The 115,343-nt window shown below is 41.1% G+C and carries 94 protein-coding genes, 1 tRNA gene, 1 other RNA gene and 2 riboswitches; of the genes, 30 read left to right on the top strand and 66 right to left on the bottom strand.

Annotated elements, in window-relative coordinates; all coding sequences use genetic code 11:
- Positions 1–108 precede the first annotated feature (108 nt).
- From R2Q66_RS19550 to R2Q66_RS19485, 14 genes are all read right to left on the bottom strand, one after another.
- The gene (locus tag R2Q66_RS19550) at positions 109–483 is read right to left on the bottom strand and encodes a hypothetical protein (protein ID WP_316752231.1); all 375 of its coding nucleotides are present in this window, start codon (positions 481–483) and stop codon (positions 109–111) included.
- 83 nt (positions 484–566) lie between these two features.
- Positions 567–953 carry an acyl-CoA thioesterase gene (locus R2Q66_RS19545; protein ID WP_182959797.1) on the bottom strand — a complete coding sequence of 129 codons (387 nt, stop codon included), beginning with the start codon at positions 951–953 and terminating at the stop codon, positions 567–569.
- A 66-nt stretch (positions 954–1,019) separates the two neighbouring features.
- Complete coding sequence (locus tag R2Q66_RS19540; protein ID WP_316752229.1) at positions 1,020–2,024, bottom strand: beta-ketoacyl-ACP synthase III; 1,005 nt, start codon at positions 2,022–2,024, stop codon at positions 1,020–1,022.
- Positions 2,025–2,082: 58 nt separating this feature from the next.
- Entirely contained in the window at positions 2,083–4,401 is a 2,319-nt protein-coding gene (metE, locus tag R2Q66_RS19535; RefSeq protein ID WP_316752228.1) for a 5-methyltetrahydropteroyltriglutamate--homocysteine S-methyltransferase, read from the bottom strand.
- Between the two features lie 164 nt (positions 4,402–4,565).
- Positions 4,566–4,758: riboswitch (cobalamin riboswitch) on the bottom strand.
- A gap of 59 nt (positions 4,759–4,817) precedes the next feature.
- Positions 4,818–6,572 (bottom strand): ATP-binding protein, encoded by a 1,755-nt coding sequence (locus R2Q66_RS19530; RefSeq protein ID WP_316752225.1) that lies wholly within the window; start codon positions 6,570–6,572, stop codon positions 4,818–4,820.
- Positions 6,573–6,665: 93 nt separating this feature from the next.
- Positions 6,666–7,793 carry a sensor protein KdpD gene (locus tag R2Q66_RS19525; RefSeq protein ID WP_316752223.1) on the bottom strand — a complete coding sequence of 376 codons (1,128 nt, stop codon included), beginning with the start codon at positions 7,791–7,793 and terminating at the stop codon, positions 6,666–6,668.
- A 257-nt stretch (positions 7,794–8,050) separates the two neighbouring features.
- Complete coding sequence (locus R2Q66_RS19520) at positions 8,051–9,121, bottom strand: porin (RefSeq protein WP_316752221.1); 1,071 nt, start codon at positions 9,119–9,121, stop codon at positions 8,051–8,053.
- A 200-nt stretch (positions 9,122–9,321) separates the two neighbouring features.
- Entirely contained in the window at positions 9,322–9,888 is a 567-nt protein-coding gene (locus R2Q66_RS19515; RefSeq protein WP_316752219.1) for a K(+)-transporting ATPase subunit C, read from the bottom strand.
- Positions 9,889–9,929: 41 nt separating this feature from the next.
- On the bottom strand, positions 9,930–11,963 hold the full coding sequence (gene kdpB, locus R2Q66_RS19510) for a potassium-transporting ATPase subunit KdpB (protein ID WP_316752218.1): 2,034 nt from the start codon (positions 11,961–11,963) through the stop codon (positions 9,930–9,932).
- 80 nt (positions 11,964–12,043) lie between these two features.
- Positions 12,044–13,762 carry a potassium-transporting ATPase subunit KdpA gene (gene kdpA, locus R2Q66_RS19505; RefSeq protein WP_316752216.1) on the bottom strand — a complete coding sequence of 573 codons (1,719 nt, stop codon included), beginning with the start codon at positions 13,760–13,762 and terminating at the stop codon, positions 12,044–12,046.
- A gap of 8 nt (positions 13,763–13,770) precedes the next feature.
- Entirely contained in the window at positions 13,771–13,848 is a 78-nt protein-coding gene (locus R2Q66_RS19500) for a potassium-transporting ATPase subunit F (RefSeq protein ID WP_073235656.1), read from the bottom strand.
- A 267-nt stretch (positions 13,849–14,115) separates the two neighbouring features.
- Positions 14,116–15,447, bottom strand: a complete 1,332-nt coding sequence (locus R2Q66_RS19495; protein ID WP_316752214.1) for a sigma-54 dependent transcriptional regulator — start codon at positions 15,445–15,447, stop codon at positions 14,116–14,118.
- A 10-nt stretch (positions 15,448–15,457) separates the two neighbouring features.
- Positions 15,458–16,609 carry a M20 family metallo-hydrolase gene (locus tag R2Q66_RS19490; RefSeq protein WP_316752212.1) on the bottom strand — a complete coding sequence of 384 codons (1,152 nt, stop codon included), beginning with the start codon at positions 16,607–16,609 and terminating at the stop codon, positions 15,458–15,460.
- Positions 16,610–16,634: 25 nt separating this feature from the next.
- Positions 16,635–17,252 (bottom strand): GNAT family N-acetyltransferase, encoded by a 618-nt coding sequence (locus R2Q66_RS19485; protein ID WP_316752210.1) that lies wholly within the window; start codon positions 17,250–17,252, stop codon positions 16,635–16,637.
- A gap of 192 nt (positions 17,253–17,444) precedes the next feature.
- Here R2Q66_RS19485 and R2Q66_RS19480 point away from each other — a divergent pair, with 192 nt between their 5' ends.
- Entirely contained in the window at positions 17,445–18,101 is a 657-nt protein-coding gene (locus tag R2Q66_RS19480) for an SCO family protein (protein WP_410479443.1), read from the top strand.
- A gap of 2 nt (positions 18,102–18,103) precedes the next feature.
- On the top strand, positions 18,104–18,526 hold the full coding sequence (locus tag R2Q66_RS19475) for a cytochrome c (RefSeq protein ID WP_316752207.1): 423 nt from the start codon (positions 18,104–18,106) through the stop codon (positions 18,524–18,526).
- A gap of 86 nt (positions 18,527–18,612) precedes the next feature.
- Here the strand turns inward: R2Q66_RS19475 and R2Q66_RS19470 are convergent, their stop codons facing one another.
- The gene (locus R2Q66_RS19470; RefSeq protein ID WP_316752204.1) at positions 18,613–19,230 is read right to left on the bottom strand and encodes a dihydrofolate reductase family protein; all 618 of its coding nucleotides are present in this window, start codon (positions 19,228–19,230) and stop codon (positions 18,613–18,615) included.
- A gap of 260 nt (positions 19,231–19,490) precedes the next feature.
- On the opposite strand from R2Q66_RS19470, the gene R2Q66_RS19465 reads away from it, so the two are divergent.
- The 3 genes from R2Q66_RS19465 to R2Q66_RS19455 all read left to right on the top strand — a co-directional run bounded on the left by R2Q66_RS19465 (position 19,491) and on the right by R2Q66_RS19455 (position 22,124).
- On the top strand, positions 19,491–20,171 hold the full coding sequence (locus tag R2Q66_RS19465; RefSeq protein WP_316752202.1) for a hypothetical protein: 681 nt from the start codon (positions 19,491–19,493) through the stop codon (positions 20,169–20,171).
- Positions 20,172–20,203: 32 nt separating this feature from the next.
- An RNA gene (rnpB, locus tag R2Q66_RS19460) (RNase P RNA component class A) lies at positions 20,204–20,579 on the top strand.
- A 138-nt stretch (positions 20,580–20,717) separates the two neighbouring features.
- A complete protein-coding gene (locus tag R2Q66_RS19455) occupies positions 20,718–22,124 on the top strand; it encodes a sigma-54 dependent transcriptional regulator (RefSeq protein ID WP_316752199.1) in 1,407 nt (468 codons plus the stop codon).
- A gap of 62 nt (positions 22,125–22,186) precedes the next feature.
- On the opposite strand, the gene R2Q66_RS19450 is transcribed toward R2Q66_RS19455, so the two are convergent.
- From R2Q66_RS19450 to R2Q66_RS19425, 6 genes are all read right to left on the bottom strand, one after another.
- Positions 22,187–23,980 (bottom strand): chloride channel protein, encoded by a 1,794-nt coding sequence (locus tag R2Q66_RS19450; RefSeq protein WP_316752196.1) that lies wholly within the window; start codon positions 23,978–23,980, stop codon positions 22,187–22,189.
- Positions 23,981–23,990: 10 nt separating this feature from the next.
- On the bottom strand, positions 23,991–24,713 hold the full coding sequence (locus R2Q66_RS19445) for an RluA family pseudouridine synthase (RefSeq protein ID WP_316752193.1): 723 nt from the start codon (positions 24,711–24,713) through the stop codon (positions 23,991–23,993).
- Positions 24,714–24,742: 29 nt separating this feature from the next.
- Positions 24,743–25,432 carry a response regulator transcription factor gene (locus R2Q66_RS19440; RefSeq protein ID WP_316752190.1) on the bottom strand — a complete coding sequence of 230 codons (690 nt, stop codon included), beginning with the start codon at positions 25,430–25,432 and terminating at the stop codon, positions 24,743–24,745.
- A 105-nt stretch (positions 25,433–25,537) separates the two neighbouring features.
- Complete coding sequence (locus R2Q66_RS19435) at positions 25,538–26,644, bottom strand: AhpC/TSA family protein (protein ID WP_316752187.1); 1,107 nt, start codon at positions 26,642–26,644, stop codon at positions 25,538–25,540.
- A 10-nt stretch (positions 26,645–26,654) separates the two neighbouring features.
- The gene (gatB, locus tag R2Q66_RS19430; RefSeq protein WP_316752184.1) at positions 26,655–28,118 is read right to left on the bottom strand and encodes an Asp-tRNA(Asn)/Glu-tRNA(Gln) amidotransferase subunit GatB; all 1,464 of its coding nucleotides are present in this window, start codon (positions 28,116–28,118) and stop codon (positions 26,655–26,657) included.
- A 162-nt stretch (positions 28,119–28,280) separates the two neighbouring features.
- A complete protein-coding gene (locus tag R2Q66_RS19425; RefSeq protein ID WP_316752182.1) occupies positions 28,281–28,601 on the bottom strand; it encodes a DUF6686 family protein in 321 nt (106 codons plus the stop codon).
- Between the two features lie 217 nt (positions 28,602–28,818).
- Here R2Q66_RS19425 and R2Q66_RS19420 point away from each other — a divergent pair, with 217 nt between their 5' ends.
- The 5 genes from R2Q66_RS19420 (at position 28,819) to R2Q66_RS19400 (ending at position 33,734) form a co-directional block, all read left to right on the top strand.
- Positions 28,819–29,844 (top strand): hemin-degrading factor, encoded by a 1,026-nt coding sequence (locus R2Q66_RS19420; RefSeq protein WP_316752179.1) that lies wholly within the window; start codon positions 28,819–28,821, stop codon positions 29,842–29,844.
- A 2-nt stretch (positions 29,845–29,846) separates the two neighbouring features.
- Positions 29,847–29,981 (top strand): alanyl-tRNA synthetase, encoded by a 135-nt coding sequence (locus R2Q66_RS19415; RefSeq protein WP_316752177.1) that lies wholly within the window; start codon positions 29,847–29,849, stop codon positions 29,979–29,981.
- Between the two features lie 214 nt (positions 29,982–30,195).
- Positions 30,196–31,293: a Fic family protein gene (locus tag R2Q66_RS19410; RefSeq protein WP_316752175.1), complete on the top strand. Its 1,098-nt coding sequence runs from the start codon at positions 30,196–30,198 to the stop codon at positions 31,291–31,293.
- Between the two features lie 180 nt (positions 31,294–31,473).
- On the top strand, positions 31,474–32,901 hold the full coding sequence (locus R2Q66_RS19405; protein ID WP_316752173.1) for an MATE family efflux transporter: 1,428 nt from the start codon (positions 31,474–31,476) through the stop codon (positions 32,899–32,901).
- Positions 32,902–32,948: 47 nt separating this feature from the next.
- Positions 32,949–33,734: a DUF3575 domain-containing protein gene (locus R2Q66_RS19400; protein WP_316752171.1), complete on the top strand. Its 786-nt coding sequence runs from the start codon at positions 32,949–32,951 to the stop codon at positions 33,732–33,734.
- Positions 33,735–33,838: 104 nt separating this feature from the next.
- On the opposite strand, the gene R2Q66_RS19395 is transcribed toward R2Q66_RS19400, so the two are convergent.
- Positions 33,839–34,825 carry a D-alanine--D-alanine ligase gene (locus R2Q66_RS19395; protein WP_316752169.1) on the bottom strand — a complete coding sequence of 329 codons (987 nt, stop codon included), beginning with the start codon at positions 34,823–34,825 and terminating at the stop codon, positions 33,839–33,841.
- Positions 34,826–34,971: 146 nt separating this feature from the next.
- Here R2Q66_RS19395 and R2Q66_RS19390 point away from each other — a divergent pair, with 146 nt between their 5' ends.
- The 5 genes from R2Q66_RS19390 (at position 34,972) to R2Q66_RS19370 (ending at position 38,400) form a co-directional block, all read left to right on the top strand.
- Positions 34,972–35,739, top strand: coding sequence for a PASTA domain-containing protein (locus R2Q66_RS19390; protein WP_316752167.1), 768 nt, complete (start codon positions 34,972–34,974; stop codon positions 35,737–35,739).
- A 25-nt stretch (positions 35,740–35,764) separates the two neighbouring features.
- Positions 35,765–36,820: an endolytic transglycosylase MltG gene (gene mltG, locus R2Q66_RS19385; protein ID WP_316752165.1), complete on the top strand. Its 1,056-nt coding sequence runs from the start codon at positions 35,765–35,767 to the stop codon at positions 36,818–36,820.
- Between the two features lies 1 nt (position 36,821).
- The gene (locus tag R2Q66_RS19380; RefSeq protein WP_182954671.1) at positions 36,822–37,229 is read left to right on the top strand and encodes an acyl-CoA thioesterase; all 408 of its coding nucleotides are present in this window, start codon (positions 36,822–36,824) and stop codon (positions 37,227–37,229) included.
- Positions 37,230–37,238: 9 nt separating this feature from the next.
- On the top strand, positions 37,239–38,216 hold the full coding sequence (locus tag R2Q66_RS19375; RefSeq protein ID WP_316752159.1) for a YihY/virulence factor BrkB family protein: 978 nt from the start codon (positions 37,239–37,241) through the stop codon (positions 38,214–38,216).
- Between the two features lie 97 nt (positions 38,217–38,313).
- Positions 38,314–38,400, top strand: a tRNA-Ser gene (locus R2Q66_RS19370).
- Positions 38,401–38,934: 534 nt separating this feature from the next.
- Here R2Q66_RS19370 and R2Q66_RS19365 read toward each other — a convergent pair.
- Together R2Q66_RS19365 and R2Q66_RS19360 are read right to left on the bottom strand one after the other, a co-directional pair.
- Entirely contained in the window at positions 38,935–40,641 is a 1,707-nt protein-coding gene (locus tag R2Q66_RS19365) for an ATP-binding protein (protein WP_316752157.1), read from the bottom strand.
- A gap of 67 nt (positions 40,642–40,708) precedes the next feature.
- Complete coding sequence (locus R2Q66_RS19360) at positions 40,709–41,098, bottom strand: hypothetical protein (protein WP_316752155.1); 390 nt, start codon at positions 41,096–41,098, stop codon at positions 40,709–40,711.
- Positions 41,099–41,299: 201 nt separating this feature from the next.
- On the opposite strand from R2Q66_RS19360, the gene R2Q66_RS19355 reads away from it, so the two are divergent.
- Positions 41,300–43,480 (top strand): bifunctional alpha,alpha-trehalose-phosphate synthase (UDP-forming)/trehalose-phosphatase, encoded by a 2,181-nt coding sequence (locus R2Q66_RS19355; protein ID WP_316752153.1) that lies wholly within the window; start codon positions 41,300–41,302, stop codon positions 43,478–43,480.
- Positions 43,481–43,591: 111 nt separating this feature from the next.
- On the opposite strand, the gene R2Q66_RS19350 is transcribed toward R2Q66_RS19355, so the two are convergent.
- The 9 genes from R2Q66_RS19350 to R2Q66_RS19310 all read right to left on the bottom strand — a co-directional run bounded on the left by R2Q66_RS19350 (position 43,592) and on the right by R2Q66_RS19310 (position 54,070).
- Positions 43,592–45,376, bottom strand: coding sequence for a glycoside hydrolase family 15 protein (locus R2Q66_RS19350; RefSeq protein WP_316752151.1), 1,785 nt, complete (start codon positions 45,374–45,376; stop codon positions 43,592–43,594).
- Between the two features lie 103 nt (positions 45,377–45,479).
- A complete protein-coding gene (locus tag R2Q66_RS19345; RefSeq protein ID WP_316752150.1) occupies positions 45,480–45,995 on the bottom strand; it encodes a C40 family peptidase in 516 nt (171 codons plus the stop codon).
- A gap of 5 nt (positions 45,996–46,000) precedes the next feature.
- Positions 46,001–48,610, bottom strand: coding sequence for a DNA mismatch repair protein MutS (mutS, locus tag R2Q66_RS19340; RefSeq protein WP_316752147.1), 2,610 nt, complete (start codon positions 48,608–48,610; stop codon positions 46,001–46,003).
- Positions 48,611–48,686: 76 nt separating this feature from the next.
- Positions 48,687–49,412 carry a menaquinone biosynthesis protein gene (locus R2Q66_RS19335; RefSeq protein WP_316752144.1) on the bottom strand — a complete coding sequence of 242 codons (726 nt, stop codon included), beginning with the start codon at positions 49,410–49,412 and terminating at the stop codon, positions 48,687–48,689.
- The gene (locus R2Q66_RS19330; protein ID WP_316752142.1) at positions 49,405–50,031 is read right to left on the bottom strand and encodes a histidine phosphatase family protein; all 627 of its coding nucleotides are present in this window, start codon (positions 50,029–50,031) and stop codon (positions 49,405–49,407) included. Before R2Q66_RS19330 ends, R2Q66_RS19335 begins: the two co-directional genes overlap by 8 nt.
- A complete protein-coding gene (gene mqnE, locus R2Q66_RS19325; protein WP_316752138.1) occupies positions 50,031–51,224 on the bottom strand; it encodes an aminofutalosine synthase MqnE in 1,194 nt (397 codons plus the stop codon). Before mqnE ends, R2Q66_RS19330 begins: the two co-directional genes overlap by 1 nt.
- Positions 51,225–51,663: 439 nt before the next feature.
- The gene (locus tag R2Q66_RS19320; RefSeq protein ID WP_316752136.1) at positions 51,664–52,656 is read right to left on the bottom strand and encodes a cytochrome-c peroxidase; all 993 of its coding nucleotides are present in this window, start codon (positions 52,654–52,656) and stop codon (positions 51,664–51,666) included.
- Positions 52,657–52,713: 57 nt separating this feature from the next.
- Positions 52,714–53,481, bottom strand: coding sequence for a sulfite exporter TauE/SafE family protein (locus R2Q66_RS19315; protein ID WP_316752134.1), 768 nt, complete (start codon positions 53,479–53,481; stop codon positions 52,714–52,716).
- A 97-nt stretch (positions 53,482–53,578) separates the two neighbouring features.
- Positions 53,579–54,070, bottom strand: a complete 492-nt coding sequence (locus tag R2Q66_RS19310) for a lipocalin family protein (protein WP_316752131.1) — start codon at positions 54,068–54,070, stop codon at positions 53,579–53,581.
- A 189-nt stretch (positions 54,071–54,259) separates the two neighbouring features.
- On the opposite strand from R2Q66_RS19310, the gene R2Q66_RS19305 reads away from it, so the two are divergent.
- The 4 genes from R2Q66_RS19305 (at position 54,260) to R2Q66_RS19290 (ending at position 59,539) form a co-directional block, all read left to right on the top strand.
- Entirely contained in the window at positions 54,260–55,375 is a 1,116-nt protein-coding gene (locus R2Q66_RS19305; protein WP_316752129.1) for a trans-sulfuration enzyme family protein, read from the top strand.
- 173 nt (positions 55,376–55,548) lie between these two features.
- Positions 55,549–55,662: riboswitch (SAM riboswitch) on the top strand.
- Positions 55,663–55,895: 233 nt separating this feature from the next.
- Positions 55,896–57,203: an O-acetylhomoserine aminocarboxypropyltransferase/cysteine synthase gene (locus tag R2Q66_RS19300; RefSeq protein WP_316752127.1), complete on the top strand. Its 1,308-nt coding sequence runs from the start codon at positions 55,896–55,898 to the stop codon at positions 57,201–57,203.
- A gap of 24 nt (positions 57,204–57,227) precedes the next feature.
- Complete coding sequence (gene metX, locus R2Q66_RS19295; RefSeq protein WP_316752125.1) at positions 57,228–58,286, top strand: alpha/beta fold hydrolase; 1,059 nt, start codon at positions 57,228–57,230, stop codon at positions 58,284–58,286.
- Between the two features lie 11 nt (positions 58,287–58,297).
- A complete protein-coding gene (locus R2Q66_RS19290) occupies positions 58,298–59,539 on the top strand; it encodes a homoserine dehydrogenase (RefSeq protein WP_316752122.1) in 1,242 nt (413 codons plus the stop codon).
- A gap of 126 nt (positions 59,540–59,665) precedes the next feature.
- Here the strand turns inward: R2Q66_RS19290 and R2Q66_RS19285 are convergent, their stop codons facing one another.
- From R2Q66_RS19285 to R2Q66_RS19275, 3 genes are read right to left on the bottom strand one after another with little or no spacing between them, the layout of a single operon-like run.
- Positions 59,666–61,054 (bottom strand): dihydrolipoamide acetyltransferase family protein, encoded by a 1,389-nt coding sequence (locus tag R2Q66_RS19285; protein ID WP_316752119.1) that lies wholly within the window; start codon positions 61,052–61,054, stop codon positions 59,666–59,668.
- 50 nt (positions 61,055–61,104) lie between these two features.
- Positions 61,105–62,352: a competence/damage-inducible protein A gene (locus tag R2Q66_RS19280; RefSeq protein ID WP_316752117.1), complete on the bottom strand. Its 1,248-nt coding sequence runs from the start codon at positions 62,350–62,352 to the stop codon at positions 61,105–61,107.
- 10 nt (positions 62,353–62,362) lie between these two features.
- Positions 62,363–65,110 (bottom strand): putative LPS assembly protein LptD, encoded by a 2,748-nt coding sequence (locus tag R2Q66_RS19275; RefSeq protein ID WP_316752116.1) that lies wholly within the window; start codon positions 65,108–65,110, stop codon positions 62,363–62,365.
- A 56-nt stretch (positions 65,111–65,166) separates the two neighbouring features.
- Between R2Q66_RS19275 and R2Q66_RS19270 the strand changes: the two genes are divergently transcribed.
- The 3 genes from R2Q66_RS19270 to R2Q66_RS19260 are packed head-to-tail and all read left to right on the top strand — an operon-like array spanning position 65,167 to position 67,893.
- Entirely contained in the window at positions 65,167–66,045 is an 879-nt protein-coding gene (locus R2Q66_RS19270; protein WP_410479442.1) for an N-acetylmuramoyl-L-alanine amidase family protein, read from the top strand.
- A gap of 34 nt (positions 66,046–66,079) precedes the next feature.
- Positions 66,080–66,925, top strand: coding sequence for an N-acetylmuramoyl-L-alanine amidase (locus R2Q66_RS19265; RefSeq protein WP_316752114.1), 846 nt, complete (start codon positions 66,080–66,082; stop codon positions 66,923–66,925).
- Between the two features lie 14 nt (positions 66,926–66,939).
- Positions 66,940–67,893 (top strand): MlaD family protein, encoded by a 954-nt coding sequence (locus tag R2Q66_RS19260; RefSeq protein WP_316752112.1) that lies wholly within the window; start codon positions 66,940–66,942, stop codon positions 67,891–67,893.
- 125 nt (positions 67,894–68,018) lie between these two features.
- On the opposite strand, the gene R2Q66_RS19255 is transcribed toward R2Q66_RS19260, so the two are convergent.
- The 6 genes from R2Q66_RS19255 to R2Q66_RS19230 all read right to left on the bottom strand — a co-directional run bounded on the left by R2Q66_RS19255 (position 68,019) and on the right by R2Q66_RS19230 (position 74,837).
- A complete protein-coding gene (locus tag R2Q66_RS19255) occupies positions 68,019–69,398 on the bottom strand; it encodes a sugar porter family MFS transporter (protein ID WP_316752111.1) in 1,380 nt (459 codons plus the stop codon).
- Positions 69,399–69,448: 50 nt separating this feature from the next.
- Positions 69,449–71,239, bottom strand: coding sequence for a class I mannose-6-phosphate isomerase (locus R2Q66_RS19250; RefSeq protein WP_316752109.1), 1,791 nt, complete (start codon positions 71,237–71,239; stop codon positions 69,449–69,451).
- Positions 71,240–71,393: 154 nt separating this feature from the next.
- Positions 71,394–72,305 carry a ribonuclease Z gene (locus tag R2Q66_RS19245; protein WP_316752107.1) on the bottom strand — a complete coding sequence of 304 codons (912 nt, stop codon included), beginning with the start codon at positions 72,303–72,305 and terminating at the stop codon, positions 71,394–71,396.
- Positions 72,305–72,691 carry an STAS domain-containing protein gene (locus R2Q66_RS19240; protein WP_316752105.1) on the bottom strand — a complete coding sequence of 129 codons (387 nt, stop codon included), beginning with the start codon at positions 72,689–72,691 and terminating at the stop codon, positions 72,305–72,307. Before R2Q66_RS19240 ends, R2Q66_RS19245 begins: the two co-directional genes overlap by 1 nt.
- A gap of 182 nt (positions 72,692–72,873) precedes the next feature.
- Positions 72,874–73,827 (bottom strand): phosphoribosylaminoimidazolesuccinocarboxamide synthase, encoded by a 954-nt coding sequence (locus R2Q66_RS19235; protein ID WP_316752102.1) that lies wholly within the window; start codon positions 73,825–73,827, stop codon positions 72,874–72,876.
- A 38-nt stretch (positions 73,828–73,865) separates the two neighbouring features.
- Positions 73,866–74,837 (bottom strand): PhoH family protein, encoded by a 972-nt coding sequence (locus tag R2Q66_RS19230; protein WP_316752100.1) that lies wholly within the window; start codon positions 74,835–74,837, stop codon positions 73,866–73,868.
- Between the two features lie 102 nt (positions 74,838–74,939).
- On the opposite strand from R2Q66_RS19230, the gene R2Q66_RS19225 reads away from it, so the two are divergent.
- Genes R2Q66_RS19225 through R2Q66_RS19215 form a run of 3 tightly spaced genes read left to right on the top strand, consistent with a single transcriptional unit; the run spans position 74,940 to position 76,563 of the window.
- Positions 74,940–75,719 (top strand): SAM-dependent chlorinase/fluorinase, encoded by a 780-nt coding sequence (locus R2Q66_RS19225; RefSeq protein ID WP_316752098.1) that lies wholly within the window; start codon positions 74,940–74,942, stop codon positions 75,717–75,719.
- Between the two features lie 9 nt (positions 75,720–75,728).
- Positions 75,729–76,016, top strand: a complete 288-nt coding sequence (locus R2Q66_RS19220) for an antibiotic biosynthesis monooxygenase family protein (protein WP_316752097.1) — start codon at positions 75,729–75,731, stop codon at positions 76,014–76,016.
- 13 nt (positions 76,017–76,029) lie between these two features.
- Entirely contained in the window at positions 76,030–76,563 is a 534-nt protein-coding gene (locus tag R2Q66_RS19215) for a hypothetical protein (protein ID WP_316752095.1), read from the top strand.
- A 2-nt stretch (positions 76,564–76,565) separates the two neighbouring features.
- Here R2Q66_RS19215 and R2Q66_RS19210 read toward each other — a convergent pair whose 3' ends face one another.
- From R2Q66_RS19210 to rpsO, 6 genes are all read right to left on the bottom strand, one after another.
- On the bottom strand, positions 76,566–77,810 hold the full coding sequence (locus tag R2Q66_RS19210; RefSeq protein WP_316752093.1) for a DUF1015 domain-containing protein: 1,245 nt from the start codon (positions 77,808–77,810) through the stop codon (positions 76,566–76,568).
- 56 nt (positions 77,811–77,866) lie between these two features.
- On the bottom strand, positions 77,867–78,817 hold the full coding sequence (locus R2Q66_RS19205; RefSeq protein WP_316752090.1) for a D-2-hydroxyacid dehydrogenase: 951 nt from the start codon (positions 78,815–78,817) through the stop codon (positions 77,867–77,869).
- Between the two features lie 12 nt (positions 78,818–78,829).
- Complete coding sequence (gene serC / locus R2Q66_RS19200; protein WP_316752088.1) at positions 78,830–79,894, bottom strand: 3-phosphoserine/phosphohydroxythreonine transaminase; 1,065 nt, start codon at positions 79,892–79,894, stop codon at positions 78,830–78,832.
- A gap of 249 nt (positions 79,895–80,143) precedes the next feature.
- Positions 80,144–80,815 (bottom strand): ribulose-phosphate 3-epimerase, encoded by a 672-nt coding sequence (gene rpe / locus R2Q66_RS19195; protein WP_316752085.1) that lies wholly within the window; start codon positions 80,813–80,815, stop codon positions 80,144–80,146.
- An 81-nt stretch (positions 80,816–80,896) separates the two neighbouring features.
- Positions 80,897–83,041 (bottom strand): polyribonucleotide nucleotidyltransferase, encoded by a 2,145-nt coding sequence (pnp, locus tag R2Q66_RS19190; protein ID WP_316752081.1) that lies wholly within the window; start codon positions 83,039–83,041, stop codon positions 80,897–80,899.
- A gap of 117 nt (positions 83,042–83,158) precedes the next feature.
- A complete protein-coding gene (rpsO, locus tag R2Q66_RS19185; RefSeq protein WP_316752079.1) occupies positions 83,159–83,464 on the bottom strand; it encodes a 30S ribosomal protein S15 in 306 nt (101 codons plus the stop codon).
- A gap of 177 nt (positions 83,465–83,641) precedes the next feature.
- On the opposite strand from rpsO, the gene R2Q66_RS19180 reads away from it, so the two are divergent.
- Positions 83,642–84,061, top strand: coding sequence for an acyl-CoA thioesterase (locus R2Q66_RS19180; protein ID WP_316752077.1), 420 nt, complete (start codon positions 83,642–83,644; stop codon positions 84,059–84,061).
- Positions 84,062–84,163: 102 nt separating this feature from the next.
- On the opposite strand, the gene R2Q66_RS19175 is transcribed toward R2Q66_RS19180, so the two are convergent.
- The gene (locus tag R2Q66_RS19175; protein WP_316752074.1) at positions 84,164–84,559 is read right to left on the bottom strand and encodes an Hsp20/alpha crystallin family protein; all 396 of its coding nucleotides are present in this window, start codon (positions 84,557–84,559) and stop codon (positions 84,164–84,166) included.
- Positions 84,560–85,004: 445 nt separating this feature from the next.
- On the opposite strand from R2Q66_RS19175, the gene R2Q66_RS19170 reads away from it, so the two are divergent.
- Positions 85,005–86,702: a tetratricopeptide repeat protein gene (locus R2Q66_RS19170; RefSeq protein ID WP_316752072.1), complete on the top strand. Its 1,698-nt coding sequence runs from the start codon at positions 85,005–85,007 to the stop codon at positions 86,700–86,702.
- 194 nt (positions 86,703–86,896) lie between these two features.
- A complete protein-coding gene (locus tag R2Q66_RS19165; RefSeq protein ID WP_316752070.1) occupies positions 86,897–87,901 on the top strand; it encodes an AraC family transcriptional regulator in 1,005 nt (334 codons plus the stop codon).
- Between the two features lie 124 nt (positions 87,902–88,025).
- On the opposite strand, the gene R2Q66_RS19160 is transcribed toward R2Q66_RS19165, so the two are convergent.
- From R2Q66_RS19160 to R2Q66_RS19090, 15 genes are all read right to left on the bottom strand, one after another.
- Complete coding sequence (locus R2Q66_RS19160; protein WP_316752068.1) at positions 88,026–89,807, bottom strand: TlpA disulfide reductase family protein; 1,782 nt, start codon at positions 89,805–89,807, stop codon at positions 88,026–88,028.
- A gap of 34 nt (positions 89,808–89,841) precedes the next feature.
- Complete coding sequence (locus R2Q66_RS19155) at positions 89,842–91,239, bottom strand: TlpA disulfide reductase family protein (RefSeq protein WP_316752066.1); 1,398 nt, start codon at positions 91,237–91,239, stop codon at positions 89,842–89,844.
- A 72-nt stretch (positions 91,240–91,311) separates the two neighbouring features.
- Positions 91,312–93,825: a zinc-dependent metalloprotease gene (locus R2Q66_RS19150; RefSeq protein ID WP_316752065.1), complete on the bottom strand. Its 2,514-nt coding sequence runs from the start codon at positions 93,823–93,825 to the stop codon at positions 91,312–91,314.
- A 38-nt stretch (positions 93,826–93,863) separates the two neighbouring features.
- Positions 93,864–96,359, bottom strand: a complete 2,496-nt coding sequence (locus tag R2Q66_RS19145) for a zinc-dependent metalloprotease (protein ID WP_182952670.1) — start codon at positions 96,357–96,359, stop codon at positions 93,864–93,866.
- A 70-nt stretch (positions 96,360–96,429) separates the two neighbouring features.
- Complete coding sequence (locus R2Q66_RS19140; RefSeq protein WP_316752060.1) at positions 96,430–98,103, bottom strand: PKD-like family lipoprotein; 1,674 nt, start codon at positions 98,101–98,103, stop codon at positions 96,430–96,432.
- Between the two features lie 16 nt (positions 98,104–98,119).
- The gene (locus R2Q66_RS19135; protein ID WP_316752058.1) at positions 98,120–98,899 is read right to left on the bottom strand and encodes a DUF4843 domain-containing protein; all 780 of its coding nucleotides are present in this window, start codon (positions 98,897–98,899) and stop codon (positions 98,120–98,122) included.
- A 21-nt stretch (positions 98,900–98,920) separates the two neighbouring features.
- Positions 98,921–100,417: a RagB/SusD family nutrient uptake outer membrane protein gene (locus R2Q66_RS19130; RefSeq protein ID WP_316752056.1), complete on the bottom strand. Its 1,497-nt coding sequence runs from the start codon at positions 100,415–100,417 to the stop codon at positions 98,921–98,923.
- Between the two features lie 16 nt (positions 100,418–100,433).
- A complete protein-coding gene (locus R2Q66_RS19125) occupies positions 100,434–103,535 on the bottom strand; it encodes a SusC/RagA family TonB-linked outer membrane protein (protein ID WP_316752054.1) in 3,102 nt (1,033 codons plus the stop codon).
- A gap of 112 nt (positions 103,536–103,647) precedes the next feature.
- Positions 103,648–105,000, bottom strand: coding sequence for a RagB/SusD family nutrient uptake outer membrane protein (locus R2Q66_RS19120; protein ID WP_316752053.1), 1,353 nt, complete (start codon positions 104,998–105,000; stop codon positions 103,648–103,650).
- 18 nt (positions 105,001–105,018) lie between these two features.
- The gene (locus R2Q66_RS19115) at positions 105,019–108,192 is read right to left on the bottom strand and encodes a SusC/RagA family TonB-linked outer membrane protein (protein WP_316752050.1); all 3,174 of its coding nucleotides are present in this window, start codon (positions 108,190–108,192) and stop codon (positions 105,019–105,021) included.
- A 304-nt stretch (positions 108,193–108,496) separates the two neighbouring features.
- Complete coding sequence (locus R2Q66_RS19110) at positions 108,497–109,021, bottom strand: hypothetical protein (RefSeq protein ID WP_316752048.1); 525 nt, start codon at positions 109,019–109,021, stop codon at positions 108,497–108,499.
- Positions 109,018–109,602 carry a peptidoglycan-binding protein gene (locus R2Q66_RS19105; RefSeq protein ID WP_316752046.1) on the bottom strand — a complete coding sequence of 195 codons (585 nt, stop codon included), beginning with the start codon at positions 109,600–109,602 and terminating at the stop codon, positions 109,018–109,020. Before R2Q66_RS19105 ends, R2Q66_RS19110 begins: the two co-directional genes overlap by 4 nt.
- The gene (locus R2Q66_RS19100; RefSeq protein WP_316752044.1) at positions 109,521–109,892 is read right to left on the bottom strand and encodes a hypothetical protein; all 372 of its coding nucleotides are present in this window, start codon (positions 109,890–109,892) and stop codon (positions 109,521–109,523) included. Before R2Q66_RS19100 ends, R2Q66_RS19105 begins: the two co-directional genes overlap by 82 nt.
- 76 nt (positions 109,893–109,968) lie before the next feature.
- Entirely contained in the window at positions 109,969–110,616 is a 648-nt protein-coding gene (locus R2Q66_RS19095; protein ID WP_316752042.1) for a DUF6266 family protein, read from the bottom strand.
- Positions 110,617–110,809: 193 nt separating this feature from the next.
- The gene (locus tag R2Q66_RS19090; RefSeq protein ID WP_316752040.1) at positions 110,810–111,055 is read right to left on the bottom strand and encodes a hypothetical protein; all 246 of its coding nucleotides are present in this window, start codon (positions 111,053–111,055) and stop codon (positions 110,810–110,812) included.
- Between the two features lie 494 nt (positions 111,056–111,549).
- Between R2Q66_RS19090 and R2Q66_RS19085 the strand changes: the two genes are divergently transcribed.
- The gene (locus R2Q66_RS19085; protein ID WP_316752038.1) at positions 111,550–112,131 is read left to right on the top strand and encodes a DUF4136 domain-containing protein; all 582 of its coding nucleotides are present in this window, start codon (positions 111,550–111,552) and stop codon (positions 112,129–112,131) included.
- A gap of 83 nt (positions 112,132–112,214) precedes the next feature.
- Here the strand turns inward: R2Q66_RS19085 and R2Q66_RS19080 are convergent, their stop codons facing one another.
- Together R2Q66_RS19080 and R2Q66_RS19075 are read right to left on the bottom strand one after the other, a co-directional pair.
- Complete coding sequence (locus tag R2Q66_RS19080; protein WP_316752035.1) at positions 112,215–114,758, bottom strand: TlpA disulfide reductase family protein; 2,544 nt, start codon at positions 114,756–114,758, stop codon at positions 112,215–112,217.
- Between the two features lie 126 nt (positions 114,759–114,884).
- Positions 114,885–115,343, bottom strand: a 459-nt coding sequence (locus R2Q66_RS19075) for a DUF3885 domain-containing protein (RefSeq protein WP_316752032.1), incomplete at its 5' end; no start/stop codon positions are given.

Below are 115,343 nucleotides of genomic sequence, written 5' to 3'. Positions count from 1 at the left end.
AAACAAAAGACCAGCATAGCAAGCGCCACAAAAAACAGCGCATTCCTATCAAAAGCAGCCTATTGAATTCAACAATCAATGGATACTTTTTAAACTAATTCTGGTTAATTATCCGATAAACTGAGGAGGGTGAAAAATGGCATTACGAATCGCCTGTGGCATTCCGGTAGAAACAGGAACGTGGCGTGTAATTTCCGCGAAAGGGTATTGTTTAAACACGAGCGGCGTAACCACTAATGCATCTTGAATTTGTGTTTTCTGTGCTTGTCTTTCCTGCTTTTGTTCCTTGTCTTGTGCTTGTTTTAACTTTTTCATTAAATAGCACTTCCCGTTACATTGCAATTGGGGTTTATCTTTATTCACACAGAGTTCAGCAGCGATATAGCGCTGGTTCAATTCAAAGCCAGCAAATACAAAAGCATTGGCAAAGTTTACCATTAGTAAACTGAGTAAAAGCAATATGGCTGTTGGTTTGATTAACATCAGGCGCAAAGATAAGGAACTAATCCGGGGATATTGCCAGGAAAAGCATAAAAAAAGCAGACCGGAGCCTGCTTTTCAATTGATTATTTTAATATTTTAATCGGTTTCTTGTGTTCATCGATGGCTACAAATGAAAACTCTCCGGTAACCGCTTTTTCGCGGTCTTCGGAGTACATTTGCTCCACATATATTTCGACTCTCACTTTCAGACTGGTATTTCCGATATGCGTTACTGTACCGATAAGCTCCACAATGGTTCCGGCAGGAATAGGCCTTTTAAAGTCAATCCTGTCGCTGCTTACCGTTACCATGATCTGTCTGCTGAAACGGGTAGCGGTGATAAAAGCCACCTCGTCCATCATGTGCATGGCCGTTCCGCCAAATAAGGTGTCGTAGTGGTTGGTTGTATTAGGAAACACAGCTTTAAAAATCCGTGTCTCAGAAGCTTTAATTCTGTCTTCTACAGTAATATTTTCTTTAACGCTATTTTCTACTATCATTTGATTTTCTTTAATCGTTTCCCTTCGGGGGAAATCCTATTTCCCTCTTAGTTTGCCCCATTTCAAATAGGTAGCACCCCAGGAGAATCCAGCACCAAATGCGGTTAGCAATAGTTTATCGCCGTATTTGAAATCGTCTTTAAAATCCCATAATACCAAAGGAATCGTTGCAGCAGTTGTGTTTCCGTAACGCTCGATATTCACTTTTACCTGCGATTCCGTTAAACCCAGCTGTTCTCCAACGGATTGGATGATTCTTAAATTAGCCTGATGAGGAATCAGATAGTTGATTTGTTTGATGTCCAGATCATTTGCTCTTAAGATTTCTCTGCAAGTATCTGTCATGCCCTGAATGGCGGCTTTAAATACCACACGACCATCCTGACGCACGTAATGCAATTTCTGGTCTAATGTTTCCTGAGTTGCAGGATATTTAGAGCCACCGGCAGTTACAATAAGGTTTTCCTTACCGCTACCATCAGTTCTGAAAAAACTATCAATTAATCCAACTTCTTCTTCTGTTTGTTCTAATAAAACGGCTCCGGCACCATCACCAAAAAGAATGCAGGTATTGCGGTCTTTATAGTTAATGATCGAACTGTTTTTATCGGCACCAATGACCACAACTCGTTTGCAACGGCCACTTTCGATCATGCTCGCTCCTAAAGTCAGGGCATAAAGAAAACCACTGCAAGCGGCATTGGTATCGATACCCCAGGCATTTTTCAAGCCGGCTTTTTCACACACAATGCTCCCTGTAGAAACCATCACATAGTCTGGAGTGGATGTAGATACAATCACACAGTCTATATCATCCGGATTTACATTCCCATTTTCCATTAACCTCAATAAGGCTATCGTAGCCATATCCGAGGTAGCCATATTCACATCGTTTGCTATTCTTCGCTCCCTGATCCCGGTTCTGGAAACGATCCACTCTTCGTTGGTATCTACCAGTTTTTCCAGGTCATGGTTGCTCAAAATAGTGTCCGGAACATAACCACCAACTCCGGTTATCACCGCATTTTTACGTATTCTCATTCTGTGTGCTGTATGTATTGAAACAGGCAAGTATGCCACTTGCCTGTTATTATTTTTTTTACAAAGTTACAGCTTCTTCAACATATTCCCGCAGTACTTTTGCAGCAGCGACCATTTCTATTAGTGCTTTTTTTGTTTCCTCCCAATGTCTGGTCTTCAAACCGCAATCCGGATTTACCCAAAGTTGGGCTGCAGGGATCACTGCGCGGGCTTTTTCGAGCAGAAAAACCATCTCTTCTTTGGACGGAACTCTTGGCGAATGAATATCATAAACCCCTGGTCCTATTTCATTTGGGTACTTAAAATCAGCAAAAGCATCCAACAATTCCATCTGAGAACGGGAACATTCAATCGTGATCACATCCGCATCCATATCTGCAATGTTTTGGATGATGTCATTAAATTCAGAATAACACATATGGGTGTGAATTTGTGTCTCATTTTCGACACCACTGGCCGAAATACGGAATGCACGTACCGCCCAATGCAAATAATCCTGCCAATCTGCCTTCCGAAGCGGCAATCCTTCGCGTATTGCAGGCTCATCAATCTGGATAATTTTGATCCCTGCACGCTCTAAATCTACCACCTCATCTCTGATCGCCAAAGCAATCTGCGTACAGGTTTCTGAGCGGGGTTGGTCATTGCGGACAAAGGACCATTGTAAGATCGTAACCGGCCCTGTCAACATCCCTTTCACCCATTTGCTGGTTAACGATTGCGCATAAGCCGACCATTTCACCGTCATCGGTTCCGGACGATAAACATCGCCATAAATGATGGGTGGTTTCACACATCTGCTACCATAGCTCTGAACCCAACCGTTTTTACTGAACGTAAATCCGGCCAGTTGTTCGCCAAAATATTCGACCATGTCATTGCGCTCAAATTCGCCATGTACCAATACATCTATTCCTGTTTTTTCCTGGAATAAAATGGTTTCCCTGGTTTCTTCAGCAATTAAATCATCATATTCCTGCTGACTCAACAATCCTTTTTTATACCGCGCCCTCCAGCTTCTTACCTCTGGTGTTTGCGGGAAAGAACCAATCGTCGTAGTCGGGAAAAAAGGTAGTTTCAAAGCTTCCTTTTGTGCGATACTTCTTAGTGCATAAGGCGCTGAACGGTGTTCATCCTGCTCCGTAATTCCAGCTACCCGTTGTTTTACCGCAGGATTGTGAATTAACGAAGAAGTTTTACGGTTTTGATGCGCCTGGATATTACTTTCCAGATCAGGCAAGGCCGATGGGTCATTTTCAGCCAGTTTTTTCAGCGTGATCACCTCTGCTACTTTCTGTTTCGCAAATGATAACCATTGTTTGATTTCAGGCGTTAAAATCGCATCGTTAGTTTCCAGATCCAGATCGCATGGCGAATGGATTAAAGAACAGGAAGGACTAATGATCAACCTGTTGACACCCAGTTTCTCTTTGGCCAGCTCAATTAATTTTAAGGAAGCGCGGAAATCATTTTTCCAGATGTTACGGCCATCTACTACCCCTAAAGACAATTTAAGCGAAGCAGGAATGGCCGCTAAAACACTTTCCAATTGCTCCGGATTTCTCACCAAATCAAGATGTAAAGCATGCACAGGTAGTGCCAGGGCCAGTTCAGTATTGTCTTTTAAAGCTTCAAAATAGGTGGTCAGTAGGGTCTTTAGTTTAGGGAATTGTTTTTTAATCTCTGTGTAAACATATTTAAAAGCCGCTTTATCCTTTTCTGTTAAATCTAAGGATAGGAATGGCTCATCAAATTGCACCCATTCTACCTGTTGTTCTTCCAGCTTTTTAAGCAGGTCGATGTAAACCGGCAACAGGTTTTTAATCAGGTCGATTCTTTCGAATCCAGCCTCTTTTTCTTTTCCAAGGAGCAGATAAGTCACCGGACCGATGATCACCGGTTTGGTTTTAATTCCTAGTCTTTTACTCTCATTATACTCATCTAATATTTTAGTAGAGAATAACTTAAACTGTTGGTCTTTGGTAAATTCAGGAACGATATAATGGTAATTGGTATCAAACCATTTGGTCATTTCCATGGCGGTAATGTCCAGACCGTCTGTCTGATAGCCTCTGGCCATGGCGAAATACAGATCCAGCTCTGAATTTGCCGAATTTAGAATCACCTCATGGTAACGTTTAGGGATCGCTCCTACGGTTAAGGACAGGTCTAATACCTGGTCATAAAAAGAGAAATCATTTGAAGGAATCAGGTCAATGCCCTGTTCTTTTTGGAGTTCCCAATTTTGCTGGCGGATGTCTCTGCCTACTTGTACGAGGTTTTGAAGCGTACTCTTCCCTGCCCAAAATTGCTCATTGGCTTTTTTGAGTTCTCTGTTACTACCTATTCGCGGGTAGCCAGGATTGTTTGTTAGCATGGTCTTGCTTTTTAATTGATGAAAAAATCAGTTAAAAGTTCTTGTGCTAAAATCACAATGCAGGCGAAAAGAAGATATGGAAAAACAAATGTATAGGCACAGGCATACCATCAAGGTATGTAGGTGATACACATCTACCTGACCCATGCTTCATCTCGCGAAAGCATTGTCAATTCGGTAAAGGCAGGTCTCCTGACTTGTAACATTTTTACCATCCTTCCCATTCCATTTCTGGAACAGTGGACATTCATGGGTAAAAACCTTGTTGTGTTACTTACAGTTGCGCGACAGTTCGTGATTTACACACGATTCCCTATTAATCTACAGCTAAGTAAAGCCTCTTCCGGTTGATGATTGAAAAAATTAAAGAACTTATTAAGGCCAAATGTAGCGAAAAATCTTTCTCCTGGTATATGTTAAGAGGCAATAGGCAAGGAAAAACAGAATTTACTGCCTTCCCCTAAGGCGCTTTCTACCCAAATCTGACCACTTTCGGCTTCAATAAAATCTTTGGAAATCGCTAGTCCTAAACCAGATCCGGATTTATTATTACCGTCTGTAGGCACCTGAAAATACTTGTCAAATAACCGCTTTTGATAGACTTCTTCGATTCCTTTTCCGAAATCCTGAACAGAAAATTCGATGTGATCTTCTTTTTCGAGTACCTGAATAACCACCTTAGACTTCTCCGGACTGTAACGGAGTGCATTGGAAAGGAAATTGACCAATACCCAGGCTGTTTTCTCGACATCGACATAGATTTTAGGGAGGTTATTCCTGCTGATCAGCTCCAATTCAATTGATTTTTGCTCTGCCTGAAAACGGACAGAATCCATCGCATAAATGGCAATCTTCCGGGGGTCAGATTTCACGAAATTCAGTTGTAAATTCCCCGTTTCTACCTGCGCCAGATCTAAGAGCTCAGAAGTGATTTTCAACAACCGGCCGCAATCTTCTTTGATGTGCTGCACCAGTTCTTTCTGCTCCACATTCATCGGCCCTACCCGCTCATCATCCATCAGTTTCAAGCTCATTTTTATAGAAGATATGGGTGTTTTCAGCTCATGGGATACCGTAGCAATGAAATTCGTTTTGGCTTCATCCAGTTCTTTAAACTGGGTGATATTTTTCAGAATATATACCTCACCTGCTGCTTTAGCAGTTTGAGACATCGCCACATCCCCTTCCGCTCCATAAGAAGGAACTGAAATTTCTCTTTTCTCCAGCTGGAAATAAGACTCTTTCTGATCAGCATAAATCTTCATCGTTTTCTCCGTTGGCTTGTCCTGGAGAATCCGGTTCAGTAAGTCATTTCTTTTCATTAAATCCTGCGCATTTTTACCGATAACTTCTTCGCCATTCAGGTTTAAAAGTTCAGCGGCAACCTTGTTAAAAAACAAGATTTCTTTTTTCTCATTCAATCCGATAATGGCATCCTGCATCTGCTCAATAATTGCTTCAATTCTTCGCTTTTCCGACTGAATTTTAGAAAGATTACTATTTTCCCATTTGTTCAATTCCTGAGTCATGGTATTAAAGGATGTTGCCAGTTCAGAAAACTCATCTGTACCGTTAAATTCCAGTCGCTGTTTGTAGTTTTTGCGACTAATTTCGCGGATCGCTTCGGAAAATTCTCTTAAAGGATTAGCTACAAAGCCCGGGAAATTCACGATGAAAGAAAACAAGATCAGAAAACAAATAGAAGCGGCAAAGATCACATACATGGCGGCCTTTTCTATTGCTTTCTGGGCCGTATCATTTTTGCGGACAATAGCCGCCATATTCAATTGATCAATTTTTCTCAATTCCGAACGCAATTCGGCAACAGCCTGATCAACTTCCTGCTCCGAAGCCCCCGGGCGCATCATGGCCGCATAGGCCTGATGCAAAGCATCAACCGCAGCCCCCTCCCCTTTTTCCGTCACATTCTTGCCTTCCATGGCCATGTAGCGCTCAAACTGCTCTTTTGCAGCACCAGAAAATGGCAAAGCTTGCTGATCTAACACTTCACGCATACTACTCGTGTAGTTTAGGGTTTCATAATTATCTTTCAGGATCACCTTTGAACTCAATGAAATCTGATTCATGTAAAACAAAGAGATTGCTCCGAAAAAGAGTACCACGATGAATAGGAATCCGAATCCAAAACGGAGTTTGGTTTTTATTTTCATGACTATATATTGTGATTGTAAATAGGGTTCTGATTAAATTTTCTTTATATATTTCTATAGCGCTAAGGATATTTTTAATTGGCTTCCAGCCTTTTAAGATAAAATCACCAGATCAGTTTCCGTAGTAGAGATGTGTTTTAAAAGCTGGTTAAAAATAGCCGTTCTCCAGACCACCTGAAAAATGTTCAAATGAGGTTTTCCGATACAAATAGTGGTCACTTCTTTTTCATCTGCAATTCTCATAATCGTTTGGGTAACCTCATCGCTCTTCACTTTGATCACCTCTGCCCCCAGCTCTGTGGCCAGCTTCAGGTTATTAATCAAATGTCGCTGCAAATCTAGCTTAATTCTGTTACCACTTTCGCTGCTATTCTGCACATACAGTACAATCCAGGGCGAATTATAATAAGAGGCCAGACGGGCCGTTTTCCGGATCACCGTTTTCGCGGTCTCATGATTGCTGGAAATACAGGCCAAAAAACGTTCCGGTCGTAACTTGATTTGTTTGGGAATCTCGATGTTGATTTTTCTTTCTAAACGATGGGCCACCTCTTTCAAGGCCATTTCCCGTAGCTGCAAAATCTTTTCCGACTGGAAAAAGTTCCCTAAGGCCCTTTCAATCTTTGTCTCATCATATATTTTTCCTGATTTTAAACGGTCAATCAATTCATCTGCCGTTAAATCAATATTTACGACTTCATCTGCAAACTCTAAAATTTTATCCGGAATCCGTTCGTTAATTGTAACACCGGTTATCTTTTCAATTTCGGCATTCATACTTTCCAGATGCTGGATATTTACGGCCGAAATCACACTAATCCCTGCTTCTAAAATATCAATTACATCCTGCCAACGCTTGGTATTTTTGCTGCCCTCAACATTAGTATGCGCCAGTTCGTCTACGATAACCACTTCCGGATGGATATTTAAGATGGATTGCAGGTCCATTTCTTCCAGTTCTTTGCCTTTATAAAATATTTTGCGTCGGGAAATGATAGGAATTCCTGCTAACAGGGCATGTGTTTCTGCCCGATTGTGCGTTTCAATATAGCCAATCTGTAAGTCCAATCCATTTTTCAATAAAGCATGGGCCTCCTGCAACATCCGATAGGTTTTCCCTACCCCTGCACTCATACCAATATAGACCTTAAATTTCCCCCTTCTGGAACGCTTGACCAGGTCTATAAAATCTTTTACTGAGCTCGATTTATGATCTTCCATTCTGCTTACCATTTAATTATCACGTAGGCTTGATCTATCAAATACCACAACACGATAATCAGCAGTAATCCAACACTTAGCACTGGAATAAGTTTAACCGTAGTGATATTATAATTTCTTTTTTTCATGAATATCTGTATTATATTTCATTCTGGTTTCATTCTAAAAACACGTTCATCATTTTGAAATCACCACCATACTCCAGACAGGGGAAATCCGGCGTTTTTGGGAAACAAAATGATGAACGTACTTTTTATTTAAAAAGCAACCGCAATGCTTGCGGTAATCGCGGCATTGTAGTTCACTGCGCTTGTTTTACGCATAAAAATCTTGTCTTTGCTGTCGTAAAGTTTTCCTTCCAACCGAACCACTGCATTCGTTACCGGTGCATAATCAAGGTTTAAAGAATAACCAGTGGTTTTAAATCCATCTGTCGTTCCGGTTGCGATTAACATTCCGTTTCTATCCTCGTAATATTCTACTCTTCCTGCAACGGCCCAATTTGGGTTGAAACGGTATTGAGCGATAGCTACCGGCGAAAGCACTTCGTTTTTCGCTGATTTTCCTTTTTCTTTCTGTTGTGTTCCGTAATCTAAACCAAGTGTTACACCAAAATGATCTGTTACCTGGAAGATTCCATAAACATTGTGATAGAAGCGTTTAACACGTACCGAATCCGCACCTTCTGTTCCTAAATAATTGCTATAATTTACTGTGATTTTATCTGTCGGTTTCCAGGTTAACTGTACACCACCGGCAGGTTTAGAATTGGCGTCCTGACGGGTAATTCTTTGCCATCCGTTTAGATAAAGTACCGAGGCACTGAACTTCCCATCTGCTGTTCCGTAAGTAATTTTGGCACCAGTCTCAAAGTAAGGTGTGTTTTCAGAAGAGATATTTCTGGTGAGTACCCAGCAATCTTTTGATACTGCACTTTCAAAACCGATGTGTGAAGAGAATACCCCTGCATCGATCCATAAGTTCTGCGTTTTAGAAAGTTTAATACCTGCATTGGCTTCGTAAATATTCTTCAATACACCTGGTTCGGCCGCTAAATTGGCATTGGCATAAGAGCCGGCCATGAGGGCCATATTCGCGCGCACCCTACCGTTATCGTAATTTGCTTTAATAAAACCCAGATTCAGGTTCAGTTCATTGCTGCGATTATGAGAATAAATAAAACCGGGTCTGTTGTTGTTTGATGGTTTATTGAAATCATAACTATAAGAAGTTTCTACATAACCTGTCACTTTAATCTTTGTTTCTTCCTGAGCATAAGAACAAAGGGCAGTGCCTAATACAGCTGATAATGTTAAAAGTTTTTTCATTTCTAATTGAATTCGAATTTGTGTTTTAAAGGATTTAAACAGGCTCCTTCAGGCCTTTTTAAATTGATTTTCTCTGTTGATTTTCTTTGATTTCACTTGTTCAGCTGGCTAAAATCTGAAGCATACTTTCCCTTTCGTGCTGCCAAACCTGATGGTTTGGCAAACGCGTTTAGTATAGGCAGCACAATCGGGAGGGATACTTATTTTTTTAGCTCATCGAGGGCAACGTTTAATTTCAGCACATTAACTTTTGATGGACCGAAGAGACCAAACAGTGGGCCTTCGGTATTTTTTACCACCAATTCCGCAACAGTTCTGTCGCTCAGTTTACGGTAAGCCGCTACTCTTTTGATCTGCATAATAGCCGCAGTTTCTGAGATATCAGGGTCTAATCCACTTCCCGAGGCCGTCACCATATCCGCAGGGATATCCGCCTTTTTCAAATAAGGGTGGTATTTTAACAGGGTATCAATTCTTTCTGATACTTGTTTTAAGTAATCTTCATTGGTTGCTCCTTTATTAGAACCTCCGGACCCAGCCGCATTGTAACCTACTGCTGATGGTCTGCCCCAGAAATATTCTGGTTTGGTAAAGGACTGACCGATGAGCGCATAACCCACTACTTTACCGTTTTTGGTAACTTTTTCCCCGCTTCCTTCACCAGGACTAAATTTCCCGATGTAAGCAATGGTTACCGGATAAATGATACAAAGCAGCACCATCAGTACTCCGGTTAATCTTAGTGATTGTATGATGTATTTTTTCATGACAATTATGTTTTGTTTTTTTGATCTTTTAGAAGCAGCTGTTAAGCCATTAAGGAAATCACCATATCAATTAATTTTATTCCGATAAATGGAGCGATTACCCCGCCTATTCCATAAATCAGCAAGTTTCGACGTAACAAGGCGCTGGCGCCAATCGGTTTGTAAGAAACTCCGCGTAAAGCCACCGGAATCAGCAAAGGAATCACCAGTGCATTGAAGATCACGGCTGATAAAATGGCCGTTTCCGGACTGTGCAGGTTCATGATGTTCAGACTGCGTAATGCAGGGATCGACACGATGAACAAAGCAGGTACGATGGCAAAGTATTTCGCCACATCATTGGCAATGGAGAAAGTAGTTAGTGTACCTCTGGTGATCAGCAATTGCTTTCCAATTTCAACGATCTCAATCAGTTTGGTCGGGTCATTGTCCAGATCTACCATGTTACCAGCCTCTTTTGCAGCCTGAGTACCACTGTTCATGGCCACACCCACATCTGCCTGTGCCAATGCCGGCGCATCATTGGTGCCGTCGCCCATCATGGCAACCAGTTTACCCAAGGCCTGTTCTTCTTTGATGTAGTTCATTTTATCTTCAGGCTTCGCCTCTGCGATAAAATCATCTACCCCTGCTTTTTGGGCAATAAACTTAGCAGTTAATGGATTATCACCGGTTACCATCACCGTTTTTACACCCATCTTACGGAGACGTTCGAAACGCTCGCTGATGCCTGGTTTAATGATATCCTGTAACTCGATTACCCCCAGTGCATGTTCGTTTTCTGACACTACGAGCGGCGTACCACCATTACTGGCGATTCTTTTCACCTGCTCTTCAATGTCCATCGGGAAAGGATTTCCCGCAGAAAGCACGATGTTTCTGATCGAGTCAAAAGCACCTTTTCTGATGCGTCTGCCATCCTGAGTATCTAAACCACTAGACCTGGTTTCTGCGGTAAATTTGATGAATTTTGAACCTTCAGGGGCGGTGGTCATCAATTTGGCATCCTGTGTGGCAGCCAGTTCAATGATAGATTTTCCTTCCGGTGTTTCATCCGCAAGGGAACTCAATACACAGGCATCAGTAAAGCTTTTAATGATGATCCCGGCAGTTGGGTAAAAGTGAGTTGCTTTACGGTTACCGATCGTAATTGTTCCTGTTTTATCTAATAATAATACATCAATATCACCCGCAGTTTCTACGGCTTTACCTGATTTAGTGATCACATTGGCTCTTAAAGCCCTGTCCATTCCGGCAATACCGATAGCAGACAACAGACCGCCAATCGTGGTTGGAATCAGACAGACAAAAAGTGCAATGAAGGAAGCAATGGTAATCGGTGTATTGGAGTAATCAGCAAATGGTTTTAAGGTGATACATACAATGATAAATACCAGGGTAAAACCGGCCAGCAAGATCGTTAAGGCGATTTCATTTGGGGTTTTCTGACGGGAAGCACCTTCCACCAGGGCGATCATTTTATCGAGAAAGCTTTCGCCCGGAGCGGTACTCACCTGTACCTTTATCTGATCCGACAAGACTTTTGTCCCCCCGGTTACCGATGATTTATCGCCACCGGATTCCCGGATTACCGGAGCAGATTCTCCTGTAATTGCCGATTCATCGATCGTGGCAATTCCTGAAATAATCTCACCATCTGTTGGGATCGTATCTCCGGTTTCACAGAAAAACACATCTCCTTTTTTCAATTGATTAGAAGAGCGGATTTCAATGGTACCATCGCTCAATACGACCTTTGCAGGTGTTTCTTCTCTGGTTTTACGTAAGCTGTCGGCCTGGGCTTTACCCCTTGCTTCGGCAATCGCCTCCGCGAAGTTGGCAAACAAAACGGTTAGCAGCAATACGATAAACACCACAAAGTTATATCCGAAAGAACCCTGACTGGAATTGCCGATGGAATAGATAGTCACGCATAGCATTACAAATGTTCCAATCTCTACGGTAAACATTACCGGATTGCGGATCATCAAACGCGGATCTAGTTTGATAAATGATTGCCTTAATGCAGTATTCACTAAAGCAGGTTCAAATAATATATTCGATTTATTTTTCATTGGATCTCTTATTGTTTTTCAATGGTGATGAAGCCATCACAAGCATTAAAATATTTTTAATTGGTTACCTGAGGCTACTCTTATTTAATCATGCTAAAATGTTCGGCCAGTGGGCCTAACGTTAATGCAGGGAAAAAGGCAAGTGCAGCAATGATTACGATCACCACAAAAGTCATCACCCCGAAGGTTAACGTATCTGTTTTTAACGTACCTGCCGATTCAGGAATGTATTTCTTCGAAGCCAGTAATCCAGCGATAGCCACCGGACCAATAATCGGAAGGAAACGTCCAAGCAGTAATACAAAACCCGTCATTACGTTCCAGAAGATGTTGTTATCTCCTAAACCTTCAAAGCCGGAACCATTGTTTGCAGCTGCCGAAGTAGTTTCATACAACATTTCGGAGAAGCCATGGAAACCGGGATTATTTAACCAGTTTGCCGGTTTCACTGCCCAATCTATATCGGCATAATTAGTGACCGTATAAGCCGCAAGCGCGGTACCAACCAGGATAATAAAAGGGTGTAAAAGCGCGATAATCGAAGCAATTTTAACTTCTCTGGCTTCTACTTTATGCCCCAGGAATTCGGGCGTTCTACCCACCATCAATCCGGAAATGAAAACTGCAATGATGATAAAGATGAAGTAGTTCAATATCCCGACCCCACAGCCTCCGTAGAAGCAGTTCATCATCATGGCAATCAATTGATACATTCCGGTTAAAGGCATGGCACTATCGTGCATGGAGTTGATCGAGCCGGTAGAAATAATGGTGGTCACCGTACTCCAGTAAGCGGTTGCAGTTGGTCCGAAGCGGACTTCCTTCCCTTCCATGGCTCCTGTGAGCTGATTAACCCCCATTTTTGCAATATTTGGACTACCGCCAGTTTCAGATATGACTGTTGGAACGAGCAATAACATCATTCCCAGGGTCATGATTCCGAAGATCACCCAGGCCATTTTCCTTCTGCGGATAAAGTATCCGAAAGCGAATACCATGGCAATCGGAATGATCACCTGTGAAATCACTTCTACCATATTGGTAAGGTAGTTTGGGTTTTCCAATGGATGCGCGCCATTGACCCCAAACCAGCCTCCACCATTTGTTCCTAAATGTTTAATGGCCACAAAACCTGCTGCCGGACCGCGGGAAACATTTACCGTATCTCCTTGAAGCGAGATAAACTGGTCTTTTCCTTCATAACTTGTTGTTGTCCCGTTGAAAGCAAGAATCGTGGCTACAACGATAGAAAGTGGCAACAATAAACGGGTAATCGAACGGGTAAAGAAAACCCAGAAGTTACCGAGATTGGTGGTTGTTTTATCTCTGAATGCTTTAAACAACACTACCGCAGCGGCAATCCCTGTTGCAGCACTCACAAATTGTAAGAACATAAATACAAAATGCTGTGTGAAATAGGTTGCACCACTTTCTCCTGAATAATGTTGCAGGTTACAGTTCACCACAAAACTAATGATACTGTTAAAGGCAAGATCCGGCGACTGCCCCAGGTTACCATCTGGATTTAAAGGCAATTTATCCTGATAGATCAGGGCAAAAAAGCCGTAAATCAACCAGACCATATTGATCATTAGCAGCGCTTTCAAGTGCTGCTTCCAGTTCATGGATTCTTCCGGATTAATTCCGGATAATTTGTAGATTCCTTTTTCAAGAGGCTTTAGAAAGTCAGTCCAGACTTTTTCCCCTGCAAACATTTTTGCCAGATAAATACCCAGGGGTATTCCGATTAGCAGCGTAATGGCATAGGTGGCAATAATACCTAGTAATTCAGTGTTCATAACTTTAGTTAAAATTTTTCGGGTTTAATCAGCACGTATACCATGTAGATAAATACGGCAATGGCGATAAGAAATAATGCGATCATAATTTTAGATTTTTTCGAACCAGTCGATGGATTTGTAGAATACCCAGACCATCAGGAGCAGGGCAATTAATAGTGTGATTGTTAACATATGTTGGCTTGTTTTGATACCCCTATGCCAATCCATATACCAAAATCACGGCGACAACTGCAAATCACTGATTCCCAGTCAAAAACTCCTGTTTTTAGGAAAACAGAAAAATCAGCAACAAAAAAACCCTTCCATTATGGAAGGGTTTTTTATCATTATGAATAAGTTGCTTTTCAGACTTAGCTGATTTTATACTCCTCCATTTTACGGTATAGGGTGGTTAAACCGATCCCTAGCAATCTGGAGGCCTCTGTTTTATTCCCTCTGGTGTGTTTCAATACTTTATTGATGTGCTGTTTTTCCATGACCTGCATTTTCATAGAATCCTCTTCCTGAACTTCGGCATGAAACTCATAAGGCAGCAGGTTAGCCGTAGCTACATTCCCGTCTGCGAGAATCACGACCCTTTCCATCACGTTTTTTAGTTCGCGGATATTCCCCTTCCAGACATGCTTCATCAGCAGTTCAGCAAAACTATCGTCCATCGTAAAATCCGGCTTATTCACTTTTGCTGAAAATTCCTTCAGGTAATATTTAGCGATCATCATGATATCTGTTTTCCGCTGCGCAAGATTTGGCAACTCAATAGAAAACACGGAAAGGCGGTAATACAGATCTAATCTAAACCTCCCTGCATCGGCTTCTTCTTTGAGGCTCCTGTTGGTGGCGGCTATGATCCTGACATTCACTTTACTGGTCTGGGTATCCCCCAATTTGATGAAGGTTTGATTTTCCAATACTCTCAAAAGCTTTGCCTGTAAATCCAGGTTCATCTCTCCGATTTCATCTAAAAACAAAGTCCCTTCATGGGCTTCTTCCATCAAACCTCTTTTGTCTTTGTTGGCACCGGTAAAAGCACCTTGTTTATAACCAAAAAGCTCACTTTCTAACAGTTCCGGATTAAATCCGCTACAGTTCAGTGCAACAAATGGTTTATTTTTCCTCGGACTCTCATAATGAATGGCCTGGGCGAAAACTTCCTTTCCGGTTCCTGTTTCTCCGAGTAAAAGTACGGTGGTATCTGTTCCTGCTACTTTCTGCGCCAGATCCAGGGCCTCTTTCATGGCTTTCGACTGTCCGAGTATATTGCTAAAGCTATATTTTTTGCTGATTTTATTCTCCAGATCGTATACCCTTCGCTGGAGCTTCACTTTATCCATGGCTTTATAGACCAATGGAATAATCTTATCATTATCATCGCCTTTAGTGATGTAATCAAAAGCACCGTTCCTCATCGCCATTACACCATCAGAGATGGTTCCATGGGCGGTCAGGTTGATGACTTCTACATAAGGCTTAATCTTTTTGATCTCTTTGACCAGTTCCACCCCGTTAAAATCGGGGAGTTTCACATCGCTGATCACGACATTTACATCCTGCATGGCGAGGGTTTTCAATCCTTCCTTTCCGGTGTTTGCCTGAAACACTTTAAATCCTTCCAGCTCTATAATCCTTGCCAAAAGGCTACAGATCTTTTTCTCGTCGTCTATGATTAGGACGGTGTCTTGCATATCGTTAATTTCAACAATTATAATAATTATCTGACACAAGTAAGTTTTTCTTACGGTCATGGTTGCTAAATAATTTCTCCAGCATCCAGATGTAAGTTACAATTCCAGCTCTGATTTCCTCTACGTAGATGTATTCATCGGCCGTATGGGATCTGGCGGAGTCCCCCGGCCCCATTTTTAAGGAAGGAACATCCAGCCAGCCCTGATCGGAACTTGTTGGAGAGCAATACGTTGTTTTACCAATTTCCCGACCTGCCCGCACTAAAGGGTGATTGCCATCAATAAAAGAAGGTTTCATGAGGTTAGGCCTCACTTTAATCTGACAGCTGGTATGGTTTTCAATGGTGGTTAATATTTCTTTTGGCGTATAGCTATGCGTAAAACGGATATCTACGGTAAAATCACATTCTCCGGGTACAATATTGTGCTGTAAACCGGCATGAACCTCGGTTACCGTCATCTTCACCGGACTTAACAAATCGCCTTCGATGGGAAAGATAAAATCTGAAAACCACTGGATATCTATAAGCGCCTTATAAATGGCATTATCGCCTTCTTCTCTTGCGGCATGTCCGGGTTTTCCAAAACTGGTACAATCCAACACCATCGAGCCTTTCTCCGCAACCGCCATTTCCATTTGTGTAGGTTCTCCTACAATGGCAAATTCGATGTTATGAAGCTCAGAGAGGATGCTTTTCAATCCATACTCACCGGAAGTCTCTTCTTCTGCGGTTGCCGCCAGACAAATGTTATAAGGCAGGTTTTCAAATTCGTGAAAATGCAGGAAAGTAGCCATCAGCGACACCAGACATCCTCCGGCATCGTTGCTACCCAGGCCATAAAGTTTCCCTACCTGGATAAAGGGCAGAAAAGGATTGAAATTCCAGGCTTTCGTTGGCCTTACCGTATCGTGGTGGGAGTTTAATAATAAGGTTGGTTTTGCGGGATCAAAGTTCTTGTTGTAGCACCAGATGTTATTGCGCTTGCGAAAAGTGAAAACACCATGCTGGTGCAGGAAAGCTTCAATCAGATCGGCAGTATCGTTTTCTTCGCCAGAAAAAGAAGGTGTAGCAATGAGTTTCTTTAACAGTTGAAGCGGGTCTTCGCTTAAGGTGTACAAGTCTGGCCTTTGGCCGGTTGTGTTTTCTGTATGGGTATTCATAGCTGTTTTTTATAGGGTGATCTATTTAGGAAGAGTGTTTTGTACTGGAAAAATAACGCTGATAAGATGCTGCGGAAAGTTGCAATTGCTGTTCTTGCTTTACCTTTTCCGGATCAAACAACATAGCTGTACAGAGGCAATTGCATTTTTTCTTACCTTCTAATACGTCGTAATTGACACAGCTTTTGCAGCCTTCCCAAAAATTAGGGTCATGGGTAATCTCCGCAAAAGTGACGGGTTCGAAGCCTAGCTGGGTATTCATCTTCATGATGGCCATCCCGGAAGTGATACTGAATACTTTTGCCTGAGGGTATCTTCTTCTGGAGATTTTGAAAATTCTTTCTTTAATGGCTCTGGCTACGCCTGATTTTCTGAATTTGGGCGCCACAATCAGTCCGGAGTTGGAAATGAACTGGTCATTTTCCCAGGTTTCAAAATAAGCAAAGCCAACCCATTCTCCATTGCTGGTAACGGCAATCACCGCTTTTTCATCTCTCATCTTCTGCGCCAGCGATTCTGGCGTTCTTTTTGAAATACCCGATCCACGGGCAATAGCAGAGGATTCGGTTTCCTGAATTATTTCATCTACGTATTTTATATCATTTATGGTAGCAATACGCACAAAGATCATTGGATTTTCCATTAGTATTCTAATTTTACCAGAGCCCTGTTCAAAGGCGGTGCCTAAGCCGGAAAAATCAACGAAAGCTGGGTTTTAGCGTTGATTAAGACGGGATTATTAATTTCATGACGTTGTTGTGGCAATAGTAGACCTTACCATAATGAAAGGGTTAATTTCATTTTAGTTACCTTTACCGAAATTCAATGTTAAAATATGATGAAGCTAAACTTTTCCCTTCCCTCCACGTTTCTATTTGCGCTCGCTCTCTTCGTTTCCTCTTGCTCGGACAATAAAAAACTACCGATTTTAGGCCCCAGAGAGGCGATAACGGTTACAAACTCGGATGGCTCATTGGGTGTAGACACGCTTTACAAAAGCATTCCTGCTTTTAGTTTCTTAAATCAGGATAGCGTTTTGATCAATAATGATACATTCAAAGACAAAATTTATATCGCAGATTTCTTCTTTACTTCTTGTACTACGATTTGTCCGACGATGCACAGAAATATGAAAACTATTTTTGAGGAGTATAAAGAAAATCCTGAAGTGATGTTCCTTTCCCATACCATCGATTTTAAATACGATACCCCATCAGTATTAAAAAAATACGCACAAAAGTTGGGTGTTGATGGCCCGAAATGGCAATTTGTATACGGATCAAAAGATAGCGTATATAAAATCGCAGAAAAAGACTATCTGGTAGCGGTAATGGAAGACAGCACCAACAGAGATGGTTATATTCACCAGGGATGGTTGATGTTGATCGACAAAAATAAACGTTTGCGTGGTGCTTATGATGGTACAGACGACAAACAGGTCGCACAGCTGAAAAAAGATGTGGCCATTTTACTTGCTGAAGATAAAAAATAACCATGCGCAGACTACTGATCTCGATTCCCGTACTCTTCACGTTCATGATGATGATTTACTCCTGCCAAAGTGCAGACCAGGTAAAACAGGACATGTATTATACCAACGGAAGAGATTACTATATTAAATATTGCCAGAATTGTCATGGTGCTAAAGGCGAAGGTTTAGGAGCCCTTGCTCCTCCCCTTACGGATACCGTATTTCTAAAAGAAAACAGGAATAAGCTGGCTTGTTACATTAAAAATGGAATGAGCGAAGCCATTACGATTCATGGAAAGAAATATGAAGAGAAAATGCCTGATTTCCAGACACTGGCCAATATCGACATTGCCAGGATCGTAGTTTACATCACCAACTCTTTTGGTAATAAACAAGGGATGTATACCGCAGAACAAACTGCCGAAGATCTTAAAAAATGTAAATAGAAAATCAATCTGGCGTTCTGTCCGGGTTTATATTATAAAAGGCTGAATTCTCTGATTTTCATTTAGAGGGTTCAGCCTTTTTGTGCTTATTTCCTCGTCAATTTGTATCTCAGGTGTGTGGTTAAGTCTGATGGTATTACTTCTACAATTTGAATATCATACAGGTCTTGAATATTCTCAAACAGTCGGATACCCCTTCCTAAAAAAACAGGGGCAATATGAATGAAAAACTCATCCACAAGCCCTGCATTAAGAAATTGTTGAATAGTATTTGCACCACCCTGTATTTTTATATCCTTTCCTTTGGCGGATTGTTTTGCCTTTTCTAAGGCACTTTGTATCCCGTCATTAATGAAATAAAAAGTTGTTGCCCCCTTTTGAACCCAGGGTTCCCGTTTTTCATGTGTCAGCACATAGACATCTGCTTTGTACAAATCTTCTTTCCAATGGACTTCACCTTCTTCGAACATTCGCTTTCCCATAATGTAAGCACCTGTTCTTTCAAACACGTCATCAATCAATTTACTGTCTGCACCATACTCTTCACCACCTTCCATATTGATGTGTTTCCAAAATGCTTTTTGTTTAAACAGCCAGCTGTGAATTTTTGGTGAAACGCCACCCATTGGGTTTTCTGGACTCCTGTTTTCACCAGCGAAAAAGCCATCAAGTGATATTCCGCTATCAAAAATAATATTGCTCATAAATTTTATATGGTCTGCGTGATGATCAAAGATATAATACTGCGTTCATCGCAACAGGGGTTATTCGCGACAAAAAAAAGGGCATTTAAGCCACAGCATGCCGAAGGCATACCGTACATGCGATCCTGCGTTCTACTTTAAACACCTACCTTACAGTCGATTCCATAAAACCTGAGTAATTACGGGGAATCATTTTCAATTTCAGGCCCCTGGTTATTAAAATAATACATACTATTGCTTTACACATCAATGAAATCATTATGAAAAAAGCAATTTTACTAGGGCTAGCTATGGGGATAGCGAATCTTAGTCAGGCCCAATTTGGGCTTCCAAAAGAAACCTACCTTAGTCCAGAACTGAACACCAGCCTAAAAACGCATAAAACCATTGCGATTTTACCGGTAGAGGTCAGATTTGTGTATAAGACACAACAAATGAACTTCAACACTGAAGCTGAACATACTGCCGAAATCAATTCTGGTATCATCTTACAATCTAATTTGTACAGCTATTTGCTGCCAAAATCCAACAAGATGTCGGTAAAGATTCAGGACATCGAGACGACTAACATTTTATTAAAAAGAGCAGAAGAGAGTCAGAAGACAACGGGCTTTACTAAAGCTGAAATGGCTAAAATACTGGGTGTTGACGCGGTAGTCTCAACGCTTTACGAAACAGAAAGACCGCTTCCTGAGGTTGTTATATACAGAGGAAGATCAAACTCGACAACTACAACTACCTCTAGCCCTGTAACCGGAACCACCAGCAAAACAACAGAAGATCCGGTTTACTACTCCGCAGGTTTAACCTTAAGTCTTAGTGAGGGTCCTGATGGCACCCTATTGTGGCGTTATTATAAGAAAACATATGGTGCAAATACCTATGCACTGAGCGATGAGCTGATTCCAAAAGCGCTAAAAGAGTTCCCTTATACCAAATAAGCGCGGTTTTTTTATATCTTTGTCGCACAAAAAATGCAAGCTGTTCTATCGCTGCGATTTATCGGAGAGGAAAGTCCGGGCAACACAGAGCATCCCGCTTCCTAACGGGAAGAGGCTTAGGATTGAATACCTGAGTTATGGAAAGTGCCGCAGAAAACATACCGCCGATGGCTTTTTAAGCACAGGTAAGGTTGAAAACGTGAGGTAAGAGCTCACGAGTATTCCGGGCAACCGGATTGCTGGTAAACCCCGGGAGTTGAAAGACCAAATAGGCTAACGCATGTAGGGCTGCTCGTCCGATGTTAGCGGGTAGGTCGTTAGAGATAAATGGCAACATTTATACTGGATTAATGGTAGAAACTCTGAGCAATCAGTTTACAGAACCCGGCTTATAGGCTTGCATTTTTTTGTATATTCCCTACCTTACAAAAAAGTTTTATCCAACCGGATAAATTACAGAAGCCCTGTATCAACAGTGTTAAAAGTAATTTTATTCAAATGAAAATAATATATTCGTATTCCTATTAAAATTGATGAGCAATACCTATGGCAAGATTATTAATAATTGATGATGAACGCGCAATAAGGAGCACACTTCGTGAGATCCTGGAGTATGAAAATTACGAAGTAGATGATATTGATAATGGTGTTGATGGTTTAGATCTGATTAAAAAAAAGAAATTTGATCTGGTTTTATGCGACATTAAGATGAATAAAATGGACGGAATGGAAGTGCTGGAATTGGCACAAGCCCATAGTCCTGATCTTCCTTTTATCATGATCTCTGGTCATGGAACAGTAGAAACAGCCATTGAAGCCAGCAAAAAAGGAGCCTTCGACTTTATCTCTAAACCACCAGATTTAAACCGTTTATTAATCACGGTAAGAAATGCGCTGGACAGAGGTACTTTAGTCACCGAAACTAAAGTATTAAAGAGAAGAGCCAGCAAGACAAGAGATATCCTGGGTAGTTCTGATAGTATTGGAAAAATCAAAGAAACTATTGAGCGCGTTGCCCCTACTGATGCCAGAGTTTTAATTACTGGTGCCAATGGTAGTGGTAAAGAACTTGTAGCGCGTTGGTTACATGAAAAATCCAACCGTGCAGACAACCCTTTAATCGAGGTGAACTGTGCAGCTATCCCTTCTGAACTGATCGAAAGTGAGTTATTTGGACATGAGAAAGGATCTTTTACTTCCGCTGTAAAACAGCGTATCGGTAAATTTGAACTGGCCAATGGCGGAACTTTATTTCTGGATGAGATTGGTGATATGAGCCTTTCTGCTCAGGCGAAAGTATTGCGTGCTTTACAAGAGCACAAAATCAGCCGTGTGGGTGGCGAAAAAGAACTGGAAGTGAACGTAAGAGTACTTGCCGCAACCAATAAAGACCTGTTAAAAGAAATCGAAGATGGTAATTTCCGTATGGATTTATACCACCGCTTAAACGTGATCAATATCCACGTTCCTCATTTAACTGAACGTATTGAAGACATTCCGGAGATCGCACAGCACTTCCTGGAAGAAATCTGTAAAGAGTATGGAATGCCGCTTAAAAAGATCGGTGATGCGGCTATGGCAGCCTTACAGGCTTTACCATGGACCGGAAACGTGCGTGAGTTACACAATATGATCGAACGTTTAATCATCCTGAGTGATAAAGCCATTACTGAACAAGACGTAGCCGCTTTTGCAAACCCTGGTGGGGGCACAAATATCGGTGCCGCACATGCTACACCTGCTGGTCAGCAAGCTGCCCGTACGGTAAGTCAGAACTATGACAGCTTTAGTAACTTCCAGGATTATAAAGATCATGCAGAGAAGGAATTTATCAAGTTCAAACTAGAGAAAAACAACTGGAACGTGTCGAAGACAGCCGACGACATCGATATTCAGCGTAGTCACCTTTACAGTAAGATTGAGAAATTCGGACTAAAGAGAACGGCAGAATAAGCTTTTAAAGCAGTCCATATGAACTGAAAATGCCAGCTCCCTGAAGGAAGCTGGCATTTTTTTTATTCCATGTAATCAGCCTGTCGGGCTAATAATTTCCGGTATTTATTAAAGATGGTGGTTTTAGAAACGAAGCCCATGTACCGACCTTCTTCTGTCAGCACGGGCAAGGCCCAGACATTCTCTTTTTCCATCTTCTGCATCACAATTCTCATTGGATCATTGATTTGTACCGTATCTGGCGCTTCTACAATTAAATCATTGGCCGTTACTTCCAGATGATCGATATGGTTAATCCCTTTTTTCAGCAATTCTTCCAAATAGATGATCCCTTTAAAGCTCTGGTCTTCCTCGGCAACCACTGGGAAAACACTTCTTTTGGATTGAAGAATCTCTGCTAAACGATCCACAATCAGATCATCCTGATTTAAAACCAGGTAATCTTTTTCTATCAGATACCTCAGTTTCATCATGTTCAATACCGTGGAGTCTTTGTCTTCATAAGAAAGCAACTCTCCTTTTTCCGCAAGCGGCTTGGTATAGATTGAGTATTTGTTTTTACTGCGGTTGATCAGGTAAGAAACTGCGGAAACAATCATCAGGGGCACCATTAACTCATAACCACCGGTAATTTCGGCGATCAGGAAGATTCCGGTTAGCGGCGCATGCATGATGGCACTTAAAGCACCAGCCATTCCGGCCACAATAAAATTGCCCACATTAAGCTGGGCAATACCCAGGGTGTTGACCGTAAAAGCGAGCATAAAGCCCATCAGTCCGCCCATAATTAAGCTGGGTGCAAAGATTCCTCCGTTTCCACCGGCACTTAAGGTGATCAGCGTGGCCGCAGATTTAGCAAAAAGTGTTGCCAATGTAAAGATTAATACCAACCAGGGCAGGTGGCTAAAATCAGAAAAGATACTGTTGCTTAATATGACATCATGGTTTCCAGCCAACAGGTTTTTAATGGTAATGTATCCCTCACCATATAAGGTAGGGAATAGAAACACCATTATCCCTAACATTAATCCACCTATAACCACCTTTTTATAGGGGTTTTGAATCTTATAGAAGGAGCTTTTTATGAAAGCACTTACTTTTGTGAAATAGATGGAGAATAAACCGATGAATACGGCCAGGATCACATAGTAGATCAGGGCTTCCATTTTCCAGCCTTCGGTTACCAGGAAGAATAGTTGTTCATTATAAAATAACCTGGCCACTACGGCTGCCGTGGCCGAAGCCAGCAACAAGGGGATAAAGGCGGGAATACTGAACTCAGGGAGCAGAATTTCTACAGCGAACACAATCCCTGCAATCGGGGCGTTAAAGGCTGCTGCGATCCCCGCAGCGGCTCCACAAGCCAAAAGCATGGTCGTCTCCTTGTAGGACAAGTCCAGGAAACGGCCAACTACAGATCCGATGCCCGCACCACTGGTTACAATAGGCGCTTCCAGACCCGTAGAACCACCAAAGCCTACCGTTAAGGCGGCAGTGATGATTTGGGAATAAATATTATGCGGTTCTACCTTACTTGATTTTCTGGAGATGGTGTACAGCAAAGGGGTTAATCCGGTTTCAAATTTCCCTCTTCTGATGAATCGCCGGACATACATCACCGACAACAAGATCCCAATAAAGGGAAAAAAGAAGAAGAGGTAATATTTGTATTGCCATTGAAACCCTGTTTGCAGGAAATCCTCGATATGGTGCGTCATGGCTTTCAGCAGGGAAGCTGCAAGTCCGGCAAGGACCCCAACAATCAATGCTGCAATAACCAGAAAGTTCCTGTTCGAGATTTTAGTCTTCCGGTATTGGTTAATTCTGTCTACATAATTTACCATCCGTACATACATATCTTAGCGTTTAAGCGTCAAATTTATCAAGTAGTTTAATCAGTGTTGCAAAATCCTTAGGATATGGTGCGTCGATTACGATATCATTACCGTCTAGTCCTTTAAATACCAAATGTCTGGCATGTAAAGCAAAACGTTTCATGATCGGAAGTTCTTCATCATCTTTTGCAATGCGGTATCCTTTTTTAATGGCCGATAAGAATACTGGTTTTCCACGGTACATATCGTCACCGGCAATTGCAGCGCGTTGTGTAGCCAAATGGATTCTGATCTGGTGCATACGGCCGGTAATCGGCTTACATTCTACCAGGGTATAATGACGGTAATTTTTTATGGAATTAAAAATGGTTTCTGCACGTTTACCCTCTTTTCTGTCGATGGTAACGCTCTTATTCCCGTCGTTAAGGATGGGAAGGTCGATAAACAGCTCGTTAAAAGTAAACTGTCCGTCTACCACCGCGTGGTATACTTTGTTCACTCTACGCTTTTCAAATTGAATCGCAACGTTGCGATAGGCATCAGGAGTTTTCGCGATGATAATCGCGCCTGAAGTTTCTTTGTCTAAACGATGACATACCTGTGCGTCAGCAGAATACTGCCTTGCCAAACGTAATATATTGACCTCGCCAGATCCGCCACGCTCATCAAGAGAGGCTACAAATGGAGGTTTATTTACGACGATATAATCATCGTTTTCGAATAGGATAAGATCTTTAAAAGAAGGATATTTCAATACAGTGGATTTAATACTGTACAAAAATACTAAGAAAGTTCGAATTTATAGCCTACACCCTTTACAGTTGCTACATAAGTCTCACCTAATTTCTCGCGAAGTTTGCGGATATGCACATCAATTGTACGGTTGGTAACCACTACGGAGTCTTCCCAGATGTTCTTAAGGATAGACTCTCTGGTGTATACTTTTCCCGGTTTAGAGGCTAGTAAGTACAATAATTCGAATTCTTTTTTGGCTAAGACTACTTTATTTCCACCCTGGAATACCAGATAAGCTTCTCTGTCAATGACCAGATCTCCGATTTCTACTTTATTGTCAGAAACTTCGTCGGCACTTGAATTTCTTCTTAATATGGCATTAATTCTACTCACTAAGGCACGTGGCTTAATCGGTTTGGCGATATAATCATCCGCGCCTACATTAAATCCGGCAATCTCTGAGTACTCTTCACTTCTGGCGGTAAGGAATACCATGAAGGTGTTTTTAAATTCCGGAATAGCGCGCATTAATCTGCAAGCCTCTATCCCATCCATTTTAGGCATCATGATGTCAAGGATGATCAAATCAGGATGAACCTTCTTTGCTACCGTAATTCCTTCCTGGCCATTACTAGCCAAAAAAACCTGATATCCTTCTTTTTTCAAGTTATACTCGATCAATTCAAGGATATCAGGTTCATCATCAACAATCAGTATCTTTTGTTTTACGGTGCTCATAGCTTTAAATATTTGTTACGAAATTAAGTAATCAATTACAATATACCGTTAAAGCCAAGTTAACAAATTGTTAAGTATTCCCAGTGTGTTAACACGGACTTAGGATTATTTTAAAGTTTTATTCAAGAAAGCATCCAATGCTTCGCCACGAAGGTTTTTAGCGATGATCTTTCCGTTAGGGTCTAATAAAAAGGAACTTGGGATCGCTTCGATCTCATACATTCTCACTACAGGGCCGTCAAAATCTTTCAATTCGCCAGCATGAGTCCATGTTAAATGATCTGCTGCAATGGCGTTTTTCCATGCTGCTGCATCTTTATCTAAGGAAATTCCAAGGATGGTAAAGTTCTTATCTTTGAAAGTATTGTAAGCTTTTACCAGGTTTGGATTCTCCTGGCGACAAGGCATACACCAGGAAGCCCAGAAATCAATCAGTACATATTTACCTTTGAAATCTGATAATTTAACTGGTTTACCATCTATACCGGCAATGGTAAAGTCTGGTGCCTGTGACCCTACTGACAATGATTTAAGCTTAGACATTTTCGTTAAAAACTCCGTTACCGAAGGATTGTCATTGAAACTGCTTTTGATTTTATCAGAGTAGGCTACCATTTCCTGCTCAAATTCAGCAGGGTTTAACAAGTTGATGGCATAGAAACCAGCTAATGAATTGCTGTTTTCCTGTGCAAACTTCAAGACTGCTTTATTCAATCCGTTGATTTCTTCGGTGTACTTAGGTCTGATCTGCTCCATAATCTCTTCCCTTTTGGCAGGCTGTGCAGTTACGGCTTCTTCAAATTCAGCCTGAATCTTACCTAGTTTAGCCATGTACTGGTTTTTAACCGCATTCAGTTCCTGTAATTTATCGGCTTCTTTTGCACCGGATATGGTATAATCTAAGTTTTTATCTGATAAATCGGCAGCGATTTTAATGTCGTCGCCATTCTGAGCGATGATCATGTATTGGCTATGTCCGGCAGAAATTCTAAAGAAATCGACACCTGGTGTGCTGTGCGAGAATTTAAACTCCCCTTTTTCAGAAAGCACCGTAGAATCTAAAGGAAGTGCGTTCTCTTTTTGTAACCCGTATAGGTATACTTTACTTTTAGGTGTTGCGTTTTTAAATTCTCCGCTGATGGTAAATTTACTTTTATCTTTACATGCAGTAAATGCAAAACAGATCAATAACAGATATCCGAGTTTTTTCATTTGTATTCTTTTACTTTAATTTGTCTTGTAATAATTCGTTTATTTTCTGTGCGTCGGCTTTTCCTTTGGCCAGCTTCATCACTTCCCCAACAAATAGTCCTAAGACACCTTTTTTACCTTTTTTATAGGCTTGTACCTGGGCATCAAACTTCGCCAGTACTTCGTCTACGAAGCCGGATAATTCATCGCTGTTCTCTACAATCAATAGATTTAGGGAAGCAGCCATGACCATCACTTCGGTTTCAGGGTTTTTAATCAGCTCCGGAAGCAGTTGCTGTAAGGCAATTTGCTGGGTAATCTTTTTATGGTCTACCAGGTTGATCAGTTCGGCCAGTTGTGCGGGTGCCAGTTTAAATTCAGCAATGCTGATCCCCTGCTCACTTAATAAGGCCCTGATGGAACCGGTTAACCAGTTGACCAGACTTTTCTTCTGATCTACGATTGGTAAAGCGCTATTAAAATAGGCCAGTAAATCGCGGTCTTCAGAAAGCATAGCAGCCTCAGAAGCATTAACGCCAAAGTCGGCAACTAATTGCTTAGAGATTTCTGCCGGTAATGCGGGCATATCAAACTTGATTTGCGCCAGCCATTCGGCAGAGATATGTATTGGAGGAAGGTCAGGATCAGGGAAATAGCGGTAATCATTGGCCTCTTCTTTGGTTCTCATCGGGGCGGTTGTACCTTGATCTGCATCGAAAGTTAAGGTACTCTGGATGATTCTACCCCCGGCAGAAATTACTTCCTCCTGACGGTTGAACTCAAAATCCATCGCTCTGCGTACATTACGGATAGAGTTCAGGTTTTTCACTTCGCAGCGTGTTCCGAATTCCGTGGTTCCGAATTTACGGATAGAAATGTTGGCATCGCAACGCAAACTACCTTCTTCCATATTACCATCACTCACGTCCAGGTGACGTACCAGTTTCCTGATTTCTAAAAGTAAGGCAGAAGCTTCTTCCGCAGAACGGATATCAGGCTCGGTCACGATTTCTATCAGGGGAACGCCTGCGCGGTTAAGGTCTACAAAAGAGTAACGGTCGTCCTGATCGTGGATGCTTTTTCCGGCATCCTCTTCCAGGTGGATTCTGTTGATTCCTATTCTTTTTTCCTCGCCATTTGGCAAAGTCACATTCAGGAAACCATTCTGACAGATCGGTTTATTGTCTTGCGTGATCTGGTATCCTTTCGGAAGATCTGCATAGAAATAATTCTTACGGTCAAAGTAATTGATTTCGTTGATGGTACAATTCAGGGCCAGACCCATTCTAACGGCTTTTGCGACTACCTCTTTATTTAGTTTTGGTAACGCACCGGGTAAGGCTAGTGAGACTGCTGAGATGTGTTCATTGGGTTTAGCCCCGAAAGAAGCACTATCTGAGGAGAAGATTTTTGATTTCGTATTTAGCTGTACGTGGATTTCTAAACCAGAAACCAATTCAAATTCTGATGGAGAAACTACTGTATTCGTACTCATTTATAGGGAATGGTTAAAACTTGATTTTCGATGTATTAGATAGACAAATATAACGGAATTGAGCGTTAACCAAAACTATGATTGTTTTGTTACCAAAAATTCTTTGTTTCAGCAGGCTAAGGGAAGCTTCCGGTTCTCTGTTGCCGGCCTGGATTGCATTTGCTATTTTGCCATGAGCTGGTAGACTTCATTCATGTAAATAGACTCGTCAATGGCGAGCTTGAAGCACTCGAACTCCTCCTGGCAGAAGGCAAAACAGATGTCGTCGTTTGGGGTATGCAGGATAATCCGTTCCACTTCATCCGGAAATGGCAGACTGTTCTTTTGAAAAGGCAGACTGAACACCACGCCTCTAAAGGCTTCAAAACCCTCCATGCTGAAATTCAGCAACAAATTATTATGCCAGAGGTAATACATCTTGCATCCCATACAACTGCTGATCACGGTATCTCCTTTGGTACTTAATACTCTCGTTTTACACATGCTATTATATCATTTAAATTGTCATCTATTCTTCTTTTAATGCCTTTTTACCATTGGACAGGCAGATTTTCAGGGGTAATAAGTGCTCCTTTCCAACGTTAAAAAGAACCTGGTTTGCTGAGTATTGTTTTTAATCATTCTAAATAGTGAGCAAATATGCTTACATTTACCAATATCTTAGCAAGACCGAAGGAATTATTTTAACCCAACACCTGATATGATTACCGCAACCAACACCCTTAAAGAAAAATACGAAGCCTATAAAATTGCCAATCCAAAGAAACGCATCAGAGAAGCGGCACAAGAACTGGAAGTTAGTGAAGCCGCCTTATTGATGACCGGATTAGGTAGTACCGTTACTTTTTTAGAGTCCGACTTTGAAAAAATACTGGAATCTGTAACCTCATTGGGTTATGTAATGGCCTTAACCCGCAATGAATATTGTGTGAACGAGAGAAAAGGCGTTTATGAAAACATTTCCTTTACGCCTCATGCCGGATTGGTTTTAGGCGCAGATATCGACTTGCGTTTATTCTTACGTGTATGGAAATATGGTTTTGCCGTGTCTGAAAATGACCGTCAGAGTTTACAGTTTTTTGATGTGCATGGCAATGCGATCCATAAAATTTACCTGACAGACCGCAGCAATGTGGAAGCTTATGAAGCTTTAGTGGCTAAATTCCGCAAAGCTGAGCAGGAGGCTGTAGTGCTTGAACCTGCTCCGGAAGCTGCTCCTGTAGCAGAACTACCGGATTCAGAAATCGATGTCGCTGGTTTTCAGGAAGCATGGAACAAGATGGGCGATAGTCATGAATTTTTCATGTTGCTGAGAAAGTTTAAAGTAACCAGAACTCAGGCCTTACGTCTGGCACCAGCAGGAAGAGCAAAAGAAACAACGGTTGAAGGTTTTAGAAAAGCGATGACAGCCTGTTCAGAAAAACAAGTTCCAGTAATGGTTTTCACCTCAAATTCAGGTTGTATCCAGATTCACAGCGGAAATATTACAAAACTGGTAGACATGGGTCCCTGGTTCAATGTTTTAGATCCAGAATTTAATTTGCACCTTCGTGAGGATGAAGTTCGTAGCGTATGGCAGGTGGTAAAACCATCTACCGATGGCGATGTAAACTCCATCGAATTGTTTGACAAAAACGGAGAAATGATTGTTCAATTTTTTGGTAAACGCAAGCCTGGAATTCCTGAATTAGAAAGCTGGCGCGAAGTCCTGAAAGCATCACTTTAATTATGACAAATACACCCACATCAGAAAAAAAGGCCGCCATTTTAAAATGGGTAAAGAAGTTTGGAATCTGGGGATTTTTATTCTTCCTGATCAAAGGCCTGTTATGGTTGGCATTTGGTTACTGGGTCATCAAATAGATTTATATTTATATTAGAAAAACCTGGTTATGCTGTTGCTTAACCAGGTTTTTCTATTTACCAGATCACTGGTTTCTCTCCTATACTATATTCATTCGAATTTCTTCCCTGCGGTCGGTTTGCGGGGAACCTCGTGCTTATTCGCCGCAAATATGCGGTGAATCTTGTGAAATGTGGGGAATAATGCCTACATTACTGCATAAATGCGGAGAATATGTACCTACATCAACTAAAAAACTGGCCGGACTTTACCTGGGATACCGATGCTATTCTGAAAAGATTAGGAGAAGTGCGGTACAGACAAGGGCGGATATTGGGTTTAATGAGTGCGGCCGGATTTAAGATCCAGGAATATGCGGTATTAGAAACCCTGACCCTTGATGTGACCAAATCCAGCGAGATAGAGGGCGAAAATCTCAATAGAGAACAAGTAAGATCTTCTATAGCGCGGAGGCTTGGCATTGAAATAGAAGGTGCTGTGGCCGCAGAACGGGACGTTGAAGGTGTAGTTGAAATGATGCTGGATGCAACACAAGGTTATACCAATGTGTTGACAGCGGATCGTTTGTTCGGCTGGCATTCCGCATTGTTTCCGACCGGAAGAAGTGGGATGCATAAAATAACCGTAGGCGCCTGGCGTACCGGGGAGGCTGGTCCGATGCAAGTCGTTTCCGGGCCTATCGGCCGGGAGAAAATACATTATGAAGCACCTGAATCGGCTTGTTTATCCGAAGAAATGAAGGTCTTTATAGATTGGTTCAATGCACCATCAACCACTGATCCTGTGCTGAAAGCGGCCATTACACATTTATGGTTTGTAACGATCCATCCATTTGATGATGGTAACGGCCGTATGACAAGAGCTTTAACGGATATGCAATTGTCTCGTGCTGATGGCACTTCACAGCGGTTTTACAGTATGTCGGCACAGATATTAAGGGACAAATCTGCGTATTACGATATATTAGAACATACACAAAAAGGTGGATTGGACATCACCACCTGGTTGAGCTGGTTTTTAGACTGCCTGTTACAGGCGATGAACCATAGCGATGAAACGCTGGCAGCGGTTTCCAGTCGCAATCAGTTTTGGGAAAAACATCGTGAAACATCCTTAAACAGTCGCCAACAATATATGATAAGCACACTATTAGATGATTTCTTTGGTAAATTATCAAGCAGCAAATGGGCCAAAATGACTAAATGTTCTTCAGACACTGCTTTAAGAGATATCAAGGATTTAATAGCAAAAGGGATATTATCAAAAGATAATAGCGGGAGCAAAAACACAACCTATACCTTAATAAAATAATGGTGTTTTTTTAAGGATTTTTGGCTGAAAAAACTATCTTTGAATCTAACTAAACCGCAATACGATGATAGTTAATCTTCCCGCTTAAGGTTCTAACACCTGGGATTCCCCCTTTATTTCTATTAATTAATCGGCATTTCGAGGCTGATTTCTGGTTTATTCCCTAATTTTTATGTTTATATGTCTGCAGCACAAACCGCTTCAAAGAGCAAGCTATCCCGAATTATATCACTTTTAAAACAGGCCTTAAAAGGCGAAGACCTTGACTTTACACAAGGAAGCATCCGCAAAGGGGTGCTGTTACTGGCCATTCCAATGATGTTGGAAATGGCGATGGAATCCGTATTTGCACTGGTAGATTTATATTTTGTGGGTCACCTGCCGAATAGTAGTCATGCGATACAAACTGTAGGCTTAACAGAGTCCGTATTGACTATTATTTACTCTCTGGCCATCGGAATGAGTATGGCTGCCACCGCAGTAGTTTCCAGAAGAATCGGCGAGAAAAACCCTGAGGCCGCAGCAAAAGCAGGTGTTCAGGCAATCATCATTGCGGTTGCGTTTAACCTGATCATTAGCATATTGGGTGTAATTTATGCCTCCGACATCTTGTTATTGATGGGCGCTTCCGAAGAAACCGCTGCCCATGGGACTACTTTTACGCAGATTATGATGGGTGGTAGTGTCATTATTGTCCTCCTTTTCCTGATTAACGGAATTTTCAGAGGTGCCGGAAACGCGGCTATCGCGATGAAAAGTCTATGGATTGCCAACATTGCGAACATCATTTTATGTCCGGTTCTGATTAATGGTTTTGGCCCTATTCCTGCTTTTGGCTTAACCGGTGCGGCAATTGCCACCACTATTGGAAGAAGTATGGGCGTTGCGTATCAGGTTTGGCACCTGGTGAATGGTAAAGGGCTATTAAAAGTGCAGCTCTCCTATTTCAAGCCTCATTTCGAGCAGATGAAAGCTTTGTTAAAGATTGCTACGCCCGGTATATTTCAGTTCATTATCGCTTCCTGTAGCTGGATTTTCCTGGCACAACTGGTGGCGAAAACCGGTGGAGATCACGGTTCTGCGGGTTATCAGACGGCATTAAGGTTGATGATGTTTTTTATGCTTCCGGCCTGGGGAATGAGTAATGCGGCAGCGACATTAGTGGGTCAGAATCTGGGGGCTAAACACTTGCAACGTGCTATAGATTCGGTGATGAAGACCGCAAAATATATTGTCGTTTATATGGTTTTAGTGATGGCTTTTACCTTTATTGGCGGCTACTACTTCATTTCCTTTTTCACCAATGATCAGTTAGTACAGGAAGTGGCGCTTCATGCTTTACAAATTATGAGTCTCGGTTATATCTTTTACGGGATCGGTATGGTCTTAGTAAGCACCTTTAACGGTGCAGGGGACACCTGGACACCTACCTGGGTCAACTTTTTTGGTTTCTGGTTATTTCAAATTCCACTGGCTTACTTACTGGCAAAACACCTTGAAATGGGCCCTACAGGTGTGTTTATCGCGATTCCTGTTGCGGAAATTGGTATCGCCATTGCGGGATATATCTTATTTAAAAAAGGAAGATGGAAAACTATTAAGGTTTAACACTTTAAAATACATAATTTAGGCCGCTCAAAACTAATTGTATTTATATGAAAAAAATCTTTACTAAAACAATGTTAATGTACGGTATATCAGCACTAACCTTTTCAGCAACCAATAGCTTTGCCCAACAGGTAAATGCAAATCAGGAAGTTGACAATGGTGATGCTAAAAACCTGGTTAAATGGAATGTAGCTGCTGTGGCTTTAAAAACCTATTCCTTCCAGTATGAACGTGCGGTTGGCAAAAAGATTTCCGTAGCGATGGGATTCAGATTGATGCCAAAATCTCATGTTCCTTTCAGCTCGACCTTTAAAAGTCTGATTGATGATGACCAAACCTGGGAAAGCATTAAAGATTTTAAAACGGGTAACTTTGCGATCACGCCTGAATTCAGGTATTATTTTGGTCAAAGTGTGTTCCGTGGATTCTATGTAGCACCATTTGTAAGATACGCAAAATATGATGTTAGCCTTCCATATAATTATGAGGCGACTTTCGGTACAACTACCGTAAAAGACAAAATAGACATGAAAGGTAGCCTGAATACCATTACAGGTGGTGTTCTTTTTGGTGCACAATGGAAACTAAGCAAAGCGGTTTACCTTGACTGGTGGATTTTAGGTCCTAATTACGGATCTAACTCAGGTAGCATTTCAGGAAAAAAGAAACTTAGTACTGAAGAGCAAAAGGAACTAAGAGATGCCTTAACTGATCTGGAAGATCTTCCATTGGTTAAAGTAAAATCTACAGTAGATGGCGATGGTGCTAAAATTGATTTCAGTGGCCCATGGGCAGGAATGAGATCAGGAATTAGCGTTGGATACAGATTCTAATGATTAGAAAAAAGCTTATACAAAAAAAGGGCCTGATGATTAATTAATCATCAGGCCCTTTTTTTGTATTTAATATTCTTTAGCCAATCAGCTGATCACCATTTTTAACCAATGGTTTCTTTAACCAGTTTAGTGTAAAAGTCATTCAGTTTCATGCCCATTGCCGCAACTTGCTGCGGAATAAAGCTGGTAGCTGTTTGTCCGGGGATGGTATTGACCTCAATGAAGTAAAAATCACCTTCATCTTCCGTCAGGATAAAATCTATGCGGACTACCCCACTACAATTTAATTTCGCATATACATCTTTGGCAATCTGCTCAACTCTGTCTTTAGTTTCTGGTCTGATGCGTGCAGGAGTGGTCTCTACAGCTACGCCAGGCGTGTATTTCGCTTCAAAGTCAAAAAACTCTTTTGCTGTTTCCACTTCTGTAGCAGGAAGCACGACTACTTTGCCATCCAGTTTCACTACACCTACGGTAAATTCCCTTCCGGAAATAAACTCTTCAATCAACAACTGCGTATCTTCTTTAAAAGCTTTCTCTACTGCTTTTTCTAAATCAGCACCATGTTTTACCTTGCTCATTCCGATACTGCTACCCCCATTATTAGGCTTCACGAAGTAAGGAATTTTAAGGTCTCTTTTGATCTGCTCCAGGCTGTACGCAACATTTTTGAAGATCTGTGCAGACTTGGCTACATGCAGATTTTCGATGCCCTGAACAATAGCTTTAGTATATCCTTTATTCATCGTAATGGCAGAAGTTAGCGCATCACAAGTGGTATAAGGTAGGTTTAGCATATCAAAATAGCCTTGTAATTTACCATCTTCGCCCGGAGAACCATGAATAGCAATAAAAACGCCGTCGAAAGTAACTTTTCTACCTTTAATATTCAGGGAGAAGTCATTTCTGTCTACTTCAATTTTCACAGAGTCTGCTGGTTCATAAAACCAACCTTGTTGGGTTAGCATTATTTTATAAACATCAAACTTGTCGGTATCCAGATTTTGGGCGATAGTGGCTGCACTTTTAACGGAGATGACCCACTCACCTGTGGTCCCACCGGTTAGTAATGCTAATGTTTTCTTCATTTTTAAGCGTGTTAAAACCTATTCAAAGTAATAAGTCAATTGTAAGCACAAATATAAATTAGTTGACCCAGATGTCATTTTAATTCCAATAAAATATTTTTTTAGCCTAAATTTGGGCGATACACCTTAATGAATAGATAATCCCTATGAGTAAATTTATAGCTTACCTAAAGACTAAATCCTTTAGAACCAACATCATTGCCGCGATAGTTACGGTGGTGGTCATCATCCTGGCGGCTTTCTTTAGTTTAAGATATTACACCAAACACGGTCAGGGCTTAAACGTTCCGGCAGTAAAAGGGCTGTCTTTCACACAGGCGGTAAGCAAGTTAGAGGCCTTAGGACTTCGTTACGAAGTTGATTCTGTGTTTGTGATGGATTCTCCTCCGGGCATCGTGATTGATCAGGATCCGGAAGCCAGTACTTTTGTAAAAGACAACCGTACCATCTATTTAACGGTAAATGTGGCTATGGCTCCGAACGTTAAATTCCCTGATATTGAGTTCAAACCATTCAGACAAGCTCAGGCATTACTGGAGAGTTTCGGTTTAAAACTAGGAGATACGACCTATAAATCTGATCAGGCCAGAGACGTGGTGTTAGAAGCTTTATTTGGCGGACAACCGATCAGAGCCGGCGAATCTATGCCTAAAGGCTCAAGAATTGACCTGGTTTTGGGTAATGGAAAAGGAGACGAAGAAGTGGATATTCCATCATTAATCGGCTTAACGAAAGATGAAGCGATATTTGCCTTGAGAAATGGTGCCATGCTGACCTTAGGAAACGTGTTCTATGAGGGCGAAATTACAGATACTGCCAATGCGGTTATTGTAAGACAAGACCCTTTCTTAACGGATTCCGTATCGAAAGTTAAAATCGGCACACCAGTAAACATTACCTTGTCCAATAAATAAAAAATAATTATTACCGTCATTATATATGTCAAACGAAAACGAAAAAAGCTTTAAAAAAAGCACTAAAGTAATATTAGCCGCATTGCTGGTGGTATTGGTCGTTGGTGGTTATTTCGGGTTGAAATTCTACAAAGTCTTCTTTGCCCCTAACATCACCGGTAACGAAAAATACGTGTATGTAAGAACAGGAAGCCATTTAGATGACCTGTTTGAAGAATTACGCAAGAAAGATATCCTGACAGATATCGGGTCATTTAGTCAGGCAGCTGCGAAAATGGATCTTGCACAAACCTTAAAACCTGGTCGCTACAAAGTGAGCAAAGGCATGAACAACAGAACGTTGATCAACATGTTGAAAGCTGGAAATCAAGACCCTGTTAAACTAAAATTCCAGAACATCAGGAAGAAAGAGGATTTTGCAGGATACCTTGCGAAAAACCTGGAAGCTGACTCTTTAGCTTTCATCACGGTATTGGATTCTACCGCATTAATTGAAAAATACGGCTTCAATAAAGACAACATTTATACGATGTTTATTCCGAACACTTACGAGGTGTACTGGAATATTTCTCCGATGGAGTTTTTTGAGAAAATGCAGAAAGAACATGCCAAGTTCTGGAATGATGAGCGTAAACGTAAGGCAGCTGCTTTAAACCTAAGTCCAATTCAGGTTTCCATTCTGGCTTCAATCGTAGATGCAGAGGCTTTATACGACAAAGAAATGCCAATCATTGCTGGTTTATACTTAAACAGGTTAAAAAAAGGCATTTTATTGCAGGCAGATCCAACGGTGATCTTTGCAAACGATGATTTTACGGTAAAAAGGGTAACTAACAAACTGTTACAGGTGCCTTCGAGATACAATACCTACAAATATGCAGGTTTGCCTCCGGGCCCAATCATGATGCCGAGTATCAATGCTATTGATGCGGTTTTGAATAAAGACGACAACAATTACATTTATATGTGTGCTAAAGAAGACTTCTCTGGTTTCCATAATTTCGCGGTTACTGTTCAGGAACATGAGATCAATGCGAAAAAATACAGAGAGGCTTTAAACAAGAAAAACATTTTCAAATAGGATGTTTACACATAGCACGAAAGTAAGGGTAAGATACGGGGAAACGGATCAGATGGGCTACGTATATTACGGCAACTATGCGGAATATTATGAAGTGGCGCGGGTGGAAATGTTAAGAAGCCTGGGCATGGATTATGCTGGTATGGAGAGTAGTGGGATTATGATGCCGGTTTTAGAGCTGAATTGTAAGTACATCAAACCGGCACTGTACGACCAGGAGATCACCATCAAAACCACGATACACGAGCTTCCGGGCGTTCGTATCTATTTTGTATATGAACTATTTAATGAGGCAGGTGAGCTGATTAATATCGGCAAAACCACTCTGGTGTTTGTCGACATGGCAAAAAACAAACCTTGCTCCCCTCCTGAAAATTTCATGGAGAAGTTAAAGGTATTTTTTAATTAAATTTGATAGATGGAGTGGGTTCATAAGCAACTACTAAAAATCAGGATTTACGCTTTGTTTATCGATTGGACCAAAGTATGCATACTGCCTGGTTTCAGTCCGCTGCCCCTCTACACGGTTGCCACATTTTTTTTTACAGAGATCGGGAAGGATTCTTTAGTCAACAAGGCTTCTTCCCTGGCTTATAATTTTATGCTGGCCTTATTTCCGGCGATCATCTTTTTATTTACCCTGATTCCCTTTATCCCTAAGCGTATTGGCTTCCAGAAGCAACTGATGGAGCTGATTGTGTTAATACTGCCAGCTGATGCGTATAAAGCCTTTGAAACGACCTTAAATGAGATTGTAAATCAGCAGAACGGTGGTTTGCTATCCTTTGGATTCTTTTTATCGCTGTTTTTCGCTACAAATGGGGTGCATAGCCTGATGATGGCCTTCAATAAGTCGTCGTTAATCATCGAAGACCGGAGCTGGCTAAAGCAGCGCCTGATTGCGGTACTGTTAACCATTACCATTGCTTTGTCCGTGATCATCTGCATCGTGGCTATGACTATCGGTGTGATCATGCTAAATAAGCTGAATATTAAAGGCAGTTTTACGGTATACCTGATTCAGCTGATCAGATGGGCCCTATTGGGGATTCTTTATTTTGTGACCATTTCTATCTTGTATAAATACGGTCCTTCGCATGTTAAGAAATGGAAGTTCTTTAGTCCGGGCTCTTGTCTGGCAACGATACTTGCCTTTCTGACCATCTGGGGATTTTCCTTTTACATAGATAATTTTAGCTCTTACAATAAAATCTATGGTTCTATCAGCACCTTAATCGTGCTGATGATCTGGTTATATTTAAATTCTTTGATACTTTTAGTCGGTTTTGAGCTAAATGCGAGTGTAGACTTGTCGAAAAGAAGTGTTAAAATTCTGCGTCCAAGCTACAATTTGTTCAAAAAACAGGGTTCTACGCCTGATCAGACGATAAGATAGAAAATTATTCTAGCTCATTTTTAAGGGCTTACCGGGATTTCGTTAGATTATCTGTTTCTTAATTTGCAGAATCAAGCAGAGTTCGTACTTTTGTCTCGGAGAGTTGGCAGAGTGGTCGATTGCGGCAGTCTTGAAAACTGTTGACTTGTTAAAGGGTCCGCGGGTTCGAATCCCCCATTCTCCGCTAAGGTATCAAAACCTACAAAAAGCCTGGAATCGTAAGATTTCAGGCTTTTTTGTTTTACACCAAATGCAAAATCAGCATCATTTTCTATATACCAGGATCAATTCTAGAAAAGGTACCAAAAGGCGAGACTCTAGCTATCTCCTCATTAACTAAACAATTCCTGAAATAAAACTGACAGCTGCATCGATCCTTTACAATGGAATCCAAGGTCAGGGATTGTTCGGTTAAGCTATCGGATTTTAAAGGAAAGTATGTGTTATTGGATTTTTGGGCAAAGATTATTGCCCGTAATTTGACTGGCGATAATCTGGAAGCAAAATTATTGGAAGTGATAAAATGATCATAGCAGAATGGCAGCAATCCATATGTTAAAGAATTTCTCTTCTTTATAAGTTGGGGAATTGAATTATTACCCCTTTGTATAAGCTATGAGCTCTAATCCCCCTTTAACTGGGTATTTAGCACCCAGACCAACTTTAACATCACTATCAAAGCAAACTAGTTGGGGAATTATGATAGTAAGTTGGGGAGTTAACTTGCATGCTTAGTAACTAGATATGCTTCAACTTTTCCTACAGGGTTATCATTAACATCAAATTTAGAACTTACCATATAACTTGTTGTATTACCTTTACCCATTTTATCAACAACCCCATCTTCAACTAGCTTCTCAACAAGAAACTTCACCTGCTCCCTTGTTAATCCGGCTTTAAATACTTCAACAATCCCGCCCATTCTAGTCATACCTCTTTGTGCTAAAAGATTGATCACCGTAGCTACTTCGCTTGTTGTATAATTTCCAATTTTTAGCGGGACACTCATTAGATCCTGATATAACTTCCCAAGGATATAGCGCTGACTATTACCTGAACCAATTCTATTAATCAGACCACTAGATTCAAGTTTCTGAATAACATTTTTACTGATCCCTGCTAAATGACCATCTCTTATTTTAGCTAATGCAATAATATCATGGACACTTAACCGCTGATCTTCCGCAAGCAGACCAGATACATTTTTAATAAATAGATAAAATGCGCTGTCTGTAATCTGTCCATCTAAACTTAGTGAAACCTGAAAAAGATCAGAGCTTGAATAATCGGGTTCCGGTTTTCCCTGGGCAAGAGAAATGGAGTAGATTTTATCAATACCTTGTCCCGACCTTTCCACAAGGCCAGTTTTTAAAAGAACTTCTGAAAGAAGCCTGCTCCTGGGGGTACTATTGATGGTAATGATATTCTCCAAAGTCACTCCTTTTGGGAACCCTCCAGGATTATTAATTGTTAATTTCTTAGGGGATTGGCGGATGAGTATTTCTGAGGTTAAACTATAATCTCTATGTGCAATAGCATTAAACAATGCCTCACGTACCACAACTTCATCAAATACAGTTACATCGTCTATATATGGGCCATTATGAATATGTTCAACTGAATTTCTCGAATGGATCAGCTTCCATGTTACATCTAAACCAACAAAAAGTGGATCAATGATCTCCTCTCTCCAGTCGCTGGGAATTTGCATTTCTGTTCCCCTATATTCCAATATTGTCTTAGATTGAGGCAAATATTTCCGGATACTTTCCTTTTTACCTAAAAGGATTAAGGCTGCATAAGTAACCTTATTGCCAACAATTAGTTCAAGATCCGATAATGCCTGAAGATCGTCAGTATTTCTAAATGCCGGATTATTGTTTTTTACTGCGAACCGGCTTTTTAAAATAGAAATGGCATTTGGGTCTAACTGATCAACTATTAGTCCCTCACAAATTTTAGCAGAAAAGTCTGGTTCCTGCTCCGATAGTATTTTAAACATCTCCTCATCAGACATATTTCGTAAACTGTCCCCAATGCGCATAAGTGGAACTCCTTCATACTTCATCAGTTTGCCGACTGGACGTTTTGGTACAGTGAAAATCAATACTCTTAATCCATTCTCATATAGGTCTTGCGCCTCAACCCTTATACCCATCCTTGCGTAAATATCATCCACCATCGCGCCAACTTCGTTTTCAGCGAATTTAGTCCCAACAACATCATGAGGATGTTTATCAGCCATACCTAAAACTAACTTTCCACCTCCCTCATTACTAAGCGCTGCAACATATCCCAGCACACACTTTCTTCTCAGATTCTGATCCCTATGTGAGCCCCCGTTATAATTAAAATCACGTGTTGCCGCTTTAAATTCTATGTGATCTTCTGATTCTCTAAGTATTTTTAACTCAGCTATTGTCATAGACATGCGTATTTAAGCAGAAATACCAAACTTTTAGCCGTTACGCCAACTGTAACCTCTATACGTATTATATATTTATCAGCATCCTGTTCATCTTAAGGTCCAGGCTTTCCATACTTGCTGCAGATTTCCCTTTCAACAGGGCCAACTTATTTTCTACGGAATCAATTCTTCTGCTCAACCGGAGCCCCAGTTGATCCACCCGATCTCCCAACTGATCCAGACCAACCTTTGTCCCCAGTTCCAGCTTAATCATCCCCCCTTCCAGCTTATTCAGTCCATCATCCAACTTATCCAACCTTTCTTCCACACTACCTACCCTATGATGCAGCAAAACCAGGTTATTATTTACCTCCTCAAAGCCCTTCCCTATAAAATCATGTAATTCCTGAAAACACCTGAGTACCTCAACATTGATTATTTCCAAACCATTTACCCTATCTGTTAAAGATTCCATAATGTGCTTTATTTGACCGGAACAATTATACATAACTAATCTCAACATTGTTTAAAGAAATCATTATTAATCTAAAAGAACATAAAACCAAGCGACTTAACAATATTGATGCTGCTTATTCCAAAGAAAAACTTACAATAAATACTCAGTAGTTAAAAAAAACAAAACAAATAGCAATAAAACGCGTTAATAATTAGTATAATGATAAGAGAAAGTAAAACGATCATCATCTCCAACCGGTTACCGGTTAAAATAACAGAAGAAAACGGCGTCTATCAATTAAGTCCCAGCGAAGGCGGGTTAGCCACTGGCCTCGGCTCCATTTACAAAGAAGGAAACAACATCTGGATTGGCTGGCCAGGCTTGGAGGTACCCGAAGACAGACAGGAGGAAGTGACCAGAAAGCTGGCCGAATTAAACCTCATTCCGGTCTTTCTAAGCACCGAAGAAATCAACGGCTATTACGAAGGTTTTTCAAATGAGATATTATGGCCGGTATTTCATTACCTCGTTACCTATGCAAATTTTGAGCAATCCTATTGGGATGCCTACCAGGCTGTAAATGAAAAATTCAAACAGGCGGTAACTCAGCATTTATCCAGTGGCGATAAGATTTGGGTACACGATTATCAGCTATTACTATTACCTAATCTAATCCGGGAAGAGCAACCATCGGTTACGATTGGATTCTTCCAGCACATCCCATTTCCATCTTTCGAAATCTTCAGACTCATCCCATGGAGAGAAGAAATCATCGAAGGCATGCTTGGGGCAGACCTTTTAGGCTTCCATACCTTTGATGATGCCCGACATTTTATCAGTGCCGCATCCAGGTTATCGACCAGTAACCCTTCCGATAATATCCTGATCTATAAAAACAGACAAGTCGTTGTAGAAGCCTTCCCTATGGGGATCGACAATGAGAAATTTGACCGCCTCACCAGAGATCCAAAAGTGGCAAAATTCACGGTTTCCATTAAAAACAGCTTAAAAAACATCAAGACCATTCTAACCATAGACCGGCTCGATTACAGCAAAGGGATATTACAAAGACTCCAGGCCTTAGAGCTTTTACTGGAAACACATCCTGAATATATCGGAAAACTAGCCCTATACATGATTGTAGTGCCTTCCAGAGATACCGTTCCTAAATATAAAGAGCTAAAAGATCAGATTGATCAGTTGGTAGGAAATATCAATGCCAGGTTCAGGACCATCAGCTGGCTGCCCGTACATTACTTCTACCGCTCATTTTCCGTAGAATTCCTTTCCGCCATTTATAGTGCCGCAGACATCTGTCTGGTTACGCCAATGCGCGATGGAATGAACCTGGTGAGTAAAGAATATGTCGCGTCCAGACAAAATGAAGATGGCGTATTGATCTTAAGTGAAATGGCCGGTGCTTCAAAAGAACTGAACGACGCCCTGATTGTGAACCCGAATAATATCGGAGATATGGTCACCGCAATGATTCAGGCGATCAATATGTCGCCCGAAGAACAACAAAGCAGAATGAAAAGTATGCGGGCAATTGTCAGCAAATTCAACATACACCTCTGGGTGAAAAACTTTATGGATAAATTAAAAGAAGTCAAGACGATGCAGGAATTCTTACATACCAAACATGCCGTGGCATCGATTAAAAATCAAATCACTACCGATTATAAAAATGCAAAAGACAGATATATCTTTCTGGATTATGACGGAACGCTTGTCGGTTTTAATGCCGACATCAATCAGGCATCGCCTGATGAAGAACTATACGACCTTTTAAAACAGTTAACTAAAGACCCTGCAAATCAGGTGATTATCATTAGTGGCCGGAATTACCAGACTTTAGAGCAATGGTTTGGGCACTTAGATGTCGATATGATTGCAGAACATGGTGCCTGGCAAAAATATAAACATACCGACTGGAAACCACTGCCCCTCCTTACCGATAAATGGAAACAGGAAGTCAAAGTGGTTTTAGACACCTATACAGACCGCACACCAGGCTCCTTCATTGAAGAGAAAAGTTATTCCCTGGTTTGGCATTACCGAAAGGTAGAAGAAGGCTTAGGAGCGCTTAGAGCGAATGAAATCACCAACCACCTCCGTATGGTTATTGCCGACAAAGGATTACAGATGATGCCGGGAAATAAGGTGATCGAGTTTAAAAACTTTGAGGTGAACAAAGGAAAAGCGGCACAAAACTGGCTTTACGGACAAGATCCTGATTTTATCCTTGCCCTTGGCGACGATCATACCGACGAAGACATCTTTAAAGCCTTAGAACCGGAAGCTTACACCATCAAAGTAGGCAGCAATATTTCCGCAGCGCGATACTATCTGAAAGATTTCAGAGAAGTAAGAGCCTTACTAAAAGAACTCGTGCAGTAAAAATACGGTAAAACCATAAACTCATGCAGTAGCTTAAAAACTCCTGTAATAAAAAAAAACAGCAAGCACTGGTCCGATAAAAGGCCAGTGCTTGCTGTTCAATCAAAAACCCTATAAAAACGAGGGAATGTCCAGCTTTATCGCAATCCGGTGCGCTGCATTCATCAAACCCACATGACTATAGGCCTGAGGAAAGTTCCCCCACTGCCCACCGTCAACTTCATCTACATCCTCGCTAAACAGCAACAAATGATTCGAATATTTAATGATGGATTCAAATTCTCTGATTGCGTCATCGAGTCTGCCCACACAAGCCAGGGCTTCCACATACCAAAATGCACAGATTAAGAAAGTCGTTTTCGGCTTCCCAAAATCATCGGTATGCACATACCTGTAAAACAAACCATTTTCTGCTTTAAGCTCTGATTCCAAAGCGATCAAATGATCTTTCGCCCTTTGCGAATTCGGGTCCAGATAATTCATTAAGATCAGTTGTAAAGTACTCGAATCCAGGTAAGGACTGCCCACCGCATGGGTATATACTTTACGTACCGGATCATAACAATCCTCAATATGCTGTGCGGCTTTATCGATTAAAACCTGCGCACGCTCCTGAAAACCTACATTATCAATAGTTTTCGCCATTTTCAAAGCGGCCTTTGCTCCTGCCCATTGAAACAGATTGGTATAACAATGCGTGTTTGGCAGGTTTCTGAATTCCCAGATTCCGGCGTCCTTTTCATCAATAGTACGCTCAATCTTTTTCAAAAGATAATCAAGCCACTTCTCAGAATCTTTTCTTTCCGAGTAGATAAAACGTCGGTCGGTATATAAAGGCAGCATAGAAATCAGCACCTGCCCATAGATGTCATTTTGAATATGCTCATAGGCCTGGTTTCCGATTCTGATCGGCGTATTGCCTAGATAACCTTTTAAATCCGGAACGATATGTTCCGTTAATATCCTTTCTCCGGCAATACCGAAAAGCGGCTGATAACGTTCTTCGTCTCTGAAAGAAAGATCGGTGATGTAATTAAAATACCGCTCCATTTCTTCAAAATGACCGATATGGTTCAAAGAAGTGATCACATAATAGGTATCCCTCATCCAGCAATAGCGGTAATCCCAGTTTCTGCCAGATCCCTGAGATTCGGGCAAACTGGTGGTACTTGCGGCGATAATTGCGCCTGTATCTTCGTATTGGTGGATTTTTAAAGTGAGTGCCGAACGGATGATATAAGACTGATAAAAACCGACAATCGTGGAGTGTTTAATCCAGGTTCGCCAGTACTTTTTGGTTTCCATTAAAAAGCGTTCCGCGGTGCTGATGATGGGTGCATCCAGTTCATTCCCATAAGTTAGAATCAGGTATTTCGGTTCATTCAGGGCAAAATACTTCTCATCTTCGATATAACTCAAAGAGATATTGGTACTCAGCTGCATGTCTTCCGTATCGCCCGTAAATTCCAGATGGTTACTCCCCCTGCTGGCATTCTGTTTTTTGCCACCGTATTCACATACCGGCTTACAGGTTACTTTTACCCTTGGATTTCCGCTTAAAGGCTCTATTTTCCTGATGAGCATCAAAGGCTTAAAATAGCGTTCAAACTGATGAAAACGCGGCGCGAAATCGGTTACGCGGTAACTTCCCTCCTCGTTGGTAATCTCCGTACAAATGATATTGGTGTTTTCCAGATAATACTGTTTGGAGGAGTACTCAGCAGCCGGGAGAATAGAAAATTCACCCCCTTTTTCCTGATCCAGTAAACCCCCAAAAACAAAGCTGCTGTCGAATCTAGGCCAGCACAGCCAGTCGATATTGGTGTTTTTATTTACGTGAGCGAGGTAAGCGCAATTTCCAATGATTCCGGTTTGATAAGTGTGTCTCTCTGTCATATATTATTTCAATTGATATAATATACAACAGGACTTTAGGCCATTTGTTCCTGTTTTTTCTTAAACCAACAGGTTAACAGCGCATTAGAAACACAAATACACCTTAATTCCTGAAGGAACCCGCTTTTACCATTGCCCTTTGATAGGCCGGTAAAGTTAGGTCATCCACCACAACACCACGGGTAGTAGAAGCGTGGACAAAGAAATTATCATTCAGGTATACGCCGACATGATCTACCGAACGGCCACCAAAAGAAAAGAAGATTAAATCCCCTTCTTTTAATTGTCCGACGCTTTTAGTCCTGATCACTCCGGCCTGATCGCTGGAGCGCCTTGGCAGTTCATTGCCATAGATATTTTTCTGTAACAGAAAAGCAAAACCAGAGCAATCGATGCCCCGTTTATCCATACCGCCTAAACGGTACCTAACCCCTGTCCAGTCGTTGATAAAACGGTACAAAGGTTTACTTTTCAACTGAGACATCACTACTGCTGCCCTGGCAGCCTTAGTATTCACATTGGTATTCTTTCTACTGCTACAGGCAGAAAAAATGAGCAATACCATTAACAACATCAACAACTTAAATCTTCCTTTAAGAGCGGTCTGATTAATGGTCATAGTCATTATTGTTTAATGATGCGTTGAATTTCATCCAGTTTCAGCAAAGCCTCTACCGGTGTTAAAACATTCACATCCAGGTTATTTAACGTATCTCTTATTTTCACGAGAACCGGATCATCAATCGCAAACATGTGCAACTGGTAAGCCTGATTCTGCACTTTCTTAATGCTATCTTTAATACTCTGTCCTTCCGTACGGTCGATTTCGAGTTTCTTTAGAATCTCATTCGCCCTGTTGATCAGCTTAGGCGGCATACCAGCCATCTTCGCTACATGGATACCGAAACTATGCTCGCTACCACCAGGCACCAATTTACGCAGGAAAATCACCTTATTACCCACTTCCTTGATGGAAACGTTAAAGTTCTTGATTCTTGTCATCGTATTTGCCAGCTCATTCAATTCATGATAATGCGTAGCAAATAACGTTTTTGGCTTTGCCGTTGGATGCGTATGCAGGAATTCCGCAATCGCCCAGGCGATAGAAATCCCATCATAAGTACTGGTTCCTCTACCGATTTCGTCCAGTAAGATCAGGCTGTTTTCCGAAATATTATTCAGGATACTTGCCGTCTCATTCATCTCTACCATGAACGTACTTTCTCCGGAAGAAAGGTTATCCGAAGCACCAACTCTGGTAAATATTTTGTCAACCAAACCTATGGTTGCGGCTTTAGCGGGAACAAAACAGCCCATTTGCGCCATCAATACGATCAATCCGGTTTGTCTCAAAATAGCCGATTTACCCGACATATTGGGCCCCGTAATGATGATGATCTGCTGGTTTATATTGTCCAGAAAAACATCATTGGTAATGTATTCTTCGCCAACAGGGAGTCTTTTTTCAATCACCGGATGTCTGCCACCCTTGATATCTAAACCTTTACCCTTATTCATCACCGGTTTCACATAGTGATTGCGAACCGCCAACTGTGCGAAACACAACAACACATCCAGTTGCGCAATACAGAAAGCATTCAGCTGGATTTGTTTGATATAAGCACTCACAAGAACCATTAACTCCCCGTAAAGTCGGATTTCGATCTGCATGATCTTCTCTTCCGCACCCAGGATCTGCTCCTCATATTCTTTCAACTCTGGTGTAATATAGCGCTCTGCACTCACCAGGGTCTGTTTCCTGATCCAATCGGTAGGAACTTTATCTTTATGCGTATGCGTTACCTCCAGATAATAACCGAAAACGTTATTGAAGGCAACTTTAAGCGAAGGAATGCCCGTAATGGCCGCTTCTCTTTTTTGAATTTCTACTAAATAATCTTTTCCACCGAAGGAGATTTTACGCAGTCGATCTAGTTCTTCATTAACCCCATCTGCAATTACATTTCCTTTGATCAGTAAAGCCGGAGGATCTTGTTGTAATTCCCTTTCCAGCTTTTCCCGGATGGACAAACAAGGATCTAACTGCGCGGCCAAAGCCATCAAAAATGGGTTTGCAGAAGCGTTAGCAATCTCTTTGACCGACTCAATATGATACAAAGCTTTTTTCAGCTGACACAATTCTCTGGGGCCAACTTTCAACAAACCGACCTTAGAAATCAGGCGTTCCAGATCACCGATCTGTTTAATATGGTCTAAGAATTTCTCTACCAGTTCCTCATCTTTTACCAGATATTCTACCATCCCCAGGCGTTCCTGGATAGGTTTCAGTTCTTTAAGCGGCATGATGATCCAACGGTGCAGCAAACGTGCCCCCATTGGCGTAGAAGTATGGTCTAAAATCTGGAAAAGCGTTACCGCATTTTCATTGTTAGAGCTCACCAATTCCAGGTTGCGAATCGTAAAACGATCCAGCCACATGTATTTATCTTCCTCTAAACGGGAAATAGCACTGATGTGTTTTAGATTCTTGTGCTCGGTTTCATTCAGATAATGAAGGATAACCCCTGCGGCAATGATGCCGATAGACAACTTATCCACGCCAAAACCTTTTAAAGAATTCACTTCAAAATGCTTTTGCAAAGTTTCTGTGGCGTAATCTGTGGTAAAAGCCCAGTCGTCTAAAGTGAAGGTATAGAACTTATCCCCGAAAAGTTCCAGGAATTCCTGTCTTTTACTTTTCTGAAAAATAACTTCTGTGGGTTTAAAGCCTTGTAAAAGCTTATCGATATATTCTTCATTGCCCTGCGCCACATAAAACTCACCGGTAGAAATGTCCAGAAAAGACACGCCTAATCCTGCTTTATCGAAATAAACGGCAGCGAGGTAATTGTTAGACTTCTGACTCAGGATATTGTCACTATAAGCAACTCCGGGTGTAATCAATTCGGTTACGCCGCGTTTTACAATGGTTTTCGTCAGTTTCGGATCTTCCAGCTGATCGCAGATCGCGACTCTTTGTCCGGCCCTAACCAATTTAGAAAGGTAATTGTCTAAAGAATGATGTGGAAATCCCGCCAGTTCAATATGACCACCTGGTCCATTTCCCCTTCTTGTCAATACAATCCCCAGAATCTGGGAGGTCTTTACGGCATCTTCACCAAATGTTTCATAGAAGTCGCCTACTCTGAACAATAATAATGCACCGGGGTACTTTGCTTTAATAGCATTGTACTGCTGCATTAAAGGTGTCTCTTTAGTCTTGTCTTTAGCCAAAATGTATCTTATTTACAAAACCGTAAAGATAGTACCTGAATGGCTAACCTTTAAGGTTTGTTGAAAACTATAAATTTTACAATTGTTCTATATAGGATAAGAACAAGTTCAATGCTTCGCATTTTTTACTCGTGAGTTCAAAATCCAGCTTATGAAACAGGTAATCTTCCATATCAAAATCTGCGATTTCAGGCAATTCCTTTAACAATTCTCCGCGACGGGAAAGGCCATAAGCCAGCGACTGGTTAAACTCCGCAATAAATTCCTCAGGAATCGTTTTATTGGCCACCCATGCCGCATATACGAAAGGCAAACCGGTAAATTTCATCCACTCTTCGCCCATATCATAGACATAAGCGTAGTTAGATTTCTTGCCGAAAGTACGGTCGCCGATTAAAACCATGGCATCCGTTTCTGCATTCAGATCATTGGTAAAACTGACCTCCTGTTTCCAATGGAATTTCAGTAATACCTTAGCCAGATTATTGGAAGTGCGGGAATGACTATCCAGCTTTACCGTTTTAATCTCCGAAACCGGAACATTGCTAAACACAAAGACGGAATTTACCGCGCCTACAGAGCCTATACAATAATCGGAAACGATATTTGCGTTGGGCACTAGAGGGATAGCCGCAACTGGAATCAGACCGATATCCACCTGATTGTTAATCAATTTGGCGGCACAATCCGTAGGAATATCTAAACTTAAATCTATTTTATCCATCAGTTCTGTATGGGCAATACCATAAATAAAAGGCTTGGTATTGGTATAAGAAACTGCGGAAATCTTAATCTTATTCAATTGGAAATGATTTTAAATGATCCGTATTATTGAACTCCATGATCGTAAACTGACCATCGTTCAAATCGACTTTATAGAGCGTCGTATTCTGATGCGGGAAATCGGTCATCTCGTTTAATGGCTTGCCGGTAAGCAGGCAAAGCAATAATCGCATCGCTCTTCCATGCATACAGATCAGTACCTTTTTCTCGTTAGGAGCCTTCACAATCACGTCTAACGCTTCCTGAAGGCGGATTTTCACTTGATTCGGACTTTCGCCGCCTTCAAAATGACTATCGAAATCACCAGCCTGCCACTTTTCCATCATGCCTTTAAAAGCAGCAATGGCGTGTTCATCATTGGTTTTTCCTTCCCATATACCCCAGGCCAGCTCATCCAAACCAGACAATTGTTCCCATGGCAAACCCGCATCGATAAAACCTTTAACGGTTTGGTGCGTGCGCTTTAACGAAGAAGTGTAAACTTTATCAAAAGGAACATCCTTGTACATGGCATAAAATGCCGCTGCCTGTGCCCTTCCGGTATCATTTAGATCACTGTTAATCCCTCTTCCCTGTACAATTCCCTGTTTATTTAAATCGGTTTCACCATGTCTGATGATATATAGTTCTTTCTCCATTAATTGATGACCGGCAATTTATAATACTGTGGTTTCACTTCCCCTTCAAAAACAACGTCTGTATAATCGGTTACTACATTATAAAGGGTATCTCTTTCTATCGGCTTACGGTTTACCTGTTTGATCAGGTTCACCAATTCTTCCGTATTCATCGCTGGATGCTGTTCTTCTGCCCCTGCCATCGAGTAAATTTTGGTGGTATCATCTAAAGTACCATCAATATCATCTACCCCAAAGTTCAGGGAAAGCTGTGCAGTCTGACGGCTAATCATCGCCCAGTAGGCCTTGATATGGTCAAAATTATCCAGGTAAATCCTTGCAATGGCGTAATTTCTTAAATCTTCGATCACAGAAACCTCAGGCACGTGGTCCATCTGGTTGTTCTGATTTCTGAATTTCAATGGAATAAAAGCCTGGAAACCTCCTGATTTATCTTGTTGCTGACGCAGGCGTTCCATATGGTCAACCCGGTGCCAAAACTCTTCTATATGTCCGTAAAGCATCGTTGCATTGGTTTTCATGCCCAGCTTATGCGCTTGCTCATGAATATCCAGCCACTGTTCTGCATTACATTTATCGTGTGCAATTTTTTCTCTTACTTCCGGATGGAAAATCTCTGCACCACCACCTGGCATAGAATCCAGACCAGCTTCCTGCAAATATTTCATGCCTTCATAATGCGTTAATTTCGCCTTTTTGAAGATGTAATAATACTCTACCGGAGTTAATGCTTTGATGTGTAAATCCGGACGATGTGCTTTCGCTTTTCTAAAGAAATCGCTGTAGAACGCCAGATTTTGTTTTGGAACTACACCACCAGTGATATGAACTTCCGTAACCGGCTCATTGTCGTACTTTTTAAGCACATCCATCATGCCATCTACGCTCATTTCCCATCCTTCTTCCTTTTGTTTAATCAAACGGGAATAAGAACAAAATTTGCAGTCGTACACGCAAACATTGGTTGGCTCAATATGAAAATTGCGGTTGAAATAGGTTTTATCGCCGTGTTTTTGCTCCCTGATATAGTTGGCCAAAACACCTAGATAACCTAGTTCGGCATGTTCATAAAGATAAACGCCTTCATCGAAGGTGATTCTTTCCTGATTCTGTACTTTATTTGCTATTGCTTTAAGTTCGGCAGACAAATCATTGTCGTTAAGCACTAAAGCCAGCGTTGAATTAGCATCCATGTATAATGAGATAATGGTACAAATGTAAAAAGACAGGCGCATATAAAGAATGGCCTCATCATGAACAAAAGTAGTATAAAATCACCATAAACCCGTTTTTTAACTGGTTTTAGCTGTCAGCATTATGTAAAAGAGCAACCCGGAGGGATTGCTTGTCTGCGGAAGACAACGTGAAGGTAGCGAGAAGACAACCGGAAGACCCTGTGAACCGATTTGACCTGATCAACGGATGAAAAAACAATGTGAGGGCGCAAAGCGGTTATTGCAAGGGCTGCAGGCCCTACAAGGCCCCACCAGCCCCGCGCCAGAAGCCTGTCAAGGCCCCCATAAAACAAAGCACAACTGCCAGTCAAAACGAAATGAAAAATCCATTTTAAAACAAAATATCCATTCCTGATGTTCAGGAATGGATATTTTCATTATAGCAATATACAAAAAACTATTGAAGCGTCATCTTATTGATAAAAGCATCGTCCGTTAAAGTTTTCAAAAACGCGACCACCTTTTTCTGCTCCGGATCTGTCAACGGAATCCCCGCTTTCCCATTGGTCTGCATCAAAGGGTCTAAATCCTTTTCCGCATGCACACCAGTAGCATAATGTTGCATTACCTCTTCTAAAGTTTTAAAACGTCCATCATGAAAATAAGGAGCGGTTACCGCGATATTTCTTAAAGAAGGTACTTTAAACTTTTTCACCGGATCATTTGCAGTGGCCGTACCGATATTTCGTAAAGACTCATCGGTAAACAAATCTCCCGAATGACAAGTCGCACATTTTTCTTTAAAAAGCCTCAAACCATCCAATTCGGCTGGTGTAAAGGTGTTTTCTTGCTTAACCACCAGTTTGTCGTAACGTGAATTTGCAGAGACCAGCGACAATAAATATTGCTCGATCACTCCGGTTACGTCGCGCTCCTGAATGGTATCAACGCCTAAAACCGACTTAAAATAATGCTTATATATCGGCGAATTGTTCAATTTTCCAACCACATTATCCATGGTCTCCCCCATTTCTGCCGGGCTCGTTAAGGCATTAATCGCCGTATTGCGCAAATGTGATTCTCTACCATCCCTGAAAAACGAAGTCTTCCATTGCAGGTTCATCAATGCAGGGGTGTTTTTTGTCCCAAGGATATCTTCATTTACCCCCGGATTGATTTTTATTCCTTTACTGGCATAACCATCCGTCTGATTGTGACAGGAAGCACAGGCCACCTTTCCGTTTTTAGAAAGCAGTGCATCATCAAATAACTTTTGCCCAAGGGTAACCCCTTCAACCGTTAAAGCAGGGCCCTGCTGAACAATTGCAGGGAAATTAACCGGTCTTCTTACCGCAACATCCGTCTTAATCGTAGATAAACCAAAGGCGAAAACAGCGATCAATAAACCAAAAATCAAAATCGCGAACACAAAAATCTTATTCTTTTTCATTAAATATCAATTGGGTCCGGAAAAGACAATGTGCTTTTCAAAACCATAAAACAACAATTATGCTTTGATAAAAATATCATAAGCAAACCTCAGGATCGTCCCGAAAACCACTAGTAAAAAAAAGATGCGTATAAATTTATTGCCTTTCAACAGGGCAAGTTTAGTTCCTAAAAAAGAGCCTCCCACATTACAAAAAGCCATTGGAATGGCAAATTCATAAAGGATATGCCCGGTGCTTCCAAAATAGCAGATGGCTGCGATATTGGTCGCCATATTGATCAACTTTGCACTAGCACTGGCATGCAGGAAGTCGTAGCCCATTAAAGCAATAAAGGCGAGGATAAAAAAGGTGCCGGTTCCCGGGCCAATTAAACCATCATAAAATCCGATGGTAAAACCGAACAACAATCCGATAAGCACCTGCTGCAATACCGTATGTTCCTTTTCCTGATGTACGCCGAATTGTTTATTGAAATAAGTATAAACCGCAACCAGGATCAAAATCCCGAAAACAATAGGCTTGATGATGGTATTATCGATCAGCGTAATGCTGTGCGCACCCAAAACTGCCCCTATAAATGCCGCAATAGCAATATAAATAAGCAATGGCCAGTTCAGTTTTACATTTTGGGAGTATTTCCATGCTGCAAATGCAGTTCCGGAAAGAGAAGGGATTTTTGTGGTTCCAAAAAGGGTGGCCACCGAATATTGTGGCAATACAATCATGATCGCAGGGGTTTGCAACAATCCACCTCCACCAACAATCGCATCTATAAAACCGGCAAAAAAAGAGACTATACAGAGTATAATCAGGTCTGACATCATAGTATTCCCTTAATGCCGCAAAATTAGGGTTTTTTAAGCACAAAAAAGGGACCCAACCACGAGTCCCTTCAACCTAAACCAAATTTAAACCAAAAATTTATTTTACTGCTTTCGTGAAGTGCAACACAATGTAAGCTGTAGTATTACCATATTCTACTGGTGATTTGATCACCAATGATTCTTTTGAAGAAGTAGAAAGAACTAAACGGTAACCTTCAGTTACGTTTTTAGCTTTATCACCTTCGTATATTTTCTTGAACTGAAAAGTCTGATCAGGTACGCTTGCAGACCAGTAAATTGACTGTACTTTTGCTGCGCAATTGCCACCACCAGGGATGCTGTAATTTCCATTACCGCTATTTGTTAACCTCCAGGTACCACCTACAAAGCAGCTCGGCGCAGCTTCGCCAAATAATGTTTTTACTGAAGCCTCAGGAATACCTTCGTAAGTGATATCATTTAATACCCATGTACCAGTCACATCACCTCTTTTTACCACTTCAGTACCAGAACCACCTTTTGGAGAGCAGCTTTGCAATACCATTAATGAACTGCATAAAATGGCTGCGATCAGGAATATTTTTTTCATATCAATCTTTTTTATTATTTGTTTAACTTTTTTTCATCTTCTGAAGCTAACTGACAAAAATGTACTTTTTACCATATAACTCCTTGTGACCTTTCAATTACATAAATCTTGCCAAAACTTCCTCAGAATAATTTTTACCTTTAGCATTGTGGGATTCAGATCCCTGATTAACTATTTATCCTACTGAAAATGAAAGCAGAAACTTTAGCAATACATTCCGGAAATTTGTATAAATCCGCTACTGGCGATGTCACACCGCCTATTAATTTGTCCACAACCTATTTCAGAGATGAAGATGGTGGCTATTCTGGCGGACATATGTACAGCCGTGTCAGTAACCCGAATCGCTCTGCTTTAGAAAAAGTTTTAACAGATCTGGAAAATGGTGCAGATACCTGCGCATTTTCTTCCGGGAACACCGCAGGGATGTCCCTTTTTCAGGCCTTAGCACCAGGTAGTCATATCATCGCTCCTGACGATATGTACTGGGGTTTTAAAAAACAACTGCAATCCATCTTTGCAGATACCTTAACCATAGATTTTATCGACCTGACGGATATTGCGGGAATCGCCGCCTATATCAAAGAAAATACCGTGATGATCTGGGTAGAAACACCTTCTAACCCTTTATTGAAAATCACAGACCTGGCAGCAGTTTCTGCAATTGCCAAACAGCATAACCTCCTGTTGGCTTGCGACAGTACTTTTGCCTCCCCTTGTTTACAAAACCCGATTGCATTAGGGGCAGATATCGTGATGCATTCTACGACTAAATATATCGGCGGACATAGTGATGTGCTGGGTGGTGCTTTAACCACCGCTAAAATGACCCCATTCTGGGAAAAAGTTAGGAACATCCAGCAGATTGGTGGTGCAGTTCCATCCCCATTCGACTGCTTTTTACTACTGAGAAGCATCAAAACCCTGCCTTACCGCATGCGTGGCCATTGCGAAAACGGCATGGCCCTTGCCCTTTACCTGGAAAAACATCCTAAAGTAGAAGCCGTATTCTATCCAGGATTATCGACACATCCCCAACATGATATCGCCAGACAACAAATGAGCGGTTTTGGTGGTATGTTGTCAATTTTAGTCCATGGTGGTGCCGCTGAGGCGCGGAGAGTAGTAAATACAGTCCGGTTATTTGCACAGGCAACCAGTCTGGGTGGCGTAGAAAGCCTGATTGAGCATCGCGCCTCAGTTGAAGGGCCAGATACCAAAACCCCACAAAATTTAATTCGGATATCTGTAGGACTAGAACACATAGATGATCTAATCGCAGATTTCAAGCAAGCTTTAGGTTAAAAACAGAAAAACACTATACCTATATAGCGCAATAATATCATTTTATTACCTTACAAATCAGTTAATTACAAAATAATCAGAATTATATTTTGGTTATTTTGTGACTTAACCCTACATTTGGATTATTCTTAGCGAAAGCTATTCAAGTCATCACCTCCCAAAAGGCTGGTTTTGATTTATAAAGAAGTGGCGAGAGACAGGCTCTTTGACCCACTGGCAACCCTCCCAAAATGGAGAAGGTGCCAATTCCTGACCGGTTCGCATGGTGCGTTCTGGAGAGATAAATTAAGACAATGAAAACAGTTAACAACACCTCGGATTATTCTAATTATTGTAGTAAGCAGCGTACAATTTGTATGTGCTGTTGCATGCGATAAATTCAAAAATCTTCCTTTTGCATTCTTGATCCATCCGGAAGGCCTCCACAGAGGTACGCTATATGCCTATATCCAATCTTGATTTAACCTCAGGACCTGGAATACTTAAACCCTTATTCGCCAACCATTTAAATCGAGACCACATGTCAACCAACCATAAATTCGAAACTTTACAAATACACGCAGGACAAGAAGTTGACCCTACAACAGGCTCAAGAGCAGTACCTATATACCAGACAACTTCTTATGGATTCAAGAATTCTGAGCATGGTGCAAACCTGTTCGCTTTAAAGGAATTTGGTAATATCTACACCCGGATCATGAACCCAACCACAGACGTTTTCGAAAAACGTGTGGCAGCATTAGAAGGTGGTGTAGCCGCAGTAGCGGTAGGCTCAGGAATGGCCGCTCAATTTATCGCATTAAACAATATTCTGGAAGCTGGCGACAACTTCGTTTCTTCCTCACATTTATATGGTGGTTCTTACAACCAGTTTAAAGTTGCTTTCAAACGATTAGGTATCGAAGTGAAATTCGCCAATGGCGATGATGCCTCAGATTTTGAAGCAAAAATCGACGCCAATACGAAAGCACTTTATTTAGAAAGTATCGGTAACCCATCTTTCAGCATTGCTGACTTCGAAAAAATATCAGCCATTGCCAACAAACATGGTCTGCCATTAATTGTAGACAATACCTTCGGTGCAGCTGGTTATTTGTTCCGTCCATTGGAGCATGGCGCTCATGTGGTGGTTCAATCGGCTACCAAATGGATCGGCGGTCATGGTACCAGTGTTGGTGGCGTCATCGTAGACGGTGGAAATTACAACTGGGGTAATGGTAAATTCAAGCAATTTACAGATCCTTCGGAAGGTTACAACGGATTGGTATTTAACGATGTTTTTGGCATCGGTGGCCCATTTGGCAACATACAATTCGCCATCCGTGCCCGTGTAGAAGGTCTTAGAGATTTCGGTCCGGCCCTATCTCCTTTCAACTCCTTCCTGTTAATTCAGGGACTAGAAACACTTTCCCTGCGTGTGCAACGCCATGTAGACAATGCTTTGGCCTTAGCTACCTGGTTAGAAAACCATGAAGCAGTGAAAAAAGTGAACTATCCAGGTTTAGAAAGCAGCCCTTACCATGCTAACGCGAAGAAATACCTGCAAAATGGTTTCGGTGCGGTACTTTCATTTGAACTTCATGGCGAGAAAACACAGGCCACAACATTGGTTGATTCCCTGAAATTAGTGAGCCATGTAGCCAACGTTGGTGATGCAAAAACGCTGATTATTCAGCCTGCGGCAACCACGCACCAACAACTGAGCGAAGCAGAACAAATCAGCGCGGGTGTTACACCAAACCTATTGCGCGTTTCTGTAGGCATCGAGCATATTGACGATATCAAAGCAGATTTTGAACAGGCATTTGCCATCATTTCCGCTAAATAATAACCTCACGACCAAAGCATCACAATGAGCACTACCTCCACTTATACCCACACAAAAGTTTTCAAGCTTGAAAGCGGCAAGAAATTGCGCAAAGTCGAGCTTGCCTACCAGACGTATGGAAAATTAAACGCCAAAAAAGACAATGTGATCTGGGCTTGTCACGCGTTGACAGCCAATGCAGACGTATTGGATTGGTGGAAAGGTCTGTTTGGAAACAATGACCTGTTTAATCCGGAAGAACATTTTATCATTTGCGCCAATGTATTGAGCTCCCACTATGGCAGCACGAGTCCATTAAGCATAAACCCAACCACCGGATTGCCTTATTACCTGGCTTTCCCGGAAGTAACCATCCGTGATATGGTGGCGGCACACCGTTTACTGGCGGCGCATTTGGGTATTGAAGAGATTAAAGTACTTATTGGCGGATCATTGGGTGGCCAGCAAGCCGTAGAATGGGCTATTGAAGAGCCCTCAACCATACAAAACCTGATCCTGGTAGCGACCAACGCAGTACATTCCCCTTGGGGCATTGCTTTCAATGAAAGTCAGCGTTTGGCCATTAGCTCCGATAGAAGTTTTTACGCCAACAAACCTGATGGTGGATTAAAAGGCTTAAAAACTGCACGTAGCATCGCTTTATTGTCTTACCGCAGTTACGATGCGTATACCGCTACTCAATTAGAGAGTGTAAATGAAAAAACCGGCTCTTTCCGCGCTTCTTCTTACCAAAACTACCAGGGCGAAAAGCTTTGTAACCGCTTCAACGCCTATAGTTACTGGTACCTGAGCAAAGCGATGGACAGTCACAATGTAGGTAGAAACAGAACCAGCATTACAGATGCGCTAGGTTCTATTAAAGCCAACACCTTAGTTATCGGGATAGAAAACGACGTATTATTCCCGATTTCTGAACAACAGTTCCTGAGCAAACACATTCCTGATGCGGAGTTTTACAGCGTAAAATCTGCTTATGGTCATGATGGATTCCTGATTGAAACGGATGTTTTAACCAATGTGATCGGGAACTTCCTTAAAGAAAGCACAAACAAGAAAATAATTAAATTACATAAAACAGCATAGTACTTAGATAGATGAGCAAGAAACTTAAAATTGGTTTATTTGGATTTGGGGTAGTAGGTCAGGGATTACATGATATCATTCGTGGTCAGGATCTGAACCTGGAGATCATTAAAATCGCTATCAAAAATCCGGAAAAGAAACGCAGTTTAGACGCGCATCTTTTCACTACCGATCACGACGAAATCCTGAATAACGAAGAAATCAATACCATCGTAGAATTAATTGATGATGCAGATGCAGCGTATATCATTACCAAACGCGCATTGATCAGCGGTAAAAACGTAGTTTCTGCCAATAAGAAAATGATTGCCAATCACCTTGCTGAACTGGTAGAATTGCAGGCAAAACATGGGGTATCTTTATTGTATGAAGCTGCAGTATGTGGAAGTATTCCAATCATCAGAAATCTGGAAGAATACTATAACAATGAATTGCTACATGGCATCAGCGGAATCTTTAACGGTTCTTCAAACTATATTCTTTCTAAGATTTTCAATGAGAACATGGAATATGGCGTTGCTTTAAAGCAGGCTCAGGACCTTGGTTTCGCAGAAACTGATCCGATTATGGATGTGGGTGGTTACGATCCGAAATTCAAGCTGGCGATCGCTACTGCGCATGCTTATGGTTTGTTTATCCGTCCGGAAGATATCCTGAACATTGGTATTCAGAACCTGAATGACGATGACATCAGATATGCAAAAGAGAAAAACTTCAAGATTAAACTGGTTCCTACAGCACGTAAAATCAGTACCAAACAAGTGGTAACGTATGTATTGCCGAAGTTTGTGAAATCTGATGATTTCCTTTTCAATGTAGAAAATGAATACAATGGCGTAACTGTTCAGGCAGCTTTCGCTGATAAGCAGTTCTTTTTCGGTAAAGGCGCTGGTGGTCACCCAACAGGTGCTGCTGTACTTTCCGACATTGCTGCCTTAAGATATGATTACCGTTATGAGTATAAAAAATTCCATCAGCAAAATGGTTTGATCCATACCGATAACGTGAACATTGAAGTTTACCTGCGTTATTCAAATGAAGATACTTTAGCGCAATTGAAAGTAGAGAATATTGTAGAGCGCTTTGCCCGTCAGGATTACAAATATGTAATCGGTAGCATCAGCCTGAAAACTTTATTGGAAAACCGTTCTTTGCTAGAGCAAAAAGAGATATTTATTGCCCATACCGGAAGGTATACTTATACGGAACAACAGGTACAAACTGTAACCGAAGAGGAAGTGTTTTTTAACTAGTATTAGTTTTTGTTTTGATTGCAAAAAGGCCCCGGAATTCGGGGCCTTTTTCATATAAGGAAGTTTTGTCCGGTTAAAAAAGGTTTATTTTAGAACCGGATATGATGCTGTATTAAAAGCTTCTGATTAAATTTCTCTGTTGACGTCCCAGTTTTCCAGGTAATCTGCCACACGGCGAACAAATGATCCACCTAAAGAACCATCTACTACCCTATGGTCGTAAGACAGGGAAAGGAACATCATGTGACGGATCGCAATCACATCACCGTATTCTGTTTCCAGTACTGCTGGTTTCTTTTTAATGGCACCTACTGCTAAAATAGCTACCTGAGGCTGGTTAATGATTGGCGTTCCCATCACGTTTCCAAAAGAACCAACGTTAGTCAGGGTGAATGTACCACCTTGTGTTTCGTCTGGTTTTAGTTTAGAAGTACGGGCACGTACCGCCAGGTCATTTACAGATTTTGTTAAACCTAAGAGGTTCATCTGATCTGCATTTTTGATCACCGGTACAATCAGGTTACCACTTGGCAAGGCTGCTGCCATACCGATATTAATATCTCTTTTCTTGATGATTTGTGTCCCATTAACGGATACATTGATCATTGGGAAATCTTTGATGGCTTTAGTTACTGCTTCAATGAAGATCGGCGTAAAAGTGATCTTTTCATTTTCACGTTTTTCAAAAGGACGTTTCACTTTTTCGCGCCACATCACCATATTGGTTACATCGGCTTCTACGAAAGAAGTTACGTGTGGAGCAGTCTGAACGCTCATGATCATATGATCTGCAATGAGACGACGCATCCTGTCCATTTCAATGATCTCGTCACCACCGCTAATGCTAACCGAAGGCGCTGCTTTTGGAGTTGACTGATTCCCGTTTACCGGCGCAGCCGAAACTGGTGTTGCCGGAGCGGCTGCCGGAGCAACCGGGGCCGGAGCCTGTGCTACCGGAGTAGTTGCAGTTTTCACCGTACCACTTGCTTTTTGTTGTATATAGTTTAAAAGATCGTCTTTTGTTAAGCGGCCTTCTGCTCCTGTTCCTGTAATGCGATCCAGCTCTGTCACTGCGATATTTTCCTGAGCGGCGATATTCTTCACCAAAGGAGAATAAAAACGATCTGAGCTTGCGCTAAGCGCCTCCTCAGTGTGCTCATTTGACAACAACTGTTCTGTACCTGGAATTTGTGCTAAAACGGCATCCTCATGATTTTGTGGAACCGCAGTTTCGACAACGCCAGCTTCCGCTACTGGTGTAGCTACAGCATTGGCATCTGTTTCAATAATTGCAATTACTGCACCTACCTGAACTACCTCATCTTCTGTAAATAACTGCTTAATTAACTTGCCGGCAATTGGTGATGGAACTTCAGAATCCACCTTATCCGTAGCTATTTCTAAAATCGTATCATCCAATTCTATCATATCTCCTGGTTGTTTAAGCCATTTGATAATGGTTGCTTCCGCAACGCTCTCCCCCATTTTAGGTAACAATAATTCGTATTGAGCCATTTTTTATTTTCTAATTGGTAACAGGTACAAAAGTAAAGTATTTCGGACACTTAATCCTCATGTTGCCTGAGTTCATTCAAAATCATTGATAGCGCAGCTGCTGCCGACCGCTCAATATTCTGTGTTCTTTTGTTGCCGAAGCTAAAAACTTTAGACACCACGCCTTTGGCATGAGCTACTGCAATCCAGACAGTTCCAACCGGCTTATCCGGCATTCCGCCATCCGGACCAGCGATGCCACTCACGGCAACCGCATAGTCTGTTTTAAAATTTTTAATTGCACCAACCGCCATTTCTTTTACCGTTTCTTCACTAACCGCGCCAAATTTGGCCAATGTTTCTGCCTGAACACCAAGCAGCGACATTTTAAGGTCGTAAGAATAGGTAACCGCACCACCTTCATAGACAGAAGAGCAGCCGGGATGTTGGGTGATCAGGTGGGCAATATAGCCTCCGGTACAACTTTCTGCCGTAGAAAGCGTCAGTTTCCTTTGCTCCATAAAGTTCAGAATAACCTTTTCCAGGGCAATATCTTCTTCAGCAACCACATGGTTTTTTATCCTGGCGATGATCTGCTGTGCATAAAAATCTACTGCTGCTTTAAGTGGTGCTTCTTCTTCGCCGGTGGTACTTAAACGCAGGCGCACTTGTCCTAATTTAGGCAGATAGGCCAGTTTTATCGTATCCGGTAAGCTGTTTTCGATGTCTTCAATTTCCATGGCCAGGAAGGATTCCCCGAGGCCGGAAGTCAGAATGGTTTTATGGTAAATAACAGGCAGTTTGAAAGCCGCTTTAATCCTTGGCAGGATTTCATCATCCATCAGGTACATCATTTCGAAAGGAACGCCGGGCATCGATACAAAGATCTTTCCATGTTCTTCGAACCACATACATGGCGCTGTCCCGTTTTTATTCTTAATGACAGTACAACCATCCGGAACGTCTGCCTGCTTTCTGTTGAGCTCAATCATCGGGCGGTTCAGCCGTTCAAAAATTTCCGACACATGTGCCAGGGTTTCTTCATCTCTGCGGAACCCCATATTGAAATATTTAGCGAGGGTAACCTTGGTGATATCGTCTTTGGTAGGGCCTAATCCGCCGGTCATCAGAATCACATCAGCCCTGCTTTCTGCCAGTCGGAGTGCCTCCATAATATGATCGGCATCATCGGAAACCGAAGTGATCTGTTTCACTTTCATGCCAATCTGGTTCAGCTGTTTCGCCATCCAGGCGGAATTGGTATCCACAATCTGGCCGATAAGAATCTCATCGCCTATGGTAATAATTTCTGCCAGCATATGAAGGGGTTTAATATCTCGTATAGTAATTCTTTCTTTTGCTCAGTTTCAGATCCTGTAATACCGAAGCTTTAACTTTAATATCTACCGAATACATTTGATACGTTCCAAAAGGAATCCAACTGAAACTCATGTCCCAGCAATGCAGGTCGCGGTAAATACCAAACCTGGTCATTTGAAAACTATTGGTATCGAAGTTCCAGCCAGAGTCAAAAGTTACCTTCCATTTTGGCGTGATATTGGCGTCTCCGTTAAAAGAAAGACTATTGGTGATTCTTCTGTTTCTACCCACATCATCGGTACTGTAGTCAAAGCTATATCGGAAAGCAAAGTTCCATGGAATTTTAAAGTCGACAAAGGCATTAGGGTCCCTGCTTACTTTTGCCAGGGCTTCCGCTTGCTCCGGAGTCATTCCTTTTTGAATGGCATCCATCTTACGATCCTGCTCCGTATCATTTTTACGTTTTAAGGCTTCCGGGTTCAAACTGTAGTCAAAAGAGAAACCGAAGGAAGTTGCACGTGGTAACCTTCCTCTTTGCCAGGTATAGGTTTCCGTTAAAATCGGCTGACTCACACCATTAATGATGGTATCTCCAACCACATAAGGATTCAATCGCGCCTGATAATTCACCTGAAACTTGTCAGAAAACGGCGTACTTCCACTAATACTGAAATCAGCTAATTTACGTTTCTTTGCCAGTAGGTTATAGGAGGAACCAATGGATAAATTGTTGATCAGCGGTACTTTCTTTTCTCCTTTTCCGGTGGTATCATTAGGCACTAAAACCTTTGCTTCTACATTATTCCCGATACCAAAACTGATGGTGGCAGAGCTTCCGGTTGATGGAGCCCCATAAAGTAAACCTTCCTGTTTCGCATAATATAAAGGCTTGCCATCTTTATCCTTTACCACTTCATCAGTTCCTACATATTTTGCAGGAAGATAGTTCCCGTATTTAGGATCTGCAAAATTCGGTGTATATCCAAAGTTCGCATAAGGCGTCATCACATGCCTGATCGCTTTCAGCTTGCCTAAGTTTGAAAATTGTGCCGTAGAGTATATTTTAGTGGTCACACCACCACCTATTGTGTAAGTGCCATACCGGTTAAAGCCCGGAATCGTATCGATCTTCACTAAATCATCGCCACCACCGGTTGCTTTCATAAACTCTTTTCTGATCGACTGGAAATGCCAGCGTTCGGTATAATTGATACTGGTATTAAAGTTGAAATACTCCAGCACATTAAAGTTCATGGAAATCGGAATATTATGTTGCACCCCGTTTCTGAACTTATTCAGTGTTTCTCTTTTAAATAATGTGCTATCGCTCGCAGATACAGAGTTGGAACTTTGCATGGTATAGCCCACAGAAATCTTCTCATACCATTTTGGATCTCCCACACTATTTTTGGAAGCAAAAGGATAAATATTCCGGGTCATTGCTAAGTTCATATCCGGCAACTGCAAGGTGGTTGTCCCTTTGGAAATATCCTGATCAACGGAAGCTGCCGTAGAAAGGTTAAACAACCCGTTTGCGAGCATTGTGGTATAAGCAATAGAAGAGCGCAGGTTATTCTGGGACAACTGAATCGGGTCATAATACCCCCCGGCGGCAGTATTTTTGTTATACCCCTGACTTTTTATGTCTACATTGGCAGAAAAAGTACTTCCGGGATTTGCATTGGCATTCTGGCTATGAGTCCAGCGGACACTATAATCTTTTACCGGTGTATAGCCTGGCGTTCCCTCAATTCCGTAACGGTTACTTCCGTAGGATAAGGCCAGATTTCCGTTATACTTATACCTTTTAGTATAGTTAGAAGTCAGGTCTAACTGATAAGAACCACGGGTATAAATGGTTCCTAATAATTTGGCATCCATGTAATCATTAAAACCAATGTAATAACCCCCTTCTCTCAGGAAAAACCCACGGGTATAATCCTCTCCGGGAGATGGCAGGATGATTCCGGAAGATTTCTTATTGGGCTTCGGGAAAAACGCAAAAGGCAGTCCCAATGGCAAAGGAATATCTTCTATTTCCAAATAGACAGGCCCGGTAATGATTTGTTTTTCGGTCACGATACCTTTGGTAATGTGGAGTCCAAAATGGGGATGCGGTAAATTACAGGTACTATAGATCTGCCCTTTACTGTGAATCTCATCATCAGGTTGCTTTTTGGCCACACCTCCGGAGAAGAATCCACCCTCCTGCTCAGAAAAAACACCATAGATTTTTCCGGCACCGGTTTCGGTATTGTAGCGCAGCGAATCGGCAATAGAATTCCCTTGTCCGGGCATCTTAAAGATCGGTCTGCCGACGTATTTACCTTTTTTATTTTTTACGCCACTGGCGAAAATAGTCTTCGTATTGTCGTTATAAGTAATGTAATCGGCATCAAGCTCCAGGCCCTGGTAAATTACCCTTGCCCTGCCATATAGATATACGGTGCCATCTTTCTTATTAACTTTTGTAGAATCTTTTGCAGAATATTCGAGTTTATCGCTGGTCTTCGCCGTATCCTGAGGATTGGTTTTCCCCGGCGCATTTTTGTTATCACTGCTGATTGGTCCGTTTTTGACGTCGCTGGGTATGGACGTGCTTTTCCCTTGCGGTTGTATCGGTGCCTGATTGGATTGTCTCTTAAGCGGAGTAACTTGCTGAGGACTCGAAAAACCGGGAGATGCAAATGCCAGAATACCAACAAATGTCAATAAAACAAGGCGTTTAGAAAAAATGATGTCGCTTAAAAGTTTCAAATTCGTGTGTGAATGTTATTTTTGCATTAATGTTTAATCCAAAACGTTCAAAATTAATGAAAAATATGCCATTGCTTAGACCAAATGCAATTTTGATCGTATTTATTTCCTTGATAATAGCTACAACCACTAATTATCAAGCACTTGCGCAAGAATATAAAATAAAAACCATCGTCTTAGACGCTGGTCACGGGGGTAAAGACGGCTCTACAAGAGGGGCTTATTCGACTGAAAAAGACGTTGCTTTAAAGACAGCCTTACGACTTGGCGCAGCAATTGAAGCCAATATGAAAGACGTAAAAGTCATTTATACCCGGTCGACTGATGTTTTTGTACCACTTTATGAGCGCATCGCGATTGCCAACAATGCAAAAGCAGATCTTTTTATCTCCATTCATTGTAATGATATGCCGATGATCCGCTCCAGCGTAGTAACCGGTTCCCGCAAAGGAAAAAATGGGAAAAGAATACCAATTACGGAAAGCGTGTACCGGAAAAGTACTTCCACCCGTGGAGTAGAAACCTTCGTATCTGGTATGGGTAGAATCTCTGAGCAGGATGAGGTAATCAAAAGAGAAAATGCAGCGATCTTTCTAGAGGAAAACTACAAAGAGAACTATGAAGGATTTGACCCTAATAATGCAGAGAATTATATTATCCTATCTTTGATGAAGAACACCTTCCGTACCCAAAGCCTGAAACTGGCGAAACTGGTACAGGATGAATACGTAAATGTAGGTAGGGTAAACCGTGGCGTTCAGGAGAAAAGCCTGGCCGTATTGGCAAGAGCAGGAATGCCCGCCATATTAACAGAAATAGGATTTATCAGTAACCCGGACGAAGAGGACTATATGAACTCAGAAGCCGGACAAATAGAGATTACAAGGTGCCTGTTAAAGGCCATACAGAGCTATCAACATAGGATAGAAGGATAATTAGATTACAAGTAAAAATTAAGAGTTAAGCCCGATGAGATTGAAAAGAAGTGTATTCTTATTTGCCGTTTTATTATTTATCAGTTCAGAGTTTGCTTTTTCCCAGGGATACAAAGTTAAAACCATAGTTATCGATGCCGGCCACGGTGGTGGTAAACCCGGTGCTGCCGGATCCTACTCCGTAGAAAAAAATGTGGCCCTCCAGGTGGCCCTAAAGCTGGGTAAGAAGTTCGAAGAAGACCTTCCGGATATTAAAATCCTGTATACCAGAAAAACAGATGTCGATGTCGACTTTTATAAAAGAGCCGAAATTGCCAATGACGCAAAAGCAGATATCTTTATTTCTATTCACTGTAATTCCATGCCCGACCGCAGGGTGGTATCTGGCTATACTAAAGGTAAGAATGGCCGCAAAATCCCTAAATATGCGTATGTAAAAAACACAGGAACTGCGGGTACCGAAACCTTCGTTGCCGGAACGCATCGCCTTAACGAACAGGACGTTGCAATCAGAGAAAATGCCGATATCAAGCTAGAGAAAAACTACAAGCAAAATTATGATGGCTATGATCCCAATGATCCTGAAACATTTATTATACTATCTTTGTTTAAAAATACATTTAGGGATAAGAGCCTAAAATTAGCCCGGTTAATCCAGGACAACTACACAAACGAAAATAACAGAGGCAACAGAGGCGTAAAAGAACAAGGAATTCTGATCTTACAAAGAGTAGGAATGCCAGCCGTACTCACCGAGATCGGATTTATATCCAATCCCGCAGAAGAGAACTATATGAACTCCGCCAGCGGACAAGCGGAAATTGTAAATGCGATCTTTGACGCCGTTAAGAAATACAAAAAACAAACAGAAGTAAATTAAGTAAATACACATACGTGAAAATAGCAAACGAAACCAAAGTAGGCATATTAGCAGCCTTTTCAATAGCCTTATTAATCATTGGCTACAACTTTTTAAAAGGCAACGCCATCTTTTCCAGCGAAACCGTATTGTATGCCAGATATTCTCATGTAGATGGTCTGGGTGTTTCTAAACCCGTATTAATCAATGGTTACCAGATTGGCCGTGTAGATGCACTTACACTTCAACCTGACGGCACGATCATCGCTACACTAAAGATCAAAGGAAAGTACGAGATCCCGAGTAACAGTATCGCCAGATTAGAAAGCATCGACCTTTTAGGTGGTAAAGCAATTGTAATGGCCTTAGGAACCGGTAATGTGTTTGCTAAAGACGGTGATACCCTAAACGCAAATGTGGCTAAAGGTATTTTGGAAACAGTTCAGCCAGTTCAAAAGAAAGCGGAAATGATCATCGCCAAAATGGACTCGATCTTAACCAGCGTAAACTCTATCCTTAACCCTAACTTCCAGAAAAATGTAGACAAAAGCTTTAACAGCATTGCCGCTACACTAGCTTCACTGGAAGCAACTTCTAAAAAAGTGGACCATCTGGTAGGTTCAGAAGGTACAAGAATCTCTTCTATCCTTTCTAATGTAGAAGCCATCACAAATAACCTGAAGAATAACAATGAGAAAATCAATGGCATCCTGAACAACATCAGCACGGTGACTGATCAGGTAGCTGCTGCAAACTTCAAACAAACCATTGACAACGCCAATAAATCTATGGCCGACTTACAAAGTATTGTAGGAAAAATCAATGAAGGAAAAGGTACGTTAGGATTGTTGATCAACGATACAAAAATGTATGACAACCTAAGCAATGCTTCCAGCAATTTAGATAAGCTGATCATCGACTTAAAAGAAAACCCTAAGCGTTATGTACACTTCTCGGTTTTTGGTGGTGGTGCTAAAAAAGATAAATAAGCTTTAAACGCTGTTTATAAGGTCTAAGCCTATTCGAACAGTTACAAAAAAAAGCCTTTCAGAACTTCTGAAAGGCTTTTTTTGTATCAAATGAATAGCGGAATAATCCAGCTGTTCTCCTATATTTAAGAACTAATCAATCCCTTTTCAATTTCTTCTAAGCTGAGCCCCTTCGTCTCCTTCAAATTCCGTTTCACATACCAATAGGTGAATAAACAGAAGAATGCGAAAATAAAGAAGGTTGCCGGAATCCCCAGTCCTTCCCGCATCAATGGGAACATCAGGTTCACAAACCAGTCGGCAATCCACATGGTCATGATACAAATCGACAAAGCGCGGCCACGAACCGCAGTTGGAAACAACTCTGTCGCAATCACAAACTTCAATGGCCCTAAAGAAAAAGCAAAGGCAAACAGGAAGGCGATAATGCAGGAAACCAGGGCCAGACCTTTGATCCCTAACATAAAACACAGGCCGGTGAGTGCCAGCGCAATCGCCGCTGCCATCGCACCAACCAGATAAAGTGGTCTGCGACCCCAGGTATCTACTTTCCAGATCGCAATAAAAGTGAACAACACATTGGCCGCGCCTAGTACCATCTGGTACAACAAGGCATCATTGGTTACAAACCCGGCAGATTTCAATATCGTCGGACCGTAAAAAATCACCCCGTTAATCCCGCTAAACTGGGCTAGTGCCGTCAGCACCATCACCACAATCAGCACTTTCCTTACCGGCCCGTTAAACAGGGCTTTAAAGGAACTTTCCATCTGAACCTTATCCGTATTCATTTCTGCCAGAGCAAGCTTTCCTGACTGCTCCCCGTTGATCTGGATGAGGATGAGTCTTGCTTGTTCAACCTGCCCCTGCTGCTGCAACCAGCGTGGACTTTCCGGCACAAAAAAGATCAACACAAAGAACAGAGAAGCAGGAATTACGCCTACTAAAAACATGCCGCGCCATACTTCGGATACGAATAGCCAGTGCATCAGATCAGGATTCACCGTAAAGCCAGTGGAACTGGCATGATACTGTAGGAAATAATTGCTGACATAGGCCAGTAAAATCCCGAAAGTAAGCGCCAGCTGGTAATAAGTAACCAGACTGCCCCGGTTTTTTGCCGGCGACATTTCGGAAATGTAAAGCGGAGAAATATTCGAAGCAACGCCTACCCCTACTCCCGCAAGGATTCTGAAAAAGATCAGCAAGGCATAACTGCTGCTGGCCGCAAAGCCTATCGCACTGACAAAAAACAGGAAGGCCGCCAGGAAAAGCACCTTTTTGCGTCCGATTTTATCGCTCAGGTAGCCCGAAAAAGCGACCCCAATGATACAACCCAGCAGAGCGCTGGAAACGAACCAGCCTTCCTGTGCGGCGGATAGGTTAAACTGTAGCTTCAGGGGTTCAATAATTCCACTGACCACCGCCATATCGAAGCCAAAGAGGAATCCCCCCAGGGCAGCGATCATGGTGATGAGCAGCAGAAAGGTTTTGTGGTTCTTCATACTCGTTTATATTTGGTTTTGGTTTATTTGGTCGTGCTTACTGAGCTTCCTTAAAGGCTGCTATCCTTTACGAATGCCTTCACTAACTTCCCTTTCCCTGCTCCTAAATAGGTTATCGTATAGTTGTTTACTGCGGCAGGCACCACAATGGTCTCCGCGTAATTGTAAATGGCACTTTCTCCATTGGCGGTAATTTCTACCTGACTTCCTTCTACCAGCATCAATATATGACAATGTTGTTTGGTTTCCAGCTGTATTGTACCCTCCCATTCGTAGCGCTCTACATCGTAAAAATGTTCCTCGTGGGTAGGCAAATGCCAATGTTGTAAGGTAGCGGTTTCCTCCAGTAATACCGGTTTAGAAATCAGCTCCTGCTGCACTTTATCCCCGGTTCTGGAGAAATCAATGTTCTTCATGCCATGGTCGATATTGATCGGTCTTGGCATGCCGTTTAAATCTTTCCGGACCCAATCGTACAGTTTAAAAGTAAAAATATAAGGCGTACTGCTGATTTCCAATACCAGATTATTAATCCCGGCACTGTGTACAGTGCGGTTAGGAATCAGAAAGAAATCATGCTTTTTAGCCGGAATCAGTTGCACATGCTGCTCAATATCCAGTTCGGTTCCGTTTTCATAACTACTTCTCAAATCTTTCTCAAATGATACCGGATCACTGTCTGCCGTAAAGCCAATATAAACACCGGCATCTTCTTTCTGATCCAGAATATAATAGGTTTCGTCCTGGGTGATTTGCTCACCAAAGTTTTCCTGTGCGTAAGTTAAAGCCGGATGGCATTGAATCGACAGGTGATCCCCGTCAAAAGTATCAAGGAAGTCGAAACGGATCGGGAAATAAGTACCAAATCTTGCTGCCGCTTTTCCCAGCACTTTGGAAGAATGCGCAAACATCAACCAATCAAAAGAAAACTCCAGCATTCTGCCCTGATCTTCAATCAGAATCCCGTTTTCCGGACTGATCAATTCAAAAGACCAGGCATAATTGGGAACTCCCCCCGGTAAATCCGGAATATGATCCATCATCCAGCTGCCACCCCAGATTCCGGGTTCAAACCATGGACGCGCACGAAAAGGATGTTCGCTCAAATCCTGCAATGCAGTTCTAAACGTATCCCCGCTGCACCATGGATAAACCGCGCTGTGTTGAGCATCTATAAAGTAATCAATCCGCGAAAGCAGTGCTGATTTGTGGCGGTTCAATACCGGCCAATCTATAAAGTAAAACCGTTTGTATTGTGCTTTAGCATCTTCGGCTGCCCTGGCACCAATATTACGTACCCGCTCGGCTCTGGAACGAAACTGTATTTCATTTTTAGGAATATCCAGATAAATCAAAGTCCCTTCCCAGCCGGCTAAACTCGCTCCGGTACCAAAAATGATGTTTCTCTTTGTGGAAGGTTGTAATAAAGCCAGCTTTGCCGGTTCAAAGAAATCGGCTAGTTCCCCGGTAAAAGCTTTACCAAAGATGGAATCCGGCCCCTCACTATTCAGGTAAGGATGGATCATCGCTTCAATTTCCGCTTCCGGCTTTAAAGCATCCGCTACGTTGACCCAGTTCCAATCTGTTGTGGTATGAGCCAATATCAATTTACTATGCGCTACAAAGGCTTCCCAGTCTACACCTCCGTAACCATCAATAATCAGGTTCCCTGTTACAGGAATTCCGGAGAATAAGGCTTCCAGATCATGGCTGATATGGCCCTGACTGATCTTCCTGGTCGGATAAATATCATACTGATTGGTGTTACCTACGGGCTTAATTAAAGGTAAAAGCTCCTGTTCGGTTTTTCTGGCTTCTTCGTTAAGATTTTCTGTATCCATAATACTTGATGAAACACAAATATATCACTTAAGTACGTATGTACACACATACTTAGGTAATACCTAAAAACCTTGTGTTAAGTTATTAAAAATCAGTACACTAAAATTCATTCCCGAATGTATATCCGGGGATGAATAGCCTATAAAAAAGAAATTAGATAGCGAAAGTACTGCCTTCTGTGGCGAGTTGAGTGTTTTCAAAAACGGATACCGCTTCTTCCAGTAAAGGCGTTAAAGTCTTGTATCTGGAGGAGAAATGCCCGATAAGTAACTTCGCTGCACCAGTGGTAATCGCGGTTTCAGCAGCCTGTAAAGCCGTGGTATGGTGCGTTTGATTCGCTCTTTCCAACAACTCATGTAAAAAAGTAGCTTCATGATACAGCGTATCACAATCTTTTATATCCTCAAAATAGCTGCCATCGCAAAGAGTATCAGAGCAATAAGCGTATTTTCTTGGACGATCAGAATCAACGGTATAGTCCAGATTGAGCAGGATTCTGCCATCAGGTAAAGTCAGGTCTACCCCTCTTTTCAATAAAGGATAGTATTCTAAAGGAACGTTTTCTGCTTCCAGTTTTTCGAGCACCACTTTACGCAATCTTTTCTTCTCCGTAAAAGTAAAACCGGTACAAGGAATTCTATGGTTGAGGATGATGGTAGATACGGTCAGGTCTGAATTTTCGAAAATCACGGTAGGTACATCTGCAATGACCGGCGTAAATTCGATAGGATACCTGATTATGGTTTCAGAATGTTTAAACTGTAGTTCCAGAATCTCCATTAAGGCTGGAGGACCGTAAATGCGGATGGGCTTGATTCTTCCGTTCAGGTGCATTGTCGACAATAAGCCGATCAATCCGAAATAATGATCTCCATGTAAATGACTGATGAATACGACATCGATTTTACTCGCTTTGAAGCCAAAACGGATCAACTGCTGCTGAGTTCCCTCTCCGCAATCAATCAGGTAAAACTTCTCATTACAGTTTAAAAGCTGTGCACTTGGATTTCTATTGTATACTGGGGTAGCAGAACTGCTTCCCAAAATGGTAACCTCAAATTTCATTAATCTTTATCTACACTCCCCAATAATTCTTTCTCAATCTCTTCCATAAAGATCAGGTCAGTTGCCTCATCTAGTTTAGATACAATCACGAGCGACTGATCCAGGTTAGACATTTCTAATATTTTAGCTACAACAGGGTTGATACCCGTTACGATAAACAATCCGTTTGCATTTTTACACAGGCGGTCTCCAACCAGGAGGCTGCTTAAATCCTGAGAATCATTACATTCTTTTACGGCGGATAAATCCAGGACGATGTTATGGTATCCTTCTGCGTTCAATAAAATGAACTCAGATTTTAACTTAGGCGTATTGTCATTGGTAAACTTAGACTCTCTAAGCTTAAGAACCACATACTTTTCGTGCTTGTCAACTGAAAATTTCATGATATTGATTTGTTTGATTTCTATTGCTAAAGTAATTAATTTTATCTGGTATAGCGTCAACCCGGCCAATAAATCATCAATAAATTGCAGTTACAGGGATTGGAGGCACAAAAAAACAGCCGCCGGTACAAGGAACACTTGCAACCGGCGGCTGTCGATAAGCTATAAAACTACAGCAAGGATTAGTTTCCTAAAAGCTGGTTTAAAGATTTAGTCACATTTGCTTCAATACGTTGAATTACATTTGATGCTTCGTTTTTCACAAAAGTATCACCGGTAATCTGCTCATAAAGCTCAATATAACGCTCAGAAATAGAGTTTACAATCTCAGGAGTCATTACCGGAATTTCTTGTCCGTCTTTACCCTGAAAACCATTCTCGATTAACCATTTGCGTACAAACTCTTTTGACAATTGTTTTTGAGGCTCATTAGCATCCTGACGGTCTGCATAACCTTCCGCATAGAAATAACGGGAAGAATCAGGTGTATGGATCTCATCGATCAAAAAGATCTCTTCGCCAACTTTACCAAATTCATACTTCGTATCTACCAGAATCAGGCCACGTTCTGCTGCCATTTCTGTACCACGGGCATAAAGCGCCAGGGTATAAGCTTCCAGTTGCGTATAATCTTCCACAGAAACGATTCCTTTTGACAAGATATCTTCTCTTGAAATGTCTTCATCATGACCTACCGCAGCCTTAGTGGTTGGGGTAATGATGGCCTGAGGTAATTTATCATTTTCTTTCAGTCCCTCTGGTAAAGCAACACCGCAAACACTACGTTTACCTGCGCTATACTCTCTCCAGGCATGGCCTGCAAGGTATCCACGGACTACCATTTCTACTTTGAAAGGCTCACAAATGCGACCGATGGTTACCATTTCATCCGGTACTTCGATTACCCAGTTTTGTACGATGTCTTTGGTCGCATTTAAAAATTTAGCGCCAATCTGATTGAGCACCTGTCCTTTAAAAGGAACTGCTTCGGGTAATACTACATCGAATGCAGATATTCTATCGGTCACCACCATCGCCATAAACTGGTTATTGATCGTGTATACGTCACGCACTTTTCCCTTGTAAAAATTGCTTTGCTTTGGAAAGCTGAAATTGGTTTCTTTAATTGCTGTCATGGTATTTGCCAAAGAGCTGTTGTGTTATTTGTTCTTAATTATTGGATATCGCCGTAGGCTTGTAAAATTCTTTTTACCAGTTTGTGTCGCACTACATCTTCCCCCGTCAGGTAAACAATTTCAATACCAGGAATATCGTCTAAGATACGCAGGGCGTTAAACAGACCCGACATTTGCTTCTTCGGCAAGTCGATCTGGGTTACGTCTCCTGTCACTATAAACTTAGCAGAAGGGCCCATCCGGGTGAGGAACATCTTCAACTGAAGGTCAGTTGAGTTCTGGGCCTCATCCAGAATCACAAAACAGTTATCGAGTGTTCTGCCACGCATAAATGCCAAAGGGGCAATTTCTATGGTGCCATTCTCGATATATTGCTTTAATTTTTCCGCTGGAATCATATCATCCAACGCATCATATAATGGTCTCAGGTAAGGATCTACTTTTTCCTTCATATCACCGGGCAGGAAGCCCAGGCTTTCCCCCGCTTCTACCGCAGGTCTGGTTAAAATGATCCTCTTAATTTCTTTATTTTTCAATGCCCGCACTGCCAATGCAACTGCAGTATAGGTTTTTCCGGTTCCGGCAGGGCCGATGGCAAATAAAACATCGTTATTCACCATGCTGTGTACCATGCGTCGCTGGTTCGCAGTTCTGGCTTTCACCATCAAACCATTCGTACCAAATACGATCACCTCTCCGCCGCCTCCAGCTACCGGCGCAGGTTTCTCTGCACCATTTTCAGGAACCGTCTTTTTCAGATCGGAAACGAGGATGTTTTCTACATCATTTACGTTCAAACCCAGGTTATTTTCCAGTCTGGCCAACAAAAGAATATACTTTTGCTCAAAAACTTTAAGTTCTTTTTCATCGCCAAACACTTTCAGTTCAATCCCTCTTGCCACCACTTTAAGCTTAGGAAAAGCGTTCTTAATCAGCTCATAGTGCTCATTATTTGCTCCCCAAAACTGTACCGGATCTACCGATTCTAATGTTAAAATAAGTTCGTTCAAAATATTGTTTTTTAGTAAGAGGTGTATATTTTGATATAAAAATTGAATATTTGTACGCGAATTGCCGCTTACGCAAGATTAAGAATAAATATCCAATTTTTAATGGCCATAATTACATTAACAACAGATTTAGGTTCAAAAGATTTTTATCAGGCTGCCCTTAAAGGCAGTATCCTGAGCATCTTGCCTACAGCAAACATTGTTGATGTGACCCATGAGGTACCCTCCTTCAACATCTCTTATGCCGCATTCGTTTTAAAAAATGTCTACCCATATTTTCCTAAAGGCACCGTCCATTTAATCGGAATTGACTCCGTGTTTAGTGAAAATACCCGATATATTGCGTTAAAATACCGGGATCACTTTTTTGTAGGTGCCGACAATGGGATTTTTTCTTTATTGTTTGAAGAGCTGCCGGAGGAGATCGTGGAACTGAACATTATGCAGGACCTTAAATACCTGCATTTCCCATTGGTCGATATCTTCGTAAAAGCAGCGATTCACCTGGCCAAAGGAGGCAAGTTAAAAGACATTGGCATGCCTACCGACAGTGTCGAAGAACGCATGTTATTAAACCCTGTCATCGAGCGTGATATCATCCGCGGAAGTGTCATTTATATCGATACTTTCTCCAATGTAATCACCAACATTACCAAAGAACTGTTCACCAAAATACAGCGCAACCGCGACTTCACTTTATACTTCCGAAAAAGCGAGACGATTACCCAACTCAGCTGGCATTATAACGAAGTTCCTGAGGGCGAAAAACTATGCCTTTTTGGCATTAGTAACCACCTCGAAATCGCAATTAACAAAGGAAAAGCAAGCGGTTTATTAGGTTTACATCTCAATGACATTATCAGAATCGAATTTCATCCTTAACCGATAAAGATGCTGACCCGACTGGTAAAAATGCAATTCAACCCGGATTTCGTAACCGAATTCCAGGAAAGCTTCAAAGCTATACAGCCTCAAATCGCTGCATTTAAGGGCTGTAGCAGCGTTAAACTGCTGCAGGACTTAGCAAACCCCAACACCTTCTTTACGATCAGTATCTGGCAGGATGAAGCCCATCTGGAAGATTACAGACGCTCTACCCTATTCAAAGAGACCTGGACAAGAGTAAAACCAAACTTCTCCGCTAAAGCTGAGGCATGGAGTTTGCTGATACCATCGTAACAAACACACACAAATGATTAAAAATTGCTTACTGTTGCTTTTTGCTGGATTTTTCAGCTTAAGTGCCGCAGCCATACGGGTGGACACGAGTGCTTATCAGGTACAACGACTGAAAATCAACGCCTTACTGGCGGAGCGCAGCGCTAGATTCGGACAATATGACCAGAGTCTGGACGCCAGAACGGGAATATTCGGTTTTCAAACCAAAAGAGACATCAAGAATTCTAATGAGATACTCCGACAAATTGTCCTGAACGACAACAACGTTTTCAAGGAGCTGAAAATCCTCATGGATTATAAAGACCAGGAGGTGAAAAATGTAATCATTAGTTCCAACACCTCTAACGGAAGAATTCAGGCCTACATGATGTCCATCAAGAAGTTGCAGGATCAGAATCAGAACCTGAGAACAGAAATCAAACAGATAGAAAGAGGGGAAACCTTTTACTATTATGTCATTGGATTTCTAGGTTTCATGATCGCCGGCATGGTTTGGTTTGGCTATAAAAAAGGATTATTTAACGACCTGCTCAAAAGAGATCATTAACCTTAGTTAAAATAATTCGTTAAGAGTCCGACTAAAAACTTCGGCTCTACCCAAGTTGATTTCGGTGGCATCACGCCATCAGCTTCTGCCACTGCAATCACTTGTTCCACGGAAGTGGGGAATAACGTAAAAGCGATCACAAACAAGCCCTTATCTACTTTCTCCTGCAATTCCTGTGGCCCTGTACGCCCACCTTCAAAGGTAATCCGCGCATCCGTTCTCGGATCTTTAATACCCAGAATCGGCTCCAGAATGAAGTTCTGCAAAATACTCACATCTAACACCCCTACCGGATCATTTTCCTCATAAATACCAGGTTTAGGTTGTAGCCTATACCATTGTCCGCTAAAATACATCCCAATTTCATGTAAACGGGCAGGTTTCAGGCTTTCCTCCACCGGAATCACCTCAAAACAAGCATTTAAAGCCTCCATAAAATCAGTTTCAGACCTTGTTCCCAGATCTCTAACCAAGCGGTTAAATTCCAGCACCTTTACCTCTTCGGTATTCATGTACACCGTAGTAAAATAGTTGTAAAGCTCCGAACCGGTATGTCTAGCAGCGTTTAAAGCTTGTTTTTGCAAACCCATTTTGGCCATAGAAGCAGCGCGATGGTGACCATCGGCAATGTAAACGGCCGGAATTGCGGCAAAAGCAGCCACCATTTCCTGTAAATCGGAAGCATCAGCAATGGCCCAGATCCGATGTTCACTATGATCCGCAAAAACGAAATCTAATGCCGGTGTTAAGGCAGTATATTTTTGGATCAGCCTGTTTATCGTCGCATCAGGATGGTAGGTAATCAAGACTGGATTAGCATCCAGACCAGTTTGCTGCAGATAATCAGCCAGTAATTTCTCCCTGCGTTCTACCGTAGACTCGTGTTTTTTGATCCGTCCTTCCAGATAATCATGGATGTGTGTCAAGGTCCAGATCCCGGTCTGACACAGGCCATCATGCAACACCTGATACACATAAATCACCGGTACCGCTTCCCTTTCCAGGTAATGATGTTCCAGAAAACCTTCAAAGTTCTCGGCAATTTTCTTGAAAATTAGTTCTTGTCTGGTGCCTCTGAGGTAAGGATTGTCCAGTTCGGGGTTGATCAGGTGCAGAAAGCTGCAACTGTTCTCAGAGGCGATCAAACGGGCTTCCCCTGAGCCATAATGTTCCAATGGACGGGTAACCACCTTTGATTGCAGGTGTGCTGCGGGTTTTAGTCCGCAAAAAGGCTTTATATTTGGCATAGGAGGAATAAATGGGCTGCCCAACACTTAGGGCAGCCCATTGAAAGCTATTTATTCTATTTATTAAAATGCTCAATAATCAAACTCGCTAATTCCACACCGATACGCTCCTGTGCTTCATTAGTTGCCGCACCGATATGTGGCGTTAAAGAAATCTTAGCATGTTGCAGAATCGCAGTCGCAGGTGTTGGTTCGTTATCGAACACATCTAAACCAGCGAAAGCAACTTTACCACTATCTAAAGCAGCAATAAGGGCCGCCTCATCGATAGTACCGCCTCTAGAGCAGTTCACCACACCAACACCAGCTTTCATTTGATCAAACTCTGCAGCACCTAAGATAGGTTTGTCTGCAAATGGCGTATGTAAACTGATGAAATCACTGTTTTTGATCACTTCTTCTAAGGATACTGTTTTCACCGGAATGTCTACTTTAATACCACCTGTAAGGTTCAAAGTTAAGTTTCCTTCGAAAGGAAAAAGATCATAAGCCAGCACATTCATGCCTAAGCCTAAAGCTACTGTTGCTGTTTCTCTTCCGATTCTTCCGAATCCAATGATACCGATCGTTTTACCTCTCAGTTCTACACCTTTAGCAAATGCTTTTTTAAGGGCATTGAATTTTGTATCACCTTCTACAGGCATTTTACGGTTAGATTCCTGTAGGAAACGAACACCTGTAAACAAATGCGCGAAAACCAATTCTGCTACCGATAAAGAAGAAGCAGCTGGTGTATTGATTACTGCAAGACCTTTACTTCTGGCGTAATCAACATCAATATTATCCATACCAACACCACCTCTACCGATCAGTTTCAGGTTAGGACATTGGTCTATCAGTTCCTGACGAACTTTTGTGGCACTACGTACCGTAATTGCATCGTAATTCTGTAAAGCTTCAGCTAATTTATCCTGAGCTACGGTTTCTGTATCTACTACAAAACCCGCTTGTTCCAATAAGGATTTTCCAACAGGATCAATCCCATCGTTGGCAAGTATCTTGATCATCAATTATATATTTTATTGGTGTTTCTCTGCAAAAATCTGCATTAATTCAATTAAAGTATGCACACTGGTAATAGGAAGTGCATTGTACATCGATGCTCTGAAACCACCTACACTTCTGTGTCCTTTGATACCTTCGATACCATTTTCTTCTGCGTAAGCAAGGAAAGGTTTTTCCAGTTCAGGGTTTTCCATAACGAAGCAAACGTTCATTCTGGAACGGTCTTCTACTGCACAAGTACCTTTAAACAATGGATTTCTATCGATTTCCGCGTATAAAGCTCTTGCTTTAGCAATGTTTTCCTTTTCGATTTCTGCAACACCACCTTTAGATTTCAACCAGCGAAGGTTTAACATCGCCACGTAGATAGAGAATACCGGAGGGGTATTGTACATAGAACCACCATCGATATGCACTTTATAGTCTAACATAGAAGGGATCTTTCTACCAGATTTACCTAAGATTTCGTCTTTCACGATCACTACAGTTAAGCCGGCAGGGCCGATATTTTTCTGTGCACCAGCATAGATCAGGTCGTATTGAGCGACGTCGATCACTCTGCTCATGATGTCAGAGGACATGTCGCAAACTACAGGAACTTTAGTTTCCGGCAGGTCGAACATTTCCGTACCATAAATGGTGTTGTTGGAGGTACAATGAAAATAAGCACTATCTTCAGGGATGCTATATCCTTTAGGAACGAAGGTATAGTTTGATGATTTTGATGAAGCTACAATATTTGCAGTTCCAAAGTTAACGACTTCTTTAATCGCTTTGTTTGCCCATACTCCTGTTTCCAGGTAACTGGCTGTTTGGCCTTCAGGCAATAAGTTCATAGGAACCATTGCAAATTGCAAACTCGCACCACCTTGTAAAAAGAGAACGGAATAACCAGCAGGAACATTTAACAATTCCTTAACCAACTTTCCGGCCTCTTCCACCACACCTTCGAATTCAGGTGTGCGGTGAGAGATCTCCAGAATTGACAAGCCGTCTTTAAAATCAAGTACTGCTTGTGATGCTTGCTTGAAAACTTCCTGTGGTAGGATACAGGGTCCAGCGCCGAAATTATGTCTCATTTTTATGTTTATTTTTATTGGTTGTAAATGTAATATTTTATATGATTTAATGATTCTAATTTTTGAACTTAATGCACATTTATGCCCGAATGGGCCTGCCAGTTAAATAATTAGCGGGAAAATCATGGAAATAAAAAAGACAAATACCGGTTGATACGCCGCCTAAAAAACAGCGCTTAATTACCTATGAAGGGAGATTAAACAGAAAGGGAGAATGGAGAGAAACAGGCTTACCGGCCGGATAAAAACTTAGATTTTTAGAAGGCCTGTTTTTATGTTTTTCATATCCGCAATAACTTCCGTTGGATTTTCGGCGCCAAAGATGGCATTACCTGCTACAAATGCCGTAGCACCAGCTTCGATTAAAGCTTCAAGGTTATGAGGCCCTACCCCACCATCGACTTCGATGATCAGTTCCGGGTTTAATTGTAAGGCCATTGCTTTGAGCTCCCTCAGTTTGTTCAGGGTATTGGGAATGAATTTTTGTCCGCCGAAACCAGGGTTTACCGACATGATCAATACCATATCTAAATCTGCAAGGATATCCTTTAATAAAGCCACAGGCGTATGCGGGTTTAAAGCCACACCAGCTTTGCATCCTGCCGCATGAATCGCTTGTATGGTACGGTGAAGGTGTGTACAGGCTTCATAATGAACTGTGATCACCGCAGCACCAGCTTCTGCAAAGCGTTCGATATACTGATCCGGATTTACGATCATCAAATGCACATCCAATGGTTTGGTCGCATATTTTTTAATCGCTTCCATCACCGGGAATCCGAAAGAGATATTCGGTACAAAAACGCCATCCATCACATCTACATGGAACCAATCCGCTAAGCTAAAATTGACCATTTCAACATCACGTTGAAGGTTTGCAAAATCAGCAGCAAGTACAGAGGGGGCGATGATGTGTTTCATAGGATCGTTTTATCGTTAGGTAAATATAACCGTTTTAAACCAAAAAACCCCGCAATTTGCGGGGTTTTAAATGTGTTGAAATTATGCAGGAGTTTCTGTTGTTCCTTCTGGTTTAGCTGGACGAGGCAATAAAGCTTTTCTAGAAAGTTTCATTTTTCCTTGTTTGTCAATATCCAAAAGTTTAACCTGAATCCTGTCACCTTCTTTGAACACACCGTCCATCGTTTCTAAACGAGTCCAGTCGATCTCAGAGATGTGTAATAATCCGTCTTTTCCTGGCATGATTTCTACGAATGCACCAAATGGCATGATAGATTTCACTTTACCATCATAAGTAGCACCTATGTCTGGTTTAGCAGCAATCGCGTTGATACGAGCAACAGCTGCATCAATAGCCGCTTTATTATCAGCAAAGATTTCAACGATACCTTTGTTACCTACTTCTTCAATAGAGATAGATGCGCCGGTTTCGCGTTGCATTTCCTGGATAATTTTACCGCCTGGACCAATTACAGCTCCAATAAATTCTTTATCAATAGTTAGAGAAACGATACGTGGCGCGTGATCCTTGTAGTCTTCACGTGGTGCAGAAATCGTTTTCTTCATTTCGTTTAAGATGTGTAAACGAGCTTCTTTAGCTTGGTTAAGGGCGTTAGTTAAAACTTCCCATTTCAAACCATTGATTTTTAAGTCCATCTGACAAGCAACGATACCTTTTTCAGTACCAGTTACTTTAAAGTCCATATCACCTAAATGATCTTCATCACCTAAAATATCCGAAAGGATCGCATATTTACCAGTTTTCTCATCAGTGATTAATCCCATAGCGATACCAGATACTGGCGCTTTGATTTTAATACCTGCATCCATTAATGCTAATGTACCAGCACAAACAGTTGCCATTGATGAAGAACCGTTAGACTCTAAGATATCAGAAACGATACGAATAGTATATGGGTTTTCTTCTAATCCTGGTAATACTTTCTTCAATGAACGCATGGCTAAGTTACCATGACCAATTTCACGACGACCAGCACCTCTGTTCGGGCGAACCTCGCCAGTAGAGAATCCAGGGAAGTTATAGTGTAGTAAGAATTTGTTGTAACCATTGATGAATGCACCATCAATCATTTGCTCGTCATCTTTAGAACCTAAAGTAACCGTAGTTAACGCTTGAGTTTCACCACGGGTGAAAACAGCAGAACCGTGAGCAGAAGGAAGGTAACTTACTTCAGACCAGATTGGGCGTACGGTACGTACATCACGACCATCTAAACGAATTCCTTCGTCTAAAACAAGGTTACGGATCGCATCATACTGTACATCATGGAAATATTTTTTAGCTAAGAAAGCAGTTACATCATCGATGCTTTCGCCTAAAGTAGCTACAAATTCAGCAAGGATAGCAGAGAAAGCGTCAGTACGCTCACCTTTACTAGTGTTGCTTTTTGCAATTGCATAAACTTTGTCGTAAGTAGCAGCAAAAACTGCTTCTCTTAATTCAGGATTGCTGTTTTCATGAGAATAAGTACGTTTAACCGTCTTACCTACTAATTCAGCTAATTCTTTTTGAGCTTGAACCTGGATTACGATTGCTTTATGAGCGAACTCAATTGCTTCAACCATATCCGCTTCAGAAATCTCATCAGCTTCACCTTCTACCATTACGATATCGCTTTCAGTACCGGCTACAAGGAATTCCATTGTTGCGCGTTCTAAATCACTTACATAAGGGTTGATGATAAATTTACCGTCGATTTTAGCAACACGTACTTCAGAGATCGGCCCGTTGAAAGGAATATCTGAAACCGCAAGAGCAGCCGAAGCAGCTAATCCAGCTAAACAGTCTGGCATAATATTTTTGTCAGAAGAGATCAAAGAGATCATCACCTGAGTATCAGAGTGGTAATCTTCAGGGAACATCGGGCGTAAAGCACGGTCAACCAAACGAGAAATTAAAACTTCATAGTCTGATAATCTTGCCTCACGACGTAAGAAACCTCCAGGAATACGGCCAGCGGCAGCATATTTCTCTTGATAATCTACTGATAATGGTAAGAAATCTACTCCTGCTTTAGCGCCTACTGAAGATACTACAGTAGCTAATAACATGGTGTCTCCCATTCTAACAACTACAGAACCATCAGCTTGTTTCGCTAATTTTCCTGTTTCAATTTCGATAATTCTTCCGTCGCCCAGGTCGAACGATTTTTTTATTACATTCATTTAAAGAGTGTTGTGGTGTGTTTTCCTCTTTCTACACACCTGATTTATATATGTTAATTTTATTATTCAAAGTAAAAAAGCCATCCCTAAGAATGGCTTTTCCTGATATTTTAACGCTTATTTGCTGTCTCTGGATGAACCTAGAGGTTTGATGATATCACGTAAGCCTAAAGCTTTGATGATAGCACGGTAGCGAAGAATATCTTTTTTAAATAGATATGCCAGGATACCACGGCGTTTACCTACTAGTTTTTGAAGAGATAACTGAGTAGAGAAATCTTTACGATTTTTCTTTAAGTGTTCAGTTAAATGTGCAATACGGTAAGTAAATAATGCTACTTGACCTTCAGCAGAACCAGTGTTGGTTTCTACTTCGCCGTGTGTTTTAAAGATTTCGGCTTTCTTTTCTGTACTTAAATACATTTCTTGAATGATACTAAAGTGTGTATAGATTAATTAATTGTGGCAAAGATAGTCTAAGTTTATTTGAATCGCAAAAAAACAATTGTCATAGCCATTCAATTTACGGTAGCTGAATCAGATATATCAAAATCTAAACCTTATTTTTGACGCAGAACGTAGAATATTGACGAAGAAAACATGGAAAAGAACGAATACAGCATATTTGAAACTGAATTAAAAGTACGCCCGGATGATATTGATATGTTCCAGCACGTACACAACAGCAAGTATTTCGACTATGTGCTTTCTGCCCGTTACGATCAAATGGAACAATTTTACAACATGTCTATGGAGTCCTTCCTCGAAAGTGGTTATGGCTGGGTAGTCCGTACCGCTCATGTAGATTTTAAACGTCCGCTGATTTTGGGCGATGTAGTTTTAATCCGTACTGGTATCCTGACGATTAATGAAAAAGGCTGTAGGGTTCAGTTCGAAATAGAAAATAAACGCACTAAAAAAATCGCTTCTGATGGTTGGTTTGATTATGTGATGATCGATACAAAAACCGGAAAAGCCTGCAAGGTAAATGACGAAATGATTCAAGCTTACAGCATATAAATGGTATAAAAAAAAGCCGTCACCCATTGAACAGGTGACGGCTGGATTGAATAAGCCAGATGAGCTACTAATTATTAGATAATCTTCTCTTAAAAACACTAATTATTTAATTTCAATCTGACGCACTGCGTTTTTAGCTTCTTCTTTTTTAGCTACTTCAATCACCAATACGCCATCTTTATAAGTCGCATCGATGCTGCCATGATCTACTGAATCAGGCAAGGTGAAGGAACGTAAGAATGAGCTGTAACTAAACTCTTGTTTCTTATATTGTTTTTCTTCTTTATCTGTTTCTTTTTTAATCTCCGCAGAGATAGTCAATACATCTCCTTCAAGATTTACTTTAAAATCTTCTTTTTTCAATCCTGGAACTGCCATTTCAATGTGATAATGATCATTGTTCTCGCTAATATTTACAGCAGGAATCTTAGTGATCAGGTGAGCTGGCAATAAAGCATCGGTAAATATTGATCCGAAAACATCATTGAAATCGTTCATTAATCCAGTGTTTTTTGCTCCATTATTAAATTTTACCAGTGACATATATAATCCTCCTTTATATTTTTAGAATCTGTTCTAACCATTAATAAATTCAATTACACCAGGGTTATTTCAAGTCCTGTGCCAATCCGGAAAAACAAGCCTATAAGCACTTTAAACCACGTATTAACTGAAAACTTTTCAGTTTCCAAAAGAAATTCTGACAGATTTCAGGAAAAAAAGTCAGGCTAAGCACCTATTTATCCGGATGCTAACTTTCAAGTCCAAATACGCTCTGGTACTGAGGGCAGTGCTACTTTTGTTTGCTGGTCCCGGAGTAAAACCGTCTTGTTAATTAACTTATCTGAAAGCGGAATGAAATCTTAAAAAAGATCCTTAACGCAATATTCTCGGGATAATAAGATTAAGATTCGTAATTTTAGGAGTTCCAAACCATTATTTAGTGATCTTTACCATTCCAGTTACGGCCTTTCTGCCAAAAAAACACCTGTTAATCTTCAACAAGCACTTTGTTGTCATTGCCCTTATTTTACTTGCTTTTTTAAATGCCGGAGCCCAGATCTCCAAACAAGATAGTCTGAAAGCACTATTGAAGCAGCATAAAAGCATAGAAGACCAGTACCGGATCAACGCAGAACTGACCAGGTTAATCACCAGAACAAAGCCTTCCTTAGCCCTACCCTATGCAGAGGAGTCTGTAAAACTAGCGACAATGCTCCATTCAGATTCTCTGATCCACAAGGCAAATTTAGGCCTGGCTACGGTTTATTTTCGTCTTGAAAATTTCCCGAAATCCTTACAACTTTACTACAGTATAATTCACAGTTTAGAGAAAAACCCCATCCCTGACCTGCTGTTTACCGCTTATGTCAATTCGGGCAATATCAACATCATACAGGCCGATTATAAAACCGGAATTGCCAAATATACCAAGGCACTGGAGTATTTATCATCCAATACCAAGACCAATCTGGAGAAAAAAGCAGGACTACTCAATAACATTGGCGGTTCTTATAAAGAGATCAAAGCGTATGACAAGGCGTTGATGTATCTGAATGAGGCCTTAAAATTGAGTAAACAGATTAACGATCAAAGCAATATTGCCAATGTTTTAAACAACCAGGGACTGATCTATCAGAAAACGGGTAAAAATGAACAAGCACTAAAATACTTTCTGGAAGCCTTAGAGATCAGGAAGCAGACCAAAGACACCTTAGGTTTAGCGACTTCCAACTACAGATTAGGTCAATATTACTATAGTCTTAAAGATTATAAAACTGCCGAAAGCTATTTGAAAAAAGTAACCGGTCTAAAAAAAGATGCAGGTTTATTGAATTTACTGAATCAATCTTCCTTGTATCTGTATAAATTATATAAAGCGGAATCCAATTATGAAGCTGCGCTTGCAGCCCTTGAAATCTTTAAAGACACCAACGATAGTCTCTATAACGAAGACCGTACCCGCAAAATTGCTCAATTGGAAATGCAGTTTGAATTTGATCGCTTACAACACGAGCAGGAAACCAGACAAAGGGAAAGAGATTTATACAGCTGGATGATTGGAATTAGCCTTGCGCTATTGTTGGTGATCATTACCCTCCTTTACTTTTTACAAAAGAATAAAGCCAGGAGGTCACAGCTAAAACAAGCTCATTTGCAATTAGAGAAGCAAAGTCTGGAGAAGGATATTGAATTAAAAGACAAAGAACTGACCACACAGGTATTGCATCTGGTTCAAAAAAACGAACTCATCAATGTGATCTCAGAAAAGCTGATGGACATCAAGGAAACCCTGGGAAAAGAATCTCATACAGCGGTTCAAAAAGTAATTACCAATTTGCAGTCTAACCTGCAACCTGAGCTTTTGAATGAATTTAAGCTGAGGTTCCAGCACATACACAATGATTTCTTTGAAAAATTAAATGAGCAGTTTCCCAACCTTAGTCCGAGTGAATTGAGACTATGTGCCTTTTTAAAACTGAACCTCACCACCAAAGAGATTTCAGCCATTACCAACATCAGTCCTAAGTCCATAGAAATCGCCAGAACACGTTTACGCAAGAAATTAGATTTAACAGGAACAGACACTAATCTAGTGATCTTCCTGGCACAGCTGGATCAGAACTCCGGTTCAAAATAAAAACCTTCAGTCAAGGCGATTTCACCGCCATTTTAACACGAAAAGAATTAGTAGTGCTAAAAAACCGCTCAAAACGCAAATAAAAGCCGTTTTGTAGTGGTTTTGTAATGGTCGTTTTTTCCTTATTCCAGGATTAAAGCCCGTATTTAGCATCAGTAATTCCAACCAAACCAAACAACCATTATTAAAGAACCATGGAGAATATTAAACACGAAGATGACTTCTTTGAGAAAAAACATATCACTGTTCCTACAGCGGTAATCAGTGAATATGTTAAAAATAAGTTTTTCAGAAATGCGCTCTATATCACAGAAATTGGCTCTCATACTACCACCACAGCTTCTTACCAAATGAAGCAAACCAACTGTCCTGATTATGTCTTGCTGTACTGCCTGGCAGGGAAAGGACAGTGTGAAACAGGAACTGATTTTTTTAGCCTTGAAGCTAATCAATTCATGTTCCTGTCTCCTAAGCAATTTTTCCATTTTCAGGCAAATCCTGAAAATCCATGTAGCCTATACTGGATACATTTTAATGGAGAAATGGTTAATGAATTAAAAACAAGCTACGATCTACAACAGTTCAAAACACCTGCCCCAATGCCTTTTTCTGATCAGGTGACCAGTACCTGGCAAAAAATTCATTCCTGTTTAACAGATGGTTTTGCCTTAGAGAATATTGGTTATGCGAACCTCAATTTGTACCATTTGATCTCTTTGTTGCTATTTGTTAACAGGCCGGATAAAAAAGTCCAAAAACAAGATAAAAACATACAACAGGATGAAGACCAGCTCGAGCAATCCATTGTATTTATGAAGGAGAACCTACATAAACCATTGAGTGTTGAGGTGATTTCCAAGGAATTCAATTACTCTTCTTCTCATTATTCTACCCTTTTTAAACAGAAAACGGGGCTATCTCCTATAGACTACTTTATCCGGTTAAAAATACAGTATGCGTGCCAGTTGCTGAATAAAAGTAACTTAATCATTAAAGAGGTGGCGCAGAAAGTGGGTTATGATGATCCGTTTTACTTCTCCCGAATCTTCAAGAAGATCACCGGAAAATCGCCTGTAGAATATAAAGGAGGATTGAAAATTAAACCGGCTATTCCAAAAACAACTTACAGCACTTCGAACTGGTCTGTTAACGAACTGCTTTCCAAATTCACCCCGGAACAAACCTATCAGATTTATTAAGCACCGTTTAGCTCCTGACAGCTGCTATTAAATCAAATACAACATCCCTCAAACCACAAGGCCTGTACCATCATCTGATACAGGCCTTGTGGCTTATTAAACGTATAATTTCGAATCACCAATACTATACTCCTTTATTCAACTCACGGTCGATATAGGTTTTCAATTTTACCTTATCCTCCGGTAGTGGGCAACGCACTTCTACCCAATTCCCCTGCTTATCTATCAACAGGAAACGTGGAATAGCGTTAATCTTATATTTCTGGGCAAAAGACTTACCTGAAAAATCGATCAGCTGAACCCCATGAAGGTCCTTCTCTTTGATCATATCCAGCCATTTTTGTTTTGCCGATTCAGCGTCAACAGAGATTCCTATAAAAACAATATTGTCATTTCCTTTATAGGCTTCTTCTACTTCTTTAAGGAAGGGCATTTGCGCTTTACATGGACCACACCAGGTAGCCCAGACATCAATTAGCACCACTTTACCCTTAAAGTCCTTCATAGAGGCTGCTTTACCATTTACATCTTGTAAAACAAAATCATAAGCAGATTTACCAATAAAAGCCGTATCAGACGCAAATTGATGGAGTACATTGTCATACTTCTTTTTTACAGAAGCCGGTTTTGCATATTTTGCAAAGGGCAGAAACGCAGCCTTAAACTCACTATAATTCACCACATTGAGTTCTTCCAGCTGTGATTTTAATAAATATGATTTTAGGGTTTCGTTTGGAACCGCCGCCATCATTACCTGTAATTTCCCAGCATCCCCTAATTTTGCTCTTTTTGCTTCATCAAGGCCGTTCAGACTAAACTTAGCCGCAAGATTCAGGTATTCATTACCTTCCCCAAGCTGCAGCAAATCAACTGATGTTACTTTATTCTGATCTAGAATCTCAGTATACTGCATAGGTACGTTAGCGTATTCTTTAGCTGGTAACCAGAATAAATGCTTCTTACCTCCCTGATAGAGCATAGAGCGCAGGGCGATTAAACTATTGTCCATGCGGACAACCGTCTTAAACTGCTGATTAAAAGCCGCATTAGGACTATTCGTTTGTTGTAAAAATGCTTTTATCTTTGGTTGTAAAGCCTGATAGCCACTACTGAAAGCCGCAGAATCTACGGTAGCCTTACTTCGTTGCTCTAAATTATAACCATAACCTGTTACAGGAAATATCAGCGTTGTCCAGTCAGCCAGGATTTTGTTTTCTGCAGTAGTTTTTACCCAATCTGTTTTTACAGCAAACTGACCATCCACATTCAAAACAATCTGGTCATTTGGTTTCAGGTACAAGCGTTTTTTCCATCTTGTTGTAGACAGATAATAGAAGCCCGGACTTTGCACCGGCATTAAAAAAGTAAAATAAGGCTGTTCTTTTTCTACAATAAAGCCGGCCACTTTCTCCAGACGTCCTTCTACAACTTTCTCTACTAACAGCTCGCCACCAAGCTTCCAATCCACCAGTTTCCCACTCACACTTGCGGTTTGAGGCTTAGGTGCCTGTTTTTGAATGACCATTCCCTTTGATGTTTTTCCGTCAAATTCAGCAGGATTCAGACTGAGCTGCACATTTTGATTTGGCTTCAGCTGTAATGGAAAATTAGCTACAAAATCACGTTCCAATCTCAAATGTCCCATTTTCATAATTGTTACCTGCAATTGATAACTTGCTTCAGGACGATAAGGTATGGCTAAGAAAAACCTGCTATTTTCGGGATTCAGTACATAACTGGTCACCATGCTCTTTTTCCCGGCAATGTCGCTCCAAATAACAATTTCCGCATGCTTTTTCTGAGTAAGCAAGCCACTTAGGTTCAGCATCTCTGATTGTGCAAAAGTGCTAAGTGCTGATATCTGGCAAAGAAAAGCAAAGGTAAAGACCTTAATATATTGCTTCATATTTCTGTTTTTTATTCGATTCATAACCCTGTTGTTAGTTGGCTGCTGCCAGCGTCCGGTCGATTAATTTTTTAAATTCTGGATTGGAAGGCATGGGCGCATCTACAGTTACAATATTTCCTTTACGATCAAACACTAAAAAACGAGGAATACCACTAACTTTATAGTAATGATGAATGGAAGACGTCGCATCGGATATCAATTCTAAATTGGTCCAACCATTTCTCTTTACAAAACCCTTCCAAAGGTCCGATCTGTTGATCCCATCTACAGAGACCCCAATAAATACAATATCATTTCTGTCGTGATAGCCTTGTTCAATTTTACCCATAATCGGTTTTTCTTTTAAACAAGGTGCGCACCACATGGCCCATAGGTCAATAATCACCACCTTACCTTTGAAATCGGATAATTTATGGGTTTTATCATTTACATCCTTCAACTCGAAATTATATCCTGGCGTTCCTTTAGCAAAAAGATAAAGGTCTTCATAGCGTTTGTCATACGCCTTTTTCATCTCTACTGAGGCAAACAATGCCTTATAAGGTTGTACACTATTTACAAAATCCTCGTATTTAGTGATATTTTTCATTCGGTTTGCCAGATAAACTACTTTCACCTGATCATTGCTGATCATAGGCGTGTTTTCAGCAAAGTAGAAAGGATTCAGATCTTTCCCATTTTTAACCTTGTTAAATTTCCAGAAAGCAAACACATAACTGAGCATTTGCATGCCGTTTTCCGACTGCAGTAAAGCAGGGTTATTGACGATCTTTTTATCCTGTAATGGCTTATAAAATTCCTGTACCCTTGCAGCACTATCGTAACTGGTATTTAATCTGGTCCCAAAATTAAAGTAATTGGCCGCCATCAGGTATTGCAGATCTGTTCCTATTTTATCCTTCAACCATTGGTTGAAATAAACGTTACTGGTCTTATGTTTTTGCAAAAACGCGGCTGCGAATTGCTGAAAAAGCTTATACTCCGCATAAGACTGAGCCTGCTTATTCGATACCGTCTTATTGTATTTATTAAAGGCAAGCAAATAATCTTTTAAATACTGTGTTTCGGTGTTTGGCTTTTCAATGATACAACTGTCATAATCAAGAGAGACTGATCCAATATGGAACGCCACTTTTTTCTCCTCTCCTGCCTTCAAATAGATGACATGATTGAAAGTATTTCCTTTTCCTCCTGCCTTTTTAAAAAAATAAGCCCCCTCTTTTAGCGTTACTACAAACTTACAATTTCCATTAGCATCAGGTCGCTGGAAGCCGAGGCTTTGCGCTTCGCCATCTTTCAACTGATATAAGTACAAACCACTTTGTGTATTACCATAAACGGTACAATTGACCGTTGCCTTTCCCGGGCCAGCATTCGCTTCAACCAGGTAACAACTGCACAATAACAAAAATACTAGCAATTTTCTCATGAATTTTATATCTATAATGGTTCCCTGCCTAGCCGAAAGGTAATGCAGGAAACCATTTGATGTATATATAAATTATTTACCGTCAAAACGTTTATTCAAGCCATTTTTGATTCGGTTGGCTACAAATAACAAATGTGATTTCGAATCCTCATCTGTAGCAACTTTAGCCGCAGCTAAAATTTCTGTCCGCAGGTTTTCCAGGTGATAAGCTAAAACAGAAGCGATATCTGTGTTGACCGTAAATGGCAACATTTCTTCTGCCCCTGGTCCGCCGAACAATAGACCTAAAGCATTAGTTCCAAGTTCAGCCTCTTTTACTGCTCTAAAAAGATTGTTTACATAAGATTTCTGTACATCTCTACGGTACATGTCAATGGCAGTATTCGTCTTCAATTCCTTCCATACCCCTGTTTTCAAATCAGCTAAATATTCAGAGACAGAATAAGCATTGCCTCTACCAAAACGCTGTTCCGTAATATTTAAAGTATTGAATACGCGGTCGCTGAACAACTGCTGCATGGTTCTGTCCTGTACCGTATGCACACCACCGTTACGAGTAGGATTCCCAATTTTATTTAGAATTTTTAGGTCCAATAACCAGTTAGGTGTATCAAAAACCTGTGCATTTAAAAATGCAACTGCTTCCTTTTGTGTTTCAATAGGGGTAACAGTGTAAACATCTCCAGGTTGGTCTGGATTTTTGTAGGTTTCATAAACACTGGCAATATTTTTCACCACATGACCTACATATCTTGCATACTGAGTGGCCACCTGAAGGTACATTTTTGTTTGATTCTGATATAAATCATTGTCTTCTTTTGTCCATTCCGGAAGATGCGCCAATACATATTTCAGATTTTTGATCCCGTATTCACTGGCTTTCATGCTGTTATCACCTAGATCTTCAGACTGACAACGTGCATCGAAATTCATTCCTTCGCCACCAAACCACAATCTTGGATTTGCTTTCAGGCTATCCGTCACCCATTTAGAAACAATTTTATTATCCTCCAGGTCATCTTTGGCATCGATATAAGCATATCCCCATTTGATGGCCCATTTGTCATAATCATTGATGCGCGGCATGATCCCGGCAGTACTGATACTATCTTCAGGCTGAGCCACATAATTGAAACGGGCATAATCCATAATAGAGTTGGTATGTCCATGTGCTTCTACCCATTTCTTATCTCTTAATTTTTCCACTGGCGTACAGCTGCTGCTGCCCATATTGTGTCTTAAACCCAGGGTATGTCCCACCTCATGTGAGGATACAAAACGGATCAGCTCTCCCATCAGTTCATCACTAAACTTCATGGTACGGGCTCTAGGGTCGCTCGGACTAGCCTGAACCATGTACCAATCGTGTACTAAACTCATTACGTTATGGTACCAGCCAATATAACTTTGCAGGATCTCCCCGCTTCTTGGATCATGGATATTTGGTCCATAAGCATTAGGAACATCCGAAGGTAAATAGCGTAACACTTTATATCTTGCGTCTTCTAAACTCATGGTCGGATCATTTTCAGGCCATTCCTTACCAATAATCGCGTTCTTAAATCCTGCTGCTTTAAAAGCCTCATTCCAGTCATTAATACCTGCAATCAGGTACGGACGCCATTGTTTAGGAGTGGCCGGATCAAGGTAATATACAATAGGTACTTTGGGCTCTACCAATTCTCCTCTTTTATATTTAGCCATATCCTCAGCCTTAGGCTCCAGACGATAGCGCACGATAAATGATTTAGGACCAAAGTTTTGTTGAGTATCAGAAATTGGCTGATATGAATTCGCAAAATAACCTACCCTAAGGTCAAAATGACGAGGCATCATTGCCTTTTCCGGCATTAGAAAAATAGAGGTAGAAACCTCCATCGTAATGGCAGATCCAATTTTTGCGGCTTCGATTGCTGGAGGGGCACCTGGCTTAGGAACCGCAGCAGTAGCCGAATAAGTGCGCAACATCTTTAATTCTACGTTTGTAGGGTATGAGGCTACACTTTTCACATAACTTCTGTCGGCTGCCATAGCACCAATTGCTAGTTTTGATTTTACCTCCGCACTCAACATCGTAAAGGAATTTTCCTTTTGCATAAAGTCGGTTGCATCAATTACAGAACTCTTTCCATCTTCTCCTTTGGCCTTAATGTCGAACACCATGGCAATCGGGTTTATGTTTGAGTTTGCTACTGCTTTTGAAATGGTGTTGGTAGAGTCTGCCTGTGTAACTACACTCACCACGCGCAGCATCATCTTACCGGAAAATCCTTTTTCAAAAGTAATGGTCTTGGTATTCATCAGCTCCCCTCCGTATTTAGGACTTCCTCCGGGAACTGTCACCAACCAATTCGTTACCAATAGCTCTCTCTTTAAGAGGGCGTCAGGAATCTCAAAGTAATACTTTTCCCCATTCTTATAAATGTTGATCATACCCATATTGCGTTCGGTGTCTTTGTTGACAATCGAACTGATGGGCTTGATTCCGGTTTTAAGGGAATCAGCTTTCTGCTGTTTACCCTTATCCTGTTGCGCCATTAGCGAATTACAGCATAATGCCAATAACCCAACATATATTAATTTCATTCTCATTACCAATATATTATTGTTCTAATAAATGTTTTTTATTTTTTATCCTGATCTAAATAGTTACCGATTTTAGCCGATACATATTTTAAATGTGCAATCATTACTGGGTCTGTATAAGCCGGAATGGCTGCATTACATTGATCCATCATGTTTTGCAAATGTCCACGGATGATCACCGGAACATCTGTACCTGTTAATTCTTCTACAAAGGGCTTCGTGAAATCAGGCAGTCTATCGCCTTCCTGTGCAGACTTAATCATATAAGCTACCGCAGTTTTTTGTAAAATACGTTTGTAACTATCTATTGGCTGCTTGCTTTTCAACTCAGCCCAAAGACCTTTGTTCAAATCCGTGAATAATTCATCAACAGTATAAACCTGTTCTTTTCCATAACGCAATGTGGCCGCATTCATTCTGAAAAGGCGGGCAGAACTGGTTAAATAAAGTAATGCATTATCCTGCATTTTCATATACTGTTCTTTCTTCGCAGGTTTTCTGAATTTATTCAGCACGTTTGGTTCAAAAATCCAGCTAGGTGTATTGAATACTTCCTTATTCAGGAAGGCCACTGCAGCTTTTTGATTGGCCTTAGAAACCGGCACGTAAACATCACCTTCTTCCTCAACGGTCTTTATTGTGGCATATACCCCACCAACAGTTGAATACACATGGCGTGTCAGAAAAGCAAACTGATCGCAAATGGTATAGTACAGATCTGAGGTATTGTAATAAGTTCCCTCATTGGTGGTTGTCCATTTCAACAAATTCGCCATGGCTACCTTTAAATTCTTTACACCGTATTCACTTGCTTTAACCGGATCATCTCCTAAATCTTCCCATTGTACATTTGGATTAATAGGATCACTAGGATTAGTACCCAGAATTGTGCCGTACGACAGACTGGAACCAGGTTTTACATTATCAAGGATCCATTTCAAACGGATCTTTTTATCGCTTTCAAAATCTTTGGCACCGGTATAAGTGTATCCCCATTTGATGGCCCATTTATCATAATCTCCAATTCCTGGAATCAATCCTTTTCTTGAAATCTTGTCTTCCGGTTGTGCGACATAGTTATAGTAATTGAAGTCCATAATAGAGTGATTAAAAGGATTCTTTTCCAACCATTTTTTATCTCTCAATTTCGCTACCGGAATCGTAGAACTGCTCGCCAGGTTCTCCCTCAAACCAAGGGTCAAACCAATGTTACGAGAGATCTGAGCACGAATCAGGTCGCCCATTAATTCTGTACTGAACTTCATCGTCCTGCCGTTTGGATCTGCAGCTCCTGCCTGGACCATATACCAGTCGTGCAGGGTTTTGATCTGACTATGTGACCATCCCAGATAGGATTGCAGGATTTCACCTGTACGTGGATCGCTCAGTTTAAGGCTTGAGCTAAATGGCGTCGCTGAAGGGAAATAACGCACTACTCTATAACGTGCATCTTCCAGATTCATCGACTCATCATGCTCAGGCCATTCTTTAGCGACAATCGCGTTTTTAAAACCAGCTGCTTTAAAGGCTTCATTCCAATCGGTAATACCGGAAATGATATATTTTCTCCATTGTTTCGGCGTTGCCGGATCAATATAATATACGATAGGTTCTTTTGGCTCCACCAACGCTCCTGCTTTATAACGGGCAAGATCCTGCGGTTTAACTTCCAGTCTGTTTTTAACAATAAAACGCTTCACATCAACCTGTTGCTGTGCATCAGAAAACACCTGATAACTCCCTGAAGCATAACCTACTCTAGGATCAGAAACCTGTACCGCCATTTGACTTTTAGGCATCACCATTACAGAGTTGCTAATTTCAAAAGTTACACCTACGCTTGCAGATGCTGCTGGTGCTGCCTCGCCATCCTCTGCAGGTTTCGCAGGACCGGCTCCCATGCCGTATGTTTTCAGAGATTTAATCTCAATATTTTCAGGATAAGCATTCATTGACAGGATCATGGACCTATCTGCTGCCGGAGCACTTGTGCCCATTTGTTTCTTCATTTCAGGATTAAAGCCCGAAATCAGGTTGTCTTTCAGGAAAAAGTCTCCGAATTCCACCACTGATGATTTATTATCCTTTCCTTTTGTTTTCAAATCCAACACCATGATGATCGGATCAATCGTTGCATTTCTTAAAGCACGGGAAATCATATCGGTTTCATTACTCTGTGCAACGTTGGTAATGGCACGTACAAACAATTTATCATTTGGGGCTTTTTCGAAAGAGACGATCATCGCATTCATGATTTCCCCACCAAATCTTGGACTACCCGTAGCCACTTTAGATAAACGTGTGGTAAATAAAAACTCACGGCTCAACAAAGAATCAGGAATTTCAAAGTAATACTTATCGTCCACTTTATGCACCTTAAACAGGCCTGATTTGGAAATAGCTTTTCCCGAAATGATCTCATTATAAGCTTTCAATTTAGCAATTGCCGGTTTCTTCACTGCAGCAGAATCCTGCGCAAGGCCTGTCTCATATGCAAATAGTGCAAAAAGGAAAGGAACAAATTTTAACTTCATAAATTTTTACTTTATTGATGGTGATAATTTTAATGAATAGGTTTTATTTTGTGTGTGTGTTGTTTATGCTTTATCGACCCAATGCTTTTTTGAATGCAACATCTGTGATCTTCTCAAAACCGGTATATAGATCGGCTGGATTTGCCGCGGAACCAATGATATCGCCTGTTGAATTCAGATTAAAGAAATAGACCTTATGTCCTCCTCCACTGGCGCTTTCATCTGTAGCTATGACCAATACTTTCCCTTCTGTTGATGGGAAAGACGCTGGAACATATCCGGACTTAAATATTTTCATGACTTTGATCAGGGTACCAGCAGGAAAGGTCAATCCTGGTGCGGCACTGGAACCCGATAGCGTATTTACCTTGCAGGTGTAAACGCTGTTTTTATTCACATAATAAAATGCGCCTCCTGGTAGCGGTAAATAGGTTGGACAGGCGAATAAACTGGCCGTATTAATACCCGGACAACTCGACTCTTTAAGGAAATATCGTCCTGTTTTGAAATTATTCAAATAGGCTATTCCTCTTGGAAACTGTACCAGGTAAGTACTATCGCTGTTATTGTTCCTGAAAAAGGTATTCCAGTAACCATTCGATGTGCTTAGAGGCTCTACATTTTCCGCATAAATCAAATTATGCTTCATATTGTTTAAGTCAAAACCTGAACCAGTGGTCGGATGTAAGTTTGCAGCAGTCCCGGTATAATTGGCAAAATGCTTGTTGGGAACATCAGGTAAGGAAGGGACGAAAGTTCCATTGTCGGCGCGAAGCATTAAAAAACAATGGTTCGCTTGATCATAAAGGGTAAAATAGCCATCACTATTGGACGAATTGATCACAAAAGGACTTAAACTAAAACTTCCAAAAAAAGGCGGGTTAAAATACAGAGGAGGTAATTTGATGGAAACAGCAGATACCTGACGGTAAGAAATCTGATGGTTATTGATCAGGTATTCCCAGCCACCAGCTGCCACCCCGGCAGCACTATTCAACTGAAAATTAATGATTCCTGGTTTAGCAACATACCAGTTTTCTGCTTTGGCAGAATCAGCAAAATCTGTACTTCTAACTTCCAGACCGCCATTCGGGTAAAAAAAGGAAACCTTTTGTATCCGCATTGGCGTAGCGTAATTGACCACATTCACTTTATAAGTACCCTTTGGTAGTTTATGCTGGTTAAAGGCCGAATATACATTATGGTAGACTTTCCCTTTTTGGGCGCCATCTCTTGTGGTGATCACGGACAGATCGGAAGCATTACTAGCTGCTTCTTCCTGTAATATCAACCAGCCTTCATTACCCCAGGGTGCTGCTGAAACATTCATTGCAAAATGCTTGTATAAAGAAACACCTGTTTTTTTATCCTTAAGCTGTACAACTAACCTGTACAAATTAGGGCCTAAAGTAATTTTGGTCTTTAACTCCTCCGTATTGCCAATTACAAATTGACCTGGATTGCCAATAGAAGCTTCTGCCTGGGTTACCATCCATTGGTAGTCAAACCCGGAAGCTGTACCGATCGTCTGGCTCAGTTTAAGCTTTACTTTCAGACTATCATTCTGGTTAAGGTCGATCGAATCGGCGGTAATGAAAACATTCCGGTCTACCTGATCAAGATCCACTGCAATATTTACCACATTTGGATCCTGATATTCATAATTTCCCTTATCCTTATAGCAACCCATCATCAATAGGGTTATTAGAATCGAAGTCAGGAATAGCTTTATATTTTTTTTCATGTGTTTCATATGATCACTAATAATTTGATGGTCCAACTTGTACAGGCTGGTTATTGGCATCTGGGTCTTTTATACTAGCCCCCACTCCACCATAATTGCCCGGATAATTCAGTCGTATATAATTTCTTACAATAGCTACATAATGATCGTATGCCACCGGATGCTGGCCTGTAAAACGATTACCTTCTGGAAACTCTGTTACGGTTGTCCCAGTCAATGGATCGTATAAAGCATCCAGAATCAGCTTATACTTGGTTTTTGTCCAGGATCCAAAATTGGCTGAATATCCTGCAAAAGGGTTTCCTGTTAAAGTGCCCCAGCTGGCTGGTTGCTGTATATAAGTCAGATTTACGGTAACTTCCTGTTGACTGGTAATTCCTGTTCCCGGGAAAGCTGCGTTTTTATGGATGGCCAGTTTAAATTTCAAACCTTTTGTTTCCAGTTCAGGTGTACGGTACACCGCTACCGGAACCGTTGCTTTAAAAGCGTTTGCCGGTATTTTTACATCCGATAACAATTTGAAATGCACCCCCTCTACTGCTTCAAATTCCGCTGACTTTATGTTTTCAATAGAGATCGCGCGTTCAGTACCTGCCGCATTTCCAAAGACATTGATCGGAATCTGAATGGTATCGATCAGCTTACGGGGAAATTTTGCGAATGAATAATAAAAGTTAGGACTAGCTGTGCCAAAATAAAGGCCATCACTTTCCTCAAACAATTGCGGTTGTTTTTCGCATCCCATAAAAAATGGGATAAAGACAAGGAAGAATAAATATGCGGGATATGGTTTCATGCTTTTCTGATATTTAATGAATTAATGATTGTATTCTACTTCCTTATCCGGAACTGGAAAAACGTAGGCTCCCTGAGGTACAATAACCGTAGTCCCTGTTACCGCTGCCAGATCTTTATTGAGGCGTTTATAATAGAAGAAAGTCTGGCCTTCCTGAATGAATTCCTTCTTATACTCTTTCATGATCTCATTAGACAGCGTAGCCTCGTCGGTAATGGTGGTTAGCATTAATTCGCTTAAGCCTCTGCTCGTTCTTACCTTATTCAGGAAAGACAGCCCTGTACCAATATTACCTTCCATCCCTGAAGATTCTGCAGCGATGTAATACATTTCGGAGATGCGTAGAATGGGCATAATATTTTGCAACACATAAGGTAAACCCTTATCCTGAAACAGCTTAGAAGGCACATTTAACCCGGCAGTATTATTATCAAACCAGGATAAAAGCCGATAATCATTAACACTCCCGGTATTGCCGGTATAGAGGGCGTTCTTATTTGTGGCAGCCAGTTGAAGCGCACCGGTCTGTAAATCAAACAGCCCGGTGTTTATCGTGGTTAAAGTTGTGCTGTATACGGAAAACACCAACTCCTGAGAAAATAAACGATCTCTGGTTATCTTTCCCGAATTCGCTAGATTCTCTTTAACCAGGGGAAATTTCCCACTTGCAATTACTGCCGCAGCATTGGCTTTTGCATTCACAAAATCACCTTTATACTGATAGGCTCTGGCCAATAACGCCTGTGTAGCCCAATAATTCATATGATTTTGTGTATAAGAACTGAATAAATCGTACGAACCCTTTTTTATAGCAGAAGTATCCGTTTGCGCCAACAAAGATTTTGCTTTTTGAAGATCCGAGATGCAGGAATCCAAAGCCACATTTAAGGTGACAAAAGCAGTTGGCTGAATGTTAAACTTAGTGATATAAGGGATTGATTTTTGGTTGGCACCTGTTACCGGCGACTGGCCAAATAAACGGGCAAGATCAAAGTGAAATAATGCCCTGAGTGCCAAAGCCTCTCCTTTTAACCGATTATAGTTATCGCGGCTAAAGACGCCACGCTTACCTTCTATATGGATCAGCAGGTTATTTAAATTGGCAATATTATTATACATCCCACTCCAGATCCCTTCAATTTCTGTTTTTACAATCCCATCTGTATAGTTGTATCGGGAGGTATTTGCATAAAAACCATTTTTTGCCGTTGAGGTAGTGGCATTTGTATAGTTATAGCCCATTACCGAAAGCATCCCAACCGTTAAATCTTCGGTGTATAGTCCCTGTGTCGGACCATTATTTGCTTTGTCCATCCCCAGATAAACACCCGTCAGGGCATCCATAAATCCTTGTTCATCGCTAAACAAGGTCTCTTGCGGGAATTTATCTCTTGGTGGTAAGTCCAGGAATTTCCCACAGCCGCTAATGGCTAATAAGGAAAATGAAAACAATAAAACACAGCTGTAAGTCAACAAAGTGCGAGCGGTATTTTTTTGCAGAACGGTCTGATTATTCATATTAGAAAACATAGCATTAGAAATTAGTGGATAAGCCAAAACTGAAACTTCTGGTAAAGGGATAGCCCGTACCTCTTTCTACTCTAATGGTACCCAAACGGGCAAAATTATTTTGAGTCACCATGATACGTGGTGCAGAAAGATGCGATGCTTTAACCCATTTTAGGTTTGCAGGAAAATTATAGCCAACGGTGATGCTGGAAATGTCCAGAAAATCATTTTTTTGTACAAAACGAGAGGTGGCTAAGGTCTGTTGTAAACCACTATCCCCTTTTGTTACTAATGATTTAAAGGAAGCATGGTCACCGGGTTGTTTCCAACGGTCAGTCAATACCCGCTGATCAGCATTCGCAATTAATAGATTTACATTCTCCACCTTATCCACCAGGGTTTGGTTATACATATAGCCACCAAACTGGTAAACCAGGTTGAAATTCAGCACAAAATTCTTATAGGTAAAGTTGGATGACAGTCCGCCTTTGAATTTACTATTGGCATCTCCAATTGGTCGTTTATCCAGTGCATCCCAGGTAAAAGTCCGGCTACCGTCCAATTTCTCAAATACTTCCTTCCCGGTGGCCGGATCGATCCCTAAGGAAGGAACCGCCCAGATTCTGGTCATGGATTCTCCGACTACAAAGCGTGGCAATGGTGATTTTTGAGAAATCTTTGGATCATTAGTACTGTTATTGGCTTTATTAATAGCATCAATTGCTGGCGATAACCTGGTAATTACACTATTGTAATGTCCGGTATTAAAACTCATCGTCCAGAATATATTCTTTGCTACATTTTTTATAATCGGTGCTGAAATCACCAATTCGTAGCCCTCATTTTTAGTTCCCCCCAGGTTATCCTGGTAGTTTACAAAACCTGTAGAAGGCGCCACATCTAAGGGTAAAATCAGATTATCGGTAGTTTCCTGGTATAATTCTACAGAAGCATTTAATTTCCCATCCAATAAGCCCAATGATAAGCCTAAGTTTTTCTTCAATGTTTGCTGCCATTTCAGATCGGGATTGGCATAGTTACCTAACAAAGCGCCTAGCTGCAAACGATAATTATTGGTAAAGCTGTACTGATAGATCTGCTGCGACATCCCGGGCGAAAAGTTCTGATTACCGGTAATCCCCATACTTGCCCTTAATTTTGCAGATTGAATAAAGCGGTTGGGCTTGAAGAAGTTTTCCTTTGTAATGTTCCAGGCTAGCCCTCCTCCATAAAACGGGGCCATTTTATTGTTGGTACCGAACTGAGAAGAACCACTTTGGTTGATGGTAAATTCAGCCGTATAGCGGTCCGCATAATTATAACTCAAACTCAAATAGTTAGACAAACTCTTGGATAGGTTTTTCTGTGAAACCGGCTTACGGTTTGAAATCCCAAACCCATTTGCCATCCCTAATTCGTCCAGATAATCATTTGGAATTCCCACCACTCCAATCTGAGTACTGGTACTGGAAGTGCTTTGCAAGGAACCTCCCAGAGACGCTAATAAGGTATGTCGGCCAAATCGTTTGTTGTAATTCGCATTAATTTTACCATCAATTACATTGTTGGTTCCTTTCATCTGTGAATAGCTACCTAATTCCGGGAATGGAGAAAGAGAACCTACAAATGTGGTATGGTCTGCCGGGTAGAAGGTCTCGGAATTAGGCATATTTCTGGTCCAGCCTAAACTTCCTCTGATTTGAAAATTATCTGAAATCGCCCATTCCGCGTTGGTGTTGTTCGTTATATTTAAAGTAGCGGCATAACTCCTGGTATTTAAGGTAGAATTGTACATCGGATTGGTAAACGATCCACCCGGTGCAGGTATATCGAAGCCCAATTCATTATTGTAAGGCTCTAATAGTTTAATTAAATTCCCCGAATCATCTTTATGCCTGAAATAGGGAAACTGCTGCGTGTAACTGGAGAAACTTCCCCAGGAGGTGTTGTTACCTTTAGAATAACCGAGGGAAATACGGTTATCAAAACGCAATTTTTTAACCGTATAAGAAAGGTTATAATTTAGAGAATAACGTTTGCGGCCTGATTCTTTCATCACCCCTTCCGAATCATTGTATCCCAAACTCAGTCCATAGCGCAATGCGCCTGCTCCACCGGTTAAAGACAAACTATGGTTTACGCCAAAACCTACTTGCAATGGTTGTGAAGGCCAATAGGTATTCACGCCTCTTTTTACCTGGTCTAAACGATAACCGTACCATTGTTTTTTTCCGATATCGATGAACTGATTTTCATCATTGTACATACCCGACAGGCGTTGGGCTTCTAGTAATCCGGCAGCATCCATTAAATTATAGGAAGATAAATCAGGAAGTTCAATATTAAAATTCACGGCATAACTGGCCCTGATTTTACCGGCAAGGGGTTGCTTGGTCTCGACCACAATTACACCATTTGCGGCTTTTGAACCATAAGCAACCGTTGCAGCGGCATCTTTTAATACGGTAATGTTAGCGATCAGATTAATATCCATATCATAGATGGTCTGCATGGTGGTCTGAAATCCATCTAAAATGATCAGTGGTTCGTTAGGGTTAGCCAGATAACTGGACATCATATCCCCATTCGATACTGGTGTTGCAGAAGTCCCGTTTTGACTGGACACCGGAAAATTGTTCTGTCCACGAATCTGAATGATTGGCAATTGATTGGGATCACTTCCCAGAATATTGTTTTCACTTAACCTCACCGAGGGATCAAGAACTGCCAGAGCCTGCATCACATTTCGTGGATTCACCGTTTTCAATTCCTCCCCGGTATACGCTTTTGCAGATCCGGTAAAATTCCCGACCGGCCTCTTGTATAAACCGGTATTTACCGTTACTTCCGCTAAAGTTGTCGTAGAACTTTTCAAAATCACGGAGATCGTATGCTGTCCGGGGTTTAATGTAATGTAAGCGGCTTTATAGCTGACAAATGAAACCCGTATGGTTGCTTTTGGGGTAACGTTCTTCAATTCAAAACTTCCATCAGCTTTGGTTTGGGTGACATTATTAGCTCCCATTTGCTGTACAATTGCGCCGGGTATAGACTCTCCTTTTTCATCTTTCACCGTACCTTTAAGGGTGATGTTTTGGGCAAAAAGTACTGTTGACACTAAATTCATCAGGAGAAAGAATAAAACTCCTTTAGGAAGGTATCTATTGTTTAATATTTTATAACTGCTGTTCATCTTGTGGTGTATCGAACTATTTTTGAAATCCAATGTTTAGTTAAAATTATTCTGGCTTCACAAACACATACGTTGCATTTCCGACTACCGGGATTCTGGTAAATGGCAAGGAAGCGAATGGGATATTTTTCCTTTTGAAATAGAAGAACGACTGGCCCTCACCCATAAATTCTTTCAGGTATTCTTTGCCGATTTCAACCTTCAGACTGTCTCCCTTCAATGCCGAAAGGCTGTATTTCTGTAGATTTCGATGAACCCTTACCGAGTCCAGTAATGCGGTCGCAGTAAGCGAGTCCCTATTGTTCACTGCACATTCAGCTGCGATGTAATACATTTCTGTAAGACGGATCATTGGAAAAGCAGATTTAGCACCCAAGGGGAAAAACTTCTTCGGCATATAAAGTGGTCCATTCGCAAAACCGGTTAAAGGATCGACAAATGATTTTCGCCAGTCTACCGTTGATCCGCTTCCTGCCACATATAATTCGGTTTGAGCTACCGATGAAAATCCCAGGTTAACCTGCTCGCCAAACACTGTTTTATGAAGCGGGCCATTCTGTTGTACCAATAAGCCAAATAAACTCTCCTTGATAAAAAGCAAATCCGTATTATTTTTAGCCAGTATAAACCTTTTACTATTGATGACTTCGTAGGCGTATTTTTGCGCATTCTCCTGGTCATTTTTATACAAATACAACCTGGATAACAAGGCTTTGACCGCCCAGTGATTAATTTGAACCGTACTGGCTTCTGATGGATTTAACAGACTTTCGGCAGTTTTCAAATCCCCGATACATTGTTCCATCACCTGATCAAGGTTACTAACTGGTGTTTGACTGGTACCTATAGTAGTTACATAAGGAATTCCCGGAGCTGTTAAGGTTCCTGAAGCCGGGGCTGCAGCAAATAACCGCAGCAAATCAAAATGCAAATAGGCTCTGAGTGCCAAGGCCTCTCCTTTGAAAGTCTGGTAATTATTGCCGGTAAACATCTCCTTCCTTTTTTCTATATTCAAGAGCAGATTATTCAGGTTGGCAATGGCCTGATACATTTTAGTCCAGAGGTCGGAAGCATAATTTTTCAGACCTGGATCCTGTAGGTTATATAACGCAGTCTGGTTATACAGGTTGTCGGATGATGGGTTCACATTTAGGTCATAACTTCTTCCCAGGACTGACAAAACGCCAACGGTTAAGTCTCTTCCATAAAGTGATTTTGCACCCATTTGCAGGTACACTCCATTTAATACTTCACGAAAACCTTGTTCCTTAGCAAAAATGATGGAGTCGTCCACTTGTAAAGGTTCCGGGGTATCATTGATCCATTTTTTACAGGACCCTGTACTCAGCAGTAAAAACAATCCTGCTGCAGCTATTATTTTCATTCTTAAAACTTGCATGAAAGTATTTTTTAGCATTTAAAAATTTGCATTTAGGGAGAAGGTATAATAGCGCTGGAAGGGATAATAAATTCCACGTTCCATCTCTGCGCCACCCAATTCGAAGGCGTTGTTCAGGATACATTTTAGCGACAGATTTTTCGCATTAATTCGTTTCGCCAAAGTTTTAGGCAAGGCATAGCCGAACATAATGGAAGCACATTGCAGCCTGTTATCCTTTTCTACCATCCTGGTGGTCACATATGTTGGGTCAGTAAGCAATCCATTTGGGGAGAGCGGCTTATATAGGAAGTCGGTGCCATTTGGCTGAGTCCAGCGCTGCTGGTAGGCACGGCGGTCAACATTGTAAAGGAGGTCGGCATTCTCAATTAGATCCACCAAAGTTTGATTGTACACACTGGCACCCAACTGGTAGCTGAAATAGATACCCGCTGAAAACTGCTTAAAATTCAGGTCTGTACCAAATGATCCCTGTAAAGCCGGAGACAGATCTCCTGCCAGAACTTTATCATTTACGTCCCAGATCGTTGTACTGGAACCATCCTTCTTCATGAAAATCTCTTTTCCGCTTACCGGATCAATTCCCAGGGAAGGCACCGCCCAGATTGAAGTAGGTGAATATCCTTTTAAATACTGTGACTGTAATCTGGTCTGATCGCCTTTGGCATCCCGTTCAGCATTTAAAGCCAGTAAATAAGGGGCAAGTTCTGTTACCTTATCTTTGTTCCAAAGACCGTTCAGATTGATGCTCCAGCTGAGGTTATTACCCGGCGATTTATACAATACGCCCATCACATTAAATTCTGCTCCCCTATTTTCAAGGCTACCAGAGTTTTGATAAGGAGGAAATTTACTCAAGCCGGTTGAAGCGGCAAGCACCTCCGGAAATACCAGTTTCGAAGTTTTCTGTTTATAGAGATCAAAACTCAGTGACCATCTGTTGAACAAGGAGATATCCAGACCAATATTCTGTTTGAAAGTTTGTGGTGACTGTAATTTACTGTTGCCATAACCCGTTAAATAAGCACCTAAGGCTCGTCCCAATGTTCCGGTCGTTCCTGCCCCAAGCGCGATATATTGTAGATTGGTATAATAGTTATAGGTGGTTCTATTCAGATAAGACAAAAAATACTGATTGCCGGTCTGGCCAATGCTTCCCCTTAATTTTAAACGATTAATCCATTTTGTATCCTGGAGGAAACTTTCCTCATGTACATTCCAGGAGGCTCCAACAGCCCAGAATTTAGCACTGGTGTTTTGTGCAATCGCAGAATGTAAATCATTTGCTCCGGATAAATCTAACTGGTAACGCCCGGCATAACTGTAAACGAAGTTGGCATAGCTGGATGCATAACGCGTTACAATTTTTCCTGCAGCAGGCTTTAAGGTGGAATAGCCATTTCCAAATGCCATATCCGCCAAGCGGTCAACATTGAATCCTGAAACGCTTATTCCAGTAGATTCACTGGAGGTTTGAATGAAAGTCTGACCGGCTGTTCCGAAAACTTCATGCAAACCAAACTTATTGTGGTATTGTAAACGAAGTCCAGCTTCTACATTGAAGAAGGAATTTGAAGTGTATTTATACAGACCTCTGGTAAATAAACTATCAATTGGGACATTAGCAAACGTAGTATGATTAGGAGGCAGGAAGTAATCAAATTCATCAGACTGGTTACTCAGGCTTGCAATACCATTTAACTGCAGATTATTGGTCAATACCAGATTCATATTGGTCACATTCGCAATTCTGGAATATTTAGCGGCATCAGTGGTTGCCAGAGTTGTATTGTATGCCGGATTCATATAATTGCTGATGACCCCGCCAACTGTATCTGAGCCTAAAATCTTTTGAAACTTACCCGTTTCCGCATCGTAAGGACTCCAATAAGGATTCTGTTTTACATAGGTATTATAGGAACCATAGGCTGAATTTGCCGCATTTGCAGAGAGGTAAGAAAATTGATTATTGAAAGAGAATGATTTGAAACGAGCACCAAAGTAAGCCCCCAGTTCAGTAGTCTTTCTATAGGATCCTTTCATACTCCCCTGTTTATCATTGTAACCAGCAGTTACATTATAGACCATGTCATCATTCCCACCAGATAGGTTCAGGGAATGTCTCATCCCAATACCCTTACGTAAAGGCAGTTCCAGCCAATTGGTATTTACTCCTTTATGATGAGCCTGGTTGTATCGCTGCTCATAAAGAGAATTTAAATTACCCGCGTATAGTCCTGCCCTATTTTCGATATCCAATTTCTCTTTGGCATTCAATACTTTATAAGAAGAGATATCAGCTGAAGCAATTTGCAGTTCCGAGGTAATCCCCACATTTAAAAGACCTCTTTGAGGTTTTATGGTTTGAATCAACAGGACACCGTTCCCTCCCCTCATGCCATAACTGGCAGTTGCAGATGCGTCTTTGAGCACAGTAACACTGTGAACCCTGCTGATGTCGAAATCCAATGCCGTTTGCAGACTCACCTGGTTTCCGTCCATCAGGATAACCGGACTTCCTGCTGAGAATATGTTGGAGGCAACGAAGTCTCCTGAAGAAGGACTTTGCTGAACTCCTGATTTTGGTGTTCCGCTGAAAGAAACTGCAGCTGCATAAGGAAAAGTACTTGCTCCCCTTAAGCTGATGGTCGGAAGGGCATTGGGATTTCCACCATTGCGATTATCTCTGGATACCACAAGTGCGGGTACATAATATTTTAAGGCATCAAATAAGTTATTGACATTTACTTTACGTAGATCTTCTCCGCTGACGGTAACCGCAGCTCCGGAGAACAAAGTACCTGGTCTGTTATATAAGCCAGTGCTAACTACAGAACCATCAGTAGGTATCGTGCTTTTTTGGAGAAACACTGAAATCGTTCCCTTATCCAGTTTCTTCACTAATCCATAATATCCCGGTTTACTCAGCAGGACTACAGAATCTTTTCCAATGTTTTCAAAAATGGCAATCCCTCCATAGGTGTATTTTGATTGTATCCCGATCACTGCTCTAACACTATCCAGTAAAGTCAGGTTGTCCATGTCCTTTACACTAAGAATGACCTCCTGGTTTTGATAGGCAGTGTCCACAATTTTTTTTGCACTTTTTGGTTTTTGCTTTTGAGCAAAACTTGTTTGAGGACTCAGGTAAATACTTACCAAAGTGAACAAGCCAAACACTTTTAGTTTCATTGATTAGTTAGGTTGGTATAGGTTAGTTTCCATAGGTTATAAAAAACACTATTGAAATATCAAAAATATACCACAGGACTATGAAATGGAATGGAGAATCTGGGGAAATGACTGGATTATGCTTTGAAAAAGCCTAGCAAAATCAGCGCGACAGTTGCAATAGCAATATGCTTAAAAGCAATAAAAAGCACGATTCTTAGGGACAAGGTCTCTACATTTAGCGGAATTACCCTGTGAAATAAACTTCTTACACTAATGATTAACTGATTATACTTTACAGTACCCTTCCCCCCTGATTACTTCCTCATCCGCTCTTATATTTACTATGGAACCATCTTAGTCCAATGAATAAAGGAATAAGCAGTAAAACCCACCACCATCCTGAGACAGGAAACCGTTCTTTTATCGTTTCCTTTTCCGCTGTTTTACTTGCTTTTATGTTTGCTTCTTTCAGCGAGATAGCCTTGGATTCTTCCTCCAGGTTGATTTCCCCGGCTACCCGCTTACGGCCCGACTTTAGCTGTCCGGAAATCACTACTTTATCTGCCATCCCTGAAAACCCTGCTGAAGGAGAGAAACTAAACTCCCCCTTTGGCCAGATCAGGACCGTTGAGGAGGAGTATAAGGAATCATCTATGCTCGATAAGGACCAGCCAAGACTTTGATTCCGGGTATTCAGCTGCGCCGTTTTTACTTTTTCTACTTTGCTTTCCCTTAGCGATTTAAGGTTAGTTATTTTGCTCTTCTGGAATAAACCGCAACCCAAAAACAGCAGAATGCAGCAAATCAGGGCAATGTAGCATCGCTCTGAACAACTCCAGCGCGTCATGACTTTTCTACTTTTTTAATCCAGTTTGCAAACCGGCTGATCGTACGGAAGTGCCTTCTTTTTCTAAACACCCCATCGCCTTCCCTGCTCCCTTTCACATTGGTATTCCCCTCCAGGCTGATGACCCAATCAGAACTGATTTTTTCTACCATTCCCGCATGAGCGATTCGCTTTAGCACAGGAAAGTAAATCCCAAACATATCCCCTGGCAGCGGGCTTTTTGTGAAGCGCCGGAAAGGGAACAAATCCGGTGTCCAACCTATGCGTGGTGCTGGAAGTCCGGCTTTAAGATACACCCAGCTCAGGAATGCTCCGCACCAGGCATGGCCTTTTCCCAATTGGATGGACTTCAAATAGGCCTCTACGCTTTCTCCGTCATTCTTTCCGCTTTCCTCCCTCACCCCCAGTTCTCCTGTAGCAATCGCCACAATCCTCTGCCGGAGTGCTGTTTCTGCTTTAATGGTATTGATTTTTTTCTTGATTGTGTTGATTTCTGTATTTAGCAGATGGCGATCAGGCATCCGACTCCCGCAAAGAGCAAGGATGCAAAACACGCCAACAATAAACCTAGCTGTTGCCATAATTCCATATTTTTAACTTGTAAAACCATGATGTCTATTTTTGGAAGTCCTAAGCCATTCCATAACCATTGGAGCAGTAAATAGCTCAGTCCAACCATCATTAAAAAGGCAATCACACTGAGTAACAGCAGCAGCCAGATCCCGGGATCGATGTAACCCGCATTCACATCCAGGCGCATGATCAGTTGTTGTCCGAATGGCCATAACCACAAAAGTGCGGTCAGCAATAATCCTATTTTAACACCAGCACCTAAGTTCAGGTCTGGCAGATTTATACTTAATTGTTTCATGTTTTTTTTGTTTAAAGAGTTGAAAGGTGGTTAAAAAAAACACCCACCAGCCTTACAGCCAATGGGTGGTCATTAATTAAGCTTTTAGCAGCGTTCCTACATACTGAGAGTCAGAAACCTGGTTTCCATCTGCAGCAGTGAAGAAGGCATAGCATTCAATTTGTTGTCCGCTGAAAATAAAAGGAATTGGAAAGTCACATTTCAATTCAGACCTTTTAAATGCTTTCAGCAATCCTGTATTACGATTTAAAACAGGGCAATGGATCATAAAACTAATAACGTCGGTATCTTTTGCCAGACTATCATTGATGTCTTTTTTCCAGGTGAAGCTCAAATAATCCGGATCATCAAGCGAATTAATCACTTTTAGCAATTGCGCACCAGGTAACTTCCCAAGACTAAAAGTCAGCATGGGATAATTTATTTCCCTATTCGGAGAAATTCCGGTTACCGCTTTTTCTAAATTGTATTCTACTGCAGCAATCCTTGCCGTCTTTCTGAAAGAACGTTTTCTAAATCCAGCTTCTATAGGTTCATCAAAGTGGGTAACGATACTATTGATTCTTCCAAACACATCCTGTTGATTCAGCTGATGCGCTGTTGCTGGTTTATTAGATTTATGTGGCTTAACAGCCAGAACGTTTACACCCTTTACATAGCGACCTACGTTGTTTCCTACTTTGCCCTGGAAGTCGCTCCATGGACCTGCAAATAATTTTCCCATTTTTTCAATTCTTAAGTTTTTATAAATCTGTTGAATCGTAAGTTGCTTGCAAGCTGCTATTTCCGCGGCGCCACGGAAATCGCGTTAAACATTACAATTCAAACGTATGGATCTAATAACTAAGAATATAACAGTCGACCGCTTGTGGTTCAACTTGGAACAGACTGGGTTAATTTGGGTCTTTTTGGAAGGATTAAGGTTTAATAATGGAGGACTTTAAATAGTATTTTCGTCCGGCAATTTCCTTTTCGGCCCATTTTCCGATCTTAAGTTTACGGTAAAAACTGCTTGCACTAATCCGTAACAACGCCGTCACTTCATACTTATCCAACCATACTTCCTCTTCCTGAAGTATGGGCTTTGGCTGTAAACAAATTTCTTCTTTTAACCTCAGTATCCGGATTAAGATTTGCTCCATCCTTAATAAAGTTTTTTTCATAGTGGTTCGGTTTTAAAAGAGGCAAATCTGGAGCATAGCGTAGCCATGCCTGTAAAAAAAGGCCTTCATAGTTAATAAATAGGAGTTGATTTGGAAGGTAGATGATTTTTTAATACGCCTGCTGCGCTTAGTCCGAATTGAGGTAGCTGATCATTTGTGTGTGTTAGGTTAAACTGGATAAACACGTCCTAGTGAAAAATTAATCAGCAATAATCGCCACAAAAATGACATTAAAGAAAACTAAAAAGATACTATAACGCCAAATGCTATTAATTAATGACATTAGAATAAATATACTATATTAATTAGTAAAAACTAGCAATTTGACAACTATAAAGAATATAATTAAATAGTATGGAGGAAATGTACTCTTTTTCTATGGTCATTGCTATGTAATTCCTTCCTTCAGCTTCATCCTGAGTTCCTGAAATTTCGTAAATTTGAGTATAAAAAAGTCAAGGTTATTTTTCTACTTTATTTAAACACCTATAAAAATGAAAAAGCAACTATTTGTAGTATTGGCATTGTTAGCCATGCTAACAGCCTGTTCGCCTTACAATTACTATTCGGTGAGTAATAAACCGCTGAACACCAATTATAAAACTTATGCCTGGATTCCTGAAGGCCAGTCTAAAACCTCAAACATCTATAATAACGACATTGCGACCGATCGGATTGTAGAAACCGCCAGTCAGGAACTTAACAAAAGAGGCTTCACACTTAACAATAATAAACCTGACATCCTGGTTCGTTATACCGCTGTTGTAAACCGGGAAACCAGAACCTATAACGAACCAATGTATTACTACTCCCCATGGAGCATGGGCCCGAGAATGGGCTATTACCGGGGCCGGTCGGCTTATTATTACTCCTATTACAATCCTTTCCCAATATATGTTGGCGATACTGAAAGAAGAATGATCGTAAAAGAAGGTAGCATCATGATTGATCTTATAGATCGTAGATCCTCTAAGGTCATCTGGAGAGGCTGGGCTGAAGGTGTAGTAGACAATCCTGAGCAGGCAATTAATGATTTGCCACAAGTGGTAACCAATATATTCAAAAAGCTTCCTTAAAACATTGGTTGAATAAAATCTAGAACCGGTGTATTTTGGATTACACCGGTTCTAAATTTTAGGATTCAGAATATCCTACGTGATTATAACATCCCCTTTATAGTTTCCACTAGTTTTAAACGATCACTTGGTCTTGGCGCCTTCATATTGGTTACCTTCCCTTGCTTATCTATTAAGAGGTAAGTTGGGAAACTCCCTATGGAAAGCCTTCTTTCTAACATACTTTGCTGGATAGCTGGCAAATTGTAATGCACCACATTCTCGCCCGTTAAATTGAATTCCTTGATCATGTTTTCCCAGGTTTCTTGGGGCGAGTTATTTGCAAAATACATGAATACCACCTCTTTCCCTTTAAGGTCTTTTTTAAGATCGGCTACAAAAGGCATTTCCCCACGACAAGGTGCACACCAGGTACCCCAAAAATCGACATAAATTACTTTTCCTACATACGGCTTGGTCAGCACAGACCAAAGAGAATCTGCATTTTTGGCCTCTTTTAAATGATCCGTACGTTTCAGGCTTTCCGCATAGCTGATACTGGTGTTCGATAAGTTTTTATATAATGCCTGCTTACCATTCACCAGGGATACTAAAAACGGATTGGTAACTTTCCCTATAAAATTTTGAAGGTCCTCTTCTGCAATTGGCTGGTGAACCTGTTCGTAGAGTTTAAACAGCGTTTTTGTCAAGAGAAGATTTTTTAATGATTCGTCTTTAGCTATTGCTATACTTCCAAAATCACGTTGAACAACTTTCATCGTAAGCGTATAACTTGCCATGCTCATTACTAATGCACTATTACGACTTAAAAGATCCTTCGTTAATTCTCTATAAGCAGGACTGTAAGCTTTCCAAAGTCTGCTTAGTTGGACACTGTCTTTAACGTTTCTTGAATATTCTAAAAATGCCTTTTCAGCAATTAAAGCCTTCATTTCTTCTGGTTTAACCGTGATTTTTGCCTTCTCTGCTAAATCGAATAATACATCAGCATGACCTACAGAAAGCGCTGTTGTATCTCCAAAATAATCATAATAATCATTGGCAAAAGTATCAAAATCTCTGATCAATGTACTTGGTTTAGGGGGCTGTTGTTGGTATAGGCTATCTGTTACAAACTGCATATAGCCGTCCGGAAAGCGCTCCCTGTTTTGGCGATCTAATCTAAAGCGTCTTTGCATCAAATTACTTCCCAGCGTATATTTACTATATTCCTCCATAAAATACCTAAAACGCTTACTTAGATTAGGATGATCATTAATATATTTTTCAATAATTCCCGCTGATTTGTAAAAGTCTTTAGTGCTTTCGGTCAAAAACGGTGTAGGTTTTAATTTATCCATGGCCTCATATCGGACTTGAGTCATAGGAAATGCTTCGCTTAGGTTATAGTTTCTCAGTTCATTATGAAAACGAGCGTTTTTACCCATAGCCGTTTTAAGCTTAGTGGCTTCGTCTACAAAATAAAAATACCCTTCGCCTGGTTCAATTACATCGGTACCGTTAGTCCTTCCCCAATCTAAAAGAACTTCTGACGTATTTAATAAAGGTACTTTAACCGTAAAAAAGCCAATACTATCTAAATCGCCATAAAACTTATCTTGCTTTCCTGATAATGGATTTTTAATAGAAACGGAGAAAGGTTCCTTATTGCTGGCATTTCTTAGCACACCAGTAATTATAGCGGTGTCGACTTTTGCAAATTTAGAATCATAAAATTCTGTATGATCAGGCAGCTTACTGTTTCTTAACGCTCCGGTCTGACGGTAAAAAGTCTTTTGGCCAGCCCCATCATTTATTAAAGCAGTACTGTCGTTCAATATTGATATGGACAGCGTTTTTGTCTGAACCCCATCTGTTAAAACGGTATTAACGTCCTTTCCGAAGTTTAATGTTTTGTACTTCCATAATTTGCTGTCGTAAATGGCGTAATTTTCATAAAAACCATATACCCAGTCGTTCGTATCTTCTCCAATCCAGTTACCCCTGATTTTGTAAATTGCAGGATTTGTTGCTATCGGGCTAAAAAACTCATTGAATGGCTGACTTACAATTTTTATATTTTTATCATTATCGCTGATATACAGTATCTGATAATCATTTTTATGCTTTACTAAAATGCGATCTTCTCTGTCCAAATAGCGACCCGCCCAAATCAGATCCCAATTTTTGCCCAAATAATTCACCTTGTTCTTTGAGATCGAAAAGAGGTCGGTTTTTGAACCGAGTGGGGCCCATTTCTTATTATATTTTTCTGGACTCTTATCCTTTTCATAAAGCTTCACAGCTGGATCAGTGTTAAACCAGATACAATTCAATGGTTTTCCCCAGGTGCTAAAAAGGAGTGACGCTTTTCCTTCTTTTATATTTGTGATGGTGAGATTCAATTTGTCCTGATCAGACCTTAACCAAATTTTATGGCCATTGTCCGTAGTGGTAACGCTGTCAACCTTGTAAACCTGATACTGATAATCCACAAAACTTTCCCCAATCAAAGGGCCATTCCAATCACCTGAGTTTGTATTATTATACTGCCAAAAGCCTTGTAATTGCTTTGGAACCTTATCCGATTTGGAAAATGCTACGTAAGAGATAAAGAAAGAGAGTACTAAGAGCGCAATTTTTTTCATAATTAAATATTCACACTGCAATATTGTAAAATCGCTAGTGATTAACTAATTAAAAATGAATTACCTATAAAATTTAAGAAGATGCAAATACCCATAATTGATTTGCCGCCAATTATGAATTAGCTATTAATCCCTAATCATAAACAAGTGATCCATTTTCTCCCGATTATAATCAAGTAACCAGTTGTTGTATTGATTGTATAGAGGTCTTAATTGTTCAATATTACTTGCTATAATATCCAGACCTCTATCATCATACATATGAAAAATTAATTTTCTATCTCTATTCACAAAGAAAACCTCCTTAGAAGTTAGCACTCCGTTTTTGTCCAATCTTGGCTCCCTCGGCGGGAAATCCGTATTCCCTATAGCTTTTAGGATATTCCGAAAGTCAATACTTTCAGTTTTTGATGTAACCACTGCAACATTTCTAATGTCTGAATTGTCCATTGGCTCATATAGCCGATACATTTCTAGAAAAGCTATATCATGATGATTTAAACCCTGGATCTGCTTAAAACAGAAATTCCCATATCTGATCTTTTCGCGTTTGTGTTTATAGTCCATTAAAACAAGAAAAACACT

Origin of the sequence: Pedobacter gandavensis, assembly GCF_032677645.1 — a bacterium.
Classification (GTDB): Bacteria; Bacteroidota; Bacteroidia; order Sphingobacteriales; family Sphingobacteriaceae; genus Pedobacter; species Pedobacter gandavensis_A.
This window is presented reverse-complemented; position numbering and strand designations above follow the sequence as displayed.

Coding starts and splice junctions, on each gene's coding strand:
- R2Q66_RS19415 (WP_316752177.1), top strand. CDS start 29,847: ATGACAAATACACCCACATCAGAAAAAAAGGCCGCCATTTTAAAATGG.
- metX (WP_316752125.1), top strand. CDS start 57,228: ATGAGCACTACCTCCACTTATACCCACACAAAAGTTTTCAAGCTTGAA.
- R2Q66_RS19365 (WP_316752157.1), bottom strand. CDS start 40,641: ATGACAATAGCTGAGTTAAAAATACTTAGAGAATCAGAAGATCACATA.
- R2Q66_RS19240 (WP_316752105.1), bottom strand. CDS start 72,691: ATGAAATTTTCAGTTGACAAGCACGAAAAGTATGTGGTTCTTAAGCTT.
- R2Q66_RS19105 (WP_316752046.1), bottom strand. CDS start 109,602: ATGGCAACAGCTAGGTTTATTGTTGGCGTGTTTTGCATCCTTGCTCTT.
- R2Q66_RS19490 (WP_316752212.1), bottom strand. CDS start 16,609: ATGAATACCCATACAGAAAACACAACCGGCCAAAGGCCAGACTTGTAC.
- R2Q66_RS19080 (WP_316752035.1), bottom strand. CDS start 114,758: ATGAAAAAAATTGCGCTCTTAGTACTCTCTTTCTTTATCTCTTACGTA.
- R2Q66_RS19420 (WP_316752179.1), top strand. CDS start 28,819: ATGATTACCGCAACCAACACCCTTAAAGAAAAATACGAAGCCTATAAA.
- R2Q66_RS19475 (WP_316752207.1), top strand. CDS start 18,104: ATGCGCAGACTACTGATCTCGATTCCCGTACTCTTCACGTTCATGATG.
- R2Q66_RS19210 (WP_316752093.1), bottom strand. CDS start 77,810: ATGCCAAATATAAAGCCTTTTTGCGGACTAAAACCCGCAGCACACCTG.
- R2Q66_RS19300 (WP_316752127.1), top strand. CDS start 55,896: ATGTCAACCAACCATAAATTCGAAACTTTACAAATACACGCAGGACAA.
- R2Q66_RS19320 (WP_316752136.1), bottom strand. CDS start 52,656: ATGAAAAAGAATAAGATTTTTGTGTTCGCGATTTTGATTTTTGGTTTA.
- R2Q66_RS19525 (WP_316752223.1), bottom strand. CDS start 7,793: ATGGAAGATCATAAATCGAGCTCAGTAAAAGATTTTATAGACCTGGTC.
- R2Q66_RS19255 (WP_316752111.1), bottom strand. CDS start 69,398: ATGAAGAACCACAAAACCTTTCTGCTGCTCATCACCATGATCGCTGCC.
- R2Q66_RS19130 (WP_316752056.1), bottom strand. CDS start 100,417: ATGAATAATCAGACCGTTCTGCAAAAAAATACCGCTCGCACTTTGTTG.
- R2Q66_RS19455 (WP_316752199.1), top strand. CDS start 20,718: ATGGCAAGATTATTAATAATTGATGATGAACGCGCAATAAGGAGCACA.
- kdpB (WP_316752218.1), bottom strand. CDS start 11,963: ATGAAAAATAAATCGAATATATTATTTGAACCTGCTTTAGTGAATACT.
- R2Q66_RS19425 (WP_316752182.1), bottom strand. CDS start 28,601: ATGTGTAAAACGAGAGTATTAAGTACCAAAGGAGATACCGTGATCAGC.
- R2Q66_RS19220 (WP_316752097.1), top strand. CDS start 75,729: ATGCTGACCCGACTGGTAAAAATGCAATTCAACCCGGATTTCGTAACC.
- R2Q66_RS19550 (WP_316752231.1), bottom strand. CDS start 483: ATGTTAATCAAACCAACAGCCATATTGCTTTTACTCAGTTTACTAATG.
- R2Q66_RS19215 (WP_316752095.1), top strand. CDS start 76,030: ATGATTAAAAATTGCTTACTGTTGCTTTTTGCTGGATTTTTCAGCTTA.
- R2Q66_RS19095 (WP_316752042.1), bottom strand. CDS start 110,616: ATGGGAAAATTATTTGCAGGTCCATGGAGCGACTTCCAGGGCAAAGTA.
- R2Q66_RS19390 (WP_316752167.1), top strand. CDS start 34,972: ATGAGTAAATTTATAGCTTACCTAAAGACTAAATCCTTTAGAACCAAC.
- R2Q66_RS19530 (WP_316752225.1), bottom strand. CDS start 6,572: ATGAAAATAAAAACCAAACTCCGTTTTGGATTCGGATTCCTATTCATC.
- R2Q66_RS19375 (WP_316752159.1), top strand. CDS start 37,239: ATGGAGTGGGTTCATAAGCAACTACTAAAAATCAGGATTTACGCTTTG.
- R2Q66_RS19500 (WP_073235656.1), bottom strand. CDS start 13,848: ATGATCGCATTATTTCTTATCGCCATTGCCGTATTTATCTACATGGTA.
- R2Q66_RS19165 (WP_316752070.1), top strand. CDS start 86,897: ATGGAGAATATTAAACACGAAGATGACTTCTTTGAGAAAAAACATATC.
- R2Q66_RS19135 (WP_316752058.1), bottom strand. CDS start 98,899: ATGAAACCATATCCCGCATATTTATTCTTCCTTGTCTTTATCCCATTT.
- R2Q66_RS19205 (WP_316752090.1), bottom strand. CDS start 78,817: ATGATCAAGATACTTGCCAACGATGGGATTGATCCTGTTGGAAAATCC.
- R2Q66_RS19470 (WP_316752204.1), bottom strand. CDS start 19,230: ATGAGCAATATTATTTTTGATAGCGGAATATCACTTGATGGCTTTTTC.
- R2Q66_RS19115 (WP_316752050.1), bottom strand. CDS start 108,192: ATGAAACTAAAAGTGTTTGGCTTGTTCACTTTGGTAAGTATTTACCTG.
- R2Q66_RS19540 (WP_316752229.1), bottom strand. CDS start 2,024: ATGAGAATACGTAAAAATGCGGTGATAACCGGAGTTGGTGGTTATGTT.
- R2Q66_RS19270 (WP_410479442.1), top strand. CDS start 65,167: ATGAAAAATATGCCATTGCTTAGACCAAATGCAATTTTGATCGTATTT.
- R2Q66_RS19160 (WP_316752068.1), bottom strand. CDS start 89,807: ATGAAGCAATATATTAAGGTCTTTACCTTTGCTTTTCTTTGCCAGATA.
- R2Q66_RS19395 (WP_316752169.1), bottom strand. CDS start 34,825: ATGAAGAAAACATTAGCATTACTAACCGGTGGGACCACAGGTGAGTGG.
- R2Q66_RS19305 (WP_316752129.1), top strand. CDS start 54,260: ATGAAAGCAGAAACTTTAGCAATACATTCCGGAAATTTGTATAAATCC.
- R2Q66_RS19485 (WP_316752210.1), bottom strand. CDS start 17,252: ATGGAAAATCCAATGATCTTTGTGCGTATTGCTACCATAAATGATATA.
- R2Q66_RS19150 (WP_316752065.1), bottom strand. CDS start 93,825: ATGAAATTAATATATGTTGGGTTATTGGCATTATGCTGTAATTCGCTA.
- gatB (WP_316752184.1), bottom strand. CDS start 28,118: ATGAGTACGAATACAGTAGTTTCTCCATCAGAATTTGAATTGGTTTCT.
- R2Q66_RS19465 (WP_316752202.1), top strand. CDS start 19,491: ATGAAAAAAGCAATTTTACTAGGGCTAGCTATGGGGATAGCGAATCTT.
- R2Q66_RS19440 (WP_316752190.1), bottom strand. CDS start 25,432: ATGAGCACCGTAAAACAAAAGATACTGATTGTTGATGATGAACCTGAT.
- R2Q66_RS19250 (WP_316752109.1), bottom strand. CDS start 71,239: ATGGATACAGAAAATCTTAACGAAGAAGCCAGAAAAACCGAACAGGAG.
- R2Q66_RS19140 (WP_316752060.1), bottom strand. CDS start 98,103: ATGAAAAAAAATATAAAGCTATTCCTGACTTCGATTCTAATAACCCTA.
- R2Q66_RS19315 (WP_316752134.1), bottom strand. CDS start 53,481: ATGATGTCAGACCTGATTATACTCTGTATAGTCTCTTTTTTTGCCGGT.
- kdpA (WP_316752216.1), bottom strand. CDS start 13,762: ATGAACACTGAATTACTAGGTATTATTGCCACCTATGCCATTACGCTG.
- metE (WP_316752228.1), bottom strand. CDS start 4,401: ATGCTAACAAACAATCCTGGCTACCCGCGAATAGGTAGTAACAGAGAA.
- R2Q66_RS19495 (WP_316752214.1), bottom strand. CDS start 15,447: ATGCAAGACACCGTCCTAATCATAGACGACGAGAAAAAGATCTGTAGC.
- R2Q66_RS19405 (WP_316752173.1), top strand. CDS start 31,474: ATGTCTGCAGCACAAACCGCTTCAAAGAGCAAGCTATCCCGAATTATA.
- R2Q66_RS19330 (WP_316752142.1), bottom strand. CDS start 50,031: ATGGAGAAAGAACTATATATCATCAGACATGGTGAAACCGATTTAAAT.
- mltG (WP_316752165.1), top strand. CDS start 35,765: ATGTCAAACGAAAACGAAAAAAGCTTTAAAAAAAGCACTAAAGTAATA.
- R2Q66_RS19120 (WP_316752053.1), bottom strand. CDS start 105,000: ATGCAAGTTTTAAGAATGAAAATAATAGCTGCAGCAGGATTGTTTTTA.
- R2Q66_RS19360 (WP_316752155.1), bottom strand. CDS start 41,098: ATGGAATCTTTAACAGATAGGGTAAATGGTTTGGAAATAATCAATGTT.
- pnp (WP_316752081.1), bottom strand. CDS start 83,041: ATGAATGTAATAAAAAAATCGTTCGACCTGGGCGACGGAAGAATTATC.
- serC (WP_316752088.1), bottom strand. CDS start 79,894: ATGAGACATAATTTCGGCGCTGGACCCTGTATCCTACCACAGGAAGTT.
- R2Q66_RS19410 (WP_316752175.1), top strand. CDS start 30,196: ATGTACCTACATCAACTAAAAAACTGGCCGGACTTTACCTGGGATACC.
- R2Q66_RS19450 (WP_316752196.1), bottom strand. CDS start 23,980: ATGTATGTACGGATGGTAAATTATGTAGACAGAATTAACCAATACCGG.
- R2Q66_RS19290 (WP_316752122.1), top strand. CDS start 58,298: ATGAGCAAGAAACTTAAAATTGGTTTATTTGGATTTGGGGTAGTAGGT.
- R2Q66_RS19175 (WP_316752074.1), bottom strand. CDS start 84,559: ATGAACGATTTCAATGATGTTTTCGGATCAATATTTACCGATGCTTTA.
- R2Q66_RS19085 (WP_316752038.1), top strand. CDS start 111,550: ATGAAAAAGCAACTATTTGTAGTATTGGCATTGTTAGCCATGCTAACA.
- R2Q66_RS19310 (WP_316752131.1), bottom strand. CDS start 54,070: ATGAAAAAAATATTCCTGATCGCAGCCATTTTATGCAGTTCATTAATG.
- R2Q66_RS19265 (WP_316752114.1), top strand. CDS start 66,080: ATGAGATTGAAAAGAAGTGTATTCTTATTTGCCGTTTTATTATTTATC.
- R2Q66_RS19100 (WP_316752044.1), bottom strand. CDS start 109,892: ATGAAACAATTAAGTATAAATCTGCCAGACCTGAACTTAGGTGCTGGT.
- R2Q66_RS19480 (WP_410479443.1), top strand. CDS start 17,445: ATGATGAAGCTAAACTTTTCCCTTCCCTCCACGTTTCTATTTGCGCTC.
- R2Q66_RS19245 (WP_316752107.1), bottom strand. CDS start 72,305: ATGAAATTTGAGGTTACCATTTTGGGAAGCAGTTCTGCTACCCCAGTA.
- R2Q66_RS19225 (WP_316752098.1), top strand. CDS start 74,940: ATGGCCATAATTACATTAACAACAGATTTAGGTTCAAAAGATTTTTAT.
- rpe (WP_316752085.1), bottom strand. CDS start 80,815: ATGAAACACATCATCGCCCCCTCTGTACTTGCTGCTGATTTTGCAAAC.
- rpsO (WP_316752079.1), bottom strand. CDS start 83,464: ATGTATTTAAGTACAGAAAAGAAAGCCGAAATCTTTAAAACACACGGC.
- R2Q66_RS19145 (WP_182952670.1), bottom strand. CDS start 96,359: ATGAAGTTAAAATTTGTTCCTTTCCTTTTTGCACTATTTGCATATGAG.
- R2Q66_RS19155 (WP_316752066.1), bottom strand. CDS start 91,239: ATGAGAAAATTGCTAGTATTTTTGTTATTGTGCAGTTGTTACCTGGTT.
- R2Q66_RS19435 (WP_316752187.1), bottom strand. CDS start 26,644: ATGAAAAAACTCGGATATCTGTTATTGATCTGTTTTGCATTTACTGCA.
- R2Q66_RS19350 (WP_316752151.1), bottom strand. CDS start 45,376: ATGACAGAGAGACACACTTATCAAACCGGAATCATTGGAAATTGCGCT.
- R2Q66_RS19345 (WP_316752150.1), bottom strand. CDS start 45,995: ATGACCATTAATCAGACCGCTCTTAAAGGAAGATTTAAGTTGTTGATG.
- R2Q66_RS19110 (WP_316752048.1), bottom strand. CDS start 109,021: ATGACGCGCTGGAGTTGTTCAGAGCGATGCTACATTGCCCTGATTTGC.
- R2Q66_RS19380 (WP_182954671.1), top strand. CDS start 36,822: ATGTTTACACATAGCACGAAAGTAAGGGTAAGATACGGGGAAACGGAT.
- R2Q66_RS19520 (WP_316752221.1), bottom strand. CDS start 9,121: ATGAAAAAACTTTTAACATTATCAGCTGTATTAGGCACTGCCCTTTGT.
- mqnE (WP_316752138.1), bottom strand. CDS start 51,224: ATGGATGCTAATTCAACGCTGGCTTTAGTGCTTAACGACAATGATTTG.
- R2Q66_RS19125 (WP_316752054.1), bottom strand. CDS start 103,535: ATGAATTTAGTGTCAACAGTACTTTTTGCCCAAAACATCACCCTTAAA.
- R2Q66_RS19280 (WP_316752117.1), bottom strand. CDS start 62,352: ATGCTGGCAGAAATTATTACCATAGGCGATGAGATTCTTATCGGCCAG.
- R2Q66_RS19180 (WP_316752077.1), top strand. CDS start 83,642: ATGGAAAAGAACGAATACAGCATATTTGAAACTGAATTAAAAGTACGC.
- R2Q66_RS19090 (WP_316752040.1), bottom strand. CDS start 111,055: ATGAAAAAAACTTTATTAAGGATGGAGCAAATCTTAATCCGGATACTG.
- R2Q66_RS19400 (WP_316752171.1), top strand. CDS start 32,949: ATGAAAAAAATCTTTACTAAAACAATGTTAATGTACGGTATATCAGCA.
- R2Q66_RS19285 (WP_316752119.1), bottom strand. CDS start 61,054: ATGGCTCAATACGAATTATTGTTACCTAAAATGGGGGAGAGCGTTGCG.
- R2Q66_RS19355 (WP_316752153.1), top strand. CDS start 41,300: ATGATAAGAGAAAGTAAAACGATCATCATCTCCAACCGGTTACCGGTT.
- R2Q66_RS19235 (WP_316752102.1), bottom strand. CDS start 73,827: ATGACAGCAATTAAAGAAACCAATTTCAGCTTTCCAAAGCAAAGCAAT.
- R2Q66_RS19515 (WP_316752219.1), bottom strand. CDS start 9,888: ATGAAAAAATACATCATACAATCACTAAGATTAACCGGAGTACTGATG.